This window comes from Streptomyces sp. NPDC002870 (assembly GCF_042888505.1).
Lineage (GTDB): Bacteria > Actinomycetota > Actinomycetes > Streptomycetales > Streptomycetaceae > Streptomyces.
On the sequence record NZ_JBIAPW010000038.1, the window covers coordinates 1 to 89340 of the forward strand.

73 protein-coding genes and 1 pseudogene are annotated in these 89340 nt (G+C 70.0%); 46 read left to right on the forward strand and 28 right to left on the reverse strand.

The window, feature by feature from the left end:
* Positions 1-410: 410 nt before the first annotated feature.
* Together ACFYWY_RS32100 and ACFYWY_RS32105 are read right to left on the reverse strand one after the other, a co-directional pair.
* Positions 411-980, reverse strand: a complete 570-nt coding sequence (locus ACFYWY_RS32100) for a TetR/AcrR family transcriptional regulator (protein WP_389192964.1) — start codon at positions 978-980, stop codon at positions 411-413.
* A complete protein-coding gene (locus ACFYWY_RS32105) occupies positions 977-1339 on the reverse strand; it encodes a DUF1304 domain-containing protein (protein ID WP_389193148.1) in 363 nt (120 codons plus the stop codon). Before ACFYWY_RS32105 ends, ACFYWY_RS32100 begins: the two co-directional genes overlap by 4 nt.
* Before the next feature lie 107 nt (positions 1340-1446).
* On the opposite strand from ACFYWY_RS32105, the gene ACFYWY_RS32110 reads away from it, so the two are divergent.
* A complete protein-coding gene (locus ACFYWY_RS32110) occupies positions 1447-1662 on the forward strand; it encodes a hypothetical protein (RefSeq protein ID WP_389193156.1) in 216 nt (71 codons plus the stop codon).
* A 7-nt stretch (positions 1663-1669) separates the two neighbouring features.
* Here ACFYWY_RS32110 and ACFYWY_RS32115 read toward each other — a convergent pair whose 3' ends face one another.
* Genes ACFYWY_RS32115 through ACFYWY_RS32125 form a run of 3 tightly spaced genes read right to left on the reverse strand, consistent with a single transcriptional unit; the run spans position 1670 to position 4254 of the window.
* On the reverse strand, positions 1670-2458 hold the full coding sequence (locus tag ACFYWY_RS32115) for an SAM-dependent methyltransferase (protein WP_389192966.1): 789 nt from the start codon (positions 2456-2458) through the stop codon (positions 1670-1672).
* Between the two features lie 45 nt (positions 2459-2503).
* A complete protein-coding gene (locus tag ACFYWY_RS32120) occupies positions 2504-3208 on the reverse strand; it encodes a glycerophosphodiester phosphodiesterase (RefSeq protein WP_389192969.1) in 705 nt (234 codons plus the stop codon).
* A 20-nt stretch (positions 3209-3228) separates the two neighbouring features.
* Positions 3229-4254: an adenosine deaminase gene (locus ACFYWY_RS32125; RefSeq protein ID WP_389192972.1), complete on the reverse strand. Its 1026-nt coding sequence runs from the start codon at positions 4252-4254 to the stop codon at positions 3229-3231.
* A gap of 201 nt (positions 4255-4455) precedes the next feature.
* On the opposite strand from ACFYWY_RS32125, the gene ACFYWY_RS32130 reads away from it, so the two are divergent.
* Positions 4456-5169: a DUF4190 domain-containing protein gene (locus ACFYWY_RS32130; RefSeq protein WP_389192975.1), complete on the forward strand. Its 714-nt coding sequence runs from the start codon at positions 4456-4458 to the stop codon at positions 5167-5169.
* On the opposite strand, the gene ACFYWY_RS32135 is transcribed toward ACFYWY_RS32130, so the two are convergent.
* Positions 5159-5716, reverse strand: a complete 558-nt coding sequence (locus ACFYWY_RS32135; RefSeq protein ID WP_389192978.1) for an NADAR family protein — start codon at positions 5714-5716, stop codon at positions 5159-5161. The genes ACFYWY_RS32130 and ACFYWY_RS32135 overlap by 11 nt on opposite strands.
* Before the next feature lie 175 nt (positions 5717-5891).
* Between ACFYWY_RS32135 and ACFYWY_RS32140 the strand changes: the two genes are divergently transcribed.
* The 8 genes from ACFYWY_RS32140 (at position 5892) to ACFYWY_RS32175 (ending at position 15625) form a co-directional block, all read left to right on the forward strand.
* The gene (locus ACFYWY_RS32140) at positions 5892-7406 is read left to right on the forward strand and encodes a gamma-aminobutyraldehyde dehydrogenase (RefSeq protein WP_389192981.1); all 1515 of its coding nucleotides are present in this window, start codon (positions 5892-5894) and stop codon (positions 7404-7406) included.
* Positions 7407-7478: 72 nt separating this feature from the next.
* Positions 7479-8726 (forward strand): PotD/PotF family extracellular solute-binding protein, encoded by a 1248-nt coding sequence (locus tag ACFYWY_RS32145; protein ID WP_389192983.1) that lies wholly within the window; start codon positions 7479-7481, stop codon positions 8724-8726.
* Positions 8727-8764: 38 nt separating this feature from the next.
* Entirely contained in the window at positions 8765-9916 is a 1152-nt protein-coding gene (locus tag ACFYWY_RS32150; RefSeq protein WP_389192985.1) for an ABC transporter ATP-binding protein, read from the forward strand.
* A complete protein-coding gene (locus ACFYWY_RS32155) occupies positions 9913-10848 on the forward strand; it encodes an ABC transporter permease (protein WP_389192988.1) in 936 nt (311 codons plus the stop codon). Before ACFYWY_RS32150 ends, ACFYWY_RS32155 begins: the two co-directional genes overlap by 4 nt.
* Positions 10848-11645, forward strand: a complete 798-nt coding sequence (locus ACFYWY_RS32160) for an ABC transporter permease (RefSeq protein WP_389192991.1) — start codon at positions 10848-10850, stop codon at positions 11643-11645. The genes ACFYWY_RS32155 and ACFYWY_RS32160 overlap by 1 nt, the downstream gene beginning before the upstream one ends.
* 20 nt (positions 11646-11665) lie before the next feature.
* Positions 11666-13078, forward strand: a complete 1413-nt coding sequence (locus ACFYWY_RS32165; protein ID WP_389192994.1) for an NAD(P)/FAD-dependent oxidoreductase — start codon at positions 11666-11668, stop codon at positions 13076-13078.
* A gap of 98 nt (positions 13079-13176) precedes the next feature.
* Positions 13177-13650: a hypothetical protein gene (locus ACFYWY_RS32170; RefSeq protein ID WP_389192997.1), complete on the forward strand. Its 474-nt coding sequence runs from the start codon at positions 13177-13179 to the stop codon at positions 13648-13650.
* Positions 13651-13822: 172 nt separating this feature from the next.
* Positions 13823-15625 carry a chitinase gene (locus ACFYWY_RS32175; protein WP_389193000.1) on the forward strand — a complete coding sequence of 601 codons (1803 nt, stop codon included), beginning with the start codon at positions 13823-13825 and terminating at the stop codon, positions 15623-15625.
* On the opposite strand, the gene ACFYWY_RS32180 is transcribed toward ACFYWY_RS32175, so the two are convergent.
* Both ACFYWY_RS32180 and gabT read right to left on the reverse strand, forming a co-directional pair.
* Complete coding sequence (locus ACFYWY_RS32180; protein WP_389193002.1) at positions 15576-16385, reverse strand: phosphatase PAP2 family protein; 810 nt, start codon at positions 16383-16385, stop codon at positions 15576-15578. The genes ACFYWY_RS32175 and ACFYWY_RS32180 overlap by 50 nt on opposite strands.
* Before the next feature lie 103 nt (positions 16386-16488).
* Positions 16489-17823: a 4-aminobutyrate--2-oxoglutarate transaminase gene (gene gabT / locus ACFYWY_RS32185; RefSeq protein WP_389193005.1), complete on the reverse strand. Its 1335-nt coding sequence runs from the start codon at positions 17821-17823 to the stop codon at positions 16489-16491.
* 377 nt (positions 17824-18200) lie between these two features.
* Between gabT and ACFYWY_RS32190 the strand changes: the two genes are divergently transcribed.
* The 11 genes from ACFYWY_RS32190 to ACFYWY_RS32240 all read left to right on the forward strand — a co-directional run bounded on the left by ACFYWY_RS32190 (position 18201) and on the right by ACFYWY_RS32240 (position 34249).
* The gene (locus ACFYWY_RS32190; protein WP_389193007.1) at positions 18201-20306 is read left to right on the forward strand and encodes an ATP-binding protein; all 2106 of its coding nucleotides are present in this window, start codon (positions 18201-18203) and stop codon (positions 20304-20306) included.
* A gap of 108 nt (positions 20307-20414) precedes the next feature.
* Positions 20415-21980 (forward strand): PucR family transcriptional regulator, encoded by a 1566-nt coding sequence (locus ACFYWY_RS32195; protein WP_389193010.1) that lies wholly within the window; start codon positions 20415-20417, stop codon positions 21978-21980.
* Positions 21981-22261: 281 nt separating this feature from the next.
* Positions 22262-23707: an aldehyde dehydrogenase family protein gene (locus tag ACFYWY_RS32200; protein WP_389193013.1), complete on the forward strand. Its 1446-nt coding sequence runs from the start codon at positions 22262-22264 to the stop codon at positions 23705-23707.
* Between the two features lie 210 nt (positions 23708-23917).
* Positions 23918-25864, forward strand: coding sequence for an acyl-CoA dehydrogenase family protein (locus tag ACFYWY_RS32205; protein WP_389193016.1), 1947 nt, complete (start codon positions 23918-23920; stop codon positions 25862-25864).
* A gap of 173 nt (positions 25865-26037) precedes the next feature.
* A complete protein-coding gene (locus ACFYWY_RS32210; protein ID WP_389193018.1) occupies positions 26038-26796 on the forward strand; it encodes a hypothetical protein in 759 nt (252 codons plus the stop codon).
* Positions 26797-26900: 104 nt separating this feature from the next.
* Positions 26901-28163, forward strand: a complete 1263-nt coding sequence (gene dxr, locus ACFYWY_RS32215; protein WP_389193020.1) for a 1-deoxy-D-xylulose-5-phosphate reductoisomerase — start codon at positions 26901-26903, stop codon at positions 28161-28163.
* On the forward strand, positions 28160-29461 hold the full coding sequence (locus tag ACFYWY_RS32220; protein ID WP_389193023.1) for a M50 family metallopeptidase: 1302 nt from the start codon (positions 28160-28162) through the stop codon (positions 29459-29461). Before dxr ends, ACFYWY_RS32220 begins: the two co-directional genes overlap by 4 nt.
* Before the next feature lie 187 nt (positions 29462-29648).
* The gene (gene ispG / locus ACFYWY_RS32225; protein ID WP_389193026.1) at positions 29649-30803 is read left to right on the forward strand and encodes a flavodoxin-dependent (E)-4-hydroxy-3-methylbut-2-enyl-diphosphate synthase; all 1155 of its coding nucleotides are present in this window, start codon (positions 29649-29651) and stop codon (positions 30801-30803) included.
* A 242-nt stretch (positions 30804-31045) separates the two neighbouring features.
* On the forward strand, positions 31046-31888 hold the full coding sequence (locus ACFYWY_RS32230) for a GNAT family N-acetyltransferase (RefSeq protein WP_389193151.1): 843 nt from the start codon (positions 31046-31048) through the stop codon (positions 31886-31888).
* A gap of 30 nt (positions 31889-31918) precedes the next feature.
* Positions 31919-32488: a GNAT family N-acetyltransferase gene (locus tag ACFYWY_RS32235; RefSeq protein ID WP_389193029.1), complete on the forward strand. Its 570-nt coding sequence runs from the start codon at positions 31919-31921 to the stop codon at positions 32486-32488.
* Between the two features lie 69 nt (positions 32489-32557).
* Positions 32558-34249, forward strand: a complete 1692-nt coding sequence (locus tag ACFYWY_RS32240; RefSeq protein ID WP_389193031.1) for a proline--tRNA ligase — start codon at positions 32558-32560, stop codon at positions 34247-34249.
* 144 nt (positions 34250-34393) lie between these two features.
* On the opposite strand, the gene ACFYWY_RS32245 is transcribed toward ACFYWY_RS32240, so the two are convergent.
* The 3 genes from ACFYWY_RS32245 to ACFYWY_RS32255 are packed head-to-tail and all read right to left on the reverse strand — an operon-like array spanning position 34394 to position 36227.
* On the reverse strand, positions 34394-35269 hold the full coding sequence (locus ACFYWY_RS32245; protein ID WP_389193034.1) for an aminoglycoside phosphotransferase family protein: 876 nt from the start codon (positions 35267-35269) through the stop codon (positions 34394-34396).
* 23 nt (positions 35270-35292) lie between these two features.
* Positions 35293-35730: a ferritin-like domain-containing protein gene (locus ACFYWY_RS32250; protein ID WP_389193037.1), complete on the reverse strand. Its 438-nt coding sequence runs from the start codon at positions 35728-35730 to the stop codon at positions 35293-35295.
* A complete protein-coding gene (locus ACFYWY_RS32255) occupies positions 35730-36227 on the reverse strand; it encodes a hypothetical protein (protein WP_389193040.1) in 498 nt (165 codons plus the stop codon). Before ACFYWY_RS32255 ends, ACFYWY_RS32250 begins: the two co-directional genes overlap by 1 nt.
* Positions 36228-36381: 154 nt before the next feature.
* On the opposite strand from ACFYWY_RS32255, the gene rimP reads away from it, so the two are divergent.
* The 9 genes from rimP (at position 36382) to ACFYWY_RS32300 (ending at position 48200) form a co-directional block, all read left to right on the forward strand.
* The gene (rimP, locus tag ACFYWY_RS32260; RefSeq protein ID WP_389193043.1) at positions 36382-36879 is read left to right on the forward strand and encodes a ribosome maturation factor RimP; all 498 of its coding nucleotides are present in this window, start codon (positions 36382-36384) and stop codon (positions 36877-36879) included.
* 2 nt (positions 36880-36881) lie between these two features.
* The gene (gene nusA, locus ACFYWY_RS32265; RefSeq protein ID WP_389193046.1) at positions 36882-37901 is read left to right on the forward strand and encodes a transcription termination factor NusA; all 1020 of its coding nucleotides are present in this window, start codon (positions 36882-36884) and stop codon (positions 37899-37901) included.
* 91 nt (positions 37902-37992) lie between these two features.
* Positions 37993-38271, forward strand: coding sequence for a YlxR family protein (locus tag ACFYWY_RS32270; RefSeq protein ID WP_389193049.1), 279 nt, complete (start codon positions 37993-37995; stop codon positions 38269-38271).
* A gap of 147 nt (positions 38272-38418) precedes the next feature.
* On the forward strand, positions 38419-41565 hold the full coding sequence (infB, locus tag ACFYWY_RS32275; RefSeq protein ID WP_389193052.1) for a translation initiation factor IF-2: 3147 nt from the start codon (positions 38419-38421) through the stop codon (positions 41563-41565).
* 163 nt (positions 41566-41728) lie between these two features.
* Positions 41729-42022, forward strand: a complete 294-nt coding sequence (locus ACFYWY_RS32280; protein WP_307660790.1) for a DUF503 domain-containing protein — start codon at positions 41729-41731, stop codon at positions 42020-42022.
* Positions 42023-42051: 29 nt separating this feature from the next.
* On the forward strand, positions 42052-42495 hold the full coding sequence (rbfA, locus tag ACFYWY_RS32285; protein WP_389193056.1) for a 30S ribosome-binding factor RbfA: 444 nt from the start codon (positions 42052-42054) through the stop codon (positions 42493-42495).
* Positions 42492-43427, forward strand: a complete 936-nt coding sequence (gene truB, locus ACFYWY_RS32290) for a tRNA pseudouridine(55) synthase TruB (RefSeq protein WP_389193059.1) — start codon at positions 42492-42494, stop codon at positions 43425-43427. The genes rbfA and truB overlap by 4 nt, the downstream gene beginning before the upstream one ends.
* A 205-nt stretch (positions 43428-43632) precedes the next feature.
* Positions 43633-47214, forward strand: a complete 3582-nt coding sequence (locus tag ACFYWY_RS32295; protein ID WP_389193062.1) for a trypsin-like peptidase domain-containing protein — start codon at positions 43633-43635, stop codon at positions 47212-47214.
* Positions 47215-47255: 41 nt separating this feature from the next.
* Entirely contained in the window at positions 47256-48200 is a 945-nt protein-coding gene (locus tag ACFYWY_RS32300) for a bifunctional riboflavin kinase/FAD synthetase (protein ID WP_389193065.1), read from the forward strand.
* A 161-nt stretch (positions 48201-48361) separates the two neighbouring features.
* Here ACFYWY_RS32300 and ACFYWY_RS32305 read toward each other — a convergent pair whose 3' ends face one another.
* From ACFYWY_RS32305 to eccE, 10 genes and pseudogenes are all read right to left on the reverse strand, one after another.
* Positions 48362-49321: an ABC transporter ATP-binding protein gene (locus tag ACFYWY_RS32305; RefSeq protein WP_389193068.1), complete on the reverse strand. Its 960-nt coding sequence runs from the start codon at positions 49319-49321 to the stop codon at positions 48362-48364.
* 73 nt (positions 49322-49394) lie between these two features.
* On the reverse strand, positions 49395-50372 hold the full coding sequence (locus ACFYWY_RS32310) for an ABC transporter ATP-binding protein (RefSeq protein ID WP_389193071.1): 978 nt from the start codon (positions 50370-50372) through the stop codon (positions 49395-49397).
* A complete protein-coding gene (locus ACFYWY_RS32315; RefSeq protein WP_389193074.1) occupies positions 50369-51298 on the reverse strand; it encodes an ABC transporter permease in 930 nt (309 codons plus the stop codon). Before ACFYWY_RS32315 ends, ACFYWY_RS32310 begins: the two co-directional genes overlap by 4 nt.
* Positions 51295-52251 carry an ABC transporter permease gene (locus ACFYWY_RS32320; protein WP_389193077.1) on the reverse strand — a complete coding sequence of 319 codons (957 nt, stop codon included), beginning with the start codon at positions 52249-52251 and terminating at the stop codon, positions 51295-51297. Before ACFYWY_RS32320 ends, ACFYWY_RS32315 begins: the two co-directional genes overlap by 4 nt.
* A 233-nt stretch (positions 52252-52484) precedes the next feature.
* Entirely contained in the window at positions 52485-54308 is a 1824-nt protein-coding gene (locus ACFYWY_RS32325; protein WP_389193080.1) for an ABC transporter substrate-binding protein, read from the reverse strand.
* Between the two features lie 196 nt (positions 54309-54504).
* The gene (locus ACFYWY_RS32330; RefSeq protein WP_389193083.1) at positions 54505-57552 is read right to left on the reverse strand and encodes an SCO5717 family growth-regulating ATPase; all 3048 of its coding nucleotides are present in this window, start codon (positions 57550-57552) and stop codon (positions 54505-54507) included.
* 294 nt (positions 57553-57846) lie between these two features.
* A pseudogene (locus ACFYWY_RS32335) lies at positions 57847-58056 on the reverse strand (hypothetical protein); the annotation flags it as partial.
* Between the two features lie 137 nt (positions 58057-58193).
* The gene (locus ACFYWY_RS32340; RefSeq protein WP_389193085.1) at positions 58194-58427 is read right to left on the reverse strand and encodes a DUF397 domain-containing protein; all 234 of its coding nucleotides are present in this window, start codon (positions 58425-58427) and stop codon (positions 58194-58196) included.
* A gap of 130 nt (positions 58428-58557) precedes the next feature.
* Positions 58558-59277 carry a hypothetical protein gene (locus ACFYWY_RS32345; RefSeq protein ID WP_389193088.1) on the reverse strand — a complete coding sequence of 240 codons (720 nt, stop codon included), beginning with the start codon at positions 59275-59277 and terminating at the stop codon, positions 58558-58560.
* Positions 59274-60608 (reverse strand): type VII secretion protein EccE, encoded by a 1335-nt coding sequence (gene eccE / locus ACFYWY_RS32350; RefSeq protein ID WP_389193090.1) that lies wholly within the window; start codon positions 60606-60608, stop codon positions 59274-59276. Before eccE ends, ACFYWY_RS32345 begins: the two co-directional genes overlap by 4 nt.
* A gap of 181 nt (positions 60609-60789) precedes the next feature.
* On the opposite strand from eccE, the gene eccB reads away from it, so the two are divergent.
* The 7 genes from eccB (at position 60790) to ACFYWY_RS32385 (ending at position 68205) form a co-directional block, all read left to right on the forward strand.
* Entirely contained in the window at positions 60790-62316 is a 1527-nt protein-coding gene (gene eccB / locus ACFYWY_RS32355; protein ID WP_389193093.1) for a type VII secretion protein EccB, read from the forward strand.
* An 82-nt stretch (positions 62317-62398) separates the two neighbouring features.
* Complete coding sequence (gene mycP, locus ACFYWY_RS32360; protein ID WP_389193154.1) at positions 62399-63622, forward strand: type VII secretion-associated serine protease mycosin; 1224 nt, start codon at positions 62399-62401, stop codon at positions 63620-63622.
* 262 nt (positions 63623-63884) lie between these two features.
* Positions 63885-64328 (forward strand): hypothetical protein, encoded by a 444-nt coding sequence (locus tag ACFYWY_RS32365; RefSeq protein ID WP_389193096.1) that lies wholly within the window; start codon positions 63885-63887, stop codon positions 64326-64328.
* Positions 64329-64334: 6 nt separating this feature from the next.
* Positions 64335-66098 (forward strand): hypothetical protein, encoded by a 1764-nt coding sequence (locus ACFYWY_RS32370; protein WP_389193099.1) that lies wholly within the window; start codon positions 64335-64337, stop codon positions 66096-66098.
* Between the two features lie 25 nt (positions 66099-66123).
* On the forward strand, positions 66124-67362 hold the full coding sequence (locus ACFYWY_RS32375) for a S8 family serine peptidase (RefSeq protein ID WP_389193102.1): 1239 nt from the start codon (positions 66124-66126) through the stop codon (positions 67360-67362).
* 119 nt (positions 67363-67481) lie between these two features.
* A complete protein-coding gene (locus ACFYWY_RS32380) occupies positions 67482-67835 on the forward strand; it encodes a WXG100 family type VII secretion target (protein ID WP_215096089.1) in 354 nt (117 codons plus the stop codon).
* A 67-nt stretch (positions 67836-67902) separates the two neighbouring features.
* On the forward strand, positions 67903-68205 hold the full coding sequence (locus tag ACFYWY_RS32385; RefSeq protein ID WP_389193106.1) for a WXG100 family type VII secretion target: 303 nt from the start codon (positions 67903-67905) through the stop codon (positions 68203-68205).
* Between the two features lie 162 nt (positions 68206-68367).
* On the opposite strand, the gene ACFYWY_RS32390 is transcribed toward ACFYWY_RS32385, so the two are convergent.
* The 5 genes from ACFYWY_RS32390 to eccCa form a co-directional block, all read right to left on the reverse strand.
* Positions 68368-68886 carry a hypothetical protein gene (locus ACFYWY_RS32390; RefSeq protein WP_389193109.1) on the reverse strand — a complete coding sequence of 173 codons (519 nt, stop codon included), beginning with the start codon at positions 68884-68886 and terminating at the stop codon, positions 68368-68370.
* A 101-nt stretch (positions 68887-68987) separates the two neighbouring features.
* The gene (locus tag ACFYWY_RS32395) at positions 68988-71276 is read right to left on the reverse strand and encodes a hypothetical protein (protein ID WP_389193112.1); all 2289 of its coding nucleotides are present in this window, start codon (positions 71274-71276) and stop codon (positions 68988-68990) included.
* 2 nt (positions 71277-71278) lie between these two features.
* Positions 71279-71776, reverse strand: coding sequence for a hypothetical protein (locus ACFYWY_RS32400; RefSeq protein WP_389193115.1), 498 nt, complete (start codon positions 71774-71776; stop codon positions 71279-71281).
* A gap of 62 nt (positions 71777-71838) precedes the next feature.
* Positions 71839-72423 (reverse strand): hypothetical protein, encoded by a 585-nt coding sequence (locus ACFYWY_RS32405; RefSeq protein ID WP_389193118.1) that lies wholly within the window; start codon positions 72421-72423, stop codon positions 71839-71841.
* Positions 72424-72986: 563 nt separating this feature from the next.
* A complete protein-coding gene (gene eccCa / locus ACFYWY_RS32410) occupies positions 72987-76952 on the reverse strand; it encodes a type VII secretion protein EccCa (protein WP_389193121.1) in 3966 nt (1321 codons plus the stop codon).
* A gap of 226 nt (positions 76953-77178) precedes the next feature.
* Here eccCa and eccD point away from each other — a divergent pair, with 226 nt between their 5' ends.
* The 6 genes from eccD to ACFYWY_RS32440 all read left to right on the forward strand — a co-directional run bounded on the left by eccD (position 77179) and on the right by ACFYWY_RS32440 (position 84270).
* Complete coding sequence (gene eccD / locus ACFYWY_RS32415) at positions 77179-78678, forward strand: type VII secretion integral membrane protein EccD (protein WP_389193124.1); 1500 nt, start codon at positions 77179-77181, stop codon at positions 78676-78678.
* Between the two features lie 166 nt (positions 78679-78844).
* Positions 78845-79135, forward strand: a complete 291-nt coding sequence (rpsO, locus tag ACFYWY_RS32420; RefSeq protein WP_215096097.1) for a 30S ribosomal protein S15 — start codon at positions 78845-78847, stop codon at positions 79133-79135.
* Between the two features lie 280 nt (positions 79136-79415).
* A complete protein-coding gene (locus ACFYWY_RS32425; protein WP_389193127.1) occupies positions 79416-81632 on the forward strand; it encodes a polyribonucleotide nucleotidyltransferase in 2217 nt (738 codons plus the stop codon).
* Positions 81629-83008 carry a M16 family metallopeptidase gene (locus ACFYWY_RS32430; RefSeq protein ID WP_389193130.1) on the forward strand — a complete coding sequence of 460 codons (1380 nt, stop codon included), beginning with the start codon at positions 81629-81631 and terminating at the stop codon, positions 83006-83008. Before ACFYWY_RS32425 ends, ACFYWY_RS32430 begins: the two co-directional genes overlap by 4 nt.
* Positions 83009-83053: 45 nt before the next feature.
* A complete protein-coding gene (dapB, locus tag ACFYWY_RS32435) occupies positions 83054-83806 on the forward strand; it encodes a 4-hydroxy-tetrahydrodipicolinate reductase (RefSeq protein WP_389193133.1) in 753 nt (250 codons plus the stop codon).
* A gap of 5 nt (positions 83807-83811) precedes the next feature.
* Complete coding sequence (locus ACFYWY_RS32440) at positions 83812-84270, forward strand: hypothetical protein (protein WP_389193136.1); 459 nt, start codon at positions 83812-83814, stop codon at positions 84268-84270.
* Here the strand turns inward: ACFYWY_RS32440 and ACFYWY_RS32445 are convergent.
* Together ACFYWY_RS32445 and ACFYWY_RS32450 are read right to left on the reverse strand one after the other, a co-directional pair.
* A complete protein-coding gene (locus ACFYWY_RS32445) occupies positions 84267-84815 on the reverse strand; it encodes a hypothetical protein (protein ID WP_389193138.1) in 549 nt (182 codons plus the stop codon). The two genes, ACFYWY_RS32440 and ACFYWY_RS32445, sit on opposite strands and share 4 nt — an antisense overlap.
* A 94-nt stretch (positions 84816-84909) precedes the next feature.
* A complete protein-coding gene (locus ACFYWY_RS32450) occupies positions 84910-85149 on the reverse strand; it encodes a hypothetical protein (protein ID WP_389193139.1) in 240 nt (79 codons plus the stop codon).
* 184 nt (positions 85150-85333) lie between these two features.
* Between ACFYWY_RS32450 and thyX the strand changes: the two genes are divergently transcribed.
* The 3 genes from thyX to ACFYWY_RS32465 all read left to right on the forward strand — a co-directional run bounded on the left by thyX (position 85334) and on the right by ACFYWY_RS32465 (position 89053).
* Positions 85334-86074, forward strand: coding sequence for an FAD-dependent thymidylate synthase (gene thyX, locus ACFYWY_RS32455; RefSeq protein WP_389193141.1), 741 nt, complete (start codon positions 85334-85336; stop codon positions 86072-86074).
* 233 nt (positions 86075-86307) lie between these two features.
* Positions 86308-87207, forward strand: a complete 900-nt coding sequence (dapA, locus tag ACFYWY_RS32460; RefSeq protein WP_389193143.1) for a 4-hydroxy-tetrahydrodipicolinate synthase — start codon at positions 86308-86310, stop codon at positions 87205-87207.
* 160 nt (positions 87208-87367) lie between these two features.
* Positions 87368-89053 carry a ribonuclease J gene (locus tag ACFYWY_RS32465; protein WP_389193145.1) on the forward strand — a complete coding sequence of 562 codons (1686 nt, stop codon included), beginning with the start codon at positions 87368-87370 and terminating at the stop codon, positions 89051-89053.
* Positions 89054-89340 lie beyond the last annotated feature (287 nt).

An 89340-nucleotide genomic window follows, 5' to 3' on the forward strand; every position in this document is an offset into this window, starting at 1 on the left:
GGGGGTTTATTTCGTGGGGGGGGTTGGGGTTGGGGGGGGGGGGGGGGGGGTGCCCCCCCCCCCCCCCCGCCTCGCGCGTGGGGGGGGGGGGGGGGGGGTTTGTGGGGGGGGGGGGGGGGGGGGCCCCCCCCCCCCCCCCCCGCCCCTCCCAGAAACCGGGGGCTGCGCCCCCGGACCCCTGCGCATGCTGGAGCCGCGCCCCGGGCGCGCCCGCTTCGCGGCGCGGCGACCCGGCACGTTCGGCTTCGCGGCGCTGGGCCCAGGCGCGCCTGCTTCGCGGCGGTGCGGGCCAGGCGCGCCGGCTTCGCGGCGCTTGGCCCGGCGCGCGTCGGCTTCGCGGCCTGCGGTCGGCTCTTATCCTCGGGCGCCAGTCGCGGCGCGGCTCCGTCCGCCCGGACTCGCCGCCCCGCTCAGCTCGTTGGCGTGCGGTGGAGAGTCACCAGGAGGCGCCAGACCTGGGCGGCCATGTCGTCCGGGGGCGCGGCGATCTTGCCGTGCAGCCAGTCCGCCAGGACGCCGGCGAACGCCGATGCCACCGCCGAGGCGATCAGATCCGGGGCCGGAGCGCCCGCCAACTCACGTTCTCTGCGGCTGCGTTCGCGCAGTTCGCGGTGGAGCAGGTCGCCCAGCGGGCCGCTGCCACCCTCGCGCAGCAGGGTGCGGTAGAGCGCGGCATGCGGGGCCAGTCCGGTGAAGAAGGCAGTCAGGGCGGGCGGGGGAGTGGCCGGGTCGGGGATGCCGCGCCACGCGTGGAGCGCCTCCACCGCGTCTCGTACCACCTCCGCGCAGGCGTCGACCGCCAGCGTCTGCAGGTCCGGGTAGTGCAGATAGAACGTGGCCCGGCCCAGGCCCGCCCTGCGCACCAGGGCCGCGACGCTCACCTCCTCCAGCGGGTGTTCCGCGCACTCCTCCAGCAGCGCCTCGCGCAGCCTGGCCCGGGTGCGCTCCGCGCGCGGGTCGCCGGTGGGCCCCGTGCTCATCCGGCCACCAGGACCGCCGCCAGCGCCAGTGCCCCCGGCAGCGCCTGCGCCACCAGGATGCGCCGGTTCGCGGTGAAGCCGCCGTACAGGCCCGCGATCACCACGCAGCTGAGGAAGAAGACCTGTACGCGGTACCCCGTCGGGTCCGCGGCGATCAGGCCCCAGACCAGGCCCGCCGCCAGAAAGCCGTTATACAGGCCCTGGTTCGCGGCGAGCGGGGCCGTCGCGCGGGCCATTTCCGCGTCGAAGCCGGAGAGGCTACGGCCCGGCTTTCGCTGCCACAGGAACATCTCCACAACCAGTATGTACGCGTGGAGCGCGGCCACCAGGCCGACCAGGACGTGCGCGGTTGCATTCATCATCGACCTCAAGTTAATGGACGGGTGTCCAGCAAGTATAGACACATGTCCAGGAGGCGTGAGGATGCCCGGTGAAGGGACCGCAAAACGCCCCGTACGCTGCGGATATGAGCGAGCGAAGAGCCCTCCTGCGGTGCATACGCGTGTGGTTGGCCGTCTTCATCGTCTGTCTGGTGCCGAGCGGGCTGACCGCCTTCCCGCTGGTGCATGAACTGCGCTGGGTGGAAGACCTGCTGAAGTCCTCGGGGGCCGGGGCCGGGGCCGGGGCCGGGGACGTGACGGAGCGGGCGGACGGGCCGTCAGCGGTCGCGGCGGCGGCGTAGGCGCAGGCTACGGCTTGCGGGCGACCGCGCCGAACTGGGCCACCTGTACCGGCTGTGCGCCGGTCGCCGGCTCGTGCCGCCAGCGTGCGCAGGACACGATGCCCGGCTCGAGCACGTCGAGGCCCTCGCAGAACGAGGCGAACTCCGCGCGACTGCGCGCCGTGATCGGCGGTGTCGCGTTCTCGTTCCAGAACGCCATCGCCGCGGCGTTGCCCTCGCCGCCCAGCTCCAGCGTCGGATGCGTGAGTACCAGATAGCTGCCGGACGGGACGGCCTCCATCAGTCGGCGCACGATCGACCGCGCCTCATCGGTGTCCATCACGAAGTTCAGGATGCCGAGCATCATCACCGCCACCGGACGCGTCAGATCCAGTGTCGCCCCGACGGAGCTGACGATCGACTCCGGGTCGTGCGCGTCCGCGTCCAGATACTCGGTCGCGCCCTCGGGGGAGCTGGTGAGCAGGGCGCGTGCGTGGGCCAGCACGATCGGGTCGTTGTCGACGTAGACGATCCGGGCGTCGGGCGCTATGCGCTGGGCGACTTCATGGGTGTTCTCGACCGTGGGCAGGCCGGTGCCGATGTCGAGGAACTGGCGTACCCCCGCCTCACTCGCGAGGTGTGTCACCGCGCGGCCCAGGAACGCGCGGTCCGCGCGCGCCACCTCGCCGATGCTCGGGTACAGCCCGGTGACGTGGTTGCCCACGGCGCGGTCGACCGGATAGTTGTCCTTGCCGCCCAGCCAGTGGTTCCAGACCCTGGCGTTGTGCGCTACGTCGGTGCGGATCCTGTCGGTCACGTCTGCTCCTCGGCCGGCTGCGTCAGGGCAATCATGCCGGATGGATCAAGTCGCCCTGCCGACATGGGAGTTCGGCCGGACCGTGGAGCGCAGCGCGTCCACGCGGTTGGTGGTGATCGCGTCGACGCCGTACTTCATCAGCCGGCGCATGGTGCGCCGGGTGTCCGCCGTCCAGGCCGAGACCAGCAGCCCGTCCCGGTGGATGCGGTCCGTCAGTTCCTGACCGAGCAGCCCGAAACGGTAGTTGAGCCAGCGCGGCCTCACATCGTCGAGCAGCGCGGGACGCGGCGGCGCGAGCGTCGTCCATGTCATCGCGATCTCGGCCGAAGGGTCGGCGGCCCGCACCGCGAACATGGTGACCGGGCCCGCGCAGTAGTACACCCGCTCGCCGGCGCCGCACTCGCGGACGGTGCCGACCACCGTCCGCACCGACTTCTCCGTCGCTCCGGGCAGATCGATCATCACGCGGTGCGCGCCGAAGGCGAGCAGCGTCTCGCGCAGGGTGGGCACTCCGCCCACGGTCAGCTCGTCGACCTCGGCCCGGGTGAGCTTCGCGAGCGGCCGGTCGTGACCCCACAGCCGTTTCAGCGAGTCGTCGTGCAGCAGCACGGGCACGCCGTCACGGGTGAGGCGTACATCGATCTCCACCGCGTCCGCGCCCCGCTCGAACGCCGAGCGGAGCGAGGGCAGCGTGTTCTCACGGACACGGTACGGATCGCCGCGATGGCCCACGACACTGACGGTGCGCATGGACACATTGTCGTGGCCGGTCAACGGGCGGGCCATGCGGCGGTGTACGCGTCGATCTCCGCCGCGATCCGTGCCTTGCCGGCCGGGTCGAGGAAGGACGCCTCCACGGCGTTCTTCGCGAGGTCGGCCACTCCGCGCTCGTCCAGCTGAAGCAGCCTGGCGGCGACCGCGTACTCGTTGTTCAGGTCGCTGCCGAACATCGGCGGGTCGTCGCTGTTGATCGTCACCAGCACTCCGGCCGCGACCATCTCCTTGACCGGGTGCTCGTCGAGGTCGCGGACGGCGCGGGTGGCGAGGTTCGAGGTGGGGCACACCTCCAGCGGAATCCGGTGCTCCGCGAGGTGGGCGAGCAGCTTCGGGTCCTGCGTCGCGCTGGTGCCGTGGCCGATGCGCTCGGCGCGCAGCTCGTTCAGTGCGTCCCAGATCGTCTGCGGCCCTGTCGTCTCGCCGGCGTGCGGCACGGAGTGCAGGCCGGCCGCGATCGCGCGGTCGAAGTACGGCTTGAACTGCGGCCGCGGCACACCGATCTCCGGGCCGCCGAGCCCGAAGGAGACCAGGCCGTCGGGGCGCAGGTCCACCGCGAGCCGCGCCGTCTCCTCCGCGGCCTCGAGACCGGCCTCGCCGGGGATGTCGAAGCACCAGCGCAGTACGACGCCGAGCTCGGCCTCGGCTGCCTTGCGGGCGTCCTCGATCGCCGCCATGAAGGCCTTCTCGTCGATGCCGCGGCGGGTCGAGCTGAAGGGCGTGACGGTCAGCTCGGCGTAGCGGATGTTCTGCCGGGCCATGTCGCGGGCCACCTCGAAGGTGAGCAGCCGTACGTCCTCCGGGTTGCGGATCAGGTCCACGACCGACAGATAGACCTCGATGAAGTGCGCGAAGTCGGTGAAGGAGAAATAGTCGGCGAGCGCCTCGGGGTCGGTGGGGACCTTGGAGTCGGGGTGGCGGGCGGCCAGTTCGGCGACGATGCGCGGGGAGGCGGAGCCGACATGGTGCACATGAAGCTCGGCCTTGGGAAGCCCCGCGATGAAGGGGTGCAGATCGGTCATCGGGGTCCTCCATGGGCGATGCCGTGAGCGACAGGGTGCGCGACGCGTGTACGAGGGCGGGGTGAGGGGGCGGGGTACGAGGGTGGGTGCGACCGGCTGTTCGGGTCGGGGACCGCCGTTCGGGTCAGGGATCATCCTAGGGGGGCCAGGTCGAGCGCGAGCAGCAGCCCGTAGCATGACCGAACACGATGGGGGAGAACCATGTCTGACTACCAGGCTCAGCCGCCGGGCGGGGCCGAGCCCCGCGACCGCGATCCCTGGGCTCCGCCGGAGAGCAGCGCGGCACACAACAAGGTGCCGCTGCACAAGCCCGCCGACGCCCCGACGCCGCCGGTCCCGCCCGTGCACGACCAGCCGACGGTGACGTCGATGCCCAGCACCGGGCCCATCGCCGACGCCGTGCCGCCTCCCCCGATAGCCCCGGGCGGACCGGCCCAGCCCACCTCCGGACCGTACGGCTACCCTGCCGCCCCCAGCGCCCCGCAGGCCGGCCCCGGCGCGGGCCCGGGCCTGGGCGACCCCTATGGCGGCTATCCCGGATACCCGGGTTACCAGAACTACGGCCAGACCGCCTGGCAGTCCGCCCCGTCGAACGGCATGGGCGTCACCGCGATGGTGCTCGGCATCCTCTCCGTCTGTCTCTTCTGCCTGTACGGGGTCGTCGCGATCGTCCTGGGCGTGCTCGCCCTGATCTTCGGCATCCTCGGCAGGAAGCGTGCCCAGCGGGGCGAGGCGACCAACGGCGGAATGGCTCTGGCCGGCATCATCCTCGGCTCCGTCGGCATCGTCATCGGCCTCGTCGTCGTCGGCCTGCTGATCTGGGGGATCAACAGGGCGATGGACGAGGAGCGGGACAAGGGCGAGGTCTACGACGACTACTCCAACTCCCTCGTGATCGACGACGTCAGGCGCTAGCCGGACCGGCCCGCAGCTCCTCACGCGCCTCCATCAGCGCGAACCCCAGCAGATTGAGCCCGCGCCAGAGCGCGGGATCCTGCGCCCGCTCGTCGTCCGCGGCCAGCCCGATGCCCCACACCCGGTCGAGCGGGCTGGCCTCGACGAGCACCCGGTCACCGGTGGCCAGCAGAAAATCGCGCAGCTCGGCATTCTGACCGAACTTGTGCACACTGCCCGCGCGCACAATCGCGGACCGCTCGCGCTGCCATATCGCCTCGTCGAAACCGCGCACCCGCCGCCCGGCCCGCTTGGCCGCCGCCGGACTGCCCGCATCGCGCGCCTGCCGCTCGGCCTCCGCGTCCCCGAAGAGCCGTGCCTTGCCTGCCATCATCCAGTGCTCCGCCGTGGCGTAAGGAACGCCGTCGACCACGAAGGGTGACGGCCACCACTGGCTCAGACAGCTCGGCCCGATGGATCCGTCCCGGCTCGGCGTATGCCCCCAAAAGAACAGATACTTGATTCGCCTGTCGGTGCTGACCTGCTCAATCAGCTCTTGCATCCCCATGCACGCGAGTCTGGCATTCACCACTGACACTTCGTACGGGTATTGCCGGACCGGCGCGACACATGGTCGACTGATTCCGTCGCGTAACCAAAAGGCAACAACGGAATCACTTGTTGGAGAGCCGGTGCTCTGCCAGGATCGGCACTCAATTCGATCTGGAACTACGGAGAGCTTCATGGGCAACCGCTTCCAGGTGCACGACCGCTATGCGGACGGCGCACAGTTCATCGGCGGGCGGCTGCGGCCCGGCACCTCAGGACGCAAGCAGCACATCGTGAATCCCGCCACCGGCGAGACGGTCCACAGCTATGAGCTGGCAGGGGCCGCCGACGTCGACGCGGCCGTCGACGCCGCCCGCAAGGCCTTCCCCGGCTGGGCGGGCGCCACCCCCGGCGAGCGCTCCGACGCCCTGCACAGCTTCGCCTCCGTCCTCGCCGACCAGGCCCCCGACCTCGCGTACGCAGAGTCCCTGCAGTGCGGCAAACCGATCAAGCTCACCACCGAGTTCGACGTCCCGGGCACCGTCGACAACACCGCCTTCTTCGCAGGCGCGGCCCGCCATCTCCAGGGGCAGTCGGCCGGTGAGTACAGCGGCGACCACACCTCGTACGTACGCCGGGAGCCGATCGGCGTCGTCGGCTCCATCGCACCCTGGAACTACCCGCTCCAGATGGCCGCCTGGAAGGTGCTGCCGGCCATCGCGGCGGGCAACACCATCGTGCTGAAGCCCGCCGAGATCACCCCGCTCACCTCACTGATGTTCGCCGAGGCGGCGAGGGAGGCGGGGATCCCCGACGGCGTCGTCAACATCATCAACGGCGCTGGCAAGGACGCGGGCGAGCATCTGGTCGGACACCCGGACGTCGCCATGACCTCCTTCACCGGCTCCACCCCCGTCGGTAAGCGCGTCGCCGAGATCGCCACCGCCACCGTCAAGCGCCTCCACCTCGAACTGGGCGGCAAGGCCCCCTTCGTGGTCTTCGACGACGCCGACCTTCAGGCCGCGGTCCACGGCGCGGTCGCGGGCTCGCTCATCAACTCCGGCCAGGACTGCACGGCCGCCACCCGCGCCTATGTCCAGCGGCCCCTGTACGACGCTTTCGTCAGCGGCGTCGCCGACCTGATGGCCACCGTCCGCCTCGGCGACCCCCTCGACCCCGCAACCGACCTCGGCCCGCTCGTCTCGCACCTCCAGCGCGACCGCGTCGCGGGCTTCGTCGACCGGGCACGCGCGTACGCCACCGTCGTCACCGGCGGCGAAGCGCCGCAGGGAGCGCTGGCGCGCGGCGCGTACTACCGCCCCACCCTCGTCGCCGGCGCCGCCCAGGACAGCGAGATCGTCCAGTCCGAGATCTTCGGCCCGGTCCTCGTCGTCCTCCCCTTCGACTCCGACGAGGAAGGCATCGCGCTCGCCAACGACACCCCCTACGGCCTCGCGGCCTCCGCCTGGAGCCGCGACGTGTACCGCGCGAACCGAGCCACCCGCGAGATCAAGGCGGGGTGCGTCTGGATCAACGACCACATCCCGATCATCAGCGAGATGCCGCACGGCGGATACAAGGCCTCCGGCTTCGGAAAGGACATGTCGGTGTACTCCTTCGAGGAGTACACGCAGGTCAAACACGTGATGTACGACAACACGGCGGTAGTCAGGAAGGACTGGCACCGCACGATCTTCGGGGACCGATAGCTCAGCATCCGTTTGCGGCCACCGCCGCGCGGCCGCACGACCAGCGGCCACCATCCCGAAAGGGCACAGCGCATGGAGCACAACGAGCCCGACCGCCTCTCCGCGGCCCAACTGGCCGCCGTGCGACGCAGCTTGGCGAACGGGCGAGGCTCACTCTCCCGCCGTTCGCTGTTGCGTGCGTCGGGCGTCGGCGCGCTTGCGGTCGGCGGCGCCGGCATATTGAGCGGCTGCGGAATCCCGCCTGCCAAGCGGGAGGCCGGAGCAGCCGCCTCGGACGACCACTCGGACCAGGAGAAGCAGATCAACTTCTCCAACTGGACCGAGTACATGGACATCAGCGAGGACGAGAAGAGCCGTCCCACTCTGGTGGAGTTCACCAAGCGCACCGGGATCAAGGTCAAGTACACCGAGGACATCAACGACAACGTCGAGTTCTTCGGGAAGATCCAGCCGCAGCTCGCCGCGGGCCAGGACACCGGCCGCGACCTGATCAATGTGACCGACTGGCTGGCCGCCCGGATGATCCGGCTCGGCTGGGTGCAGAAGCTCGACGCGTCGCTCCTCCCGCACGCGTACGCCAACCTTTCGCCCCAGTTCCGCAGCCCGGACTGGGACCCGGGGCGCGCCTACTCCTATCCCTGGACCGGAATTCCGGCTGTCATCGCGTACAACGTCAAGGCCACCGGCGGCCGCAAGGTCGACTCCGTCACCCAGCTGCTGGACGACCCCACCCTCAAGGGGCGGGTCAGCTTCCTCACCGAGATGCGCGACACGGTCGGCCTGACCCTGCTCGACATGGGCAAGGACCCCGCCAAGGTCAACGACGCCGACTACGACGCCGCCATCAACCGGCTCCAGAAGGGCGTCGACAAGAAGCAGATCCGCCGCTTCACCGGTAACGACTACACCTCGGACCTCGACAAGGGCGACATCGCCGCCTGCGTCGCCTGGGCCGGTGACCTCATCCAGCTCCAGGTCGACAACCCGGACATCAAGTTCTCGATCCCGGCTGCCGGTTACATGACGGCCACCGACAATCTGCTGGTCCCGGCGCACGCCCGGCACCAGAAGAACGCCACCCGCCTGATCGACTACTACTACGAGCTGCCCGTCGCAGCCCAGCTCGCCGCGTACATCAACTATGTGACTCCGGTCGCCGGAGTCGGCCCGGAGCTCGCGAAGATCGACCCGGAGCTGGCCAAGAACCCGCTGATCATCCCGGACGAGGCCATGGCTGCCAAGTCCCACTCCTTCCGCTCGCTCTCCTCCAAGGAAGAGACGGCGTACGAAGAGAAGTTCGCCAAGCTCATCGGCGCCTGACCTCCCCTGCTCCCTTCGACACACCGGGACTGCGACCCATGACTGAAAAGACAAAAGGCGGCGACGTCCGCCTCTCCGGGATCAGCAAGACCTACGGCTCCTTCACGGCCGTCCACCCGCTGGACCTGACCGTCCCGCAGGGCTCCTTCTTCGCCCTGCTCGGCGCCTCCGGCTGCGGCAAGACCACCACCCTGCGGATGATCGCCGGACTTGAGGACCCCACCGCCGGAACCGTGTTCCTCGGCGACAAGGACGTCACCGGCCTGCCGCCGCACAAACGCCCCGTCAACACGGTTTTCCAGAGCTATGCCCTCTTCCCGCACCTCGACATCTACGAGAACGTCGCGTTCGGGCTGCGCAGGCGCGGCATCACGTCGGTGAAGAAGCAGGTCGGCGACATGCTCGACCTCGTGGAGCTGGGCGACTTCGCCAAGCGCAAGCCGCACCAGCTCTCCGGCGGCCAGCAGCAGCGCGTAGCCGTCGCCCGCGCGCTCATCAACCACCCCCAGGTGCTGCTGCTCGACGAGCCGCTCGGCGCCCTCGACCTCAAGCTTCGCCGCCAGATGCAGCTCGAGCTCAAGCGCATCCAGACCGAGGTCGGCATCACCTTCGTCCATGTCACCCACGACCAGGAAGAGGCCATGACCATGGCCGACACCGTCGCGGTGATGAACGCGGGACGCGTCGAGCAGCTGGGCGCGCCGGCCGAGCTCTACGAGAACCCCCAGACCACCTTCGTCGCCAACTTCCTGGGCACCTCCAACCTCATCGAGGCCGAGGTCGCCGAGAACAGCGGCGGCGAGGTCGTCGTCACTGCCGCCGACGCCAAGCTGCGGCTGCCCGCAGAGCGCTGTGCCACCCAGCCGCGCACCGGCGGAAAGCTGCTGGTCGGTGTGCGTCCGGAGAAGATCTCGCTGTCCCACGCGGACGACGCGGGCACGATCGCCGAGGGCCGCAACCGGTTCACCGGCAAGATCGCGGACTCCAGCTTCATCGGTGTGTCCACGCAGTACGTCATCGACAGCCCGGTCTGTCCGGAGCTGGAGGTCTACGTACAGAACATCGAGCGTGACTCGCGGCTCGTCCCCGGGGCCGAGGTCGTCCTGCACTGGAATCCGGAGCACACCTTCGGACTCGACGCGGCTCAGGACATCGACGCCGGTGTGGAGACGGTGGAGGAGACGCCATGACCGTCACCGAGGCACCGCCCGCCTCGCCCGCCCCACAGCCGGTCGAGCCGGTCGTCCGCAAGCAGTCCGCCCGGCGCAAGCTCGTCCCGTACTGGCTGCTGTTGCCCGGCATCCTGTGGCTGTTCGTCTTCTTCGCGCTGCCGATGGTCTACCAGGCGTCGACCTCCGTGCAGACGGGCTCCCTGGAAGAGGGCTTCGAGGTCACCTGGCACTTCCAGACGTACTGGGACGCGCTGACCGAGTACTACCCGCAGTACCTGCGCTCGGTGCTGTACGCCGGTACAGCCACGATTCTGTGTCTGCTGCTCGGTTACCCGCTCGCGTACCTGATCGCGTTCAAGGCGGGCCGCTGGCGCAATCTGCTGCTGGTCCTGGTCATCGCGCCGTTCTTCACCAGCTTCCTGATCCGCACGCTCGCCTGGAAGACGATCCTTGCGGACGGCGGACCGGTGGTGGACGTGCTGGGCAGCATCGGCTTCCTGGACGTCACCAGCTGGCTCGGGATGACCGAGGGGAACCGGCTGCTTGCCACTCCGCTCGCGGTGGTCTGCGGTCTCACGTACAACTTCCTGCCGTTCATGATCCTGCCGCTGTACACCTCGCTGGAGCGGATCGACCCGCGGCTCCACGAGGCGGCCGGCGATCTCTACGCGAAGCCGTCCACCATCTTCCGCAAGGTGACCTTCCCGCTGTCCATGCCGGGCGTCGTCTCCGGCACGCTGCTGACGTTCATTCCCGCCAGCGGCGACTACGTCAACGCGGAGCTGCTCGGCTCCACGGACACCAAGATGGTCGGCAACGTCATCCAGTCGCAGTTCCTGAGGGTCCTCGACTACCCGACCGCGGCTGCGCTGTCCTTCATTCTCATGGCGGTCGTGCTGATCATGGTCACTGTCTACATCCGCCGGGCCGGGACGGAGGACCTCGTCTGATGCGTTGGATACGGCACCACCTCGTAGTCATCGCGGGCCTGCTCACGCTCGCGTACCTGATCCTTCCGAACATCGTCGTGATGGTGTTCTCGTTCAACAAGCCGGCCGGCCGGTTCAACTACGCCTGGCAGGAGTTCTCCACCGACGCCTGGCAGGACCCGTGCGGCGTCGCCGACATGTGCGGCTCGCTCTCGCTGTCCCTCCAGATCGCCCTGTGGGCGACGATCGGCGCCACCGTCCTCGGCTCGATGATCGCCTTCGCGCTGGTCCGCTACCGCTTCCGGGCGCGTGGCGCGATCAACTCGCTGATCTTCATGCCGATGGCGATGCCCGAAGTGGTCATGGCCGCCTCGCTGCTGACCCTCTTCCTCAACCTGGGAGCGGAGCTCGGCTTCTGGACCATCCTCATCGCGCACACGATGTTCTGCCTGAGCTTCGTGGTCGTGGCGGTCAAGGCACGTGTGCTGTCGATGGACCCCCGCCTGGAAGAGGCCGCGCGTGACCTCTACGCCGGTCCTGTGCAGACGTTCCTACGGGTCACGCTCCCGATCGCCGCTCCCGGCATCGCCGCCGGCGCGATGCTCGCGTTCGCGCTCTCCTTCGACGACTTCATCATCACCAACTTCAACTCGGGCAACACCGTCACCTTCCCCATGTTCGTCTGGGGCTCGGCCCAGCGCGGCACGCCCGTCCAGATCAACGTCATCGGCACGGCCATGTTCGTCATCGCCGTACTCATCGTGGTCTCCGCCCAGCTCATCAGCGGCCGGCGGAAGAAGACCGCACTGCCCAAGTAGGCCCCGAAGGAGTGGAAACCATGGCCCCAGCTGCCATGACCTTTGCCTCATCACTCTCCGACGCCCAGCCCGTCCCCTACTGGCTGGACGATCCCGCCAAGCCCGGCGCGCTCCCCGCGCTCACCGGTGACGAACACTGCGACCTCCTCGTCGTCGGCGGAGGCTACAGCGGACTGTGGACCGCGCTGCTCGCCAAGGAGCGCGACCCAGGCCGGGACGTCATACTGATCGAAGGGCGCGAGGCGGGCTGGGCCGCCTCGGGCCGCAACGGCGGCTTCTGCGCCGCCTCCCTCACCCACGGCCTCGGCAACGGACTCGCCCGCTGGCCCGGTGAGCTGGCGAAACTGGAGGAGCTGGGCGACCGCAACCTCGACGCCATCGAGGCCGCGGTCAAGGCGTACTCCATCGACTGCGACTTCGAGCGCACCGGCGAGATCGACGTCGCCACCGAGCCCTACCAGGTCGACGAGCTCCACGAGATGTACGAGGAGGCGACCCGGCTCGGCTTCGACGGCTTCGAACTCCTCGACCAGGACGCGGTACGCGCCGAGGTGAACTCCCCGACCTTCCTCGGCGGTCTGTGGAGCCGGCGCGGGGTCGCCATGCTGAACCCCGCCCGGCTCGCCTGGGGTCTCAAGCAGGCCTGCACGGACCTCGGCGTCCGCGTCCACGAGAACACCCAGGGCCTCGAACTCGGCTCTTCCGGCGACCGAATGGTGGTCCGCACGCCGTACGGCCGGGTCTTCGCCCGCCGCGTCGCACTCGGTACCAACGTCTTCCCGTCCCTGGTCAAGCGGGTGCGCGCGTACACCGTCCCGGTCTACGACTACGCCCTGATGACCGAACCGCTCAGCGCCCGGCAGCTCGCCGAGATCGGCTGGCAGCGGCGGCAGGGGCTCGGCGACAGCGCCAACCAGTTCCACTACTTCCGGATCACCGCCGACCACCGCATCCTGTGGGGCGGCTACGACGCGATCTATCCGTACGGCGGCAAGGTCAGCGCCGAGATGGACCACCGGCCCGAGACCTATCTGAGGCTCGCAGGCCACTTCTTCCACTGCTTCCCGCAGTTGGAGGGCCTGCGCTTCAGTCATGCCTGGGGCGGCGCGATCGACACCTGCTCGCGCTTCTCCGCCTTCTTCGGCACCGCGCACGGCGGCAAGGTCGCCTACGCCGCCGGATATACGGGCCTGGGCGTCGGCGCCACCCGCTTCGGCGCGGACGTCATGCTCGACCTGCTCTCGGGTGAGCGCACCGAGCGCACCGAGCTGGAGATGGTGCGCAGCAAGCCGCTGCCGTTCCCGCCAGAGCCCGTGGCCTGGGCCGGCATCGGCCTCACCAAATGGTCCCTGGCCAGGGCGGACGCCCACGGCGGCCGCCGTAACGCGTGGCTGCGGGCGATGGACAGGCTCGGCCTCGGCTTCGACAGCTAGAGGTGAGGCGATTCACCGCCAACTGGTAGCCGAAACCCGCGTAATCCCGCGCGCCCACCCCGCTCTCCCCGTGTGAACGCACCCTCTGCGAACACGGAATGGAGGCCGGGCAATTGACTGGTTCGGGGGCCAGGACCGCGGTGGAGTGGCTGGCATCGGTGGCGCCCGACCCGGACGCCTGCCGGTGGGAATGGGAGCGCAACCCCCTCGGGGTCGCCCTGCTGCCCGCCGGCCGGCGCTGGGACGTGCTGATCCTCAAGGCCGAGCTGGGCTCTCCGACGCTCGACGTACTGTCCCGGCTGGTGGACCGGCCGGGACCGGTCCTCGCCGACTTCGACGACGCGCGCATGGGCTTCTTCGTACCGCCGGGCACGGCCGGGTGCTGGGTCGGTACGGGCGTACGCGGCGTGGGCGTGGGGAACTGGATCGTCGTCCCGTATCCGGGGCGGGCGGGCGAAGGTGTGCGCTGGCTGATCGCGCCCGACGGCTCCGGCACGCTCACCGATCCGCTGCTGCTGGAGCTCGCGATGCACGAGGCGGCGGCGGGCCTCGCGCGCGACGGCGGGTACTGAGGCGACCGGGGCGCGGCGACGGGTACGGAGGCGGCCCCGGCGGCGGGTACTGAGGCGGCGCGGCGGCGGGTACGGAGGCGGCCCGCGCGCTGCCAGAGGTCTTGACAACGGCATTGGTCTGGACCATGTTGTGCGCGCTCCCACTTGAATCCCCCCATGTCCGGAGGCAGTTGTGGACCGCACCAGACTTTTGGCCGCCCTGTCGGCGGCCGCCCTCGCCATCAGCGGACTCGTCGCCACGGCGACCTCCGCCGGAGCTGCCGACACCGAACTCGCGCGCAACGGTGGCTTCGAGGCGGGCCTCGACGGCTGGAGCTGCACGGCCGGCAGCGGCGTCGTCGTCAACTCACCTGCCCACGGCGGAAGTTCCGCGCTCAAGGCAACGCCCGCGGGCAGCGACAACGCCAAGTGCAGCCAGAGCGTCACGGTCAAGCCCAACTCCGACTACACGCTGAGCGGCTGGGTCCAGGGCAGCTACGTCTACCTGGGCGCATCGGGCACCGGCACCACCGACGTCTCCACCTGGACGGCGTCCGCGCCGAGCTGGCAGAGGCTCACCACGACCTTCCGCACCGGCGCGGCCACCACCTCGGTGACGATCTACACCCACGGCTGGTACGGCACCCCCGCCTACTACGCCGACGATCTCTCCCTGCTGGGCCCCGGCGGCGACCCGGTCCAGATCCCGGCCGCCCCCACCGGCCTCACAGCGGGTTCCCCCGGCTCCACCTCGGTCCCGCTCAGCTGGTCCGCGTCCTCCGGCGCCACCAGCTATCACGTCTACCGGGGCGGCGCCAAGGTCCAAACGGTGAGCGGGACTTCGGCCACCGTCACCGCACTGGCCCCCTCCACCTCGTACAGCTTCCAGGTCTCTGCGGCCAACACGGCCGGCGAGTCCGCGAAGTCGGCGGCGGTCACCGCGACCACCACCTCGGGCGGCGGAGGCAGCGGCGGCGACCTGCCCGCCCACGCCCTCGTCGGCTATCTGCACGCCAGCTTCGCCAATGGCTCCGGCTACACGCGCATGGCCGACGTCCCCGACTCCTGGGACGTCATCAACCTCGCCTTCGGCGAACCGACCTCGGTCACCTCCGGCGACATCCGCTTCAGCCTCTGCCCGGCGTCCGAGTGCCCGAACGTCGAATCGATCGCCGACTTCAAGGCCGCCATCAAGGCCAAGCAGGCGGCCGGCAAGAAGGTCCTGATCTCCATCGGCGGCGCCAACGGCCAGGTCCAGCTCTCCACCACGGCCGCCCGGGACACCTTCGTCTCCTCGGTCTCCAAGATCATCGACGAGTACGGGCTGGACGGCCTGGACATCGACTTCGAGGGCCACTCGCTCTCCCTGAACACCGGCGACACGGACTTCCGCTCCCCGACCTCACCGGTGATCGTCAACCTGATCTCGGGGCTCAAGACCCTCAAAGCGAAGTACGGCTCGGACTTCGTGCTCACCATGGCCCCGGAGACGTTCTTCGTGCAGCTCGGCTACCAGTACTACGGCTCGGGCCCCTGGGGCGGCCAGGACCCGCGGGCCGGGGCGTACCTCCCCGTCATCCACGCCCTGCGCGACGACCTCACCCTGCTGCACGTCCAGGACTACAACTCGGGCTCGATCATGGGCCTGGACAACCAGTACCACTCCATGGGCGGCGCGGACTTCCACATCGCCATGACCGACATGCTGCTGACCGGCTTCCCGGTCGCCGGCGACACCACCAAGGTCTTCCCCGCCCTGCGCCCCGAACAGGTCGCCATCGGCCTCCCCGCATCCACCCAGGCGGGCAACGGCCACACCACGCCGGCGGAGGTGAACAAGGCGCTGGACTGTCTGACGAAGAAGGTGAGTTGCGGCTCGTACCAGACCCATGGCACCTGGCCGTCCATGCGCGGCCTGATGACCTGGTCGATCAACTGGGACCGATTCAACCAGTGGGAGTTCTCGAAGAACTTCGACGCCTACGGATGGAGCTGACGGCCAGCAGCATTCCGCACAGGAACCAGCTGCCGATGACGTCCAGCGGCCAGTGGTAGCCGTGCAGGACGAGTCCGATGCCCGTCGCCAGGGTCAGCACCAGGGCGACGGGCATCGCCCATCTGCGCCTGAGATACGGAGTGATGAGCATCGCCGCGCCGCAGTAGGCCACCATCGCGGTGGCCGTATGGCCGGAAGGGTAGAAGCCGGTCGCCTCGGTGAGCGGGCCCTGGCGGTCGACCAGGGCTTTCAGGGGCACGACGAGCGCGGGAACGGCCGCCATGGCGAGCGCGGCGTAGAGCGCCTCGGCCCGCCGGCCGCGACACACCGCGTACGCGATGGCCGCGCCCAGGACGGGGAGCGCGACCCCCATGCTGCCGAGGTCGGCCAGCAGACCGGTCAGCGTCCAGGGTCCGCGGCCGACGATCCCGAGCTCGACGCGTTCGTCCAGGGACCGCAACGGCCCGGCCGCGGCCACCTGCCAGGTGATCAGCGCGAAGACGACGGCGCACAGCGCCACAAGCGAGACGGAAAGAAGAGAAGCCGGCCGCCTCGGAACAGGGGGGGTAGTTCCGAGGGGGCCGGCCGGACCGGGTTGCCGCGCGCCCCGGGGGGTTTGGGGCGGGCGACCATCCGATCGGTGAGGAGTTCCGGAGCCGGAAGCTCCAGTGGTGTGCGCGAGGGCACGACCAGGGCGGGGCTGGGGAGGCTCCGCCGAGGTGTCGCTCGCAGTCCCCTGCGAGCGGGGTGTTTCTCTCATCTGCAGGAACCGTACGTCAGGGGCCGGGGGGACCGACAGGTGGATCTCCATCCCGCCATCGGCCCCCCACAGCTTCTTCACAGGCCCTGACTGTTCCACTTGGTCACACGCCTGCGAAGGCCTGCTCGAGGATGTCCAGACCCTCGTTGAGCAGGTCCTCGCCGATCACCAGGGGGGGCAGGAAACGCAGCACATTGCCGTACGTGCCGCAGGTGAGGACGAGCAGACCCTCGGCGTGGCAGGCCTTGGCGAGCGCGGCGGTGGCGGCCGGGTCCGGCTCCTTGGAGTCGCGGTCCTTGACCAGCTCGATCGCGATCATCGCGCCGCGGCCGCGGATGTCGCCGATGATGTCGAACTTCTCGGCCATCGCGGTGAGGCGGGCCTTCATGACCCCCTCGATGCGCTTGGCCCTGCCGTTGAGGTCGAGCTCCTTCATGGTCTCGATGGCGCCGAGCGCGCCGGCGCAGGCCACCGGGTTTCCGCCGTAGGTGCCGCCGAGGCCGCCCGCGTGCGGGGCGTCCATGATCTCGGCGCGGCCGGTCACGGCGGCGAGCGGCAGACCGCCCGCGATTCCCTTGGCGGTGGTGATCAGGTCCGGGACGATGCCCTCGTCCTCGCAGGCGAACCACTGACCGGTGCGGCAGAAGCCGGACTGGATCTCGTCCGCGACGAACACGATCCCGTTGTCCTTCGCGAACTGCGAGATCGCGGGCAGGAAGCCCTTGGCCGGCTCGATGAAGCCGCCCTCGCCGAGGACCGGCTCGATGATGATCGCGGCGACGTTCTCAGCGCCGATCTGCTTGTTGATCATGTCGATGGCCTGCGCGGACGCCTCGGCGCCGGCGTTCTCGGCACCGGTCGGCCAGCGGTAGCCGTACGCCACGGGCACCCGGTAGACCTCGGGCGCGAACGGCCCGAAGCCCTGCTTGTACGGCATGTTCTTGGCGGTCAGCGCCATCGTGAGGTTGGTCCGGCCGTGGTAGCCGTGGTCGAAGACGACGACGGCCTGGCGCTTGGTGTAGGAGCGGGCGATCTTCACGGCGTTCTCTACGGCCTCGGCGCCGGAGTTGAACAGCGCGGACTTCTTCGCGTGGTCGCCGGGCGTCAGCTCGGCGAGCGCCTCGGCGACCTCGACGTACCCCTCGTAGGGCGTGACCATGAAACAGGTGTGGGTGAAGTCGGCGAGCTGCGCGGACGCGCGGCGTACGACGGCCTCGGCGGAGGCGCCGACGGAGGTCACGGCGATGCCGGAGCCGAAGTCGATGAGGCGGTTGCCGTCCACGTCCTCGATGACACCGCCGCCGGCGCGCGCGGTGAACACGGGCAGGACGGACCCCACACCGCCGGCGACCGCGGCGGTACGGCGGGCCTGCAGCTCGATCGACTTCGGGCCGGGGATGGCGGTGACGACGCGGCGCTCCTGCGGGATTGCGGTCATGAGGGGCTCCTGGGGGTGTTCCGGACGCTATTTCTCTTTCTCCGCAGGCTAGGCGCGGGAGAGGGGGGCGGGCATGCGCCGTTCGGGAGTGTTGGGGGTGTGTCGTTGTCCGCGCCGGACATAGGCGGGTGGGCGGCCGGGGGGGGGTTGCCGGGCGGAGCGGGCCGGAGCCTGGCGCCGGGACAGCCGTGGGGTGCGGCGACCGCGCCGGGACCGGGGCTGCGTCTACACGAGGGACCCCTGGACCCCCGGCTGAGAAGCGGGGCAGCAGGCACTGGCGGGCCGCCGGGGCGAGGTGAATCGGTGAACTACCCCGGCAGGGGCACTAGATTGACGGATGCACAGAGCGGGCCTGGCTGGTCAGGGGGCAGCAGTTCATGGATTCCGAAGGCACATTCGACGCACGCGGCACGCGGTCCAACCCGGTGCCACGGCCGGCGAGGCCACCGGTCGTCCCGGGGATTCCCGCCGTCCCCGGCCACGCGCCCACCACCCGCCCCGCCGTCGTCGACTGGCTGCGCACCCCGCGCCCGGCCGCCGACCCCGGCATCTGGCGGCTCGGGCATCGCGCCCGCGCCGCGGAGGAGCCCGAGCTCGTCCCGGCCCGCCGCCTCTTCGCCGGCGCCGTCATCGCGCTGCTCAGCGGCTGGCTGCTGTGGTCCCTCCTGTGGAACGGCTATCTCGGCCGCTACTGGATCTGGCCGCTGCTGGTCCTGACCCCCGACTCCTGGCGTTCCGACCCGCCCACCTGGGCGACCGCAAGCTACATCTACTACGCGGTCGTCGGCGGCGGCCTGCTGGTGTTCTTCGCCCGGATCGGCCACGTACCGGAGATCTGGCACCGCTATGTGCGCCGCACAGACAAGCAGGTCACCGCCCCGCCGCCGCCCCCGGAGGCCGACCCCGCCGACTGGCCCGAGCTGCGCTCCGCGGGTCTCGTGGACGCGGCGCAGAGCCTCGCCGAAGCCACCCGCTCCGGCGCGCTCGGCGATGTCGACTACGCGCGGATCCGGCGCGCCTGGCAGGGCGTCCACGCCCGGCCCGAGCGGCTCGCCGCCTTCACCGACACCGTGCGCAAGCACGGCCCGGCCGCCTGCGCCCACCCTTCCGGCGTACGTGACCTGCCCGTCCGCACCGCCACCCACGATCTGGCCACCGCCCAGGTCAAGATCGGCACCGCCGTCGACGACCCACGCAACCCCTACGCCCGCCGCACCACCGGCGTCGCCCTCGAACCCGCCCTCCTCGGCACCTCGCTGCTCGCCGTCGGGCCCTCCGGGTCCGGCAAGAGCGTGCGTCTTGTGCGACCCGTAGTCGAGTCGATGTGCTTGCTCGCGCTCGCCAACCGCGCGGCCGTCGTCGCCGTCACGGCGTACGGCACCAGCCTCGCCCCCGACGACGCCTTCGACCTCGTCATCGGCGTCGGACGCCCCGGCTCCACCCATGACCTCGACCTCTACGGCGGCGCCGAGGACCCCGACGAGGCAGCCCGAATGCTCGCCGAGGCGCTCGTCGGGGATCTCGCCGCCACCCTCCCCGGCGGTGACAGCAGGCGCGCCGCCACCGCGCTGGCCCAGCTGATCGGGCCCTACCAGTGCGTCCACGGGCACTTCCCGGCCGTACCGGAGCTGCGTGAGCTGCTCGGCGGCGCGCCCGCCGCGGTCGGTGCGCTGCGCACCGCCCTGGAGGCCGCAGCCGACCCTGGCGCCGCCGCCCAGTTGCGTGAACTGGACGCCAGGGAGCGGCAGTCGGCCCGCGCCGACGACATCGGCGTACTGCTCGCCGAGCGGATTTCCTTCCTTGACCGGCCCGCGTTCGCGCACTTCTTCCGCACCGACGGCGGCGGTCGGCAGTTCTCCCTGCGTGCCATCGAGCACCCGCTGCGCGTCCGCGTCGACCTGCCGGAGCGCGGCCACGCCGAGGCCTCGCGGATCATCGCGCGCCTGGTCCTCGCCCAGTTCACCGAGGCTGCGCTGACCCGCTCCGACCGGTCGCTGTTCGCCGCTCTCGTCCTGGACGACGCGACGTACACCGTGACGGCCGACTCGGTGCGTGCGGTGCAGCGGCTGCGCTCCGCCAACGCCGGCGTGGTCTTCGCGCTGCGCACCCTGGAGGACGTGCCCGAGCCGCTGCGCGGCCCGCTGCTCGGCGCGGTCGGCTGCCGGATGGCGTTCGCCGGGCTCGCGCCCTGGGACGGCGGCCGGTTCGCCGAGACCTGGGGCACCGAATGGGTGCAGACCCGGGACGTCACCAACCGGCAGATCATCTCCGACGAGCCCCTCACCAAGGCGCTGCACATGATGCGACGCCTGGTCACCGGTAAGGCGGCCACCGCAGAGGCGATCACGGTGCGGGAGGTCGAGCGTGCCCGCTGGTCGGCGTCCGACCTCGCGCACGCCGTGCCCGCCGGGCATGCGGTGCTCTCGCTGACGACCGTGCGTGGCGAGCACGCGCCGCCCCTTCTGGTGGATCTGAGGACCTGACCCGAGCGGCGCACTGCTACGCCCTGGCAGAATCGATGTACGCCGTTCATACGGGACGGCGAAATCATCTGCACCTCTGCACGTCTGTTTTGAAGGGCTCGAGGTCCCATGCCGCCCACGCTCGCCTCGCTCGTCCAGCACTCGGCGCTCAAACTCACCGTGCGCGCCGGGGAGGACCGCCTCGAGACGCCCGTGCGCTGGGCGCATGTCAGCGAACTCGCCGACCCCGTGCCGTACATGGAGGGCGGCGAGCTGCTGCTCGTCACGGCGATGACCCTGGACGCCGAGGACCGCGAGGCGATGCGCCGCTATGTGCGCAGGCTGGTGGGCGCGGGCGTCGTCGGGCTCGGCTTCGCGGTCGGCGTCTACTACGACGACATCCCGGACGCGCTCGTCGAGGCGGCGAAGGAGGAGGACCTTCCGCTCCTCGCCGTTCCCCGCAGAACTCCCTTCCTCGCCATCAGCAAGGCCGTCTCCGCCGCGATCGCCGCCGACCAGTACCGCGCGGTCACGGCCGGTTTCGAGGCGCAGCGGGAACTGACGCGGGCCGCGCTCGCCGAGGGTCCCGGCGGGGTGGTCGCCCGGCTCGCCGCGCATGTCGACGGCTGGGCCGCGCTGTACGACGCCTCCGGTGCCGTCGTCGCGGCAGCGCCCGAATGGGCCGCGCGCCGGGCCGCCCGGCTCACCGCCGACGTGGAGCGGCTGCGCGAGCGGTCGGCGCCCGCGAGCGCGGTGGTCGGCGACACCGGCGACGACCGGGTCGAACTGCAGTCACTGGGTTCCGGACGGCGGGTGCGCGGCGCGCTGGCCGTCGGCACCGGAGCGCCGCTCGGCACCGCCGAGCGGTACGCCGTGCACTCCGCGGTCGCCCTGCTGACCCTCACCACGGAGCGCTCCCGCGCCCTCCAGGAGGCGGAACAGCGGCTCGGCGCGGCGGTGCTGCGCATGCTGCTGTCCGGCCAGCAGGACCATGCGCGCGCGGTCGCCGGGGATCTGTACGGCGGGCTGCTCGACGCCCCCTTCCGGCTGCTGATCGCCGAGCCCGCGGGAGAGCCGGACCCGGCCGCCGAGCACCCGCTCCAGGCATTCGCCGAATCGTTGGAGGCCGCGGCGGCCAGGGCTGGGGAGCCGCTGCTCGACGTGCCGGACATGGACGACCGGCTCATGGTGCTGGCCGCGGACGGCGGTGCGGTCGTCGCCGCCTGCACCGCGGCGTACGCGGACAAAGAGGCCGAGGACGCAGAGGTGGTCGTCGGGCTGTCCGCCCCGACCGGGCCGATAGCCGCCGCGGGCGCGTACAAACAGGCCGAACAGGCGCTCTCGGTCGCCCGGCGGCGCGGCCGCGCCCTCGTCGAGCACGAGGAACTCGCCGCCGGTTCTGTGCTCCCGCTGCTCGCCGACGACGCGGTGCGCGCCTTCGCCGACGGCATGCTGCGCGCGCTGTACGAACACGACGCGACCGGCCGCGGCGACCTGGTCGCCTCGCTGCGCGCCTGGCTCTCGCGCCACGGCCAGTGGGACGCGGCGGCCGCCGACCTGGGCGTACACCGCCATACGCTGCGCTACCGGATGCGCAGGGTCGAGGAGATCCTGGGCCGCTCGCTGGACGACCCGGATGTGCGTATGGAGCTGTGGCTGGCCTTGAAGACGACATCGGCGGCGACGCCCGAGTAGCGCCCCCGGCCCAGCTCCGGACGCTCGCCCCGGGCGAGCGAAGCAGCCCGGCGGACGCCCGCGACTCGCGGCGAACCAGCCCCTGCGGGCCCCACACCGCGCGGGCGAGCTCGCCCCCCGGCTCGCCGGGCAGGGCCCGCGCCCCAAAAAGAACCCCTCCCCGCCAATTCGGCGTGCCCGCAGGCCCCCACACTCCACGCCGGACAAACGACCATCCGCCCCCACGGTCCTACCGTGGGGCGGAGACAACCCCACTACCTCGGAAGGGCCGGGACCCGAACATGACTTCCACCCACGCCTTCTGGCTCGCCGGCCGCCAGGCCACCGGTGAGGCAACCCTCGACGTCACCTCCCCCTGGGACGGACGTCTCGTCGGTCAGGTCTCCGTTCCGACCGACGCCCAGGTCGAGGCCGCCGTCGCCGCCGCACACGCCGTGCGGGACGAGTTCGCGGCCACCCCGGCCCACGTGCGCGCCGCCGCCCTCGACCATGTCTCGCGCCGTCTCGTCGAGCGCACCGAGGAGATCGCCCAGCTGATCTCCGCCGAGAACGGCAAGCCCCTCAAGTGGGCCCGCGGCGAGGTCGGCCGTGCCGTCTCCGTATTCCGCTTCGCCGCCGAGGAGGCCCGCCGCTTCAACGGTGGCGAGGCCCAGCGTCTGGACACCGACGCCGGCGGAGTCGGCCGGCTCGCGCTGACCCGCCGCTTCCCCAAGGGCGCCGTCCTCGGCATCGCGCCGTTCAACTTCCCGCTGAATCTCTGCGCCCACAAGATCGCCCCGGCGATCGCGGTCGGCACGCCGATCATCCTCAAGCCCGCCCCGGCGACCCCGCTGTCCGGGCTGATCATCGGCGAGCTGCTGGCCGAGACCGAGCTCCCCGCGGGCTCCTGGTCGGTGCTCCCGGTCCCGAACGACAAGATGCCCGCCCTCGTGCAGGACGAGCGCCTGCCGGTGATCTCCTTCACCGGCTCCGACAAAGTCGGCTACGCGATCATGGACTCCGTGCCGCGCAAGCACTGCACCCTGGAGCTGGGCGGCAACGGCGCGGCCGTCGTCCTCGGGGACTTCGCATCCGAGCAGGACCTGGACTGGGCGGCGACCCGTATCGCCACCTTCTCCAACTACCAGGGCGGCCAGTCCTGTATTTCCGTGCAGCGCGTGATCGCCGACGCCACGGTCTACGACCGTCTGCTGCCGAAGATCGTCGCGGCCGTCGAGGCCCAGGTCACCGGCGACCCGTCCGACTCCGCCACCGACGTCGGCCCGCTGGTCAGCGAGGACGCCGCCAAGCGCGTCGAGACCTGGGTGGACGAGGCGGTCCAGGCGGGCGCGAAGCTGCTGGCCGGCGGCAAGCGCGAGGGCGCCTCCTACGCGCCCACCGTCCTCACCGACGTCCCCGCGGACTCCACCATCGCCTGCGAGGAGGTCTTCGGACCCGTCCTCACGGTCAGGAAGGTCGACGGCGAGGCCGAGGCCTTCGCCGCCGTCAACGACTCCAAGTACGGCCTGCAGGCAGGGGTGTTCACGCATGACGTGCAGACCGCCTTCCGTGCCCACCGGGCCCTCGAGGTCGGCGGCGTGATCATCGGCGACGTGCCGTCGTACCGCGCGGACCAGATGCCCTACGGCGGCGCCAAGCAGTCCGGCGTGGGCCGCGAGGGCGTGCGCTACGCGATGGACGACTACACATACGAGCGCGTGCTGGTCCTCACCGGTCTGGCGCTGTAACGCCCGTACGTCACGGACGACGGCCGGAGCCCACTGTGCGGGGGCTCCGGCCGTTGCCGTCGCTCCGTCGGCGTACCTCCAGTGCCGTACGGAGACTGGTGGACACGGCAGGAATCGGGTACTACGGACGAGTAGCACCGGTTGGTACGGCGCGCCCCTGCGCCGCGGCCGAAGCCCCGGAATTCCCCGACTCGCGGCGAGGTGAGCCTCATGTCCGCTCCACTCCAGAAGACCCAGCCACCGAAGGTCAGTGAGCGCGAAGCACGACAGGTCGCCGAGGCCGCGCGCGAACAGGACTGGCGCAAGCCAAGCTTCGCCAAGGAGCTGTTCCTGGGCCGCTTCCGCCTCGATCTGATCCATCCGCATCCGATGCCCGCCGGTGAGGACACCCGGCGGGGCGAGGAGTTCCTGACGAAACTCCGCGATTTCTGCGAGACGAGGATCGACGGAGCGCTCATCGAGCGCGAGGCAAAGATCCCCGACGAGGTGATGAACGGGCTCAAGGAGCTCGGCGCACTCGGGATGAAGATCGACATCAAGTACGGCGGCCTCGGCCTCACCCAGGTGTACTACAACAAGGCGCTGGCTCTGGTCGGCTCGGTGAACCCGGCGCTGGGCGCCCTGCTCTCCGCGCATCAGTCGATCGGCGTACCGCAGCCGCTGAAGATTTTCGGCACGCAGGAGCAGAAGGACACGTTCCTGCCGCGCCTCGCCCGTACCGACATCTCCGCCTTCCTGCTCACCGAGCCGGACGTCGGCTCCGACCCGGCCCGCCTCGCCACCACGGCCGTTCCGGACGGCGATTCGTACATCCTCGACGGCGTCAAGCTCTGGACGACCAACGGCGTCGTCGCCGACCTCCTCGTCGTCATGGCCCGCGTCCCCAAGGGCGAGGGCCGCAAGGGCGGCATCACCGCCTTCGTCGTCGAGGCCGCGAGCGAGGGCATCACCGTCGAGAACCGCAACGCGTTCATGGGCCTGCGTGGCCTCGAGAACGGCGTCACCCGCTTCCACCAGGTGCGCGTCCCCGCCGCGAACCGCATCGGCCCCGAGGGCGCCGGCCTCAAGATCGCCCTCACCACCCTCAACACCGGCCGGCTCTCGCTGCCCGCGATGTGCGTCGGCGCCGGGAAGTGGTGCCTGAAGATCGCCCGCGAGTGGTCGGCCGCCCGGGAGCAGTGGGGCAAGCCGGTCGCGCAGCACGAGGCCGTGGGCGCCAAGATCTCCTTCATCGCCGCGACCACCTTCGCCCTCGAAGCGGTCGTCGACCTCTCCTCGCAGATGGCCGACGAGGACCGCAACGACATCCGCATCGAAGCGGCGCTCGCCAAGCTCTACGGCTCCGAAATGGGCTGGCAGATGGCCGACGAGCTGGTCCAGATCCGTGGCGGGCGCGGCTTCGAGACGGCGGACTCGCTGGCGGCGCGCGGTGAACGGGCCGTTCCCGCCGAGCAGATGCTGCGCGACATGCGCATCAACCGCATCTTCGAGGGCTCGACCGAGATCATGCATCTGCTGATCGCCCGCGAGGCCGTCGACGCTCACCTCGCCGTGGCCGGCGACATCATCGACCCCGACAAGCCCCTGTCCGCCAAGGCGAAGGCGGGCGCGAACGCCGCGGCCTTCTACGCGCGCTGGCTCCCCAAGCTGGTCACGGGACCGGGTCAACTCCCGCGTACGTACAACGAGTTCCACCCGGCCGGGCTTCCGGACCTCTCCGGACATCTGCGCTACGTCGAGCGCTCCGCCCGCAAACTCGCGCGCTCCACCTTCTACGCGATGTCCCGCTGGCAGGGCCGGATGGAGACCAAGCAGGGCTTCCTCGGCCGGATCGTCGACATCGGCGCGGAACTGTTCGCGATGAGCGCGACCTGCGTACGCGCGGAACTGCTGCGCACCACCGGTGAGCACGGCCGCGAGGCGTACCAACTGGCCGACGTCTTCTGCCGCCAGTCCCGCATTCGCGTCGAAGAGCTCTTCACCCGCCTGTGGTCCAACACCGACGACCTCGACCGCAAGGTCGTGGACGGCGTTCTGTCGGGTACGTACACCTGGCTGGAGCAGGGCATCATCGACCCGAGCGGCGAAGGCCCCTGGATCGCGGACGCGACCCCGGGCCCGGCCCAACGGGACAACGTGCACCGCCCGATCCGATGAGGCGGTACCGGCAGTCCTGACCCGGCAGTCCTGACCGCAGTCCTGAGGGAGGCCGCCGCCGACACCCGGATCGGCGGCGGCTGTGGCATCGACGCCCTTGCCCGGCCGGCGGAGCAGCAGGTCCGGTACCGTCTGATCACGGTCAACACGGAAACGGGGCTGGGATGTTCGGGGTGGGGAATCAGAGCGGCCGGCGGCGTGCGCTGGCCGCCGTGTTCGTCGGGGCCGTGCTCAGCGGCGTCGCCGCGTGCGGAGGCAGCGGCGACAAGGGCGGCAACGGCAGCAAGGGCGGCGAGGCCGACGACAAGCCGTCCGCATCCGCATCCGCCCCCGAGGCGCTGACCGAGGCGCAGCTCAAGGCCGTCTCCTTCACCGACGGTGAGAAGATCGGCCCGTACACCGCATCGGAGTTCACGCTCGGCGCTCCACTCGGCGAGGACTACACCGCCGCCCCCGCCGTCTGCCAGCCCCTCGTCAGCCTCGCCGAGGGCGCCACCGCACACGACCCCGCAGCCGAGGTCAACCGCGAGCTCGACGTCGCCGACGAGATGGCCGGAATCGGCATCGCCGTACAACTGCGCTCGTACGCGAAGGGCGAGGCCGCCGCCGTCATGAAGGCCCTCGCCGCGGCCGGCACCCAATGCACCGGCGGCTTCGTCGAGGAGCGCGCCATCGCGAAGGCGAAGTACCTCAAGGTGGAGCCCGCCAAGGCGCCCGCCTTCGGGGACGAGGCCAAGGCGTACCGCTTCACCATCCTCGATGTGAAGGGGAAGCTGAAGCTGTACGAGTACCTCACCGTCGTCCGCTCCGGCTCCACCACGCTCTCCTTCCGTGCCGACTTCCTCGGTACCAAGGACATCGGCGCGGTGCCCGCGGAGGTCATGACGGCGCAGTGGGAGAAGTTCGAGGCGGGCCGCAAGTCCGGCGCGTAGGGAGCCGCAAGTCCGGCGCGCGGGGAAGCGCACGGGGGCGCACGAAGGGGCGTACACGGGGACGCGCTGTCCGGCCGGACAGGGCTTGCGGCCACAATGGGGTCATGAGCGACAGCCCATCCCCCCTCGCCGACCCGCATATCGTCTTCGACGCGACCGAAGGCCGGCGGGACATCGTCGTCCTCGGCTCCACCGGTTCCATCGGCACACAGGCCATCGACCTGGTTCTGCGCAACCCCGACCGCTTCCGCGTCACCGCGCTCTCCGCCGCCGGCGGCCGCGTCGGACTCCTGGCCGAGCAGGCGCGGCAGTTGCGGGTCGACACGGTCGCGGTGGCCCGCGAGGACGTCGTGCCCGCACTGCGCGAGGCGCTCGCGGAGCAGTTCGGCACCGAGCCCCTGCCCGAGATTGTGGCCGGGCCGGACGCCGCCACCCAGCTCGCCGCATCCGCCTGCCACACCGTGCTCAACGGCATCACCGGCTCCATCGGGCTCGCCCCCACCCTCGCCGCGCTCGAAGCCGGCCGGACCCTCGCCCTCGCCAACAAGGAGTCGCTCATCGTAGGCGGGCCGCTGGTCAAGGCTCTCGCCGAGCCCGGCCAGATCATCCCGGTCGACTCCGAGCACGCGGCCCTCTTCCAGGCCCTCGCGGCCGGGACGAGAGCCGACGTACGCAAGCTCGTCGTCACCGCGTCCGGCGGCCCCTTCCGCGGCCGTACGAAGGCGGAGCTGGCGGACGTCACTCCCGAGGCCGCCCTCGCGCACCCGACCTGGGCGATGGGCCCGGTGATCACGATCAACTCCGCGACCCTGGTCAACAAGGGGCTCGAGGTCATCGAGGCGCATCTGCTCTACGACATCCCCTTCGACCGTATCGAGGTCGTCGTCCACCCCCAGTCGTACGTTCACTCCATGGTGGAGTTCACGGACGGCTCGACCATCGCCCAGGCCACCCCGCCGGACATGCGCGGCCCGATCGCCCTCGGCATCGGCTGGCCCGAGCGGGTTCTGGACGCGGCCCCCGCCTTCGACTGGTCCAAGGCCTCGACGTGGGAGTTCTTCCCGCTCGACACCGAGGCCTTCCCTTCGGTGGGACTCGCCCGGCACGTGGGGGAGCTGGGCGGGACGGCTCCGGCGGTGTTCAATGCCGCGAACGAGGAGTGCGTGGACGCGTTTCTCGCCGGGCGGCTGCCGTTCAACGGAATCATGGATACGGTCACCGAAGTCGTCGCCGAGCACGGTGTGCCCGCCAAGGGAACCTCGCTCACGGTGGCGGACGTCCTGGAAGCGGAGACCTGGGCCCGGGCCCGGGCCCGTGAAATGGCACAGAAATTCAGCGAAGCACGGCCAGCGGAGGCTCGCGCATGACGATTCTGTTGACGGTCCTCGGCATAGCGCTGTTCGCCGTGGGACTGCTGTTCTCCATCGCCTGGCACGAGCTCGGCCACCTCTCGACGGCCAAACTCTTCGGCATCCGCGTGCCCCAGTACATGGTCGGCTTCGGCCCGACCCTCTGGTCCCGGCACAAGGGCGAGACGGAGTACGGCATCAAGGCCATCCCCATGGGCGGCTACATCCGCATGATCGGGATGTTTCCGCCGGGGGAGGACGGGCGGATCGAGGCACGGTCCACCTCGCCCTGGCGCGGGATGATCGAGGACGCCCGCTCGGCCGCCTTCGAGGAGCTCAAGCCCGGCGACGAGAACCGTCTCTTCTACACGCGCAAGCCGTGGAAGCGCGTGATCGTGATGTTCGCGGGACCCTTCATGAACCTGGTCCTCGCCGTCGCGATCTTCCTCGGTGTGGCGATGTCCTTCGGCTTCCCGACCCAGACCACCGAGGTGGCAGGCGTCCAGAAGTGCGTCATCTCGCAGAACGAGAACCGCGACACGTGCCGTAAGGGCGACCCCGTCTCGCCCGCCCAGGCCGCCGGCCTGCAGAAGGGCGACAAGATCGTCGCGTTCAACGGCGAGCCCGTCACCGACTGGTCCGAGCTGTCGAACCACATCCGCGAGACGATCGGCCCGGCGGCCATCACCGTCGAGCGTGACGGCAAGGAGCAGGTACTCAAGGCCACCCTCGCCCGGAACATGGTGGTCAAGAAGGACGCGGACGGAGAGGCCGTCCCGGGCGAATTCGTCCCGGCCGGCTATCTCGGCTTCGCCGCGCAGACCGAGATCCTCCCGCTCTCCTTCACCGACTCCATGGTGCGCATGGGCGACATGATCCAGAACGGCGCCGAGTCGGTCATCGCGCTGCCGTCCAAGGTCCCCGACCTGTGGAACGCGGCCTTCAGCGACGGTGAGCGCAAGGACGACTCCCCGGTCGGCGTGGTCGGTGCGGCCCGGATCAGCGGCGAGTTGATGAACGTGGACGCCCCGACGCAGAACATCGTCGCGTGGTTCATGATGCTGCTCGCGGGCTTCAACCTCTCGCTGTTCCTGTTCAACATGCTGCCGCTGCTGCCGCTGGACGGCGGACACATCGCGGGGGCGCTGTGGGAGTCCGTACGCCGCAATATCGCCAAGCTGTTCCGGCGTCCCGACCCCGGTCCCTTCGATGTGGCCAAACTGATGCCGGTCGCCTACGTCGTGGCGGGAATCTTCATCTGCTTCACCCTGCTCGTGCTGGTCGCCGACATCGTCAACCCGGTCAAGATCAGCTGAGTAAACCCCTGTGGCGACGGCCGGACACCCTGTGTGTCCGGCCGTTCAGCTCTGCGTTCACCTTTGTGTTCATCTTTGGGTGGATTCGACAGCGCGATGTGCTGGACCGAACCTCAGTGCCGTAATCTCGATGGCTGGAGCCCGCCGATCTCGGGACCACGATCCACACCTTGGGGTTGCACAGCAGATGACTGCAATTTCGCTCGGAATGCCGTCCGTTCCGACCAAGCTCGCCGACCGGAGGGTCAGCCGCAAGATCCAGGTCGGTTCCGTGGCCGTCGGCGGGGACGCCCCGGTGTCGGTGCAGTCGATGACGACCACGCGTACCTCGGACATCGGGGCGACGCTGCAGCAGATCGCGGAACTGACGGCGTCCGGCTGCCAGATCGTACGGGTGGCCTGTCCGACCCAGGACGATGCGGACGCGCTCGCCACCATCGCGCGCAAGTCGCAGATCCCCGTCATCGCGGACATTCATTTCCAGCCGAAGTACGTGTTCGCGGCGATCGACGCCGGGTGTGCGGCGGTGCGTGTGAACCCGGGCAACATCAAGCAGTTCGACGACAAGGTCAAGGAGATCGCCCGCGCCGCCGGCGAGACCGGCACCCCGATCCGGATCGGCGTCAATGCCGGTTCGCTCGATGCCCGGCTGCTCGCCAAGTACGGCAAGGCGACCCCCGAGGCGCTGGTCGAGTCCGCGCTGTGGGAGGCGTCGCTCTTCGAGGAGCACGGCTTCCGCGACATCAAGATCTCGGTCAAGCACAACGACCCGGTCGTGATGATCGAGGCCTACCGGCAGCTGGCCGCCCAGTGCGACTACCCCCTCCACCTCGGCGTCACCGAGGCCGGACCCGCCTTCCAGGGCACCATCAAGTCGGCCGTCGCCTTCGGCGCGCTGCTCAGCGAGGGCATCGGCGACACCATCCGGGTCTCCCTGTCCGCCCCGCCCGCCGAAGAGGTCAAGGTCGGCATCCAGATCCTGGAGTCCCTCAACCTCAAGCAGCGCCGCCTGGAGATCGTCTCCTGCCCCTCCTGCGGCCGCGCCCAGGTCGATGTCTACAAGCTCGCCGACCAGGTCAGCGCCGGTCTCGAAGGCATGGAGGTGCCGCTGCGCGTCGCCGTCATGGGCTGCGTCGTCAACGGCCCGGGCGAGGCCCGCGAGGCCGACCTCGGCGTTGCCTCCGGAAACGGCAAGGGCCAGATCTTCGTCAAGGGTGAGGTCATCAAGACCGTGCCCGAGTCGAAGATCGTCGAGACCCTCATCGAAGAGGCGCTGAAGATCGCCGAGCAGATGGAGCGGGACGGCATCGTCTCGGGCGAGCCCGAGGTCTCCGTCAGCTGACCTGCACGTGGCAAGGGACCGGGCCCCCTCCGGAGTCGGGGCCCGATCCCTTGCGTGAGCGGTGCTGCGCAGCATCTCCGGGTACAGTGCGGAGATCAGCAGACCGTGTGACTCCGCCCCAAGGGGCTTCTCGCGGTGAGGCGACGGTCAAGCCCTGACCGGTGCCCAAGGGCACGTGCCGACGCTATCCGACCGAGCGGCACCTGTCGTTGCCCGCAAGGAGTGATGGAGGGCCCCTCGTGTTGACGCAGACCACCACCCGGGTCCTCGAACCCAGTGACCTCGGCGCAGCGCTCGCCATCCTCGAGAGCGAGCCCGTAGCGAACGCCTTCGTCACGTCCCGCGTCCAGGTCGCCGGACTCGACCCCTGGCGCCTGGGCGGCGAGATGTGGGGCTGGTACGCGGACGGGCGGCTGCGCTCGCTCTGCTACTCCGGCGCCAATCTCGTACCCATCTGCGCCACTGCCGAGGCTGTGCGTGCCTTCGCCGACCGGGCGCGCAGGACCGGCCGCCGCTGTTCCTCGATCGTCGGCCCGGCCGAGTCCACCACCCAGCTGTGGCGTCTGCTCGAGCCGACCTGGGGCCCGGCCAGGGATGTCCGCTCCCGCCAGCCGCTCATGGTCACCGAACAGCTCCCCGACACCATCGAGCCCGACCCGCACGTCCGGCGCATCCGAAAGGAAGAGATGGAGGTGATCATGCCGGCCTGTGTGGCCATGTTCACCGAGGAGGTCGGCATCTCGCCGACGGCCGGCGACGGCGGGCTGCTCTACCAGGCTCGGGTGGCCGAACTCATCGGCGCGGGACGGTCGTTCGCCCGTATCGACGACGGCAAGGTCGTCTTCAAGGCCGAGATCGGCGCGGCCACCACTCATGCCTGTCAGATCCAAGGCGTCTGGGTCGCACCGGAGTTCCGCGGCCGCGGACTGTCCGAGACCGGCATGGCAGCCGTGCTGCGCTACGCGCTCGAGGACGTCGCGCCGGTCGCCAGTCTCTACGTCAACGACTACAACACCGCAGCCAGGGCGGCCTACCGGCGGGTCGGCTTCCGCGAGGTCGGCGCCTTCATGAGCGTGCTGTTCTGACCGTGCGCGGCGGCAAGTAGGGTTTCGCGCATGGCAGCACTCTCAGGCGACGGATCCCACACGCCCGGCGTTGTGGTCGGGCCGGTCAATCTCGCCGCGCGGATCGACGAAGCCCTCGCCGTGCAGGCCCTCGCATTCGGGCTCAGCGAGGACGAGATCGAGGTGCGCCGCCATATCGTCCACCGCCATCTCATGTATCCCGGCGCCCGTGCGCTGGGCGCGCTGACGGAGTCGGGACGCCTCGTCGGCTTCGTCTACGGCATGCCGAACGACCGCACCCACTGGTGGTCCACCGTCGTCGAGCCCTATCTGCGCCGCACCGGCAACGACGGCTGGCTCGACGACTCCTTCGTGATCACCGAACTGCATGTCCACCCCGACTACCAGGGGCGGGGCATCGGCCGCTCGCTGATCACCACGATCACCGACGACGCCGACCAGCCGCGCTCCATCCTCTCCGCGATCGACGTCGAGAGCCCGGCCCGCGGCCTGTACCGCACGCTCGGCTACCAGGACCTCGCACGCCAGGTGATGTTCCCCAGCGCGCCCAGTCCGTACGCCGTGATGGGCGCCCCGCTGCCGCTGCTGCGCGAGAAGTGATTTCCGCCCGCCCGGGCCGCCCGGTTAACCTCCAGACCATCACCCTTTCTTGACGCAGGAGATTTCCCCATGGCCCAGGTCCAGCGCATGTCCCGTCTGATGGTCAAGACACTGCGCGACGACCCGGCGGACGCCGAGACGCTCAATCACAAGCTGCTGGTGCGCGCCGGCTATGTGCGGCGGACCTCCGCCGGCATCTGGAGCTGGCTGCCGCTCGGCAAGAAGGTCCTGGAGAACATCACCAGGGTCGTGCGCGAGGAGATGGACGCGATCGGCGGCCAGGAGGTGCTTCTGCCGGCCCTCCTGCCCAAGGAGTCGTACGAGGCGAGCGGGCGGTACGAGGAGTACGGCGACCTGCTGTTCCGGCTCAAGGACCGCAAGGGCGCGGACTATCTCCTGGGCCCCACCCACGAAGAGATCTTCACGCAGATCGTCAAGGACCAGTGCACGTCCTACAAGGACCTGCCGGTGATCCTCTACCAGATCCAGACGAAGTACCGGGACGAGGCGCGTCCGCGGGCGGGTGTGCTGCGCGGCCGCGAGTTCCAGATGAAGGACTCGTACTCCTTCGACACGACGGACGAGGGTCTGGCCGAGTCGTACGCGCTGCACCGCGACGCGTACATCCGCATCTTCGAGCGGCTCGGGCTCGATCACCGCATCGTCTCGGCGGTCTCGGGCGCGATGGGCGGCTCGGCGTCCGAGGAGTTCCTGGCGCCCGCGCCGGCGGGCGAGGACACGTTCGTGGACTGCCCGGCGTGTGAGTACGCGGCGAACACGGAGGCCGTGACCTTCACCGCGGTCGCGGCTGACGCGTCCCACGGCCCGGTCGAGGAGCTGGACACCCCCGACACCCCGACCATCGAGACGCTCGCCGCGCACCTGGGCGTGCCGGCGTCGGCGACGCTGAAGAACCTGCTGGTCAAGGTGGACGGCGAGATCACGGCGGTGGGCGTGCCCGGCGACCGTGAGGTGGACCTGGGCAAGCTGGCGGAGCACCTCTCGCCGGCGGAGGTCGAGCTGGTCACGGCGGAGGACTTCGCGGGCCGCCCCGATCTCGTACGCGGCTATGTCGGCCCGCAGGGACTGGAGAAGGTCCGCTACATCGCCGACCCGCGGGTGGCGTCGGGCACGGCGTGGGTGACCGGTGCGAACAAGCCGGACAAGCACGCTCGCAATGTGGTGTGCGGACGGGACTTCGAGGTCGACGAGTACCTCGACGTGGTCGTGGTCCAAGAGGGCGACCCCTGCCCGAAGTGCGGCACGGGCCTCAAGCTCGACCGCGCGATCGAGATCGGCCACATCTTCCAGCTGGGCCGCAAGTTCGCGGACGCGTTCCAGCTCGACGTCCTCGGCCAGAACGGCAAGCCGGTCCGGGTGACCATGGGCTCGTACGGCATCGGCGTCTCCCGCGCGGTCGCGGCGCTGGCCGAGCAGACGGCGGACGACAAGGGCCTGTGCTGGCCGCGTGAGATCGCCCCGGCGGACGTCCACGTGGTGGCCGCGGGCAAGGCGCTCCAGACGGAGCTGGCCCTTCAGGTCGCGGACCAGCTGTCAGAGGCGGGCCTGCGGGTGCTGGTCGACGAGCGGGCCGGGGTCTCGCCGGGCGTGAAGTTCACGGACGCGGAGCTGATCGGCGTCCCCAAGATCGTGGTGGCGGGCCGCCGCGCGTCGGAAGGCGTGGTGGAAGTGAAGGACCGCCGCACGGGCGAGCGCGAGGAGCTGTCCGTGGCGGAGGCGGTGGCGCGGCTGCGGGCGTGACGCCTGCGGCGGGCCCCCGGGGGCGCTGCCCCCGGACCCCCGCGCCTCAATCGCCGGCGAGGCTGAATGTGCCGCCCAGCCGCACATTCAGCCCGTCCGGCACCTTCCACGGCCGCCAGGCCGTAGGGGGAGGGCGGGGTCGGGCTACAACCAGCCCGCGAACTCCAGCGCGAGCTCGCCCTCCCGTCGCCGCCCCTCCCTCATCGCTCTCGTGCCCGATTCCACCGCACGGAACAGCGTCCACCCCCGCAACCGCTCCCGGTCCACCTCCAGCGAGTCCGCGAGCTTGTTCACCCGGCGGCGGGCCGCCGACGCGCCCGCGGACGTGGCGATCAGGTCCTCGACGCGGTCGCGGACCAGGCGGGCCAGGTCGTAGGCGCGCTCGCCGACCAGGGGCTCCGGGCCCACCGCGAGCCACGGTGTGCGGTCGGCCGCCAGGACTTTGCCCTGACGGAAGTTGCCGTGCAGCAGCAGGAGTTCGGGGGAGAGCGCGGCGAGCTCGTCCCGGGCGGCCAACGCCGCGGAGATCAGCGAAGCCGTGCCCGGCTCCGTGAACGCCCGCATCGCGTCCGCCTGCCGCGCCGTCCGTTCCGCCACCGTCTCGAAGCCGTGGTCCGCCGACGGCTCGACCCACAGTCGCCGCACCGTCCCCGCCGCCTCCAGGAGCGCCTTCGCCTCCGGCAGGGACCGCAGTGACACCTCCGGGTGCAGCCGTTCCAGCAGCAGCGCGCCGTCCGAGGAGGCGAGCAGACGGACCGCGCCCCAGCCGCCCCAGTGCTCCAGCGCCGCGCGCTCCAGCTCGGGTGAGGCGGACGGCGGGGCGACCTTCAGCGCCGCCGACGTCCCGTCCGGCTGCCGTACGAGCGCCACCAGACTGCTCCGGCCGCCCGGCGCCATCACCCGCTCGACGTCCAGCTCCCACCGGTCCGCGGCTTCCTGGACGGCCTTCGGCAGCCGCCCGAGCCAGTCGTCACTCTCGCCCAGTGCCTGGACCAGTCGCCGCGGCGGTTCGAAAGCCATACGTCCGTTGCTCCCTTTCCGCTTCAGCGCGCTCGACTCCCGGTCCGGGTCCGCTCGGCGAGCCCAGGAAAGGCTACGCCGCTGCCGCGCCACCGCACCGCACGGACGGCCGCCTCCCGGAGCGCGCCCGCAGCCTCCCGCCGCAGCGGCCCTTCCGCGGCCCGTACGAGATCGGAGTAGACGCCCGCGATCCGGTCCTCCAGCACCGCGGCGAGCCGCTCGGCAGCAGCCTCGTCCGGCACCGCGAAGGGCAGCGCGTACGCCGCCGCAGCCGCCACGGGCTTCCCGCCCAGGTCCCGCACCGTGCGCGCCAGCGCGTCCCGCCGGGCCCGGTGCGCGGCGTACGCCGCGGTGGCCTCGCCCTCGCGGTCGTCGCAGATCCGGCCGCCGACGACCCCGTACCCGTACACCGCCGCGTGCTCCGCGGCGAGCGCGGCCTGTACCGCGTCCAGCGTGCTCATCACGAGTCCCTCTTCGTCAGCAGGTACGCATGCGTGGCGCCGGCCGCCGCGACCGACGCGAGCAGCCGGGCCAGCTCAGGCTCCGCGTCGACCAGGGAGGCGGAGTGCGCGTCGCAGATCCGCCGCTCCGCCGTGGCCAGCGCCTTCAGCGCGGCCCCCGCATCGGCGGGAACGGCCGGCGGAGCGACCGCGGGCAGAGCGGTGACCGCAGGACCCGCGAGCGCTGTGACATGCTCGGCCACCGCAGCCCGCAGAGTCGTCAACTTGCCAGCCAGTGCCGGGTGTTGCGCGATGACGGCGTCGTACTGGTCACGCAGCGCCCCGCTCGTCGCGGCCAGCCGACGCCGCAGCGCCGCCTCCGCGAGAGCCGGGTCCGCTGCCGAGCCGGACGTCCGCCGGTGTTCCGGCTCCTCGGTCGAACAGCCCGTCAACACTGCGGCAGCGGCCGCACCCGTCACCATGAGCGCACGCCTGCGTGTCGTCCCCGTGCGCCCCACGCCTGTCTCCTCGGACCTCGCACTGATCATCGCCGCAGGCGAGCGTACCTGCGGGTCCGGCCCAGGTGGACGGCAACACCCCCCGGGACCGGATACCCTTTGATCTGACACGAGACGATCCCACAACAGCACACGCGGCCGAGGAGTCACCCGGATGAGCACCACCCAGAGCGAGAGGCTGCGCGGGCTGCTGGAACCGCTCGTCAGCGCCGCGGACCTGGATCTGGAAGAGATCGAGGTGTCCCGGGCGGGCAGGCGCCGTGTGCTGAGGATCGTCGTGGACTCCGACGAGGGCGCCACTCTGGACGCCTGTGCCGAGCTGAGCCGCGCGATCTCGCAGAAGCTGGACGAGACGGACGCCATGGGCGAGGACGAGTACGTCCTCGAAGTGAGTTCGCCCGGCGCCGACCGCCCGCTGACCGAGCACCGCCACTACGTACGCGCCGTCGGCCGACTGGCCAGGCTTCAGCTGCACGAGGGCGGCGAGCTGGTTGCCCGCATCCTCACCGTGGACGACGACGGACTCGATCTCGAGGTGCCGGGCGTGAAGGGGCGCAAGCCCACCGCCCGCCGGGTCGCCTTCGCCGAGATCGCCAAGGCCCGCGTAGAGCTCGAGTTCAACCGCAAGGACAAGAAGGAAGAGGAGGCGTAGCCGTGGACATCGACGTAAAGCTCCTGAAGGGCTTGGCACAAGAGAAGGAGATCCCCTTCGACCTGCTGGTCGAGGCGATCGAGTCGGCCCTCCTCATCGCGTACCACCGGACCGAGGGCAGCCGCCGCCACGCCCGCGTCGTGCTCAGCCGCGACACCGGCCATGTGACGGTGTGGGCGAAGGAGGACCCGGCAGATCTGGAAGAGGGCCAGGAGCCCAAGGAGTTCGACGACACTCCCTCCGACTTCGGCCGGATCGCGGCAACCACCGCACGCCAGGTCATCCAGCAGCGGCTGCGGGACGCGGAGAACGACGTCACTTTCGGTGAGTACGCCCGCCGTGAGGGCGATGTCGTCGCCGGCATGGTGCAGCAGGGCAAGGACCCCAAGAACGTCCTGGTCAGGCTGGACGACAAGCTCGAGGCGATCCTGCCGGTGCAGGAGCAGGTGCCGGGCGAGGAGTACACCCACGGCCTGCGCCTGCGTACGTACGTTGTGCGCGTCGCCAAGGGTGTGCGCGGCCCGTCCGTGACCCTCTCCCGCACCCACCCCAACCTGGTGAAGAAGCTCTTCGCGCTGGAGGTCCCGGAGATCGCGGACGGCAGCGTCGAGATCGCGGCGATCGCCCGCGAGGCAGGCCATCGCACGAAGATCGCCGTACGCTCGACCCGCTCTGGCCTCAACCCCAAGGGCGCCTGCATCGGCCCCATGGGCAGCCGTGTGCGCAATGTCATGGCCGAGCTGCACGGCGAGAAGATCGACATCGTGGACTGGTCGGACGACCCGGCCGAGATGGTGGCCAACGCCCTCTCGCCGGCCCGCGTCAGCAAGGTCGAGGTCGTGGATCTCGCAGCCCGGTCCGCCCGGGTGACCGTCCCCGACTACCAGCTGTCGCTGGCGATCGGCAAGGAGGGGCAGAACGCCCGGCTGGCGGCCCGTCTCACCGGCTGGCGCATCGACATCCGCCCCGACACGGAGCAGAGCGAGGAGCCGGGCGCCGACCGGGGCTCTCACCAGGACTGAGGACCGACGGCGGGCCTCACCTAGATCAAGACAACAACCGTTCGATTTTTGCCCCAAAGGGGTGAGGTCGGTACGGGGAGGTAGACTGAACGTGTCTGGCCGGACGCATGCCCGCGTATGCCCTGAGCGAACCTGTGTGGGATGCCGGGAGCGAGCGGCCAAAAGCGATCTGCTGCGCATCGTGGTGATCGGTGGCGAGTGCGTCCCCGATGATCGCGGTACGCTGCCCGGCCGGGGTGCGTATGTACACCCCGCCTTGGTCTGTCTCGACCTGGCGGTCCGCCGCCGGGCGTTTCCCCGGGCCTTCCGGGTCCAGGGACCGCTCGATACCGCGGAAGTACGCCGGCATGTCGAGCAGGCAGCACAGTAAGAAGAGAACGGCACGGGTCCCCGTGCGGTCAGGTACCTCGCGAGTTGGAAGTAGGTCGAGATTGCGATGAGCACTCGATGAGTACGCGATGAGTACGCCCATGAAGTAGCGACGGTCCGGCGGTAACCCGGACCTAAAAGGAGCGAAGTGGCTAAGGTCCGGGTATACGAACTCGCCAAGGAGTTCGGCGTGGAGAGCAAGGTCGTCATGGCCAAGCTCCAAGAACTCGGTGAATTCGTCCGTTCGGCGTCCTCGACGATCGAGGCGCCGGTTGTACGTAAATTGACTGACGCTTTGCAGGGACCCGGCGGCACCGCCGGCAAGTCCGCTGCCAAGCCCGGCGCGCCCCGCAAGGCCGCGCCCGCCAAGCCTGCCGCGCCCTCACCGGCGTCGTCGGCCCGTCCCGCTGCCCCCAAGCCCGGCGTCCCGGCCCCCAAGCCGGCCGCAGCCGAGGCTCCGGCGAGCAGCACCCCCAGCACCCCGTCCGCGTCCCCGGCTGCCGCCGGCCCGCGTCCGGGTCCCAAGCCCGCACCGGTCAAGCCCGCTCCGGCGGCTCCGGTGCCCGCGGCCGAGTTCTCGGCCCCGGCTCCGGCACAGCCCAGCGCGCCGCAGGCCCCGCGTCCCGCGGGTGCCACTCCCGGCCCCCGTCCCGCCGGTGGCTCTGCCCGTCCGGCTCCGGCCGGCGGTCAGCGTGACGGCGGCCGTGACGGTGGCCGTGGTGGCGAGCGTCCGGCGCGTCCCGCCGGTCAGGGCGCCCCGCGCCCCGGCGGTCGTCCGGCCGGTCCCCGTCCGGGCAACAACCCCTTCACCTCGGGTGGCTCCACCGGTATGGCGCGCCCGCAGGCGCCCCGTCCGGGTGGCGCTCCGCGCCCCGGCGGCGGTCAGGACCGTCCCGGCGCCCCGCGTCCGCAGGGTGGTCCCGGCGGCGCGCACTCCGGTCCCTCCGGGAGGCCTCAGGGTCCCGGCGGCGCCCGTCCGAGCCCCGGCGGCATGCCGCGTCCGCAGGCGCCGCGTTCTGCCGGAGGCCCTGGCGGCTCCCCCGCAGGTAACCGCCCGAACCCGGGCATGATGCCGCAGCGTCCCGCTGCCAGCCCCCGTCCTGGTGGCGGTCCTGGTGGCGGCGGCCGTGGTCCCGCTGGTGGAGGCGGCGGTCGTCCCGGCGGCGCCGGTGGCGGTCGTCCCGGTGGTGGCGGCGGCGGCTTCGCCGGTCGTCCCGCCGGTCCCGGTGGCGGTCGTCCCGGTGGTGGCGGCGGCGGTTTCGCCGGTCGTCCCGGTGGCGGTGGCCCCGGTGGTGGCGGCGGCTTCGGTGGCGGCGGTGGCCGTCCCGGCTTCGGCGGTCGTCCGGGTGGTCCCGGCGGCCGTGGTGGCACGCAGGGCGCCTTCGGCCGTCCCGGCGGCCCGGCGCGTCGTGGCCGTAAGTCGAAGCGGCAGAGGCGCCAGGAGTACGAGGCCATGCAGGCCCCGTCGGTCGGCGGTGTGATGCTGCCTCGCGGCAACGGCGAGACTGTTCGCCTGTCGCGCGGTGCGTCCCTCACCGACTTCGCGGAGAAGATCAACGCCAACCCGGCGTCGCTCGTCGCCGTGATGATGAACCTCGGCGAGATGGTCACGGCCACGCAGTCGGTCTCCGACGAGACGCTGCAGCTGCTGGCCGACGAGATGAACTACACGGTTCAGATCGTCAGCCCGGAGGAGGAGGACCGCGAGCTTCTCGAGTCCTTCGACATCGAGTTCGGCGAGGACGAGGGCGGCGAGGAAATGCTCGTCTCCCGTCCGCCGGTCGTGACCGTCATGGGTCACGTCGACCACGGTAAGACCCGACTGCTGGACGCCATCCGCAAGACGAACGTCATCGCGGGCGAGGCCGGCGGTATTACGCAGCACATCGGTGCGTACCAGGTCGGCACCGAGGTCAACGGTGAAGACCGCAAGATCACCTTCATCGACACCCCGGGTCACGAGGCGTTCACCGCCATGCGTGCCCGTGGTGCCAAGTCCACCGACATCGCGATCCTCGTGGTGGCGGCGAACGACGGTGTGATGCCCCAGACGATCGAAGCGCTGAACCACGCCAAGGCGGCCAACGTGCCGATCGTGGTCGCGGTCAACAAGATCGACGTCGAGGGCGCGGACCCGACCAAGGTGCGCGGTCAGCTGACCGAGTTCGGCCTGGTGGCCGAGGAGTACGGCGGCGACACCATGTTCGTCGACATCTCCGCCAAGCAGGGTCTGCACATCGACAGCCTGCTGGAGGCCGTGGTCCTGACCGCGGACGCTTCGCTCGACCTCCGGGCGAACGCCGAGATGGACGCACAGGGTATTGCGATCGAGGCCCACCTCGACCGTGGCCGCGGCGCCGTCGCCACCGTGCTCGTCCAGCGCGGAACGCTGCGCGTCGGCGACACGATGGTCGCCGGTGACGCGTACGGCCGTGTCCGGGCGATGCTCGACGACAACGGCAACAACGTCGAGGAAGCGGGTCCGTCGACCCCCGTCCTGGTCCTGGGTCTCACCAACGTCCCCGGCGCCGGCGACAACTTCCTGGTCGTCGACGAGGACCGTACGGCCCGCCAGATCGCCGAGAAGCGCGCAGCGCGTGAGCGCAACGCCGCCTTCGCCAAGCGCACCCGCCGGGTGTCCCTCGAGGACCTCGACAAGGTGCTCAAGGCCGGTCTTGTGCAGGATCTCAACATCATCATCAAGGGCGACGCGTCCGGTTCGGTGGAGGCTCTCGAGTCCTCGCTGCTCCAGCTCGACGTCGGCGAAGAGGTCGAGATCCGCGTTCTCCACCGTGGTGTGGGTGCGGTCACCGAGTCCGACATCGACCTGGCGATGGGCTCCGACGCCATCGTCATCGGCTTCAACGTCCGTGCGGCCGGCCGTGCCGCGCAGATGGCGGAGCGCGAGGGCGTCGACGTCCGGTACTACTCGGTGATCTACCAGGCCATCGAGGAGATCGAGGCGGCCCTCAAGGGCATGCTCAAGCCGGAGTACGAAGAGGTCGAGCTCGGCACGGCGGAGATCCGCGAGGTCTTCCGCTCGTCCAAGCTGGGCAACATCGCGGGTGTTCTCATCCGCTCCGGCGAGGTCAAGCGCAACACCAAGGCCCGGCTCATCCGCGACGGCAAGGTCGTCGCGGAGAGCCTCAACATCGAGGGTCTGCGCCGCTTCAAGGACGACGTCACCGAGATCCGCGAAGGCTTCGAGGGCGGTATCAACCTCGGAAACTTCAACGACATCAAGATCGACGACGTCATCGCGACGTACGAGATGCGCGAGAAGCCGCGAGGCTGATGCCGCTCGGGGGCGTAGCCCCCTAGGCAGCACTGTGGTCCGGGGCCGGTCGGCGGAGAGTATTTCCGTCGATCGGCCCCGGCCGTTGCGTGTACGGTTCTTGTGTCCCTGCCAAGTGACGGAGGGACCCTCTAACCCGTACCGGCGGGACATCCGGACATACATGTATGTGGGGACACTGTCCTTCGATCTGCTCCTCGGCGACGTACGGTCGTTGAAGGAGAAACGCTCCGTGGTCCGCCCGATCGTGGCCGAGCTCCAGCGCAAATACGCGGTGAGCGCGGCGGAAGTGGGCGGACAGGACCTCCACCGCAGGGCCGAGATCGGCCTGGCAGTGGTGTCCGGGGACACGGGGCACCTCACAGACGTACTCGACCGGTGCGAGCGCCTTGTCGCCGCCCGGCCGGACGTGGAGCTGCTGTCGGTGAGACGCAGGCTCCACAGCGACGAAGACTGAATGAGCAAGTCAGAGAAGGAGAAGGACCAGTGGCCGACAACGCGCGGGCGAAGAAGCTGGCGGACCTCATCCGGGAGGTGGTCGCCGAGAAGCTGCAGCGCGGCATCAAGGACCCTCGACTGGGTACGCACGTGACCATCACGGACACCCGCGTCACCGGTGACCTGCGGGAGGCCACGGTCTTCTACACGGTTTACGGCGACGACGAGGACCGGGCCAGCGCGGCAGCCGGGCTGGAGAGCGCCAAGGGCATCCTGCGCTCGTCCGTCGGCGCCGCGGCGGGGACGAAGTTCACGCCGACCCTGACGTTCGTGGCGGACGCGCTCCCGGAGACCGCCAAGACGATCGAGGACCTCCTCGACAAGGCGCGGGCCTCCGACGCCAAGGTGCGCCAAGCGTCCTCTGGCGCCACGTACGCCGGCGAGGCCGACCCGTACCGCAAGCCCGAGGACGAGGACGAAGCCTCGGAATGACACAGCAGAACAAAACTCCCCCGGCCACCGCCGGGAGGGGCCCACAGGACGGCCTTGTCATCGTCGACAAGCCGTCCGGCTTCACTTCGCACGACGTCGTCGCCAAGATGCGCGGGATCGCCAGAACCCGCCGCGTCGGGCATGCGGGGACGCTCGACCCCATGGCCACCGGAGTGCTGGTGCTGGGCGTCGAGAAGGCCACCAAACTGCTCGGGCACCTCGCGCTGACGGAGAAGGAGTACCTCGGCACCATCAGGCTGGGGCAGAACACCGTCACCGACGACGCGGAGGGCGAGATCACGTCGTCCGTGGACGCCTCCGGCGTTTCCCGGGACGCCATCGAAGCGGGCGTGGCCAAGCTGACCGGCGACATCATGCAGGTGCCGTCGAAGGTCAGCGCCATCAAGATCGACGGCAAGCGGTCGTACGCGCGCGTTCGCGGCGGCGAGGACTTCGAGATCCCGGCCCGCCCGGTGACCGTCTCCTCGTTCCAGGTGTACGACGTCCGGGAGACGGTGGCCGAGGGGTCCGGCGGCGGCACGCCGGTCGTAGACCTGGTCGTGTCGGTGGTCTGCACCTCCGGTACGTACATCCGCGCCCTCGCCCGTGACCTCGGCGCAGACCTCGGCGTCGGCGGGCATTTGACCGCGCTGCGCCGCACCAGAGTCGGTCCTTACGGGCTGGACGCGGCGAAGACGCTCGAGCAGCTCCAGGAGGAGCTGACCGTGATGCCGATCGCCGAGGCGGCAGCGGCCGCGTTCCCCCGCTGGGACGTGGACGAGAAGCGCGCCAAGCTGCTCACCAACGGCGTACGGCTGGACATGCCGGCGTTCGACACCGCGCCGGTCGCGGCCTTCGGGCCCGACGGGCGCTTCCTGGCGTTGGTGGAGGAGCAGAAGGGCAAGGCCAAGAGCCTCGCCGTCTTCGGCTGAGCGCACCTGCCCGGGGTTGATCCCATCGTGGAACGGGCAGCGCCGCTGCCCGTTCCACGATCCCCCTCCGGAGGAAGGTCTATCCGCCGCCGCCCCCCGATTCACCCCTTCGGGCAGGCGCTCGGAGTGACCGCGGGTGCACTGAGGGGGCGCTTTCGGTACGCCTCCTTCTCCCGGTGATCACTGCCGACCTAACGTCGACACCATGGGACGCGGGGACCTGGCGCTAGTACACATCTGCGATCCGGCGGGGCGGCCGCGCGGGACCGGGTTCGTCGCCGACGAGCTCGGCACGGTCGTGACCAGCCATGAAGCGGTGGAGGGGCTGGTACGGGTGGTGCTGCGCGCCCCCGGCGACCGCACCTTCCTCGCCGAGGCCGACGCCGTCGTCCCCGTGCCGGAGGCCGGCCTGGCGCTGGTGCGCACCGAGGGGCTCGGGATCCGGCCGCTTCCGATCAGCGCGCGGGAGCGGGTCGAGGCGGGGACGTACGTACGGCTCGCCGCTCGCGGCTGGCGTGAGGCGCGCGTGCTCGGCGCTGCCCAGGTGACGCACACCGCGACCGATCGTTTCCATCCGGTCGGCGACGCCCTGGAGTTGGCGATCGGGACGGACGGCAGCGACGCGCTGCGGCTGGGCGGCGAGGCCGTGGGCGGACCGGTGCTCGACTCCTCGACCGGCGCGGTGCTCGCCGTCCTCGGCACCGCCCCGCAATCCGGACACCGGGCGGCCGGGTTCGCGCTGCCGCTGCGGGCCGCCGGCCGGCCGCCGGACGGGCCGCTCGCCGAGCTGCTGCGGCGCAACGCGGCGACGGTCCCCGGGTACGGGCACGACCTCAACCTGGCGGCGGTGCTGGAGCTCACCGCCACCACCATGGGGTCGGTCGGAAGGCCGAGCGCCTGGCCGGATCCGGTGGAACGACCGGACACCGTAAGGGAGTTCGCCTCCTTCACCGCCCCCGTGATGGGGCTCGTCGGGGAGCCGGGAACGGGCCGTACGACCGAACTGGCCGCGCTCGCCGCCCGGCGGGCCCGCGGACCGGAACCCGCACCCACCGTGTGGCTGCGCGGCGCGGATCTGCACTCCGACGACACCTCCGTGGCCGACGCCGTCGCGCGCACCCTCGGGCAGGCCGGTCGCATCCGCGCCGCTTCGGGCGCGCGCGGCGACATGGAACTCCTCACCCCCGGGCTGGTCGCTCGCCTCGCCCGCGAGGCCGGACGGCCGCTGCTCGTGCTGCTCGACGGGCCAGAGGAGATGCCGCACGCACTGGCCCACCGGCTCCCCGACTGGACGGCGGGGACCGTGAACTGGCTGAGTTCCTGCGGTGTGCACATGGTCGTCGGCTGCCGGCCCGAGCACTGGGAGCAGGCCGGGGCGCTGTATCCGCCGGATGTACTGCACCGGCCCGCCGCGCCTGCCCACCGGCTGCCGCCCGCCCTGCACATCGCCGCACTGACTGTCGGCGAGGCGGAGCGCGCACGCGAGCGGTACGGGCTCCCCGCCGGAGCGGTCGCAGCCGCGGACGAACGTCATCCGCTCACGTTGCGGCTGCTCGCGGAGGTACGGGAGTCGCTGCCCGGCGAGGTGCCTGGGCGGCCGTCCCGCGAGGAAATCTTCACCGCGTACCTGGACATGCTGTGCCTGCGGATCGCGGTCCGGGTCGCCGCGGAGTCCCGGCCGCCGCTGCGGGGATCCGCCGTGCGCAGGCTGGCGGCGAAGGTGGCGGGCCGGGTCCACGAGGCGGCGCGGCGCTGTCTCGGGCCCGGGCGCGGGCAACTGGACCGCGAGTCCTTCGAGGAGATCTTCCCGTGGGGAACCGGGTGGGCATCCGCGGTGCTCATCGAGGGGCTGCTGGTCCCGGCGGGGGCCGGCTACCGCTTCGCGCACGAGGAGTTCGCCGACTGGCTCCAGGGCGCGCACCTGGACCTCGATGCGGCGCTCCAGTCCCTGGTCCACCGCTGGCACGCGCGGGCGCCGGTGGGGCTGCCGGCGAGGCCGGGGGCGGACGGGCGGGGGAGCGGCTGTGTGCCGCCACCGCCGGGCCCGGGGGAGCCGGAACCGCGCCGGCTGCCGGTTCCGCGGCATCGCATCGGCCCGGTGGTGCAGGCCCTGCTGCTCCTCGACCGGGTGCACGGCCCCGGGCAACTGGCCTGCAAGCTCGAGAAGTTGGTCGAAGCGCTGGACGCGCTGGACGGGCTCAAACGGCTGGAGGGTCTGGAGGACGCGAGTGGCGTCGTGGGCGCGCGGCTCGACGACGCCCGGTGGTGGGGAGCCCATCTGGTGGGGGAGACGCTGCTGCGCGTGCCCGACGCCGGGGCCTATCTCCCGGTGCTACGGCTGCTCGCGGAGCGGGTAACCCGGCGTTGCCTGCGCGACGGCGGGCTCCGGCACCCGGGCGGGCTCGGCGAGTTCGGGCCGTGGTTCTGGGAGCGGCTGCGGGTGACCGAAGCTCAGCGGCTCGATCTGCTGCGCCGACTCGTGCCCGCGGACGGGGTGCCGGGGCTTCGCACGGAGCCGCGCTATCTGGATTCCGTCGTCGCGCGGCTCGTCGCCGAGCCCAGCGCCGTACAGCCGCTGCTCTGCCGCTGGTTCACCGACGATACGCCGCTTCCCGCCGGTCCCGATGCCGGGCTCCGGCCCACCGTGGCCGCCGCCGCGCAGGCCCTGCTCTACGCCCGCCGCGGCCTCGCCGTCGACGACCTCACCGAGGCCCTCGTGGCGACCGGCCACCCCCGCGCCGGGGAGCTGCTGGCCGTGCTCGCCGAGGAGGAGCCGTCCGCCCTGTGCCGGGCCGTCGACCGCTGGGCGCTCGACCCCCGGCCCGAGCGGCGGGTCGCGGCCGCCGCCTACGGACTGGCCGCCGTCGCCCGGGTCACTGCCGACGCCGACCGCGAGCTGCTCAGGTACGCCGCCCTCGCCATCCTCGCCAGGCCCGACGACACCGCCCTGCACGGCTGTGCCCTCGCCCTCCTCGTCCACGATCCGCACACCCGGTCCCGCTATCTCGCCAGGGCGCTCACGGCCTTCGAGGCAGGCGACCCGCGGCTGCCCGCGAGCGCGCTCGCCGCAGCGCTCACCACGCACCCCGAGCCCGTCCTGGCCGCCTTCCGGACGCGGCTGCACCAGCCGGGCGACGGCGCGGGGGAAGTGCTGCGGGCCCTCGCCGAGGTCACCGCCCCCGCGTCGGCCCGCCATGCCGCCGCGCTCGTCGGCGAGTACATCGAGCACCGGCCCGAGGGCGCGGTCCACGCCGCCGCCTACGTCGACCGCTGCCTGGAACACGGCCCGGCCGCCCGCGCCACCCTGTTCCCGCTGGTCACCAGCCTGCTGCGGAGCCGTCCCTGCCGGGTCCGGACGGCCCTCGTGCCCGTCCTCGCGAGGCCGGGCAGCCGGGCATCGCGGCTGCTGCGGGCCGAGCTCCTCGACGTACTGCTGGACTACGAGCAGTACGCGACACGTGACCTGGCCGTCCTCGACGCCCTGCTGCGGGCCGCCGCGAACAGCTGCGCGACCCGGCCCGAAGCCCGCACCCGTGAGCTGGTTCACCGCACCGGCCTGCTCTTCGTCCGCACTCCGGAGGGCGCGACCTGCTTCGACCGGCGGCTCGTGGAGCTGGCCCGGGAGGTCCCCGGCTTCGCCGCGCTCGTGGCGGGGTGGCTGGACCGGGCCCCGCAGGAGTGGGCCGCGGTGGTCGGTCCGAGCGCGCGCCGGGCGGTCGAGACCCTCGGCAGCCCGGTGCCGATGCGAACCGACAGTCGCGGGCATGGCAGTCTTAGACCTGCGTAACCGGCAATGACGTACACAGGTTCGGGCGAGGAGCGGTCACAGTGCAGCGCTGGCGTGGCTTGGAGGACATCCCCCAGGACTGGGGACGCAGCGTCGTCACCATCGGCTCCTACGACGGGGTCCACCGCGGACACCAGCTGATCATCGGGCGGACGGTGGAGCGGGCGCGTGAGCTCGGGGTGCCGTCGGTCGTCGTGACCTTCGACCCGCACCCCAGCGAGGTCGTCCGCCCGGGCAGCCATCCGCCGCTGCTCGCGCCGCACCACCGGCGCGCCGAGCTGATGGCGGAGCTGGGCGTCGACGCGGTGCTGATTCTTCCCTTCACGAGCGAGTTCTCGAGGCTTTCGCCCGCGGACTTCATCGTGAAGGTCCTGGTCGACAAGTTGCACGCTTGCGCGGTCATCGAGGGCCCGAACTTCCGCTTCGGCCACAAGGCTGCGGGGAATGTCGCGTTCCTGGCCGAGCTGGGCGCGACGTACGACTACGAGGTCGAGGTCGACGACCTGTTCGTGAGCGGCGTGGCGGGCGGTGGCGAGCCCTTCTCCTCGACCCTGACCCGCCGCCTGATCGCCTCCGGCGACGTCGAGGGCGCGGCGGAGATCCTGGGCCGCCCGCACCGCGTCGAGGGCGTGGTGGTGCGGGGCGCGCAGCGCGGCCGTGAGCTGGGCTACCCGACGGCGAACGTGGAAACGCTGCCGCACACGGCGATCCCGGCGGACGGGGTGTACGCGGGGTGGCTGACGGCGGCGGGGGAGAGGATGCCGGCGGCGATCTCGGTGGGCACGAACCCGCAGTTCGACGGCACGGAGCGGACGGTGGAGGCGTACGCGATCGACCGGGTGGGGCTGGAGCTGTACGGGCTGCATGTGGCGGTGGACTTCTTGGCGTATGTCCGGGGGCAGGAGAAGTTCGACTCGATCGAGGCGTTGCTGGACGCGATCGGGGAGGACGTGAAGAAATGCCGCGAGCTGACGGCGTCGGCGTAGCGCGGCGGCCCGGGGCGCGAGCCTTGGGCTGACGGATCCCCGGTTCGCGTCGCTGACGGCTCCCGGTCTGTGTCACTGACGGACCCCGGTCCGTCTCGCTGACCGACCCCCGGTCCGTGTCACTGACGGCCCCCCCGCTCCGAGTCAGCCCCCACGTGCCCTCACGCCCAGTGACACGCCACCCCTGACCCGCCCAGCACCCCCATCTCCTCCGACCGGCACCGGTCCGCCACCCCCGCCCTCTCCGCCTCGCCCGACGCCAGCACCTGGCAGCGCGCGTGGAACCGGCAGCCCCCCGGGATGCGGGACGGATCCGGGGGCTCGCCCGTCAGGACCACCGGGGGAATGGTCGAGTCCGGGAGGACGGACAGCAGCGCCTGGGTGTAGGGGTGCTGGGGACTCGTCAGCACGTCCTCGACGGTGCCGCACTCCACGATCCGGCCCAGGTACATCACCGCCACCCGGTCCGCGATGTTCCACGCCAGCCCGAGGTCGTGCGTCACCACCAGCGCGGACAGGCCCAGTTCGTCCCGCAGCCGCAGCAGCAGTGCGAGGATCTCGCCGCGTACGGACGCGTCCAGTGAGGCCACCGGCTCGTCAGCGACGATCAGTTCGGGTTCCAGGACCAGGGCTCCGGCGATGACCACGCGCTGGCGCTGGCCGCCGGACAGCTCGTGCGGATATCGCAGGAAGAAGCGCTCCGGCGGCCGCAGCCCGGCCCGCGAGAGCGCCTCGGCCACGGCCGGGCGTTCGTCCCCGGTGTACCCGTGGATCCGCAGGCCCTCGGCCACCGCGTCGTACACCGTGTGCCGCGGGTTCAGCGAGCCGCTCGGGTCCTGGAGGACCAGCTGGACTCGCTTGCGGTACGACTTCAGCGCCCGGGAGGTGTACGACAGCGCCGCACCGCCGAAGGTGACCGCGCCGGACGTCGGCGGCACCAGGCCCAGCAGTGAGCGTGCCAGCGTCGTCTTCCCGCAGCCGGACTCGCCGACCAGGGCCACGATCTCGCCCGCGCCGATGTCGAGGTCGACGCCGTCGACGGCGCGGGCGGCCGGCTCGCCGCGCCGCCCGGGGAAGGTGACGTGCAGACCGGTGGCCGAGAGCAGGGGAGTGGTGGTCATGACTGGCTCCTGGGTACGGCCCCGGCGACGCGGCGAACCGGGCTGGGGGACAGCGGAGTTCGGCACCGGCGTGTCACAGCGGCACCGCCCCTACGTGGACGCACGCCGCCCGGTGCCCCTCACCGACCGCCGAGAGCACCTGGTCCTGCTGCGCACACGCGTCCAGCGCGACCGGGCAGCGTGGGTGAAACGTACAGCCGCCCGGCAGCGCCGACGGGTCGGGCGGGTCGCCCGGCAGGCCGCGTGGCGCCCGGCGCGATGCGACGTCGCCGACGCGCGGGAAGGCGGCGGACAGGGCGCGCCCGTACGGATGCTCCGCCGCGCTGTAAACCGCCTGCGCCGGGCCCTCCTCGACGATCCGGCCCGCGTACATCACCGCGAGCCGGTCGCAGGTGTCGGCGAGAACCGCCAGATCGTGGCTGATCATCAGCAGGCTGATGTCCTGCTCGGCGACCAGCTGCTCGATCAGCCGCAGGATCTGCGCCTGGATCATCACATCGAGCGCGGTGGTCGGCTCGTCCGCCACGATGAGCCGAGGGCCGCAGGCGAGCGCCATCGCGATCATGACGCGCTGGCGCTGGCCCCCGGACAGCTCGTGCGGATACGCGTCCGCGCGGGAGACGGGCAGCCCTACGTGCTGCAGCAGTTCGGCGACCTGCTTCTTCGCCGCCGCGGGCGTGGCCTTCTGGTGCAGCAGGATCGGCTCGGCGATCTGTTCGCCGACCCGGTGCACCGCGTTGAGCGAGTGCATCGCGCCCTGGAAGACGATCGACGCACCCGCCCACCGCACGGCCCGCAGCCGCCCCCACTTCATGGTGAGGACGTCCTCCCCGTCGAGGAGGATCTCGCCGGAAAGCCTGGCGGAGGCGGGCAGAAGGCGCAGCAGGGCCAGGGCCACGGTGGACTTGCCGCAGCCCGACTCGCCCGCGATTCCCAGCTTCTGCCCGGCGGCCACGCTCAGATCCACACCGCGTACGGCCGGGACGGCCCGCGCCCCGGAACCGTACGTCACCTGCAGGTTCTTGACCTCGAGCAGGCACTGCGCAGTCATCGGGTCACCCCCAGCTTCGGGTTGAGCACGGCCTCGATAGCCCGGCCGCACAGCGTGAACGCCAGTGCCACCAGCGCGATGGCGATCCCGGGCGGCGCCAGATACCACCAGTGGCCGGAGGAGACCGCTCCCGCCTCCCGCGCGTCCTGGAGCATGCCGCCCCAGGAGACGACCGTCGGATCGCCGAGGCCGAGGAACGCGAGCGTCGCCTCCGTCAGGATCGCCGTGGAGATGCCGAGCGTCGTCTGGGCGAGGACCAGCGGCATGACGTTGGGCAGCACATGCCGGGTCATGATGTGGCTGTGGCCGCCGCCGAGCGCCCTGGCACGCTCGATGTACGGACGCGACTCGACCGCGATCGTCTGCGCCCGCACCAGACGGGCCGTGGTCGGCCAGCTGGTGACGCCGATCGCCAGGATCACCGTCCAGATGCTCCGGGACATCACGGTCGCGAGCACGATCGCCAGCACCAGCGTCGGCATCACCAGGAACCAGTCCGTGATCCGCATGATGACGGTCGAGAACCAGCCGCCGTAATGACCGGAGACGATGCCGACCAGGGTCCCGATGGCCACCGACAGCGCGGCAGCCAGCAGTCCGACGGTGAGCGAGATCCGCGCACCCCAGACCAGCAGCCCGAGCAGCGAGCGCCCGAACTGGTCGGTGCCGAGGGGGAACTCGCCGCTCGGCGACTCGAGCGCCGTGCCCGGCGCGTTCGTCACGCTCTGCACATCTCCGCCGACGAGCAGCGGCGCGGCAAGCGCGATCAGCGCGATGAGCGCGAGCGCGCCGAGGCCGAAGAGGCCCGCCCTGTGTGTGCGGTACGAGCGCCAGAAGCGGGCCACGGAGCCGCGGCGGCGCGCCCAGGCGAGGGAGCTCGCACTCCGAGTGGTACGTGCGGTCTTCGGGACCGGCGTGATCGTCATCGGCCCACCCGGGGATCGAGCAGCGGATAGAGCAGGTCGGCGAGGAGGTTCATCAGGATCATCGCGCCCGCGAAGACCACGAAGAGCCCCTGCACCAGCGGCAGATCGGGCACGCTCAGCGCCTGATAGAAGAGCCCGCCCAGGCCGGGCCAGGAGAACACCGTCTCCACGAGGATCGAACCGGCCGCCACATGGCCCAGATTGATGAAGACCATCGTGACGGTGGGCAGCAGCGCATTGGGCACGGCATGCCGGCGGCGTACGGCATCGTCCCGCAGCCCCTTCGCCCGCGCGGTCGTCAGATAGTCGCTGCCCATCTCGTCCAGCAGCGACGAGCGCATCACCAGCAGCGTCTGGGCGTACCCGACGGCGACCAGCGTGAGGACGGGAAGCACCATGTGGTGCGCGACATCGCCGACGTACGCGAAGCCGGTCTTGTCGCCCGACTCCATGCCGCCGGTCGGGAACAGACCGGGGATCGGGCCGACGCCCACCGAGAACGTGATGATCAGCAGCAGGCCGAGCCAGAACGACGGCACGGACCACAGGGTCAGCGCCACACCCGTGTTGAGCTTGTCGCCGATGCTGCCGTGCCGCCAGGCGGAGCGGGTGCCGAGCCAGAGCCCGATCGCCGAGTAGATCACCACGGCGACCCCGGTGAGCAGGAGCGTCGCGGGCAGCTTCTGCGCGATCAGCTCGCCGACGGGCGCACGGAACTGGTACGACGTACCGAGATCGCCCGTCAGCGCATTGCCGCAGTAGTCGGTGAACTGCTGCCACATCGGCTGGTCGAGGCCGAACTGGCGGCGCAGCGTGGCCAGTTGCTCGGCTGACGTCGGCATGCCGTGAGTCATGGCCTTGACCGGGTCGCCGGGGATGATCCTGAAGAGGAAGAAGCTGGTGACGAGCACGGCGAACAGCGAGATGGCCGCGCCGCCCAGCTTGCCCGCCACATAGAGGAGATAGGCGCGTGCGCTGCCACTGGTGGTGGGGGGGGGGGGGGGGCCCCCCCCCCGGGGCGGGGGGGGGGGGGGGGGGGGGGGGGGGGGGGGGGGGGGGGGGGGGGGGGGGGGTGGGGTGGGGGGGGGGGGGGGGGGGGCGGGGGGGGGGGGGGGGGGGGGGGGGCGCCGCCCCCCCCCCCCCCCACCACTGTGGCAGTGCCGGTCGTGCTTGTGGTGCTCATCGACTATTCACGGTCTTCCGCGGTGGTACGCCGGCGCATCGCGACGAAGAGCCCGATGGCGGCGGCAAGGACGACTGCCGCGCCGATGCCGATCACCACACCTGTCGAGGAGCCGCTGTCGGAGCTGGCGTCGCCCGCGACAGGCTCGGCCGACCACCAGCTCCAGTAGCCGTCCTGGCCCCACAGGTTGCCCGCGGCCTCCGGCATCGTCTTGATGGACTTGATCTGGTCGGTACGGTACGCCTCGACGGCGTTCGGATACGCGATGACATTCATGTAGCCGGTGTCGTACAGGCGAGATTGCATCTGCTTGACGAGTCCGGTCCGCTTGGCCGCGTCGTACTCCACGGTCTGCTGGGCGTACAGCTCGTCGAACGGCTTGTCGCAGATGAAGTTGTCGGTCGCGCCGGTGTCCTTGGGCGTGGCCGGGAGCGCGGCGCAGGTGTGGATGGACAGGACGAAGTCCGGGTCCGGGTTGACCGACCAGCCGTCGAAGGCCAGGTCGTAGTCCCCCTTGATCCAGGGGTCGGAGACATTGTCGAGACAGTCGACCTTGAGCCCGATGCCGAGCTCGCCCCACCACTCCTGCAGATACTTGCCGATCGCCTTGTCGTTGGGGTCGGTGGCGTGACAGAGGATGCGCAGATCGAGGGCCTTGCCGTCCTTGCCGACGCGCTTGCCGCTGCCGTTCTTCTTGTAGCCGGCCTGGTCGAGGAGGGCGGCGGCCTTCGCCGGGTCGTACGCGATCTTCTGGCTCGTCCCGGGCTTCCAGAAGTACGAGTCGAAGCGCGGCGGGATATAGCCCTCGCCCTCGACGGCGTGGCCCTGGAAGACCTTGTCGACGATGGTCTTGCGGTCGGTGGCGTGGAAGAGCGCCTTGCGCACGGCCGGGTCGAGCAGGGCCTTGTGGCCGCTGCCGAACGTCTTGCCGTCCTTGGACCGCGCCCCCGGGTTGGTTGCGAGAGCGAAGAAGCGGCGGCCCGGAGCGTCGTTGACCTTGATGTTCTCGGCGCTCTTGAGGGCCGTGGCCTGGGCGGGGGTGAGGCCCTGGACGAAGGAGACCTCGCCCTTCTGCAGCGCCGCGACGGCCGCGTCGCCGTCCTTGTAGTACTTGAGCACCAGTTCGTCGAACTTGGGCGCGCCGCGCCAGAAGTCCTTGTTGGGCTTGAGCTTGACGAACTGGTCGACCTTGAAGTCGGTGATGACGAACGGACCGTTGCCGACGATCGGGAACTGCTTGTCGTTGTTGAACTTCGAGAAGTCGCCGACCTTCTCCCAGACGTGCTTGGGCACGATCGGCACATCCAGCGCCGTCATGGTGGCCTGAGGCTTCTTCAGCTCTATTACCAGCGTCTGGGGGTCCGGGGCCGTGACCTTCTTGAAGTTGGCGGTGAAGCTGCCGTTGGCGGTGGCGGCGTTCTCGTCCGTCATCATCTTGTTGAAGGTCCAGGCGGCGTCCTCTGCGGTGGCCTGCTTCCCGTCGGACCACTTGGAGTTCTTCCGGATGGTGTACGTCCACGTCAGCTTGTCCGGGGACGTCTTCCACTCGGTGGCCAGGCCCGGGACCGGGTGAGCGTCCTTGACGTCGTAATTCGTCAGGTACTCATAGGCCAGCCGGTGGATGGTGGTGCTGACGAGCTTCTGCGCCAGGAACGGGCTGAGGGAGTCCACGCTCTGCGAGACGGCGACAGTGAGGACCTTCTTGCCGCCGTCGTCCTTGCCGTCGTCGGCGGCTTGGGCCGAAGGGGTTGCTGTTCCGGCCACCAGCGCGGCGGCGGCACCGGAGGCCAGAAGCAGTCGGATGCGGGCTGGAACCTTAGTGACCATGGGAAGGGGACCTCGCGTCATCACTCGCTCGGAGTAGGCAGGTTGAGCTCTGGTTCGCCAATTGGTGAAGCGAGGTTTATCAGCGGCGGTCGATTGCGTCAACGGCCCGTCAAACCCCGTGTGGGCTGCGGGAATACGCTGAGGGCCCGCACCGTGGAGACGGTGCGGGCCCTCATTGGTTCAGACCTCTGTCGCGCTACTGCTGAGGGGCTGGCGGTGCCTGCGGGGGCTGCTGCTGCGGCCATCCGGCAGGCGGTACGGGCCCCTCCAGCTCAGGTTGTCCGGGGCCACCCGGCCGGCCCTGCTGACCGGGGTGAACCGGCTGGGCCTGCTGGCCGGGCGGCGGTCCGGCCGGGCCCGCGGGGGACTGGCCCTGTGGCAGCGACTGCTGCCAGCCCTGCGGCGGGTACGGCTGGTGGGGCGGCTGTCCTTGGTACGGCTGCTGCGGCTGTCCCTGCGGCGGGTAGGGCTGCTGCGGGGGCTGCGGCTGCTGAGGCACGTACGGCTGACCGGGCATCGGCTGGCCCGGGATCTGCTGTCCCGGCATCGGCTGCCCCGGCATCTGCTGCTGTCCCGGCATCGGCGGGACCAGGTGCGGCGGAGGGTTGCCGTCCGCCGTCCACAGCCCCTGCTGCTGCTGAGCCCGCACGAAGTCCTCTGCGATGAGCGCGGAGAGATTGAAGTACGCCTCACGGGTCTTCGGGCGCATCATGTCCAGGTCGACCTCGGCGCCCGCCGACAGGTGCTCGTCGAAGGGGACCACGATCACACCGCGGCAGCGTGTCTGGAAGTGCTGCACGATGTCGTCGACCTTGATCATCTTGCCGGTCTCACGTACCCCGGAGATGACCGTGATGGAACGCTGCACCAGCTCGGCGTACCCGTGCGCGGACAGCCAGTCGAGCGTCGTCGACGCGCTGCTCGCACCGTCCACGGACGGCGTCGAAATGATGATCAACTGGTCGGCGAGGTCCAGCACTCCACGCATCGCGCTGTACAGCAGACCGGTGCCGGAGTCGGTGAGGATGATCGGATACTGCTTGCCCAGTACGTCGATCGCGCGCCGGTAGTCCTCGTCGTTGAACGTCGTGGAGACCGCCGGGTCCACGTCGTTGGCGATGATCTCCAGACCCGAGGGCGCCTGCGAGGTGAACCGGCGGATGTCCATGTACGAGTTGAGGTACGGGATCGCCTGCACCAGGTCGCGGATGGTGGCCCCGGTCTCGCGGCGCACCCGGCGGCCGAGCGTGCCGGCGTCGGGGTTGGCGTCGATCGCCAGGATCTTGTCCTGCCGCTCGGTGGCCAGCGTCGAGCCCAGCGCGGTGGTCGTCGTGGTCTTGCCGACGCCGCCCTTGAGGCTGATGACCGCGATCCGGTAGCAGGACAGCACCGGCGTACGGATCAGCTCCAGCTTGCGCTGCCGCTCGGCTTCCTCCTTCTTGCCGCCGAGCTTGAAGCGGGAGGCGCTGGAGGGGTTGCGGCTGCTCTTGGCCTTCTGCTTGTTGTTGCGCAGGAGGCGGTCGGAGGAGAGCTCGACGGCCGCGGTGTATCCGAGCGGGGCGCCCGGCACGGAACGCTCGCGCTGGTCGTGCGTGACCGGCGTGGGCCAGCCGGCGCCGGTGCGTGGGTCTGTGGGACCGGCCGGAGGCTGGGGATGAGGCGGGCCGCCCTGGGGAGCCTGGGGGTGCGGCTGCGGGTGGGACTGCTGCGCGGGCAGATGGGGCGTGGCGGGCGCGGGCAGGTTGGGCGTCTGCGGCGGCAGCGGTACGGGCGCGTGCGCGCCGGGCTGCTGCTGACCGGGCTGGCCGGACTGCCCTGGCTGGGGGAAGCCGTAACCGGTCTGCGGTGTCTGGGTGTTGGGGGCCGGTACGGCGGGCGGCAGTGGTGCGGCGGGGTGTCCCGGCTGGCCGGGCTGGCCGGGCTGGGGAAAGCCGTATCCGCCTTCGTGCGCTCCGGGCTGACCGGGCTGGCCGTGCTGGGGGAAGCCGTAACCGGTCTGCGGTGTCTGGGTGTCGGGGGCCGGTACCGCGGGTGGCAGCGGTGCGGCAGGTGCGGGCTGACCGGGCTGTCCCGCTTGCGGGAAGCCGTACCCGCCTTGCTGGGCAGGCTGACCGAGGTGCCCCGGCTGCCCGGGCTGCGGGAAGCCGTAACCGCCCTGCTGCTGAGGCGTGGGTGTGGGCGTGGGCGTCGGCCAGGCGGGCGGGGTCTGCGGCCCGCCCTGCACCGGCTGCTGCGACTGCTGCGGGGCGGACTGCTCCGCGGTCTGCGGCGATACGGGCCATTGCGGCGCGGACGGCGGCGCGGCGGGCTGGAAGGCGGGCGGCAGCGGCGGCAGTGGGGCACTCTGCCCCTGCCCCTGCCCATGCGGGGGCGGAGTCGGGGACCACGGCTGAGGGGGTACGGGCGCGGGCGGAGCGTCCTGGGGCACGGCGTCAGTCGACTCGTCGGCCGTCACCGTTGCCGCGTCCTGAGGGGCGCTCTCGTCGCGCGGCTCGGCGTCGCCACCGTCGGAGTCCTGGGGCGTGGCGTCGGCCGGCTCGGAGTCCTGGACCTCCACGTCCGCTGCGTCCGGGGAGTCTCCGGGGCCGTTGGCGCCCGCGGTCTCTCCGGCATTGCCGGCCGGGTCCTCGGCCGAGGACCCGGCGGCATCGTCCGGTCCCGCCGCGACCGGCGCCTCGGGACCGCCGGAAGCATCCGCGGCGCTCTCGTCGGCCTCGTTGGCCGCCGCCCGCTCCTCCATCTCGCGCTTCAGCGCGGCAGGGGAGAACCGCATGGTCGCCCCGCTCTCCACATCGCCGCCCCCGAAGGGCTGCGGCGCGGGCTCGGCGGCCGCCTCGGCTACTGGAGCCGGAGCCGGAGCCGCGGGAGGCATCTGAGCAGGAGCAGGAGCAGGAGCAGGAGCAGGAGCAGGAGCAGGAGCAGGCGCTGGGACAGGAGCAGGCGCAGGCGCCTGGGCCTGCGCCGGAGGAGGCGTCGGCGCAGGCGCCCAGTTGGGCTCGAAACCGCTGCCCGCAGGCAGCCCCGGCACGGCCACCGGCGCCCCGTTCGGCGGTGGGGGAGGCGGAGTGTGCCCCTGCTGGCCGGAGCCCCCGCCCGAGGTGTCGCCCGACGCGTTCTGCGTGTACCAGGCCGGCGGGGTGTAGTCGATGGTGAACTCACCCGTCAGCTCAGCGGGATCCGCGTCGGACTGATCATCGACGGGAATGTTCCAGCCCCCGTGGATCTCGTCCCGATCGCCGTTCACTTTGCCTCCTGGTGTGGTCGAGCACCCTTGTGCCGTGGTGGGTGGGGGCGACCTCTTCGTCCGATCGGCCCGGCTCTCCCCCTAGGGACGCGGCCAGCACGCCCGCAGGTTCTTCTGCCGCGCCCTGTCCCACCCTAATCGTCAACAATGCCGGATCGGCAGGGCCGACCGCCCGTCGGCTGCTGTCCCGTACGTCACGCCCCGCCCCCAAGTGATCCGGGTGGGGTGCAGTGCAAGGAAGCCGACGGGTCAAAACCGTACAACTGCGTATGTACGGAAGGGCCCCCGGCCCTGTCAGTCCATCCGGCGGGCGCTGCCCAACAATCCGGTCTCGGCATCCGTGGCCTGTGTCATGACGAACTGCCGGTCCCGCGGCGTGCACCAGAGTGTGACGCCGTCAGCGAGAGTGGACAGCGCCTCAGTCTCGGGCCGCGGAAGATGCATGATGCGGCCGATCTGCGCGGCCTCGTCGGGCGAGACACGCTGGATGCCGACCAGACCGGAGGCGGCCACATCCCGCGGCCCGGCTTCAGCCATCAGCTGCCGGTCGAGTTGCCCTGCGGCGGAACCGCCCTACGTCGTGCAGCGAAAAAAATGCGCTGCTGTCCGCCGTCCGGGACCTTCCTAGCCGTTCGGCGCTCTCAGCGCAGATCGAATTCCCCGTCACGCGCACCGAGTACAAACGCCCGCCACTCGGCTTCGGTGTACCGCAGCACAGTCTCCGGATCCAGAGACGATCGCATGGCTACGGCCCCGCCCGGCAGATGTGCGATCTCCACCCGCTCCTCGTCCTCACTCGTGCCGGGGGCGCTGAGCCACTCGGCGTCAGAGATGTCGAGGGCGTACAGCTCTTCCTTCTCCTGTGCGCTCCCCATCAGTCAAGCTTCCCTTCGGTGCGGCCGAGATGAAACATGTTCCACGCGCCAAGAAGCGTCGCGTAGTTGGACGCAACTCAGCGTCACTACCAGCATCCTAGGGCAGCTCTTTCCCGACCAACGGCGGAACTCAGTCCATCCGCCGAGCCACGCCCAGCAAGCCGGACTCCGCGTCTGTGGAACTCGTCATCACCCAGTGGCGCTCACGTCCTGCGCACCAGAGGGTGACACCGTCCGCGAGAGTCGGCAGTGCTTCGATCTCGGCCTGCGACAGTGCCAGGATCCGGCCTATCTGCTCCGCCTCCTGCGGTGAGACCCGCTGGATGCCCACCAGCGTGGAGTCTCGCATCAACCGGGGTGCCACCGGGCTCAGATACGGAAGCAGTGTCAGCACCGACTGCCAAGGCGAGGACACCACGCGTCCGCGCGGCGGCCGCATGCCGCAGTCCCGTACCACCACTACCGGACTGCCTACCGTCGCTCCCATCGGCGGAACCCGTCCCACGCCGTGGAGCGTGATGCATTCCAGGCCCGCGCCCGCGGCCTGTGTCAGCAGCGTCCATGCCTGGGCGCGCCCGGTTTCGACTGCGACCCGCGCGCCCGTGCCCGCCGCGCGCAGCGCAAGCACCTGAGCCGTCCACAGGCCACCGATCAGGAGGACGTCGTACGGCGCCGAACGGTGGAACCCCAGCATCTGGGGGCGCCCTTCCGCGTCGTCACCGATCACCACACCGTCGTCCCCGACGGGCAGCGAAAGCGCGCCCAGGTGGTCCGCGGTCATGGTGTGCCCCGCGTGTCGGGGGCCGAGCAGCCCCCGCAGCCCACGCGCCGTTCCGGTTCCGGCAGTCATCGCGCACCTCCCAGGGGCAGAGTCGCCAGCACACCAGGCAGCTGTTCGCGGTCCAGTCGCACAAGTCCGACCTTCGCCGAACGAGCGGCATGCTCCAACGCCCGTCGCACCCCGACCAGTTCGGTATCTGAGCCGCCGGTGATCCGTACATGGCCGCCCACGGTCATCGATCCTTGGTGTGAGCCGCGCCGCAGGGTGAGACTGAAAGTGGTCGCGTACGCCGGCGCCGAGGTGAGCAGCGAGACCAGCTTGGGGAGGGGAGCCGCCCCACGTCCCAGTTCGGGCCAGCGGCCGACCGCGTATGTGGTGTGCCAGCGGTCGTCGCACCGCCAGACTCGCGCCGTCTCGGCGGTTCGCCGTTGAGGCGCGGCATCCGGCCGGCTCGCGCGGGCCGACAGCCTCGGACTGGCACAGGCAGAAGTCGCCACTGTGGTGTTCAGATCCTCCTGGTCCAGTACCACGGCCCGGAATCCGGCCCCGGTGATACGGCTCGCCACATGGTCCGCCACGCGCACCAGGCAGCGCTGGGCACCTTCGATTCCGCCTCCACGCGCCTCCACGGCTTCCCGGCACAGTTCCGGGTCCAGCTTCACCGCCACCCAGGTCATCCTCAGCGCGGGCGCCCCGGTCCGCTCCTGCAGCGGGGCGTACGAGAGTCGCGCGACCGACTGCTGGGGCAGGTGCGGTGCGGGCGCCGAACGGACCTGCTGAACCAACTGCACCGACTCCAGTACGATGTCGTCCACTTCGAGGGCACCACCCAGGAGGGACAGCGGGAGCGCCCGGGCGCCGAACGCTGGGCGTAGCGCATCACCGCTCGCTTCGACCCTCACCACGGCGGTCAGGAAGGTTCCGTCGCCGAGCATGCCGACCGTGCGCCGATCACGGTCGACGTATGTGAACGGACGGAATCCCGGCACGCTCTCCACCACGGGGGCCAACGACGCATCCACCTCCCCCGCGGTCAGCCCGGCGCCGCGCCTGCGTGCGCGGAGGGCGAGGGCCGTCGACAGCCAGTCCTGTACGGCGTGGCCGCGGCGGCGTATCACGGCGAGCAGGACCAATGCGCAGGCGATGGCAGCGGTGGGGACCATCCACAGCCCGCCGAGCGCGACCCCGACCGCGGTGAGCGCCAGTGCCACCTCGACGAGCACCAACTGTCGCAGCTGGAAGGGGCCGACGCGGGTGGTGCGCGAGAGGGGACGCAGAGTCGTCGTCGCCGGAGCACGTTGCGGCGTCGTGGCCCCCCGTCCGTTGCTGCGTTGCCGTTGGGAAGTGTCAGGGGCTCGATCGGTAGTCCGCCCATTTCGCGCGCGCGTCGCCGTACCCATCGCCGCGTTGCCCCCTCGTGTCCGTAATTACCAAATTCCTATGGGCGTTGACCGGGCGATCACCCTACCTGAGCAGTGAGACGGAAGCGCCAGCAGGCATAGTAGGGGGCTGGCACGACAGCAGGCCTGCTCGGTGAGTATGGGAGCCTGGTCGCCCAGCGGGGAGAGGGACAGCGGACAGATGGCATCACGACGGGACGAACTCAACGCCTACACCTTCGCGAAGCGAAGGTTGATTGCGCAGTTCGTGCAGCCGAACTCGACCGGTTCGGAGGAAGGTGCACCGCGCCCGCTGCGCGCGGTGTTGCCCGGAGCGATCGTCGGAGTGGTGATCCTCGCCGCCTTCGGGGCGTGGGGAATGTTCAAACCGGTGGCACCTCAGAAGTGGGATGCAGCGGGCGAGAACGTCATCATCGCCAGCAAATCCACTACTCGCTATGTGGTGTTGAAGACCAGGGGCAAGGCCCAGCTCCACCCCGTCCTGAACATGGCCTCCGCCAAGCTCCTCCTTGACGCCGACAAGGGCAAGGTCATCAACGTCTCCGAGTCGGTACTCGACAACGGCAAGATTCCGCACGGCGCGACGCTCGGCATCCCGTATGCCCCTGACCGGCTGCCCGCGGCCAAGGACGCCGGCGCCGCCAAGCGCTGGGCGGTGTGCGAGCGCCCCGGCGAAGGCGGCCGGACCATCGCGAAGGCCGCGTTCGTCTTCGCGGACCGGGAGCACAAGAAGACTGAGGGCGCGAGCCGGCTGCGCGGCGGTGACCTGATCTACGTGCGGAACTCCGACAAGGCCCGCTATGTCGTCGACGCCGGGGGAACCGCGTACGCCGTGGCCGACGACGAATTGCTGCTGCGCCAGCTCGTCGGCCAGGGCCGCGCACCGCAGCGGGTGTCCACAGCCTGGTTGGAAACCCTGCACAAGGGAGACCCCGTCTCGTTCCCCAAGATCCAGGGCATCCCCGGCGACGACGCCAACGTGCCCGGCGACCTCGAGTCCGACGCGAACCGCGTCGGCATGATCCTGAAGGCGACCGACGGAACCAGGAACCAGCAGTACGTCGTCCTGCCGGGCCGGGTGGCTCCGGTGTCGGACTTCACCGCGAAGCTGCTGCTCAGCAGCCGCGACCTGATCGGTCTCGGTCAGGCCGGCCGGGCGACGTCCGTCAGCGCCGCGACCTTCCAGCCGGGAGCCGCATTCGGCCAGGACAAGAAGTGGCCGGCCAGCGCACCGCGGCCGGTCAACTCGGCGAGTGCCGCGGAAGGCAGCCGTAACACCGTGTGCAACGTCCTGCGCAAGGTCGACGAGGACAACGGCTCCACCACGCTCAGCACCTGGGCGGGCACCGACTTCCCCGCGGTCCTGCCGACCGGGGCCAGCAGCGCGTACGTCACACCGGGCTCGGGACTGCTCTTCCGCCAGTTCAAGGGCGCCACGACCAGCTCGGGCTTCCTGTTCCTGGTCACGGACACCGGCCTGCGCTATGCCATGCAGTCCAACAACGACAATGCGACGGACTCCTCCGGCATCGGTGACTCGGGCTCCAAGGCGGAGCGCGAGCAACGGCAGCAGGAGGCACAGCAGGCGCAGAACAGGCTCGGATACAAGGACGTCGATCCGGTGCCGGTGCCGGCAGCCTGGTCGACCTTCCTGCCGACCGGTCCGCGTCTGTCGACCGGGGCTGCGAAGCAGCCGCAGGGTTCGTGAGGGCCGGGCAGACATGACGTACACCGATCGAAGGCGTTCCGGAAGCACGGCGTACGCCCGTGGATTCCGTCGACGCCTGTTCATGGTTGTGGGCGCCGCGGCAGTCGCCCTGGTCGGGACGCCGGTGGCACCCGCGGTCCCCGCCGTCGCCGACACGACCCAGTGCACCTTTCCGAACAAGAACTACGAGGGCCGCCCCTGGGCGTTGCAGCGGGTATTGCTCGACGAGTTGTGGAAGCAGTCCACCGGCAAGGGCGTGAAGGTCGCGGTCATCGACACCGGAGTCGACATCCGGCACCCGCAGCTCAAGGCCGCGGTGGACGACAAGAGCGGCGTGAACCTGATCCCCAAGATTCCGAAGGACGCGAACGGTAACAAGGTCGAGCGCGGCAAGGAGGACGGCACCACGGACACCGTGGGACACGGCACCAAGGTCGCGGGCATCATCGCCGCACACCCGGCGAAAGGCACTGGTTTCGTAGGCCTCGCCCCTGATGCCACGATCATCCCCATCCAGCAGAACGACGCGGATGGCCGCGGCACCGCCAAGACGCTCGCCGCGGCCATCCAGCACGCGATCGACAAGGGTGCGGGTGTCATCAACATCTCCCAGGACACCGCCAACGCGGTCGAGCCGGCCCCCCAGTTGAAGGAGGCCGTGGACCGGGCTCTTGCGAAGGACATCGTGGTCGTGGCCTCGGCGGGCAACGACGGCCTCGGGGGCAACGTCAAGAAGACGTACCCCGCGTCCTACGAGGGCGTTCTCGCGGTCGCGTCGTCGGACCGCAACAACGAACGAGCGGCCTTCTCCCAGTCGGGCGACTTCGTCGGCATCGCGGCCCCTGGAGTGGACATGGTGACGACGGTCCCGGGCGGCGGTCACTGCGCCGACAGCGGCACCAGTTTCTCCGCCCCGTACGTGGCCGGTATCGCCGCCCTGATCAAGAGCAAGCACAAGGACTGGACCCAGCGGCAGATCGTGGCCCAGATCCAGCAGACCGCGGAACGTTCGATCCCTGGCCATGACCGCCTGGTGGGCTGGGGCGTCGTCGACCCGGTGCGCGCTCTGACCGAGGACGACGAGCCGATCGAGAAGCCGGTCGCCCACGAAGGCGTGGCGAAGGCGGAGGCCCCGACCCCGGCCGAACTCCACCTCGGAGAGACGGCGGAGGAGCGCAACGCACGGCTGGCGATGTACGTGGTCGTGGGCGGCGGCGTCCTGGTGGCCGCGATCGCGGGGGCCGCTGTTGCCCTGCGCGACTCGAGGCGGAGGTCGGGCCGGGGCATGGGGGAGGGACGGACGTGAGGCTGGTGCATGCCGGGTGTAGGTGCGTGGTCACAGATCGGCAACGGGTGAGTGCGATTGCAACCGCACAGTCGGCGCCGGTCGTCCAACCCACCTGGGAAGTCGCGTGATGGATAAGACACTTGGGCCGGTCAGAGCCAGTGGCTAAAGTGGTGTTTGATGCAATCAGTGGATGGCGGGTCACCACGATCGCAATGTAGGACAGCAGTAGCAAACGGGGAGGAACGGCTCGTGCTCGAGGTAGTTGGAGACGGGGGCGACAATGGCGAGTGACCTTGAGCGCGGAGTCGGTGAGCTGAAGAAGTTCCGGACCCGGGTCGACACGGTCCTCGCTGAGCTGGAGAGCGGCGACGGCGGCAAGACCAAGGTCGCCGCGGAGCGGGTCACCCGTGGGTCGTTCGGCGTCGGGCTGCCTTTCGCAGAGGCTGAGGGCTTCTACAAGGAGTACAACCGCGTCCACAAGGCGCTGGTCACGCTGTCGAAGTCGCTCGGCGACCAGATCGAGCTGCTCACCATCGGCGTGCACGCGGCCGACGTCGGCTACGACAACGTCGAAGTGGCGCAGCGCGCCCGGTTCCACGAGATCAAGGCCCGCCTGGACAGGGAGCGGGATCAGGCGATCGAGCGCGAGCAGGCGCAGCCGAAGCCCGCGCAGCCCGCGCAGCCTCGCCAGGATGCCAAGACCGGCACCGAGGATCTGGGGTGATGAGTGATGAGTGATGAGAAGCAGCCGAAGCCCGACACCAAGGCGCCCCTGACGAAGCAGGAGCAGGCACAGGAGAAGGACCAGGCTCAGATCGAAGGTCAGTTCGCCGCCACCGACATGGTGGAGCGGATGCAAGGCTTCTTCGACGCCTTCGGCTTCGGGTCCAACGGCAGCGTCTTCGGCTCGACGGTCTTCGACGGCCGCAAGCTCAACGAGATGCTGGACTTTCTGGAGAGCTCCAATCCGGCCGACCTGGAGCACGCCGGAGAGGCCCTGGAGAAGGCGAACGTCGCCATCAACAAAGCCGCCAAGGATCTCGACGACTTCGTCAAGAAGACCGACTGGCAGGGCGAGGGCGCCACGGAGTTCCAGCGCTACGGCACGGAGGTCGTGAGCTACGCCTGGTCCATCGGCAAGATGGCCAACGCGGTCGGCGCCCAGATGAAGGTCGCCAGCACCGGCCTGACCTCGGTCCGCAACGCCCGCCCGCCACGCGACAGCCGCGCGATCCAGAAGGACGTCAAGGATTTCAAGCTCCCCGAGCAGACGGCGGACAACCCGGAGTACCAGAAGGCCCTGCAGGTCGAGAAGGACCGGCAGGAGGCCATCAACCAGATGAACCGCCTTGCCTCGTTCTATGCGGTCTCCCAGAGCACCTTGGCCGGACAGGAGCTGCCGAAGCCGCCGGCGGCGTACAAGGCGGCGGTGCCGCTGCCATCTGGCGAGTGGCGTCCGGGCGGGAGTGCGTCCGCGTCACGCGAAAGCCTGTCCGGAGCAGCGCCCGGACACGCCGGCAGCGTAGGCGAGGCGGGCGCCACCGGGAGCGCACCCGGTGCCGGGGCGCTCGGCAAGACCGGCTCCATTGCCGACTCCACAGCAATGGAGATCGACAGCGTTACCACGGCCGCGCCGCCTACGACGACTGCTCCGAGCACGGCGCCACCGTCGGTCACCAGCAACCCGAACCAGGGGGCGGGGCCGACCTCCCCGCCGCTCACCAACTTCGGCCAGCCGGGCCGTGCTCCAGTTACTCGGACCGGCGATCCGAGGACCGCCGGCGCACCCCCGAGCAAGGCCGTGGGTCGCGCGGGTACGACGGGCGGCTCGCAGCCACTGGGGCGACCTGCGACCGCGACGGGGCGGCCCCCGGGAACCCCCAGCGGGACGTCGTCCACGGCGACCGGCCGCTCCCCGATAGTCGGTCGTCCGAGTGCCACAGGCGTCCCCGGCGGAGGTGGAGCAGGACGTACCGCCTCGGGCGGAGGCCGTGGCCAGGCACCCATCGTGGGCCGTCCCGGCGGCACGGGGCAGCCTGCTGCCGGACGCAACGCTGGCCCGAACGGAACTCGTGGCGGCCGCGGGAACGGAATCGTCGGCGGCACACCTCAGCGACCCACCAACGGAAGCACGGGATCGCGTATCCCCCGGGGCACGGTCATTGGCGGAGACGCCCCGGCTGCAGGTCGGTCCTCAGCGGCGAAGCCGAGCCAGGCCGGTGTCGTGGGTGCCAACACCGGAAACAAGCCCCCCCGACCTATCGGTCGCGGGACTCCCAGTACGAACGGAGTCGTCGGCACTCCACGGACTTCCGGCTCGCGCCCTGGTGCCGCGGCCGGAGGCGGCGGCCTCGTCGGTGGCCGTGCGAATCAGCGCCGTCCCGGAGACGACGAGCAGGACCGCGAGGGCACTGCCCGCCCGGACTACCTGACCGAAGACGAAGAGACATGGGCGAATCGCCGTCGCGGTGCTGTACCGCCGGTGATCGACTAACAACCGGGAAGGCTCGGAAGTCAGAATGACGGCACGAACGATCGACGGGCGCAGGTTGCAGCGAGCCCTCGGCACCGTGGCTGCGGTGGCAGCGCTGACGAGCGGATTCGTCGGTGCTGCCCCGGCGGCGCTCGGTGCGGATGCACAGTCGAAGCAGTGGTACCTGGATGCCATGAACGCCCAGGAGATCTGGAAGACCTCGACCGGCAAGGGCATCACCGTCGCTGTCATCGACACCGGCGTCGATCCGTCCAGGCCGTCGCTCAAAGGCCAGGTCCTCAAAGGCGAGGACCTCGCCGAGGCGGAGGGCGACGAGACGGATGACTACTCGGGCCACGGGACGACGATGGCCGAACTCATCGTCGGCACGGGGGCTGGCGGGGGCCTCAAAGGCCTGGCACCCAGCGCCAAGGTGATCCCTTATCGAATCAGCAACACAGAGCTGCAGAACAACGAGAAGGTGAACGCCTTCGACCAGGAGGAGGCGATCCGGGCCGCGGCGGACAGCGAAGCCAGGATCATCAATATCTCCTTCGGCAGCGAGTACTACAATTCCTCGATTCGGGAGGCAGCCAAGTATGCGCAATCGAAGGGAAAGTTGCTCTTCTCGTCGTCGGGAAACCTGGGGGACAAGAGCAACAAGCCGAGTTATCCGGCCGCGTACCCAGAAGCCGTCGCGGTAGGAGCAACCGACCGGAATGGTGCGGTAGCGGCCTACTCCACGCATGGCGACTTCGTCGACATTGCCGCACCCGGTAACAAGATCCCCGGGTACTGCGACGAGAGTCTCACTCGCTACTGCGACGGCGACGGAGGCACCAGTTCCGCCTCCGCCATCGCCGCCGCCTCCGCCGCCCTCATCTGGTCCGTCCACCCCGAGTGGACGGCGAACCAGGTCCTCCGGGTCATGTTCGAGTCCGCAGGACGCGGCGAGGACTGGAAGGAGGGCACGGTGAGCAACTACCTCGGCCACGGCATCGTCCGTCCCGGCGCCCACATCAACCGCGGCTTGGGCAAGCCCGGCGACCCGGGCCTCAGCCCGCTCACCAACACCAAGGTCGGCGGCCGCAGTTCCGGCGGCGACTCGTCCTCCGCTTCACCCGCCCCCGCTGCACCAGCTTCGTCACAAGCCCCGGCAGACAAGCCCGGCTCCGACGCCTCGGACGACAGCGGCCTGCCCAGATGGGTCATCGGCGTGATCGCCGCCGCAGTGGTGGTGGGAGGCGGAGCCTTCGCTGCCGTACGGAAGCGTGGCAACGCCTGACCGAACGGCCGGGCCACAAAGGCCCGTTCAGACCTTCACGTCACGTTGTGCTTCACCTCGCTACCTGGTGAGGCTCAACGCAACCAGTCACAACAGTAGTTCAGAAGGGAAACGCAACCGTGTCACAGGGCCAGCGGCTTTCAGACCAGCAAGTCATCCAGCTCGAGAAGCAGCTCTTCGAGAAGTTCAACTCGATCAAGGGCCAGCTCCAGCAGATTCAGGGCACGATCGACAGCCTTGAGGGCCAGTGGAAGGGTATCGGCGCCGGGGCCTTCAACAAGAAGCAGCAGGAGATCAACACCTCGATGGTGGGTCTCGGCAACATCCTTGCGAAGTTCCTCGAGGCTATGAGCAGCTCGAGGAAGATCAAGGACGGCACGGAGGATGATGTCCGCGCTGCCGTGCAGGCCATCAACGTCGACCTCGGTGTCGGCACCAACGCCGCTCCGAAGTCCGGCATCAGCGGCCTCTGAACCGCTGGGCGCACTCGATCTCGGCACGCAGAAGTCGAGTCACCACAAAACGTGAATTGAGGGAATCATGGGTATGAACTCGGGAGACGAGCTCGTCGTCAAGTACGACGGCCTCGACGTGGCGGCGACCACGCTCGGCAACCAGGCCAAGAAGCTCGAAGAGGACCTGCGGGAGATCAAGACCGCAATGGCCACCGTTGCCGCCGGCTGGGAGGGCGAGGCGCACAACGCCTACGTCCAGGAGCAGGTGAAGTGGGACAAGGAAGCTGCGGATATCCACCGCGCCCTCATGCAGATCGGCCAGGTCGTTGCGAACGCGGGCGGCGACTACATGGGTGGCGACAAGAAGGCCGCCAGCTACTTCGCCTGAGGCGTTTCCGGCCGAAGCCGGCGCATCGGGACGCTGACCGGGGGTGGGCACGCGCGAGGGGTGCCCACCGTTCGTCCGTTCCGAGCGAGAGACCCCGGGAGCCGCACAGGCGGCTCCCGGGGTCTCTGCTGTTTGCTCAGGTACGAAGGACGCGGCCCGCTCTCATGACGCGGGCGCTTTGCAGTCCGCCGAATCGGCCACGGACTTCGCGTAGGCGAGCAGCAGGCCCTTGGCCGCGTCGGCGTTCGAGAGCTTCTCGTCGTGGATGAGAATTCTGATGAAGAGTTTGTTCCGCTCGGGATGTTCTTTGGCAGCGACCGGGCACGGGATGCGGCGCACGCCGCCTCGTCCGGACCACATGTAGGTCCCGTCCTCGCTGGTGTACTCGTCGAGGTCGAGGTACGGGTTGATGTGGGCCGCCTTCTTCACCGAGGGGTCCACCTGCCACTCGGAGATGGCGCTGATCACTGCCGTGTCATCGACGACGACCCGGCAGTGTGTAGCGCCCACCTCTCGCGACTGTGCGCGCGTGCTCAGGGTCTTGCCGGTCTTGGGCAGAACCGCGTCCAGCGCGGTGGCAGCCACCGGGGTGCCGCAGAGGTCCGGCGGCAAGGTGAAGGACCGCTTCTCCTCCGGTTGCGAGCAGGCGGTGAGTACCAGCGCGAGCTGGGCGGCCGCCACGAGAGCAGATAGCTGACGCCGTGTCCTCCGCCGTCGCGTAGCCGGAGCCGGCGACGGGGTGTCCTCAGCCTGGCCTGGATTCGTATGCATGCTGCCGTGTGTCATGAGGAGGGAACCTCCGTGGTGAGATGGTCCGCCATGGCCTGGGCATTAGTGGCGGCGTCGTTGAAACCGTTGTCGCGGCCGGTCAGGGCCCAGTCCGCCACCTTGCCCTGATCGGGAAGCCCGTGTGCTTTGGCCGCGTTGATGGCTGCCATCTGGCCGTGCTCCGCGCTCAGGTCCCTGCTCTTCTCCCACAGGTCACTCGCATCCTTGCTGGCTTCCGTCAGTACGTCGGTCTCCGACTGCTGGAAGATGTGCTCGAGGACCATGCCGCTGACCGTACTTGCGACACCGCCGGCCACCGCACCGCCTATCGGTGTGGCGATGAAGCTCACGCCGACGCCGATGCCGGTCCCGACAGCCCCGGACACCGCGTTCTTCTGCTGGGCGACCGAGTCGGAGAACTCCTTCGCCTTCTCGGCGGCCGGGCCCAGGACGGCTTCCTGCATGCCGATGGCCAGCGATCCGCTGACTTCACCGGAACGCCGGGTGATCGTCTCGATCGTCTCCTGAGCCGAGTGCGGATAACGCTGGTCCGCAGGCAGGTCGGGGTTGAGGTGGTAGTCCATGAGATCGGCCATGTAGGCCTTCTGGCCGACTTCGATGGCCGCGTAGCCGTCGGGGCTCTGTCCCACGGTGATCAGGAAGGCTGTGACGTCCTTGTGGTCGAGGTCGGCTTGGGCACCCGCCAGGGGGAAAAGCTTCTCGGTGTTCCCGTGAGGGTCGTCCGCGAGGGCACGGTTGATGTCGGGCAGGTACTCCGAGGCGATCTGCCCCATGCTGTCGGACATGTGGGCGTAGTCCGTGAGCCGCTTGGGGTCCTCCTCGACGGACGCGACGATGTCCGCCATCAGCTTGGCCTGGGCGTCCGAGTGCGGCGGGAGGTCCGCCGTCGGCTTCTCGCCCGCCGGGTGACCGGTCGTCGCGGCCTCCAGCGCCATCGCCAGGTTGTTGCGACCCGCGATGCTCTCCTCGCGGTCCTTGTCGTAGTCATGAGGCCAGTCGCGCTCTTCGAAGAAGTACTCGAAGTTGCTGAGAGACCGCTTGTCGTCCTTGCCTTCCACCTTGAAGTCGTGGTCCTCGTCCTTCGTGACGAACGTGTCGCCGAAGAACTCGGTGGCCGCGTCGGGGCTGTTGGCGAGAGCCTTGAAGTAGCCGGTCATCGGGTCCCAGCCGGTGTCGGTGCCCGTGTGGTTCAGCTGCGGATCCATCCCCATGGGCTGCCAGGCGACATGGGCGCCGTTGTGGGTGAGCTTCTTCTCCGCCTGGACGAGCTTGTTGCCGTACTCGTTCAGGAACTTGTCGTCGTAGTCGCCCCACCGCATCAGGTTGCTCATGACCTGACCGCCGAATGGCATTCCGCCGTTCTTCTCCAGCGGCTTGTCGGCGAAGGCGACGACGTCCCGCTTCCACGTCTCCATGGCGGCCGTGTCGCTCTGGCTGGCGGTCGCCAGTGTCAGGCTCAGATTCTTCTGGAGGTCGTCCAGCTGGTCACGTCGCTCGTGCATGAGCTCCGGATTGACCATGGGCTTGTTGAGGTCGGCCCAGAATTCCAACGTTCCCTTGCCGCCCATGTTCGTGGCGAACCGCTCGGCGAAGAGGTCGTCGTTGGCATACTTCTTGAGGCCGGCGTTCAGCTGGTCGAATTCCTTGACCGTGAGGTCCTCGGGATTCTTCTTCGCGATCCTGGCCAGGTCGTCGGCCTCCTTGAGCGCGTCAGCGGCCGCGTCCCGGTTCGCGTAGTTGGCGTCGGAGAAGCCGAGCTTGCTCTGGTCGACGAGCGCCTTGAGGACCTTGGTCGCCGAGCTGTCGCTCTGGGTCGCGCCGTCGAGGAGTTTCTGCACCTCGTCCCGGAGGGCCGTCACGTCCGCCTCGGTGTGACTGGGGACGCTCGTTCCCTTTGCGGCGCGGTCGGGATGGATGTTCATGGTGACCGTGAAGCCGCCGTTGGCCGTGGAGACGATGGTCAGGTTCTTCTTGAGCCCACGCTCAATCGCGTCCTTGACCTTGGTCTGGTAGTCCTTCAGCTCGCTGCAGGTGTCCCTCAGGATGTTGCGGATCGACGTGGCCTGGGTGTGCGCATCGGCGAACTCACCGGCTGTTCTGCCGATGAACTGCTTGGAAATTTTCTCGTTCTCGCCTGTCCAGTTCGCCTTGTTCGCCTGTTCGCGGAGCCCATCGTCGGCGTCCTCCTTCAGGCTTGCCAGCTTGCCGATCAGGGTCGTCCAGTCGGTGACGGCTTCGTCGAGAAGGCCGAACTTCGCGAAACGAAGGGTTTCAAGATCCATGACTAGTCCTTGTCCTTCTTCTTCTCGCCGTAGATCGGGTTCTTCTCGCCCGGCTGTCCGACGCGTTCGTCGAATCCGCTGTCCAGCGCGGCGATGCTGCTCAGCTGCCCGGTGATGTAGTGCTCGTCGTCCTTGTGGATCTTCTTGGTCACCCGCATGTGGTTCGAGATGTGGGAGCAGGCGTCCCGGAGGGAGCCGAGCTGTTCGTCCCATCGCTTGGCTACGTGGGCGAGCCCTGCGCCGAGTTCGAAGCCCTGGGTCTTGAGGTCCTCAGCGGACTTGGAGCTGCTAGGGCCGGCCACACGCGCCTCGTCGTACAAACGGTTGAACAATTTGAACGCGTTGGCGCCGATCTTCGCGAGATCGGTTTCGGAAGCCGTGAGGTCGCCGTAGGTGCCTCCGCCTCCGCCGCCCTCGTCGGGTACCCGGTTCAGCTGCATCTGCTCCGACTGACGCCCGGCTGCCTGCGTCTTGAGCTGTTCCCACTCGTCCCACGCCATCTGCCACACCTTTCCGGTTCTTCACCTGGCACTTCAAGAGGAAGTGTTTGCGGTTCCTGTGCTCACTTTGTGCAGGGGCCCTCCGAGGCGTCGGCGCGCAGGTCGAAGTAGATCGGCGTCATGCCCTCCGGAACCGGCTGCTCGGGCGACGGCCCGGCCGTCACCTTCAGGCAGGTGGTGCCGTCCGGACTGCTCACCTCGTAGTGCTCCACGTTGCCCTTCGGCTCCAGCTCGCCCGAACGCCACACCAGACTGGCTGTCGGGTCGTCCTTCTCCGGTCCGTCGAGCTGTGGGTCCATGCGCTCGTTCCACGAGCCGTCGTCCGGGTCGAACACCGGGGACATCCTCGAGCCGTCCATCCACTCCGCCACGGCGACGGTCCGCTCCAGCACTTCCGCCTGACCGGCCCCGTCGGGCCGGTCCCGGTCGTTGAGCTGGAAGTTGGTCCAGGAACCGTAGAACGCCAGGCCGGCCGCCGCGAAACAGAACAGCCGCTGGACGAGGAACCCGGCGTCGGAGGGCTCGGCAGCGGCAGGGTCGGCGTGCCGCCGTGCCTGGAACCGCCACCAGATCGCCCGGTGATCGGCGAGGCCGAGCGCGATGAACGCCACGCCGAAGATCACCATGAACACTGCAAATCCTGTCATGTTCCTGATTCCTCTCTCGGGGCGGCCCCACCGCGGCTCGACGGCCGACGGCCGACGGCCTTCGGCCGCCAGTGCGGGCACGCGCCGGGCGTTCGTGGACGCCCAGCCTCTGCGCGGCGGGCCGTGAGGCGTCGCGTGCTTCTTGTGTGCGTCACGGGGCCAGAGCAGCTGCAACGCCGCGTGTGCGTCGGCTTCGGCGGTGCGACCTGGGCCCGGGAGCCGCCCCTCTCGGTGACAGGCGCTCCACGACCCTGACGGACGACGTGTCATGGCTTCGTGAGCCGTGGCAGCCGATCGGGGAAGTCCACTGCTTCGAGGAACACGCCGCCGGCAGCGGCGCAGTTGGTCGCCGTGACGAGAACGCGTCTCCTTGCTGTCGCTCGCACGGCGCCGCTACGCCCTTCCTGCCGCGGTGCCCGGAAGGGCTCCCGGACCACACGGCGCCCCTTCGGCCGCCAGGAACCGGTGCGTCCGGCGACGGTTGTCGTGCCGCGTTGCTCCGCCACATTCCGGCGGCAGGGGAGAGCCGAGGGCGCCAGGTACTGCACGCCGGGTGCGCGCGGTCACTGAGGATCCCCCAGCCACCCTGTCTGCACCAGCGGCTTCCCCCGCTGGCGTGACACGAAAATGCCACGCCCCTCAGGCATCGGCCGCATGCGGACGCCGAGCACCTCCCCCTCTTGCGGGTCGCCGGAGAGCAGGAGGCCCTGTGCGCCGAGTTCCATCATCCGTTGCAGGAACGGCTCGTACGCCGCGCGGCTCGCTCCCGCCGAGTTGCGCGCGATGATGAAGCGGACACCGACGTCACGCGCGAAGGGCAGCTGCTCCGTGAGCTTGGCCAGCGGGTTGCCGCTCGACGTGGACACGAGGTCGTAGTCGTCGACGACCACGAAGACGTCCGGGCCCTGCCACCAGCTCCGGTCGCGGAGCTGCTGTGCCGTGACGTCGGCGGACGGCGCACGGCGCTGCATCAGGTCCGCCAGCGCGTCGACGTGATGGTCCATGTTGTTGGACATCGGCACGTACTCGGCCAAGTGCGTGGCGGGGGTGACGTCGAGCAGGGCGCGCCGGTTGTCGATCACGAAGAACTTGGCGGCGTTGCCGTCGTACCGTTCCGTCAACTGCTTGATGAGCAGGCGCAGCAGGTTCGACTTGCCGGACTCGCTCTCACCGAACACCAGGAAGAACGGGTCACGGCCGAAGTCGGCGAACACGGGCTCCAGGTTGTTCTCGTCGATCGCGAACGACACTCCGCGCCGGGGTTCGGCGAACCCTGCGGGAAGCTGGTGCCCGGGGAGCTCGCGCGGGAGCAGACGCACCTTCGGGGCGGAGGGGCCAGGCCAGTGGCGGCTGACCTCCTGCACCATCGCGGTGGTCGCCTCGGAGAGGTCGCTGTCGGACTGGATGCCGTCGATGCGCGGCACCGACGCCATGAAGTGCAGCTTCTCGGGCACCAGACCGCGACCGGGGACTCCCGCCGGCACGTTGATCGCGAGCTTGCGGTCCACCTCCGAGTCCATGGTGTCGCCCAGACGGAGTTCCAGGCGGTTCATCAGGTGGTCCTTGATGTTGGAGCGCACATCCATCGACCGGGATGCCGTGAGAATCACGTGGATGCCGTAGCCGAGCCCGCGCGCCGCCATGTCGACGACCGCGGATTCCAGCCCCTCGTAGTCCGTGCGGAAGTTGCCCCAGCCGTCGATGACAAGGAAGACGTCGCCCCACGGCTGGTCCGACACGGAGATCTCACCGCGGCTGCGGAGCCTGCGGTACGTGGCGATCGAGTCGATTCCGGCGCTGCGGAAGTACTCCTCGCGCCGGGAGAGGATGCCGTAGACCTCGGCCACGGTGCGGCGGACGCGCTCGGGGTCCAGGCGCGAGGCTACCCCGCCGACGTGCGGCAGGCCCGCTATGGACGACATGCCGCCACCACCGAAGTCCAGCCCGTAGAACTGCACTTCCTGCGGCGTGTGCGTCAGCGCGAAGGCCGAGATGAGGGTCCTCAGCAGCGTCGACTTGCCGGACTGCGGGCCGCCGACGATCTGCATGTGGCCGGCCGCCCCGGAGAAGTCCCGGTAGAGCACATCACGGCGCTGCTCGAAGGGCTTGTCGACGACGCCCAGCGGGACGACGAGCTTGCCCGCGCCCTCGAATCCCGGCTGCGTCAGTCCGCGTCCCTCCACTTCGGCGAGACCCGGCAGGATCTCGTCCAGCGGCGGCGGGTTGTCCAGCGGCGGCAGCCACACCTGGTGGGCCTCGGCACCGCGGCCTTCCAGCCGGCGCACGATGACGTCGAGGACGGAGTCGGCCAGAGCGTCGTCCTCCTGCGTCCGCGCGTCGGGGATGCGCGGCTGCGCGGTCGGTTCGACGTAGCGGACGGGGACCGGGGCCGCGGTGAACGGGACGGGCCGCCGGTCGACGGGCAGCGGGCCTCCGGGCACGGCGGCGTGCTGGTTCGTGCGGTACACGCCCGAGACGTACGCCGCCTTGAAGCGGACCATCTCGTCGGTGCCGTACTTCAGGAAGCCCGAACCGGGGACGTTCGGCAGGGTGTACGCGTCGGGCACACCGATCGCGGCGCGGGACTCGGCCGCGGAGAAGGTACGCAGACCGACGCGGTACGACAGATACGTCTCCAGACCGCGCAGCCTCCCCTCCTCCAACCGCTGTGAGGCCAGCAGCAGATGGACGCCGAGCGACCGTCCGATACGGCCGATCTGGACGAACATCTCGATGAAGTCCGGCATGGCGGTGAGGAGTTCGCTGAACTCGTCGATGACGATGACGAGCGAGGGGACCGGCTGGAGTGGGGCTCCCGCGGCACGCGCCTTCTCGTAGTCGTGGATGTTGGCGTAGTTGCCCGCGTCGCGAAGCATCTCCTGGCGGCGGTTGAGCTCACCGCGGATGGAGTCGCCCATGCGGTCCACCAGTGTCAGGTCGTCCGCGAGGTTGGTGATCACCGCGGCGACATGCGGCATTTGCGACATACCGGCGAAGGTTGCGCCACCCTTGAAGTCCGCGAGGACGAAATTGAGCGTTTCCGACGAGTGGGTGACCGCGAGGCCCAGCACCAGCGTCCGCAGCAGCTCGGACTTTCCGGAACCGGTCGCGCCTACGCACAGGCCGTGCGGACCCATGCCCTCCTGCGCAGCCTCCTTGAGGTCCAGCATCACCGGGGCGCCGTCCTCACCCACGCCGATCGGGACGCGCAGCCGTTCCGACTGGGACCGGGGCCGCCAGGTGCGCGCGACGTCCACGGACGCCGCGTCACCGAGATTCAGCAGATCCGTGAAGTCGAGGTTGGCCAGCAGCGGTTCGTCGTCGTCACCGCCGGTGGCCACCTGCAGCGGCGCGAGCTGGCGGGCGAGCGCCTCGGCGGCCTCGATGCTGAGCCGGTCGGGAGCCCCGTCGTACACCAGCCCGTGTCCCGACTCCAGTTGCAGGGAGTCGGGGTGCACCACGACCGACAGACCGCCCCGCGCCCCGGTCACCTCACCGGGGACGACCTCGATGATCGTCACGCCCTGCAGTCCCTCGGCAGCGGCGAACGCGGACGTGGAAGGTACGGACTGGCCGTCGAGCACGACGACGACATGCGGCTGGTCCAGCAGCGGGTGAGCGCTGCCCTGGAAGCGGGGCCGGCCCTCGAGGCGGCCCGCGAGCATGTCCTCCAGGTCACGGAAGTCCGCGGCGATGAGGCGACGGCTGCCCGCGCCGTCGGCGGGGCCGGTGGCCTGGGCGTGCGGCAGCCACTTCGCCCACTCCCAGTGCGGCGCGGCCTGATGGTCGGCGGCGACGGCGATGACCAGGTCCTCGGGCGAATGAAGGGAGGCCAGCGAGCCGATCATCGCGCGGGCGGTGGAGCGTACGGAGTTGGGCTCGCCGCTCACCGTCAGGTGGTAGAAGGCCCGCAGCGACACGGCCATGGGCAGGCCGTCCAGATTGCTGTGCGCCGACAGGAACTGCCGCATCGCGCCCGCGGTGAGCGGCTCCAGCTCGTCGACGGGTGCAGTGTCAGGTGCGATGAGGGGGGTGGCGAGCTGCTGGCTACCCAGACCGATGCGCACCTGCCCGAAGTCGTCGTCGCTGACGCGCCTCTCCCACACCCGGCTGCCCTCGGCGACGAGCGCCCACAACTGCTCGGGCGACGGGTGCAGGTAGTACTGCGCATCGCGCTGTAGCCGCGCGGTCCGCAGCAACGTGCGCCGCGTCTGCGTCAGGTACTTCAGGTAGTCACGGCGAAGATCGGCAAGCTGCCCCTGTGTACCCCGCCGGTAGCGGACCAGCATCGCGATCGCCATCGCGACCGTCGACGCGATCATCACCATGCCCATGATCCGCATGATCGGATTCGGGGTCATGAAGAAGAAGACGACCGAACCGCCCATGCCCAGCATCGGCAGCAGCTGCATCAGCGCGCCCTCCTGCTGCCCTCTGGGCAGTTCGGGCGGGGGTTGCAGCTGCACCTGCTCGCCGGGTACCTCGGAAGGCAGGGCCCGTGGTGGGCGCTTGACGACGATCTGACTCACAAGCTCACCAATTCCCTTGCCGGACGGAAATGTTCCTATCGGCGCCCCCGTGGCGACGGGTTCCGTCCGCGGGGAGGGATCCTACTTGCGCCAGGGCCGACGGGTGGGCGGTAGGGTGGCGCGACGTGTTTGCGCGGCCGTGAACTTCCGCAAAAATGGGGTCAATTCGGAGCGCAAGGCCAGGACCACGTTCCAGGAACATCACGAGGGGATGCAGCAGGTGAGTATGACGGCCTCAGCGGTGGCCGCGGGAACCGGTCAGCCCGGTCCTGCGACGCCGTCCAGCAGCGGCACCGGTTTCTGCCGGGTGACGGTCGTCGCCCCCGACGGTCGCGTTGACGTGGCACTGCCCGAGGACATCCCCGTGGCGGACCTCTACCCGGAGGTCCTGCGCCTGTCCTGTCAGAGCCCCGCGCCCGGCGCTCCGGTCGGCTACCACCTCGTGCGACGCGACGGGACCGTGCTCGACGGCGCCCGCTCCCTGGCCGCCCAGCGCATCCTCGACGGTGAGCTGCTGTCGTTGCGGCCCTTCGCCGAGTCGCTGCCCCCGGCGGTCTTCGACGACGTCTCGGACGCCGTGGCGTCCGCCGTTGCCCGCGACCGCACGCTGTGGACCGACGACCTGATGCGCGGCGCCGGGCTCTTCGGTGGGTCGATCCTGCTGGTCCTGCTCGCCTTCGTGCTGTGGACGTCGGACCCGCGGCACGACATGCACGGACTTCCAGGCATCCTCGCCGCCGTCACGGGCGTACTGCTGCTCGCGCTCGCCGGCGTGCGTGCCCGGGTGTACGCCGACCGGGGCTCGGCCGTCGCCCTCGGCGTGGGTGCAATGGCGAACGCGGCCGTCTCCGGCGCCGGACTGCTGCCCCTGGCGGACGGGCAGGGGGTCGGCAAGCTCCAGGTCCTGCTCGCCTGCGCCGCCGTCCTGGTGTGGTCGGTGATTCTCACGATCGTCGCCCCCGGCGGCGACGGTCCCTTCGTCGCCTTCGTCTTCGCCGCCTCGGTGGGTCTGCTGGTGACCTTCGTGGCCATCCTGACCAAGCTCCAGCCCGCCGAGACCGCCGCGGTCTGCGCCCCGCTGGCGGTGGGAGCCCTGGCCTTCCTGCCTGGCCTCTCCACCCGCTTCGCCCGCCTCCCCATCGGCTTCGAGCCGCCCCGCACCGCCGTCGGCGGCTACGGCGCCGAACCCGAGCACCAGGGGCTCGTCGACGCCGAGCGCATCGCCGCCCAGGCGCGCCGCGGCCACGAGCTGCTCGTCGGTCTGGTCGGCGGCTGCGCACTGGTGGCTGTGGGAGCCTCCTCCGTCCTCGGCTTCTCCGACAATGTGTGGGGCCAGCTGCTGGCGCTCGCCACCGGCGTCGCCATGCTGATGCGCGCCCACCTCTTCCGCTACACGGCCCAGGTGGGCTGCGCCCTCTCGGCCGGACTGGGCGCACTCGTGCTGCTCGGGCTCGGGCTGTGCCTGAACCCGCCCACGGCGCTGATCCGCGACGCCCTGCGGGGCGACGGCACCGGGCTCGACATCCGTACGATCTGGCTCACTGCCGCCGTGGCCGCCGTCGCCGCCCTGATCACCGCGATCGGCCTGATCGTGCCCCGCGCGGGGGTCACCCCCTTCTGGGGCCGCTTCCTGGAGATCGCCGAGACATTCGTGCTGCTCACGCTCGTACCGCTGTGCCTCGCGGTCTTCGACGTCTACCACTCCATCCGTGCGATGACCTCCTGACACACTGGTACGCTGTGTGACGGCCGTTTGTGTACGCGACCTCCGGAGTTCTTTCAGGGCTCTGCGGTCTGCGCTCATCGGACCTTCGCCTCCGAGTCACGGAAGCTCCCCTGAGATCAAGACCAGGGGCACTCGTGGGCGCATCGAACACAAAGAGGAGTACCGAGTGTCTCTCGACGCCGCTACGAAGAAGCAGATCATGTCCGAGTTCGGCACCAAGGAGGGCGACACCGGCTCCCCCGAGGTCCAGGTCGCGATGCTCTCCCGCCGCATCTCGGACCTGACCGAGCACCTCAAGACGCACAAGCACGACCACCACTCCCGCCGTGGTCTGCTGATCCTGGTGGGCCAGCGTCGCCGCCTGCTGCAGTACCTGGCCAAGAAGGACATCCAGCGCTTCCGTGCGCTGGTCGACCGCCTCGGCATCCGCCGCGGTGCGGCCGGCGGCGCGAAGTAAGACGCCGTGAAGGGAGCGGTTCCCACTCACAGGGGGCCGCTCCCTTTGCTGTACGTGCGCTACGTACCGGACGGCATTTAGTCTGGTCGCACAACGCAATACCGGAACAACGCAATACCGAACGACGAGAAGCCGCCTCGCCGCCGCCGGTCCTCGGTAGTGGCCCCCGGAGAACCAAGCCCCGGGTGCTTCGATCGAAGACCGGCCCGCAGAACGAGAGCTTCTCGGCCACCGTCCCCCGCCACACGGGCGAGGGGACGAAGACGAGGAGAAAACGCTAGTGGAGAACGAGACCCACTACGCCGAGGCCGTCATTGACAACGGTTCCTTCGGCACCCGCACCATCCGCTTCGAGACGGGCCGACTGGCCCGTCAGGCCGCCGGCTCCGCCGTCGCCTACCTGGACGACGACACCATGGTGCTGTCGGCCACCACCGCTTCCAAGAAGCCCAAGGACCAGCTCGACTTCTTCCCCCTGACGGTGGACGTCGAGGAGCGGATGTACTCAGCCGGCAAGATCCCCGGCTCCTTCTTCCGTCGTGAGGGCCGGCCCTCCGAGGACGCGATCCTCACCTGCCGCCTGATCGACCGCCCGCTGCGCCCGTCCTTCAAGAAGGGCCTGCGCAATGAGATCCAGGTCGTCGAGACGATCATGGCGCTCAACCCCGACCACCTGTACGACGTGGTCGCGATCAACGCCGCCTCCTGCTCCACGCAGCTGGCCGGCCTGCCCTTCTCCGGCCCGATCGGCGGCACCCGTGTCGCCCTGATCAAGGGCCAGTGGGTCGCCTTCCCGACGCACACCGAGCTCGAGGACGCCGTCTTCGACATGGTGGTCGCCGGTCGCGTCCTGGAGGACGGCGACGTCGCGATCATGATGGTCGAGGCCGAGGCCACCGAGAAGACCATCGAGCTCGTCAAGGGCGGCGCCGAGGCGCCGACCGAGGAGATCGTGGCCGCCGGTCTCGAGGCCGCGAAGCCCTTCATCAAGGTCCTGTGCAAGGCGCAGTCGGACCTCGCCGCCAAGGCCGCCAAGCCGACCGGCGAGTTCCCGATCTTCCTCGACTACGAGGACGACGTCCTCGAGGCGCTGACCGCCGCGGTCAAGAGCGAGCTCGCCCAGGCGCTCACCATCGCCGGCAAGCAGGAGCGCGAGGCCGAGCTGGACCGCGTCAAGGCGCTGGCCGGCGAGAAGCTGCTCCCGCAGTTCGAGAGCCGCGAGAAGGAGATCTCCGCCGCCTACCGCTCGCTGACCAAGACCCTGGTGCGCGAGCGCGTCATCAAGGAGAAGGTCCGCATCGACGGCCGTGGCGTCACGGACATCCGTACGCTCGCCGCCGAGGTCGAGGCCATCCCGCGCGTGCACGGCTCGGCGCTGTTCGAGCGTGGCGAGACCCAGATCCTGGGCGTCACCACCCTGAACATGCTCCGCATGGAGCAGCAGCTGGACACCCTTTCCCCGGTGACCCGCAAGCGCTACATGCACAACTACAACTTCCCGCCGTACTCCACCGGTGAGACCGGCCGCGTCGGTTCGCCCAAGCGCCGCGAGATCGGCCACGGCGCCCTGGCCGAGCGCGCGCTCGTGCCGGTGCTGCCGACGCGCGAGGAGTTCCCGTACGCCATCCGCCAGGTCTCCGAGGCGCTGAGCTCCAACGGCTCCACGTCGATGGGCTCGGTCTGCGCCTCCACCATGTCGCTGCTGAACGCCGGTGTGCCGCTCAAGGCCCCGGTCGCCGGTATCGCCATGGGCCTGATCTCCCAGGAGATCGAGGGCGAGACCCACTACGTCACCCTCACCGACATCCTCGGTGCGGAGGACGCCTTCGGTGACATGGACTTCAAGGTCGCCGGTACGAAGACCTTCGTCACCGCGCTCCAGCTCGACACCAAGCTCGACGGCATCCCCGCCTCGGTCCTGGCCGCCGCGCTGAAGCAGGCCCGCGACGCCCGCCTCCACATCCTCGATGTGATGAACGAGGCCATCGACGTCCCGGACGAGATGTCCCCGAACGCCCCGCGGATCATCACCGTCAAGATCCCGGTGGACAAGATCGGTGAGGTCATCGGCCCCAAGGGCAAGATGATCAACCAGATCCAGGAGGACACCGGCGCCGACATCACGATCGAGGACGACGGCACCATCTACATCGGTGCCGCCCAGGGCTCGCAGGCCGAGGCCGCCCGCGCCACGATCAACTCCATCGCCAACCCGACCATGCCGGAGGTCGGCGAGCGCTACCTGGGCACGGTCGTCAAGACGACCACCTTCGGTGCGTTCGTGTCCCTGCTCCCGGGCAAGGACGGCCTGCTGCACATCTCGCAGATCCGCAAGCTCGCCGGTGGCAAGCGCGTGGAGAACGTCGAGGACGTGCTCGCGATCGGCTCCAAGGTCCAGGTCGAGATCGCCGAGATCGACTCCCGCGGCAAGCTCTCCCTCATCCCGGTCATCGAGGGTGAAGAGGGCGACGACCAGAAGGACGACACCGACAAGTGACGTCCCGTAGTTCCAGGACGACGGCCCGCACCTCTTCGGAGGCGCGGGCCGTCGCCCGTACCCAAACGCTTCTCAAGGGCGAGAACGGCATCGGCACGGTCCGCCGCACCGTCCTCCCCGGCGGCCTCCGCGTCGTCACAGAGACCCTGCCGTCCGTACGCTCCGCCACCTTCGGGATCTGGGCGAACGTCGGCTCCCGCGACGAGACGCCGTCCCTGAACGGCGCCACGCACTACCTCGAGCACCTCCTGTTCAAGGGCACGCACAAGCGCTCCGCCCTCGACATCTCCTCCGCCCTCGACGCCGTCGGCGGCGAGATGAACGCCTTCACGGCGAAGGAGTACACCTGCTACTACGCGCGGGTGCTCGACACCGACCTGCCGCTCGCCATCGACGTGGTCTGCGACATGCTCACCGGCTCGCTGATTCTGCAGGAGGACGTCGACGCCGAGCGCGGCGTCATCCTCGAAGAGATCGCGATGACCGAGGACGACCCGGGCGACTGTGTGCACGATCTGTTCGCGCACACCATGCTCGGCGACACCCCCCTCGGCCGCCCGGTCCTGGGCACCGTCGACACCGTCAACGCGCTGACCGCCGACCGCATCCGGCGCTTCTACAAGAAGCACTACGACCCGACGCATCTGGTCGTCGCCGCCGCGGGCAACGTCGATCACGCCACGGTCGTACGCCAGGTCCGCAAGGCCTTCGAGAAGGCCGGCGCCCTGTCCCGTACGGACGCGGCACCGACCCCTCCCCGCGACGGCTCGCGGAGCATCCGCACCGCCGGCCGCGTCGAGCTCCTGAACCGCAAGACCGAGCAGGCCCACGTCGTCCTCGGCATGCCGGGACTGGCCCGCACCGACGAGCGCCGCTGGGCGCTCGGCGTGCTCAACACCGCCCTCGGCGGAGGCATGTCCTCACGTCTGTTCCAGGAGGTACGGGAGAAGCGCGGCCTCGCCTACAGCGTGTACTCGTACACCTCGGGCTTCGCCGACACCGGCCTCTTCGGCGTCTATGCGGGCTGCCGTCCCAGCCAGGTCCACGACGTTCTGAAGATCTGCCGCGACGAGCTCGACCGGGCCGCCTCGGACGGTCTGTCGGACGAGGAGATCGGCCGCGCCGTGGGCCAGCTCTCCGGCTCCACCGTGCTGGGCCTGGAGGACACCGGCGCCCTGATGAACCGAATCGGCAAGAGCGAACTGTGCTGGGGAGCGCAGATGTCGGTCGACGACATGCTCGCGCGGATAGCCGCTGTCACACCCGACGAGGTACGCGCGGTGGCCGACGAGGTGCTGGGACACCGCCCCTCGCTGTCGGTGATCGGCCCCCTCAAGGACAAGCAGGCGGACCGTCTGCACGACGCGGTCTCCTAGCAGCGGTCTCCTGGAAGCGGTCTCCCAACCCCTAAGGAAAGAGCAATGAGCAAGCTGCGCGTGGCCGTTCTCGGCGCCAACGGCCGTATCGGCTCGGAAGCGGTACGAGCCGTCGAAGCCGCCGACGACATGGAACTGGTCGCGGCCCTCGGCCGTGGCGACAAGCTGGAAGCCCTCGTGGAGGCCGGCGCCCAGGTCGTGGTCGAACTGACCACCCCGGCCTCGGTGATGGGCAATCTCGACTTCTGCGTACGCCACGGCATCCACGCGGTCGTCGGCACCACCGGCTGGACCGACGAACGGCTCGCGCAGCTGAACACTTCGCTCGCCGCATCCCCGCAGACCGGTGTGCTCATCGCGCCGAACTTCTCCATCGGCGCGGTCCTCACCATGAAGTTCGCGCAGCAGGCGGCGCGCTACTTCGAGTCCGTCGAGGTCGTGGAACTGCACCACCCGAACAAGGCCGACGCGCCCTCCGGCACCGCCACCCGCACCGCCCAGCTCATCGCGGCGGCCCGCGCGGAGGCGGGCTGCGCCCCGCAGCCCGACGCCACCGTCACCGCTCTGGACGGAGCCCGCGGCGCGGACGTGGACGGTGTCCCGGTGCACGCCATCCGCCTGCGCGGCCTGCTCGCCCACCAGGAAGTCCTGCTCGGCGGCGACGGCGAGACGCTCACGATCCGGCACGACTCCCTGCACCACAGCAGCTTCATGCCGGGCATCCTGCTCGGCGTCCGCCGCGTGGTGTCCGCCCCAGGCCTCACCTTCGGCCTGGAACACTTCCTCGACCTGGGCTGACGGCCATGGGTGGAAAGATCACGTACTTCTTCCTCGCCACCGTGCTGGTCATCGTCTTCGGCGTGGTGGCGCTGGAGGGTGTGCTCCTCTTGCTGACCGGTGAGCCGGCCGCGATGGGGATGGGCGCGGTGGCCTTCCTGCTGCCGGGCGTCGGCGTCTGGTTCCTCTGGCACAACACACGCTTCGCGCGCAATGCCCATCGGCTTGCCCGCGAGCTGGAGGCCGAAGGCGGCCTGCCGGTCGACGAGTCGAGGCGTACGGCGGGCGGGCGCATCGACCGCGACTCGGCCGACGAGATCTTCGCCAGGCGTCGCGCGGAGACCGAGGATTCACCGGACGACTGGCGCTGCTGGTTCCGTCTTGCCGTCGCCTACCACGATGCCCGGGACACCCCGCGTGCCCGCAAGGCGATGCAGCGGGCGATCGCACTGCACGACGGCAGGCCGGTCCCGGCCTCGACCTAGGCGGCCCGGTACTCCGAGCCCCAGGCCTCGACCGTGTCCGCAGCCCGGTCGAAGGCCTCGGGGCGCGACAGGAAGTCCGCGTTGTGATCGGTCAGCAGGGGCAGCGGCTCACCGTTCTGCCGTACGACGACGAGCGCCTGCCCCTGCACGGTCCGCGGCAGCCCGAGCCAGCGGACCGGCTGCTGAACGGTGCGTACCGCGGCGGCGCGGTTCCACGGCACCGTGGTGGTCGAGAAGAAGTTCACGGCTCGCACTCCGTGGCGGCTGACCCAGACGCCCGCGCGCAGCAGCCGCAGCGCGGCGAAGATCAGTACGAGACCCAGACCTAGGCACACGCCCGCGCCCGGCAGCGCACCGGCGAACGCGATGATCATCGCAGCGATGAGTACGAACGAGGCGAGCAGCAGCACCAACGCCGCCGCGGCGACCCGCCAGGGCCCCGGGCGGTACGGGCGCCGCCAGTGGTCGTGGTCGTCGAAAGGCAGCGCGACGTCGTCATCGTTCGTGCCAAATGCACGGTCGGCCGTCAGAAAGGGCAGGGGCACGACTGATCCTCACTCACCAGCACACTCGGTTGGGCTGTGCCCGGTGAGGCTACCGAGGAGGCTACTGGCCGACCACCCCAGGGGGCCGTACGAGTCAGCGTCCGTCGGACGCCTCGGACTTCTGAGATTGCCCCGGCGCCTGGCCGGAGTCCAGCGCGGGAAGCCCGAAAAGCAGGGAGCCGACGAGTCCGGAGACGATGGTCAGCCCGACCAGCGTACGGCCCGCGAGCTCGGAGACGCTCAGCCGTTCGCGCGGTGGCTGAGTGACATTACTGCGGAAGCGGTCGGCCTCGGCGACGAAGGCGAACGGGACGGCCTCTCCCCGGCGGAACATCAGGGCACTCTCCTTGGAATCTGGTGTTGGAATCTCGTGACAGGACACTTCTACTGGTACTGACGTCAAAAACAGTCATTTGGTGCCCGAGTTACCAGAAATATTCAAAGGGGGCGGCGAGACTGCCGCGACGTTCCCTCGTTAAAGTGGGCGCCGCCGAAGCGTTCAACCGGAAGGACCCCTGGTGCCCGACACCCCCATCGAGACAGGCACGCCGAGCTTCCGCAGCGATGTCACCGTCGAGCTGGTGAAGCACACCGCCGGCGACTCCGACGTGCTGTGGGCTGCCCGAGTCTCCACGGCAGGCGAGCAGTCTCTGGAGGAGCTCCACAAGGACCCCGAGCGCTCCAAGGGACTCATCAACTACCTGATGCGCGATCGCCACGGCAGCCCCTTCGAGCACAACTCGATGACCTTCTTCATCAGCGCCCCGATCTTCGTCTTCCGCGAGTTCATGCGGCACCGCGTCGGCTGGTCCTACAACGAGGAGTCCGGCCGCTACCGCGAGCTGCAGCCGGTCTTCTACGTCCCGGGCCAGGACCGCAAGCTGGTCCAGGAGGGGCGCCCCGGCAAATACGTCTTCATCGACGGATCCCCGGAGCAGCACAAGGTCGTGTCGGAGGCCATGGTCGACTCGTACCGCCGCTCGTACGAGACGTACCAGGAGATGCTGGCCGCGGGCATCGCCCGCGAGGTGGCCCGAGCCGTCCTCCCGGTCGGCCTGTTCTCCTCCATGTACGCGACCTGCAACGCCCGTTCACTGATGCACTTCCTCGGCCTGCGCACTCAGCACGATCTGGCGAGGACGCCGTCCTTCCCACAGCGGGAGATCGAAATGGTCGGCGAGAAGATGGAGCAGCAGTGGGCGAAGCTCATGCCGCTCACGTATGCCGCCTTCAATGCGAACGGCCGCGTGGCCCCGTAGGCACCCGCAGAGGACCCGCCGAGCGCCCGGAGAGCACCCGTAGAGCACTGATGTACGGACCAGCCGGGCGAAGTGTCCGCATTGCGGTATTTCATGAAGTTCATCTAGGCTGATCAAACGGACCCGGCACTGCTTGAACCCCCGAGCAGGCAGTGCCGGGCTCCTATTGCCACCTTGTACATCACGTCCCCCGAGGGGACACTGCGTACTGAGCAGCGAGTAGCGTGTTACCCATGGCTCCGATCTCCACTCCGCAGACCCCGTTCGGGCGGGTCCTCACCGCTATGGTCACGCCCTTCACGGCGGACGGCGCACTTGACCTCGCCGGTGCCCAGCACCTGGCCGCCCATCTGGTGGACGCAGGCAATGACGGCCTGATCATCAACGGCACCACCGGTGAGTCGCCGACCACGAGCAACGCGGAGAAAGACCAGCTCGTACGGGCCGTACTGGAAGCGGTCGGAGACCGGGCCCATGTCGTCGCCGGCATCGGCACCAACGACACCCGCCACAGCATCGAGCTCGCCCGCGCCGCCGAGCGCGCCGGCGCGCACGGCCTGCTCGCTGTGACGCCGTACTACAACAAGCCCCCGCAGGAGGGCCTGTACCGTCACTTCTCGGCCATCGCCGACGCGACGGAACTGCCCGTGATGCTGTACGACATCCCCGGCCGCAGCGGCGTCCCGATCGACACCGAGACGCTCGTACGCCTCGCCGACCACCCGCGCATAGTGGCCAACAAGGACGCCAAGGGCGACCTCGGCCGCGCCAGCTGGGCCATCGCCCGCAGCGGACTCGCCTGGTACTCGGGCGACGACATGCTGAACCTCCCGCTCCTCTCGGTCGGCGCCGTCGGCTTCGTCTCGGTCGTCGGCCATGTCGTCACCCCCGAGCTCCGCGCCCTCCTCGACGCCCACCTCACCGGTGACGTCCAGAAGGCCACCGAGATCCATCAGCAGCTGCTCCCCGTCTTCACCGGCATGTTCCGCACCCAGGGCGTCATCACCACCAAGGCGGCACTGGCTCTCCAGGGCCTCCCGGCCGGACCGCTCCGGCTCCCCCTGGTGGAGCTCTCCCCGGCGGAAACCGCGCAGCTCAAGATCGACCTCGCGGCCGGTGGGGTACAGCTCTAGACGTCCTGGACGGCCCGAACGGCTTCAGACACAGACTTCACAACTGAATACGCGAAGAAAACCGGCCCGAACGGCCGGATTACTGACAACAGCAAGTGCACGAATGTCATGTACGCCACGTGCCGAAGCGGTGCGTGGCGTGCGTGGTGAGGAGAGTCTTTTGAGTCATCCGCATCCTGAACTAGGTGCCCCGCCGAAGCTTCCCAAGGGCGGCCTGCGCATCACCCCACTCGGCGGTCTCGGCGAGATCGGCCGAAACATGACGGTCTTCGAGTACGACGGCCGGCTGCTCATCGTCGACTGCGGCGTCCTCTTCCCCGAGGAGGAGCAGCCGGGTATCGACCTGATCCTGCCGGACTTCACCACCATCCGGGACCGCCTCGACGACGTCGACGGCATCGTGCTCACGCACGGCCACGAGGACCACATCGGCGGCGTCCCGTTCCTGCTCCGGCTGAAGCCGGACATCCCGCTGATCGGCTCCAAGCTGACCCTCGCCCTGATCGAGGCAAAGCTCCAGGAGCACCGAATCCGCCCGTACACCCTCGAAGTCACCGAGGGCCACCGCGAGCGCATCGGCCCCTTCGACTGCGAGTTCGTCGCGGTCAACCACTCCATCCCGGACGCCCTGGCGGTCGCCATCCGCACCCCCGCGGGCATGGCGGTCCACACCGGCGACTTCAAGATGGACCAGCTCCCGCTGGACGGCCGCCTGACCGACCTGCATGCCTTCGCGCGGCTCAGCGAGGAGGGCATCGACATCCTCCTCTCCGACTCGACGAACGCCGAGGTCCCGGGCTTCGTCCCGCCGGAGAAGGACATTTCCAATGTCCTGCGCACGGTCTTCGCGAACGCCCAGAAGCGCATCATCGTGGCGAGCTTCGCCAGCCATGTGCACCGCATCCAGCAGATCCTCGACGCTGCCCACGAATACGGCCGCCGTGTGGCCTTCGTCGGCCGGTCGATGGTCCGCAACATGGGCATCGCCCGCGACCTCGGCTATCTGCGGGTTCCGGCCGGTCTGGTCGTGGACGTCAAGACCCTCGACGACCTCCCGGACCACGAGATCGTGCTGGTCTGCACGGGATCCCAGGGCGAGCCGATGGCCGCCCTCTCCCGGATGGCCAACCGCGACCACCAGATCCGCATCGTCCAGGGCGACACGGTGATCCTGGCGTCGTCCCTCATCCCGGGCAACGAGAACGCGGTCTACCGCGTGATCAACGGCCTGACCAGGTGGGGCGCGAACGTCGTCCACAAGGGCAACGCCAAGGTCCATGTCTCGGGCCACGCCTCGGCCGGCGAGCTGTTGTACTTCTACAACATCTGCAAGCCGAAGAACCTGATGCCGGTCCACGGCGAATGGCGCCACCTGCGCGCCAACGCCGAACTCGGCGCGCTGACGGGTGTCCCGAAGGACCGCATCGTCATCGCAGAGGACGGCGTCGTCGTCGACCTCGTCGACGGCAAGGCCAAGATCGTCGGCAAGGTCCAGGCGGGCTATGTGTACGTCGACGGCCTCTCGGTCGGCGATGTCACCGAGGCCTCTCTCAAGGACCGCCGCATCCTCGGCGACGAGGGCATCATCTCGGTCTTCGTGGTCGTGGACAGCACCAGCGGCAAGATCACCGCCGGCCCGCACATCCACGCCCGCGGCTCCGGCATCGAGGACTCGGCCCTCACCGCCGTCATCCCGAAGATCGAGGAAGCCCTCAACAAGTCGGCCCAGGACGGCGTGGTGGAGCCCCACCAACTCCAGCAGCTGATCCGCCGCTCGGTGGGCAAGTGGGTCTCGGACACCTACCGCCGACGCCCGATGATCCTCCCCGTCGTCGTCGAGGTCTGACGGGTCGTCGTGGAGCGGAGCCCCCGATTTGCATCGGGGCGCTCCGCTCCAGTAGGTTTACGGCTCCGCCCGACGGGAACCCGGCGTACTTGTACGCCCGGAAAGCTGTCCCGAACGGGACGGGAATTCCGACTCAGAACTTCTGATAACGTCGGGTCAGCCGAAAGGCAAACAGGCCTCTCCAATCGGCCGCTGGATTCGAATTCCTCACCGGAAACGGAATGGAAAAAGAGTCTGGTAAGGTTGGAAACGCAAGACCGAAGGGAAGCGCCCGGAGGAAAGCCCGA

Coding starts and splice junctions, on each gene's coding strand:
- ACFYWY_RS32140 (WP_389192981.1), top strand. CDS start 5,892: ATGGGCAACCGCTTCCAGGTGCACGACCGCTATGCGGACGGCGCACAG.
- ACFYWY_RS32195 (WP_389193010.1), top strand. CDS start 20,415: ATGCCGCCCACGCTCGCCTCGCTCGTCCAGCACTCGGCGCTCAAACTC.
- ACFYWY_RS32250 (WP_389193037.1), bottom strand. CDS start 35,730: ATGAGCACGCTGGACGCGGTACAGGCCGCGCTCGCCGCGGAGCACGCG.
- truB (WP_389193059.1), top strand. CDS start 42,492: ATGACACAGCAGAACAAAACTCCCCCGGCCACCGCCGGGAGGGGCCCA.
- ACFYWY_RS32405 (WP_389193118.1), bottom strand. CDS start 72,423: ATGACAGGATTTGCAGTGTTCATGGTGATCTTCGGCGTGGCGTTCATC.
- dxr (WP_389193020.1), top strand. CDS start 26,901: ATGAGCGACAGCCCATCCCCCCTCGCCGACCCGCATATCGTCTTCGAC.
- mycP (WP_389193154.1), top strand. CDS start 62,399: ATGGTTGTGGGCGCCGCGGCAGTCGCCCTGGTCGGGACGCCGGTGGCA.
- ACFYWY_RS32120 (WP_389192969.1), bottom strand. CDS start 3,208: ATGCGCACCGTCAGTGTCGTGGGCCATCGCGGCGATCCGTACCGTGTC.
- eccB (WP_389193093.1), top strand. CDS start 60,790: ATGGCATCACGACGGGACGAACTCAACGCCTACACCTTCGCGAAGCGA.
- ACFYWY_RS32155 (WP_389192988.1), top strand. CDS start 9,913: ATGACCGTCACCGAGGCACCGCCCGCCTCGCCCGCCCCACAGCCGGTC.
- dapB (WP_389193133.1), top strand. CDS start 83,054: ATGAGCAAGCTGCGCGTGGCCGTTCTCGGCGCCAACGGCCGTATCGGC.
- ACFYWY_RS32200 (WP_389193013.1), top strand. CDS start 22,262: ATGACTTCCACCCACGCCTTCTGGCTCGCCGGCCGCCAGGCCACCGGT.
- ACFYWY_RS32190 (WP_389193007.1), top strand. CDS start 18,201: ATGGATTCCGAAGGCACATTCGACGCACGCGGCACGCGGTCCAACCCG.
- eccE (WP_389193090.1), bottom strand. CDS start 60,608: ATGGGTACGGCGACGCGCGCGCGAAATGGGCGGACTACCGATCGAGCC.
- ACFYWY_RS32220 (WP_389193023.1), top strand. CDS start 28,160: ATGACGATTCTGTTGACGGTCCTCGGCATAGCGCTGTTCGCCGTGGGA.
- ACFYWY_RS32160 (WP_389192991.1), top strand. CDS start 10,848: ATGCGTTGGATACGGCACCACCTCGTAGTCATCGCGGGCCTGCTCACG.
- ACFYWY_RS32395 (WP_389193112.1), bottom strand. CDS start 71,276: ATGGATCTTGAAACCCTTCGTTTCGCGAAGTTCGGCCTTCTCGACGAA.
- ACFYWY_RS32245 (WP_389193034.1), bottom strand. CDS start 35,269: ATGGCTTTCGAACCGCCGCGGCGACTGGTCCAGGCACTGGGCGAGAGT.
- ACFYWY_RS32150 (WP_389192985.1), top strand. CDS start 8,765: ATGACTGAAAAGACAAAAGGCGGCGACGTCCGCCTCTCCGGGATCAGC.
- ACFYWY_RS32315 (WP_389193074.1), bottom strand. CDS start 51,298: ATGACGATCACGCCGGTCCCGAAGACCGCACGTACCACTCGGAGTGCG.
- ACFYWY_RS32165 (WP_389192994.1), top strand. CDS start 11,666: ATGGCCCCAGCTGCCATGACCTTTGCCTCATCACTCTCCGACGCCCAG.
- eccD (WP_389193124.1), top strand. CDS start 77,179: ATGACGGCCTCAGCGGTGGCCGCGGGAACCGGTCAGCCCGGTCCTGCG.
- ACFYWY_RS32235 (WP_389193029.1), top strand. CDS start 31,919: ATGGCAGCACTCTCAGGCGACGGATCCCACACGCCCGGCGTTGTGGTC.
- ACFYWY_RS32125 (WP_389192972.1), bottom strand. CDS start 4,254: ATGACCGATCTGCACCCCTTCATCGCGGGGCTTCCCAAGGCCGAGCTT.
- ACFYWY_RS32295 (WP_389193062.1), top strand. CDS start 43,633: ATGGGACGCGGGGACCTGGCGCTAGTACACATCTGCGATCCGGCGGGG.
- ACFYWY_RS32370 (WP_389193099.1), top strand. CDS start 64,335: ATGAGTGATGAGAAGCAGCCGAAGCCCGACACCAAGGCGCCCCTGACG.
- ACFYWY_RS32145 (WP_389192983.1), top strand. CDS start 7,479: ATGGAGCACAACGAGCCCGACCGCCTCTCCGCGGCCCAACTGGCCGCC.
- gabT (WP_389193005.1), bottom strand. CDS start 17,823: ATGACCGCAATCCCGCAGGAGCGCCGCGTCGTCACCGCCATCCCCGGC.
- rimP (WP_389193043.1), top strand. CDS start 36,382: ATGAGCACCACCCAGAGCGAGAGGCTGCGCGGGCTGCTGGAACCGCTC.
- ACFYWY_RS32325 (WP_389193080.1), bottom strand. CDS start 54,308: ATGGTCACTAAGGTTCCAGCCCGCATCCGACTGCTTCTGGCCTCCGGT.
- ACFYWY_RS32450 (WP_389193139.1), bottom strand. CDS start 85,149: ATGTTCCGCCGGGGAGAGGCCGTCCCGTTCGCCTTCGTCGCCGAGGCC.
- ispG (WP_389193026.1), top strand. CDS start 29,649: ATGACTGCAATTTCGCTCGGAATGCCGTCCGTTCCGACCAAGCTCGCC.
- ACFYWY_RS32365 (WP_389193096.1), top strand. CDS start 63,885: ATGGCGAGTGACCTTGAGCGCGGAGTCGGTGAGCTGAAGAAGTTCCGG.
- ACFYWY_RS32345 (WP_389193088.1), bottom strand. CDS start 59,277: ATGACTGCCGGAACCGGAACGGCGCGTGGGCTGCGGGGGCTGCTCGGC.
- ACFYWY_RS32400 (WP_389193115.1), bottom strand. CDS start 71,776: ATGGCGTGGGACGAGTGGGAACAGCTCAAGACGCAGGCAGCCGGGCGT.
- ACFYWY_RS32205 (WP_389193016.1), top strand. CDS start 23,918: ATGTCCGCTCCACTCCAGAAGACCCAGCCACCGAAGGTCAGTGAGCGC.
- ACFYWY_RS32100 (WP_389192964.1), bottom strand. CDS start 980: ATGAGCACGGGGCCCACCGGCGACCCGCGCGCGGAGCGCACCCGGGCC.
- ACFYWY_RS32440 (WP_389193136.1), top strand. CDS start 83,812: ATGGGTGGAAAGATCACGTACTTCTTCCTCGCCACCGTGCTGGTCATC.
- ACFYWY_RS32135 (WP_389192978.1), bottom strand. CDS start 5,716: ATGGGGATGCAAGAGCTGATTGAGCAGGTCAGCACCGACAGGCGAATC.
- ACFYWY_RS32280 (WP_307660790.1), top strand. CDS start 41,729: ATGTATGTGGGGACACTGTCCTTCGATCTGCTCCTCGGCGACGTACGG.
- ACFYWY_RS32110 (WP_389193156.1), top strand. CDS start 1,447: ATGAGCGAGCGAAGAGCCCTCCTGCGGTGCATACGCGTGTGGTTGGCC.
- ACFYWY_RS32340 (WP_389193085.1), bottom strand. CDS start 58,427: ATGGGGAGCGCACAGGAGAAGGAAGAGCTGTACGCCCTCGACATCTCT.
- ACFYWY_RS32130 (WP_389192975.1), top strand. CDS start 4,456: ATGTCTGACTACCAGGCTCAGCCGCCGGGCGGGGCCGAGCCCCGCGAC.
- ACFYWY_RS32310 (WP_389193071.1), bottom strand. CDS start 50,372: ATGACTGCGCAGTGCCTGCTCGAGGTCAAGAACCTGCAGGTGACGTAC.
- ACFYWY_RS32105 (WP_389193148.1), bottom strand. CDS start 1,339: ATGAATGCAACCGCGCACGTCCTGGTCGGCCTGGTGGCCGCGCTCCAC.
- ACFYWY_RS32305 (WP_389193068.1), bottom strand. CDS start 49,321: ATGACCACCACTCCCCTGCTCTCGGCCACCGGTCTGCACGTCACCTTC.
- ACFYWY_RS32240 (WP_389193031.1), top strand. CDS start 32,558: ATGGCCCAGGTCCAGCGCATGTCCCGTCTGATGGTCAAGACACTGCGC.
- ACFYWY_RS32375 (WP_389193102.1), top strand. CDS start 66,124: ATGACGGCACGAACGATCGACGGGCGCAGGTTGCAGCGAGCCCTCGGC.
- ACFYWY_RS32385 (WP_389193106.1), top strand. CDS start 67,903: ATGGGTATGAACTCGGGAGACGAGCTCGTCGTCAAGTACGACGGCCTC.
- ACFYWY_RS32170 (WP_389192997.1), top strand. CDS start 13,177: ATGGAGGCCGGGCAATTGACTGGTTCGGGGGCCAGGACCGCGGTGGAG.
- dapA (WP_389193143.1), top strand. CDS start 86,308: ATGGCTCCGATCTCCACTCCGCAGACCCCGTTCGGGCGGGTCCTCACC.
- ACFYWY_RS32180 (WP_389193002.1), bottom strand. CDS start 16,385: ATGAGAGAAACACCCCGCTCGCAGGGGACTGCGAGCGACACCTCGGCG.